The organism is Neoaquamicrobium sediminum (assembly GCF_040970315.1).
In the GTDB taxonomy this organism is placed as follows: Bacteria; Pseudomonadota; Alphaproteobacteria; order Rhizobiales; family Rhizobiaceae; genus Aerobium; species Aerobium sediminum.
Genome location: NZ_JAZHFV010000006.1, coordinates 422,940 through 536,532 on the forward strand (window position 1 = coordinate 422,940; position 113,593 = coordinate 536,532).

The 113,593-nt window shown below is 64.6% G+C and carries 100 protein-coding genes, 1 tRNA gene and 2 pseudogenes (1 of these 103 running past the window's edge); 67 read left to right on the plus strand and 36 right to left on the minus strand.

Annotation, left to right across the window (positions count from 1 at the left end):
- Positions 1-110: 110 nt before the first annotated feature.
- A complete protein-coding gene (locus V1479_RS18805; RefSeq protein WP_368804291.1) occupies positions 111-1,307 on the minus strand; it encodes a 2-aminoethylphosphonate--pyruvate transaminase in 1,197 nt (398 codons plus the stop codon).
- Between the two features lie 134 nt (positions 1,308-1,441).
- Here V1479_RS18805 and V1479_RS18810 point away from each other — a divergent pair, with 134 nt between their 5' ends.
- The gene (locus V1479_RS18810) at positions 1,442-2,320 is read left to right on the plus strand and encodes a LysR substrate-binding domain-containing protein (protein ID WP_368804292.1); all 879 of its coding nucleotides are present in this window, start codon (positions 1,442-1,444) and stop codon (positions 2,318-2,320) included.
- A 14-nt stretch (positions 2,321-2,334) separates the two neighbouring features.
- Here the strand turns inward: V1479_RS18810 and V1479_RS18815 are convergent, their stop codons facing one another.
- Together V1479_RS18815 and V1479_RS18820 are read right to left on the minus strand one after the other, a co-directional pair.
- Complete coding sequence (locus tag V1479_RS18815) at positions 2,335-4,008, minus strand: Na/Pi cotransporter family protein (RefSeq protein WP_368804293.1); 1,674 nt, start codon at positions 4,006-4,008, stop codon at positions 2,335-2,337.
- An 87-nt stretch (positions 4,009-4,095) separates the two neighbouring features.
- Positions 4,096-4,977 (minus strand): LysR substrate-binding domain-containing protein, encoded by an 882-nt coding sequence (locus V1479_RS18820; protein ID WP_368804580.1) that lies wholly within the window; start codon positions 4,975-4,977, stop codon positions 4,096-4,098.
- A gap of 93 nt (positions 4,978-5,070) precedes the next feature.
- On the opposite strand from V1479_RS18820, the gene psrA reads away from it, so the two are divergent.
- The 5 genes from psrA to phnE (V1479_RS18845) all read left to right on the plus strand — a co-directional run bounded on the left by psrA (position 5,071) and on the right by phnE (V1479_RS18845) (position 9,674).
- Positions 5,071-6,195 (plus strand): iron-containing alcohol dehydrogenase PsrA, encoded by a 1,125-nt coding sequence (gene psrA, locus V1479_RS18825; protein ID WP_368804294.1) that lies wholly within the window; start codon positions 5,071-5,073, stop codon positions 6,193-6,195.
- 69 nt (positions 6,196-6,264) lie between these two features.
- Entirely contained in the window at positions 6,265-7,179 is a 915-nt protein-coding gene (locus V1479_RS18830) for a phosphate/phosphite/phosphonate ABC transporter substrate-binding protein (RefSeq protein ID WP_368804295.1), read from the plus strand.
- 65 nt (positions 7,180-7,244) lie between these two features.
- Positions 7,245-7,997 carry a phosphonate ABC transporter ATP-binding protein gene (phnC, locus tag V1479_RS18835; protein WP_368804296.1) on the plus strand — a complete coding sequence of 251 codons (753 nt, stop codon included), beginning with the start codon at positions 7,245-7,247 and terminating at the stop codon, positions 7,995-7,997.
- Positions 7,997-8,824, plus strand: a complete 828-nt coding sequence (phnE, locus tag V1479_RS18840) for a phosphonate ABC transporter, permease protein PhnE (RefSeq protein WP_368804297.1) — start codon at positions 7,997-7,999, stop codon at positions 8,822-8,824. Before phnC ends, phnE (V1479_RS18840) begins: the two co-directional genes overlap by 1 nt.
- A gap of 10 nt (positions 8,825-8,834) precedes the next feature.
- The gene (gene phnE / locus V1479_RS18845) at positions 8,835-9,674 is read left to right on the plus strand and encodes a phosphonate ABC transporter, permease protein PhnE (RefSeq protein ID WP_368804298.1); all 840 of its coding nucleotides are present in this window, start codon (positions 8,835-8,837) and stop codon (positions 9,672-9,674) included.
- Between the two features lie 315 nt (positions 9,675-9,989).
- Here phnE (V1479_RS18845) and V1479_RS18850 read toward each other — a convergent pair whose 3' ends face one another.
- Both V1479_RS18850 and V1479_RS18855 read right to left on the minus strand, forming a co-directional pair.
- Positions 9,990-10,412, minus strand: a complete 423-nt coding sequence (locus V1479_RS18850) for an HIRAN domain-containing protein (RefSeq protein ID WP_368804299.1) — start codon at positions 10,410-10,412, stop codon at positions 9,990-9,992.
- Between the two features lie 128 nt (positions 10,413-10,540).
- Positions 10,541-10,614, minus strand: a tRNA-Gln gene (locus tag V1479_RS18855).
- Positions 10,615-10,968: 354 nt separating this feature from the next.
- On the opposite strand from V1479_RS18855, the gene V1479_RS18860 reads away from it, so the two are divergent.
- On the plus strand, positions 10,969-12,381 hold the full coding sequence (locus V1479_RS18860) for a Ppx/GppA phosphatase family protein (RefSeq protein ID WP_368804300.1): 1,413 nt from the start codon (positions 10,969-10,971) through the stop codon (positions 12,379-12,381).
- Positions 12,378-13,115, plus strand: coding sequence for an RlmE family RNA methyltransferase (locus V1479_RS18865; RefSeq protein WP_368804301.1), 738 nt, complete (start codon positions 12,378-12,380; stop codon positions 13,113-13,115). The genes V1479_RS18860 and V1479_RS18865 overlap by 4 nt, the downstream gene beginning before the upstream one ends.
- On the opposite strand, the gene V1479_RS18870 is transcribed toward V1479_RS18865, so the two are convergent.
- The gene (locus V1479_RS18870) at positions 13,104-14,516 is read right to left on the minus strand and encodes an MFS transporter (RefSeq protein WP_368804302.1); all 1,413 of its coding nucleotides are present in this window, start codon (positions 14,514-14,516) and stop codon (positions 13,104-13,106) included. The genes V1479_RS18865 and V1479_RS18870 overlap by 12 nt on opposite strands.
- Positions 14,517-14,757: 241 nt before the next feature.
- Between V1479_RS18870 and V1479_RS18875 the strand changes: the two genes are divergently transcribed.
- Complete coding sequence (locus V1479_RS18875; RefSeq protein WP_368804581.1) at positions 14,758-15,738, plus strand: MBL fold metallo-hydrolase; 981 nt, start codon at positions 14,758-14,760, stop codon at positions 15,736-15,738.
- A 25-nt stretch (positions 15,739-15,763) separates the two neighbouring features.
- Here the strand turns inward: V1479_RS18875 and V1479_RS18880 are convergent, their stop codons facing one another.
- The 3 genes from V1479_RS18880 to V1479_RS18890 are packed head-to-tail and all read right to left on the minus strand — an operon-like array spanning position 15,764 to position 19,051.
- A complete protein-coding gene (locus V1479_RS18880; RefSeq protein ID WP_368804303.1) occupies positions 15,764-16,528 on the minus strand; it encodes an SDR family NAD(P)-dependent oxidoreductase in 765 nt (254 codons plus the stop codon).
- Between the two features lie 46 nt (positions 16,529-16,574).
- The gene (gene kynU, locus V1479_RS18885; protein WP_368804304.1) at positions 16,575-17,861 is read right to left on the minus strand and encodes a kynureninase; all 1,287 of its coding nucleotides are present in this window, start codon (positions 17,859-17,861) and stop codon (positions 16,575-16,577) included.
- Positions 17,862-17,869: 8 nt separating this feature from the next.
- Positions 17,870-19,051: an amino acid aminotransferase gene (locus V1479_RS18890; RefSeq protein WP_368804305.1), complete on the minus strand. Its 1,182-nt coding sequence runs from the start codon at positions 19,049-19,051 to the stop codon at positions 17,870-17,872.
- Between the two features lie 138 nt (positions 19,052-19,189).
- Here V1479_RS18890 and V1479_RS18895 point away from each other — a divergent pair, with 138 nt between their 5' ends.
- Genes V1479_RS18895 through V1479_RS18910 form a run of 4 tightly spaced genes read left to right on the plus strand, consistent with a single transcriptional unit; the run spans position 19,190 to position 23,945 of the window.
- Entirely contained in the window at positions 19,190-20,443 is a 1,254-nt protein-coding gene (locus V1479_RS18895) for a sarcosine oxidase subunit beta family protein (RefSeq protein WP_368804306.1), read from the plus strand.
- Positions 20,444-20,453: 10 nt separating this feature from the next.
- Positions 20,454-20,720, plus strand: coding sequence for a sarcosine oxidase subunit delta (locus V1479_RS18900; protein ID WP_368804307.1), 267 nt, complete (start codon positions 20,454-20,456; stop codon positions 20,718-20,720).
- The gene (locus tag V1479_RS18905; protein ID WP_368804308.1) at positions 20,717-23,428 is read left to right on the plus strand and encodes a 2Fe-2S iron-sulfur cluster-binding protein; all 2,712 of its coding nucleotides are present in this window, start codon (positions 20,717-20,719) and stop codon (positions 23,426-23,428) included. Before V1479_RS18900 ends, V1479_RS18905 begins: the two co-directional genes overlap by 4 nt.
- Positions 23,421-23,945, plus strand: coding sequence for a hypothetical protein (locus tag V1479_RS18910; protein ID WP_368804309.1), 525 nt, complete (start codon positions 23,421-23,423; stop codon positions 23,943-23,945). The genes V1479_RS18905 and V1479_RS18910 overlap by 8 nt, the downstream gene beginning before the upstream one ends.
- Before the next feature lie 236 nt (positions 23,946-24,181).
- Here the strand turns inward: V1479_RS18910 and V1479_RS18915 are convergent, their stop codons facing one another.
- The 3 genes from V1479_RS18915 to V1479_RS18925 are packed head-to-tail and all read right to left on the minus strand — an operon-like array spanning position 24,182 to position 27,726.
- Positions 24,182-25,600, minus strand: coding sequence for an amidase (locus tag V1479_RS18915; RefSeq protein ID WP_368804310.1), 1,419 nt, complete (start codon positions 25,598-25,600; stop codon positions 24,182-24,184).
- Positions 25,601-25,660: 60 nt separating this feature from the next.
- Entirely contained in the window at positions 25,661-26,374 is a 714-nt protein-coding gene (gene hutC / locus V1479_RS18920; RefSeq protein WP_368804311.1) for a histidine utilization transcriptional repressor HutC, read from the minus strand.
- Entirely contained in the window at positions 26,371-27,726 is a 1,356-nt protein-coding gene (locus tag V1479_RS18925; RefSeq protein ID WP_368804312.1) for a formimidoylglutamate deiminase, read from the minus strand. The genes hutC and V1479_RS18925 overlap by 4 nt, the downstream gene beginning before the upstream one ends.
- A gap of 97 nt (positions 27,727-27,823) precedes the next feature.
- Here V1479_RS18925 and hutI point away from each other — a divergent pair, with 97 nt between their 5' ends.
- From hutI to V1479_RS18950, 5 genes are all read left to right on the plus strand, one after another.
- Positions 27,824-29,029, plus strand: a complete 1,206-nt coding sequence (gene hutI / locus V1479_RS18930) for an imidazolonepropionase (RefSeq protein ID WP_368804313.1) — start codon at positions 27,824-27,826, stop codon at positions 29,027-29,029.
- Positions 29,026-30,570 (plus strand): histidine ammonia-lyase, encoded by a 1,545-nt coding sequence (gene hutH / locus V1479_RS18935; RefSeq protein WP_368804314.1) that lies wholly within the window; start codon positions 29,026-29,028, stop codon positions 30,568-30,570. Before hutI ends, hutH begins: the two co-directional genes overlap by 4 nt.
- A 205-nt stretch (positions 30,571-30,775) precedes the next feature.
- Entirely contained in the window at positions 30,776-31,597 is an 822-nt protein-coding gene (gene hutG, locus V1479_RS18940) for an N-formylglutamate deformylase (RefSeq protein WP_368804315.1), read from the plus strand.
- 15 nt (positions 31,598-31,612) lie between these two features.
- Positions 31,613-33,301: a urocanate hydratase gene (gene hutU / locus V1479_RS18945; RefSeq protein WP_368804316.1), complete on the plus strand. Its 1,689-nt coding sequence runs from the start codon at positions 31,613-31,615 to the stop codon at positions 33,299-33,301.
- A gap of 371 nt (positions 33,302-33,672) precedes the next feature.
- Positions 33,673-34,902: an NAD(P)/FAD-dependent oxidoreductase gene (locus V1479_RS18950; protein WP_368804317.1), complete on the plus strand. Its 1,230-nt coding sequence runs from the start codon at positions 33,673-33,675 to the stop codon at positions 34,900-34,902.
- A 25-nt stretch (positions 34,903-34,927) separates the two neighbouring features.
- Here V1479_RS18950 and pbpC read toward each other — a convergent pair whose 3' ends face one another.
- Together pbpC and V1479_RS18960 are read right to left on the minus strand one after the other, a co-directional pair.
- Positions 34,928-37,015, minus strand: coding sequence for a penicillin-binding protein 1C (gene pbpC, locus V1479_RS18955; protein WP_368804318.1), 2,088 nt, complete (start codon positions 37,013-37,015; stop codon positions 34,928-34,930).
- A 256-nt stretch (positions 37,016-37,271) separates the two neighbouring features.
- Positions 37,272-42,734 (minus strand): alpha-2-macroglobulin family protein, encoded by a 5,463-nt coding sequence (locus V1479_RS18960; protein WP_368804319.1) that lies wholly within the window; start codon positions 42,732-42,734, stop codon positions 37,272-37,274.
- A gap of 349 nt (positions 42,735-43,083) precedes the next feature.
- Between V1479_RS18960 and V1479_RS18965 the strand changes: the two genes are divergently transcribed.
- From V1479_RS18965 to V1479_RS26210, 5 genes and pseudogenes are all read left to right on the plus strand, one after another.
- A complete protein-coding gene (locus V1479_RS18965; protein ID WP_368804320.1) occupies positions 43,084-44,739 on the plus strand; it encodes an ABC transporter substrate-binding protein in 1,656 nt (551 codons plus the stop codon).
- A gap of 209 nt (positions 44,740-44,948) precedes the next feature.
- Positions 44,949-45,986 carry an ABC transporter permease gene (locus tag V1479_RS18970; protein WP_173192322.1) on the plus strand — a complete coding sequence of 346 codons (1,038 nt, stop codon included), beginning with the start codon at positions 44,949-44,951 and terminating at the stop codon, positions 45,984-45,986.
- 11 nt (positions 45,987-45,997) lie between these two features.
- Positions 45,998-47,155 carry an ABC transporter permease gene (locus tag V1479_RS18975; RefSeq protein WP_368804321.1) on the plus strand — a complete coding sequence of 386 codons (1,158 nt, stop codon included), beginning with the start codon at positions 45,998-46,000 and terminating at the stop codon, positions 47,153-47,155.
- 10 nt (positions 47,156-47,165) lie between these two features.
- Positions 47,166-49,328: pseudogene (locus tag V1479_RS18980) on the plus strand (dipeptide ABC transporter ATP-binding protein); the annotation flags it as partial.
- A 294-nt stretch (positions 49,329-49,622) separates the two neighbouring features.
- The gene (locus V1479_RS26210; protein ID WP_497831762.1) at positions 49,623-50,027 is read left to right on the plus strand and encodes a helix-hairpin-helix domain-containing protein; all 405 of its coding nucleotides are present in this window, start codon (positions 49,623-49,625) and stop codon (positions 50,025-50,027) included.
- A gap of 131 nt (positions 50,028-50,158) precedes the next feature.
- On the opposite strand, the gene V1479_RS18985 is transcribed toward V1479_RS26210, so the two are convergent.
- Positions 50,159-50,752, minus strand: a complete 594-nt coding sequence (locus V1479_RS18985; RefSeq protein ID WP_368804322.1) for a transglycosylase SLT domain-containing protein — start codon at positions 50,750-50,752, stop codon at positions 50,159-50,161.
- 78 nt (positions 50,753-50,830) lie between these two features.
- The gene (locus tag V1479_RS18990; RefSeq protein WP_368804323.1) at positions 50,831-51,607 is read right to left on the minus strand and encodes a bestrophin-like domain; all 777 of its coding nucleotides are present in this window, start codon (positions 51,605-51,607) and stop codon (positions 50,831-50,833) included.
- A gap of 245 nt (positions 51,608-51,852) precedes the next feature.
- On the opposite strand from V1479_RS18990, the gene V1479_RS18995 reads away from it, so the two are divergent.
- The 6 genes from V1479_RS18995 (at position 51,853) to preA (ending at position 59,635) form a co-directional block, all read left to right on the plus strand.
- On the plus strand, positions 51,853-53,394 hold the full coding sequence (locus V1479_RS18995; RefSeq protein ID WP_368804324.1) for a trimethylamine methyltransferase family protein: 1,542 nt from the start codon (positions 51,853-51,855) through the stop codon (positions 53,392-53,394).
- A 244-nt stretch (positions 53,395-53,638) separates the two neighbouring features.
- A complete protein-coding gene (locus V1479_RS19000) occupies positions 53,639-56,086 on the plus strand; it encodes a GcvT family protein (RefSeq protein WP_368804325.1) in 2,448 nt (815 codons plus the stop codon).
- A gap of 78 nt (positions 56,087-56,164) precedes the next feature.
- Complete coding sequence (locus V1479_RS19005) at positions 56,165-56,419, plus strand: type II toxin-antitoxin system VapB family antitoxin (RefSeq protein ID WP_368804326.1); 255 nt, start codon at positions 56,165-56,167, stop codon at positions 56,417-56,419.
- A complete protein-coding gene (locus V1479_RS19010) occupies positions 56,419-56,817 on the plus strand; it encodes a type II toxin-antitoxin system VapC family toxin (RefSeq protein WP_368804327.1) in 399 nt (132 codons plus the stop codon). The genes V1479_RS19005 and V1479_RS19010 overlap by 1 nt, the downstream gene beginning before the upstream one ends.
- Positions 56,818-56,951: 134 nt before the next feature.
- On the plus strand, positions 56,952-58,319 hold the full coding sequence (locus V1479_RS19015) for an NAD(P)-dependent oxidoreductase (RefSeq protein WP_368804328.1): 1,368 nt from the start codon (positions 56,952-56,954) through the stop codon (positions 58,317-58,319).
- 2 nt (positions 58,320-58,321) lie between these two features.
- Positions 58,322-59,635 carry an NAD-dependent dihydropyrimidine dehydrogenase subunit PreA gene (preA, locus tag V1479_RS19020; protein WP_368804329.1) on the plus strand — a complete coding sequence of 438 codons (1,314 nt, stop codon included), beginning with the start codon at positions 58,322-58,324 and terminating at the stop codon, positions 59,633-59,635.
- A 12-nt stretch (positions 59,636-59,647) separates the two neighbouring features.
- Here preA and V1479_RS19025 read toward each other — a convergent pair whose 3' ends face one another.
- Positions 59,648-60,544, minus strand: coding sequence for a LysR family transcriptional regulator (locus V1479_RS19025; protein ID WP_368804330.1), 897 nt, complete (start codon positions 60,542-60,544; stop codon positions 59,648-59,650).
- A gap of 101 nt (positions 60,545-60,645) precedes the next feature.
- Here V1479_RS19025 and V1479_RS19030 point away from each other — a divergent pair, with 101 nt between their 5' ends.
- Positions 60,646-61,956 (plus strand): aspartate aminotransferase family protein, encoded by a 1,311-nt coding sequence (locus V1479_RS19030; RefSeq protein ID WP_368804331.1) that lies wholly within the window; start codon positions 60,646-60,648, stop codon positions 61,954-61,956.
- Between the two features lie 33 nt (positions 61,957-61,989).
- Here the strand turns inward: V1479_RS19030 and V1479_RS19035 are convergent, their stop codons facing one another.
- On the minus strand, positions 61,990-62,658 hold the full coding sequence (locus tag V1479_RS19035) for a glutathione S-transferase family protein (RefSeq protein ID WP_368804332.1): 669 nt from the start codon (positions 62,656-62,658) through the stop codon (positions 61,990-61,992).
- A 106-nt stretch (positions 62,659-62,764) separates the two neighbouring features.
- Between V1479_RS19035 and V1479_RS19040 the strand changes: the two genes are divergently transcribed.
- From V1479_RS19040 to V1479_RS19060, 5 genes are all read left to right on the plus strand, one after another.
- Complete coding sequence (locus V1479_RS19040; protein ID WP_368804333.1) at positions 62,765-63,205, plus strand: MarR family winged helix-turn-helix transcriptional regulator; 441 nt, start codon at positions 62,765-62,767, stop codon at positions 63,203-63,205.
- Between the two features lie 95 nt (positions 63,206-63,300).
- On the plus strand, positions 63,301-63,834 hold the full coding sequence (locus tag V1479_RS19045) for an RrF2 family transcriptional regulator (RefSeq protein WP_368804334.1): 534 nt from the start codon (positions 63,301-63,303) through the stop codon (positions 63,832-63,834).
- Positions 63,831-64,289: a carboxymuconolactone decarboxylase family protein gene (locus V1479_RS19050; RefSeq protein WP_173192298.1), complete on the plus strand. Its 459-nt coding sequence runs from the start codon at positions 63,831-63,833 to the stop codon at positions 64,287-64,289. The genes V1479_RS19045 and V1479_RS19050 overlap by 4 nt, the downstream gene beginning before the upstream one ends.
- Before the next feature lie 124 nt (positions 64,290-64,413).
- Positions 64,414-65,361 carry a DMT family transporter gene (locus V1479_RS19055; RefSeq protein ID WP_368804335.1) on the plus strand — a complete coding sequence of 316 codons (948 nt, stop codon included), beginning with the start codon at positions 64,414-64,416 and terminating at the stop codon, positions 65,359-65,361.
- Between the two features lie 87 nt (positions 65,362-65,448).
- On the plus strand, positions 65,449-65,691 hold the full coding sequence (locus tag V1479_RS19060; RefSeq protein ID WP_368804336.1) for a hypothetical protein: 243 nt from the start codon (positions 65,449-65,451) through the stop codon (positions 65,689-65,691).
- An 18-nt stretch (positions 65,692-65,709) separates the two neighbouring features.
- Here the strand turns inward: V1479_RS19060 and V1479_RS19065 are convergent, their stop codons facing one another.
- The 3 genes from V1479_RS19065 to V1479_RS19075 all read right to left on the minus strand — a co-directional run bounded on the left by V1479_RS19065 (position 65,710) and on the right by V1479_RS19075 (position 67,016).
- Positions 65,710-66,087, minus strand: a complete 378-nt coding sequence (locus V1479_RS19065) for a type II toxin-antitoxin system VapC family toxin (RefSeq protein ID WP_368804337.1) — start codon at positions 66,085-66,087, stop codon at positions 65,710-65,712.
- Positions 66,087-66,299, minus strand: coding sequence for an AbrB/MazE/SpoVT family DNA-binding domain-containing protein (locus V1479_RS19070; RefSeq protein ID WP_368804338.1), 213 nt, complete (start codon positions 66,297-66,299; stop codon positions 66,087-66,089). The genes V1479_RS19065 and V1479_RS19070 overlap by 1 nt, the downstream gene beginning before the upstream one ends.
- Positions 66,300-66,383: 84 nt before the next feature.
- A complete protein-coding gene (locus V1479_RS19075; protein WP_368804339.1) occupies positions 66,384-67,016 on the minus strand; it encodes a TetR family transcriptional regulator C-terminal domain-containing protein in 633 nt (210 codons plus the stop codon).
- Between the two features lie 240 nt (positions 67,017-67,256).
- On the opposite strand from V1479_RS19075, the gene aptA reads away from it, so the two are divergent.
- The 9 genes and pseudogenes from aptA to V1479_RS19120 all read left to right on the plus strand — a co-directional run bounded on the left by aptA (position 67,257) and on the right by V1479_RS19120 (position 76,844).
- Complete coding sequence (gene aptA, locus V1479_RS19080; RefSeq protein WP_368804582.1) at positions 67,257-68,585, plus strand: omega-aminotransferase AptA; 1,329 nt, start codon at positions 67,257-67,259, stop codon at positions 68,583-68,585.
- Between the two features lie 78 nt (positions 68,586-68,663).
- Complete coding sequence (locus tag V1479_RS19085; RefSeq protein WP_368804340.1) at positions 68,664-69,914, plus strand: Zn-dependent hydrolase; 1,251 nt, start codon at positions 68,664-68,666, stop codon at positions 69,912-69,914.
- Positions 69,914-70,237, plus strand: a complete 324-nt coding sequence (locus V1479_RS19090) for a hypothetical protein (protein WP_368804583.1) — start codon at positions 69,914-69,916, stop codon at positions 70,235-70,237. Before V1479_RS19085 ends, V1479_RS19090 begins: the two co-directional genes overlap by 1 nt.
- Positions 70,238-70,256: 19 nt before the next feature.
- The gene (hydA, locus tag V1479_RS19095) at positions 70,257-71,708 is read left to right on the plus strand and encodes a dihydropyrimidinase (protein ID WP_368804341.1); all 1,452 of its coding nucleotides are present in this window, start codon (positions 70,257-70,259) and stop codon (positions 71,706-71,708) included.
- A 14-nt stretch (positions 71,709-71,722) separates the two neighbouring features.
- Positions 71,723-72,547: an ABC transporter ATP-binding protein gene (locus V1479_RS19100; protein ID WP_368804342.1), complete on the plus strand. Its 825-nt coding sequence runs from the start codon at positions 71,723-71,725 to the stop codon at positions 72,545-72,547.
- Positions 72,548-72,725: 178 nt separating this feature from the next.
- A complete protein-coding gene (locus tag V1479_RS19105) occupies positions 72,726-73,604 on the plus strand; it encodes an ABC transporter permease (RefSeq protein WP_368804343.1) in 879 nt (292 codons plus the stop codon).
- Positions 73,605-73,867: 263 nt separating this feature from the next.
- A pseudogene (locus V1479_RS19110) lies at positions 73,868-74,584 on the plus strand (ABC transporter permease); the annotation flags it as partial.
- 22 nt (positions 74,585-74,606) lie between these two features.
- The gene (locus V1479_RS19115) at positions 74,607-75,572 is read left to right on the plus strand and encodes an ABC transporter substrate-binding protein (protein WP_368804345.1); all 966 of its coding nucleotides are present in this window, start codon (positions 74,607-74,609) and stop codon (positions 75,570-75,572) included.
- A 249-nt stretch (positions 75,573-75,821) separates the two neighbouring features.
- Positions 75,822-76,844, plus strand: a complete 1,023-nt coding sequence (locus V1479_RS19120; protein ID WP_368804346.1) for an LLM class flavin-dependent oxidoreductase — start codon at positions 75,822-75,824, stop codon at positions 76,842-76,844.
- 36 nt (positions 76,845-76,880) lie between these two features.
- On the opposite strand, the gene V1479_RS19125 is transcribed toward V1479_RS19120, so the two are convergent.
- Both V1479_RS19125 and V1479_RS19130 read right to left on the minus strand, forming a co-directional pair.
- On the minus strand, positions 76,881-77,534 hold the full coding sequence (locus tag V1479_RS19125) for a glutathione S-transferase family protein (RefSeq protein ID WP_368804347.1): 654 nt from the start codon (positions 77,532-77,534) through the stop codon (positions 76,881-76,883).
- Positions 77,535-77,638: 104 nt separating this feature from the next.
- Positions 77,639-78,529, minus strand: coding sequence for a helix-turn-helix domain-containing protein (locus tag V1479_RS19130; RefSeq protein ID WP_368804348.1), 891 nt, complete (start codon positions 78,527-78,529; stop codon positions 77,639-77,641).
- Between the two features lie 123 nt (positions 78,530-78,652).
- On the opposite strand from V1479_RS19130, the gene pobA reads away from it, so the two are divergent.
- From pobA to V1479_RS19160, 6 genes are all read left to right on the plus strand, one after another.
- Positions 78,653-79,822: a 4-hydroxybenzoate 3-monooxygenase gene (gene pobA / locus V1479_RS19135; RefSeq protein ID WP_368804349.1), complete on the plus strand. Its 1,170-nt coding sequence runs from the start codon at positions 78,653-78,655 to the stop codon at positions 79,820-79,822.
- A 10-nt stretch (positions 79,823-79,832) separates the two neighbouring features.
- Positions 79,833-80,228 carry a 4-carboxymuconolactone decarboxylase gene (pcaC, locus tag V1479_RS19140; protein WP_368804350.1) on the plus strand — a complete coding sequence of 132 codons (396 nt, stop codon included), beginning with the start codon at positions 79,833-79,835 and terminating at the stop codon, positions 80,226-80,228.
- Positions 80,225-80,980, plus strand: coding sequence for a protocatechuate 3,4-dioxygenase subunit beta (gene pcaH, locus V1479_RS19145; RefSeq protein WP_368804351.1), 756 nt, complete (start codon positions 80,225-80,227; stop codon positions 80,978-80,980). The genes pcaC and pcaH overlap by 4 nt, the downstream gene beginning before the upstream one ends.
- A gap of 2 nt (positions 80,981-80,982) precedes the next feature.
- Positions 80,983-81,597 carry a protocatechuate 3,4-dioxygenase subunit alpha gene (gene pcaG, locus V1479_RS19150; protein ID WP_368804352.1) on the plus strand — a complete coding sequence of 205 codons (615 nt, stop codon included), beginning with the start codon at positions 80,983-80,985 and terminating at the stop codon, positions 81,595-81,597.
- A gap of 213 nt (positions 81,598-81,810) precedes the next feature.
- A complete protein-coding gene (locus V1479_RS19155) occupies positions 81,811-82,881 on the plus strand; it encodes a 3-carboxy-cis,cis-muconate cycloisomerase (RefSeq protein WP_368804353.1) in 1,071 nt (356 codons plus the stop codon).
- A 237-nt stretch (positions 82,882-83,118) separates the two neighbouring features.
- A complete protein-coding gene (locus tag V1479_RS19160; RefSeq protein ID WP_368804354.1) occupies positions 83,119-85,086 on the plus strand; it encodes a methyl-accepting chemotaxis protein in 1,968 nt (655 codons plus the stop codon).
- A 76-nt stretch (positions 85,087-85,162) separates the two neighbouring features.
- Here V1479_RS19160 and paaZ read toward each other — a convergent pair whose 3' ends face one another.
- Complete coding sequence (gene paaZ, locus V1479_RS19165; protein ID WP_368804355.1) at positions 85,163-87,193, minus strand: phenylacetic acid degradation bifunctional protein PaaZ; 2,031 nt, start codon at positions 87,191-87,193, stop codon at positions 85,163-85,165.
- Between the two features lie 32 nt (positions 87,194-87,225).
- Positions 87,226-88,449 (minus strand): cytochrome P450, encoded by a 1,224-nt coding sequence (locus tag V1479_RS19170; RefSeq protein ID WP_368804356.1) that lies wholly within the window; start codon positions 88,447-88,449, stop codon positions 87,226-87,228.
- Between the two features lie 97 nt (positions 88,450-88,546).
- Between V1479_RS19170 and paaI the strand changes: the two genes are divergently transcribed.
- From paaI to V1479_RS19190, 4 genes are read left to right on the plus strand one after another with little or no spacing between them, the layout of a single operon-like run.
- Complete coding sequence (paaI, locus tag V1479_RS19175; protein ID WP_368804357.1) at positions 88,547-88,978, plus strand: hydroxyphenylacetyl-CoA thioesterase PaaI; 432 nt, start codon at positions 88,547-88,549, stop codon at positions 88,976-88,978.
- Positions 88,979-89,006: 28 nt separating this feature from the next.
- Positions 89,007-90,317, plus strand: coding sequence for a phenylacetate--CoA ligase PaaK (paaK, locus tag V1479_RS19180; RefSeq protein ID WP_368804358.1), 1,311 nt, complete (start codon positions 89,007-89,009; stop codon positions 90,315-90,317).
- Positions 90,317-90,916, plus strand: coding sequence for a TetR/AcrR family transcriptional regulator (locus V1479_RS19185; RefSeq protein ID WP_368804359.1), 600 nt, complete (start codon positions 90,317-90,319; stop codon positions 90,914-90,916). Before paaK ends, V1479_RS19185 begins: the two co-directional genes overlap by 1 nt.
- A gap of 39 nt (positions 90,917-90,955) precedes the next feature.
- Positions 90,956-91,849, plus strand: a complete 894-nt coding sequence (locus V1479_RS19190; protein ID WP_368804360.1) for a PaaX family transcriptional regulator — start codon at positions 90,956-90,958, stop codon at positions 91,847-91,849.
- Here V1479_RS19190 and V1479_RS19195 read toward each other — a convergent pair.
- On the minus strand, positions 91,834-92,253 hold the full coding sequence (locus V1479_RS19195) for a PaaI family thioesterase (protein ID WP_368804361.1): 420 nt from the start codon (positions 92,251-92,253) through the stop codon (positions 91,834-91,836). The genes V1479_RS19190 and V1479_RS19195 overlap by 16 nt on opposite strands.
- A gap of 102 nt (positions 92,254-92,355) precedes the next feature.
- Between V1479_RS19195 and paaA the strand changes: the two genes are divergently transcribed.
- The 5 genes from paaA to paaE all read left to right on the plus strand — a co-directional run bounded on the left by paaA (position 92,356) and on the right by paaE (position 96,197).
- Entirely contained in the window at positions 92,356-93,351 is a 996-nt protein-coding gene (gene paaA / locus V1479_RS19200; protein ID WP_368804362.1) for a 1,2-phenylacetyl-CoA epoxidase subunit PaaA, read from the plus strand.
- 5 nt (positions 93,352-93,356) lie between these two features.
- Positions 93,357-93,644, plus strand: coding sequence for a 1,2-phenylacetyl-CoA epoxidase subunit PaaB (gene paaB, locus V1479_RS19205; protein WP_173192253.1), 288 nt, complete (start codon positions 93,357-93,359; stop codon positions 93,642-93,644).
- Positions 93,644-94,405, plus strand: coding sequence for a 1,2-phenylacetyl-CoA epoxidase subunit PaaC (paaC, locus tag V1479_RS19210; protein ID WP_368804363.1), 762 nt, complete (start codon positions 93,644-93,646; stop codon positions 94,403-94,405). The genes paaB and paaC overlap by 1 nt, the downstream gene beginning before the upstream one ends.
- 170 nt (positions 94,406-94,575) lie before the next feature.
- Positions 94,576-95,109, plus strand: coding sequence for a 1,2-phenylacetyl-CoA epoxidase subunit PaaD (paaD, locus tag V1479_RS19215; RefSeq protein ID WP_438620745.1), 534 nt, complete (start codon positions 94,576-94,578; stop codon positions 95,107-95,109).
- An 8-nt stretch (positions 95,110-95,117) separates the two neighbouring features.
- Positions 95,118-96,197 carry a 1,2-phenylacetyl-CoA epoxidase subunit PaaE gene (gene paaE, locus V1479_RS19220; protein WP_368804365.1) on the plus strand — a complete coding sequence of 360 codons (1,080 nt, stop codon included), beginning with the start codon at positions 95,118-95,120 and terminating at the stop codon, positions 96,195-96,197.
- Between the two features lie 228 nt (positions 96,198-96,425).
- On the opposite strand, the gene V1479_RS19225 is transcribed toward paaE, so the two are convergent.
- From V1479_RS19225 to V1479_RS19235, 3 genes are all read right to left on the minus strand, one after another.
- Entirely contained in the window at positions 96,426-98,075 is a 1,650-nt protein-coding gene (locus V1479_RS19225) for a thiamine pyrophosphate-binding protein (RefSeq protein ID WP_368804366.1), read from the minus strand.
- Positions 98,072-99,247: a CaiB/BaiF CoA transferase family protein gene (locus tag V1479_RS19230; protein WP_368804367.1), complete on the minus strand. Its 1,176-nt coding sequence runs from the start codon at positions 99,245-99,247 to the stop codon at positions 98,072-98,074. Before V1479_RS19230 ends, V1479_RS19225 begins: the two co-directional genes overlap by 4 nt.
- A gap of 135 nt (positions 99,248-99,382) precedes the next feature.
- The gene (locus V1479_RS19235) at positions 99,383-100,324 is read right to left on the minus strand and encodes an alpha/beta fold hydrolase (protein ID WP_368804368.1); all 942 of its coding nucleotides are present in this window, start codon (positions 100,322-100,324) and stop codon (positions 99,383-99,385) included.
- A 297-nt stretch (positions 100,325-100,621) separates the two neighbouring features.
- On the opposite strand from V1479_RS19235, the gene V1479_RS19240 reads away from it, so the two are divergent.
- The 3 genes from V1479_RS19240 (at position 100,622) to V1479_RS19250 (ending at position 103,237) form a co-directional block, all read left to right on the plus strand.
- Positions 100,622-101,599 carry an ABC transporter substrate-binding protein gene (locus V1479_RS19240; protein WP_438620746.1) on the plus strand — a complete coding sequence of 326 codons (978 nt, stop codon included), beginning with the start codon at positions 100,622-100,624 and terminating at the stop codon, positions 101,597-101,599.
- 67 nt (positions 101,600-101,666) lie between these two features.
- A complete protein-coding gene (locus V1479_RS19245) occupies positions 101,667-102,458 on the plus strand; it encodes an ABC transporter ATP-binding protein (RefSeq protein WP_173192238.1) in 792 nt (263 codons plus the stop codon).
- Positions 102,455-103,237 (plus strand): ABC transporter permease, encoded by a 783-nt coding sequence (locus tag V1479_RS19250; protein WP_368804370.1) that lies wholly within the window; start codon positions 102,455-102,457, stop codon positions 103,235-103,237. The genes V1479_RS19245 and V1479_RS19250 overlap by 4 nt, the downstream gene beginning before the upstream one ends.
- A gap of 24 nt (positions 103,238-103,261) precedes the next feature.
- Here V1479_RS19250 and zigA read toward each other — a convergent pair whose 3' ends face one another.
- The 4 genes from zigA to V1479_RS19270 form a co-directional block, all read right to left on the minus strand.
- A complete protein-coding gene (gene zigA, locus V1479_RS19255; RefSeq protein WP_368804371.1) occupies positions 103,262-104,485 on the minus strand; it encodes a zinc metallochaperone GTPase ZigA in 1,224 nt (407 codons plus the stop codon).
- A gap of 162 nt (positions 104,486-104,647) precedes the next feature.
- On the minus strand, positions 104,648-105,067 hold the full coding sequence (locus V1479_RS19260) for a curlin (protein ID WP_368804372.1): 420 nt from the start codon (positions 105,065-105,067) through the stop codon (positions 104,648-104,650).
- A 183-nt stretch (positions 105,068-105,250) separates the two neighbouring features.
- Positions 105,251-105,631 (minus strand): curli-like amyloid fiber formation chaperone CsgH, encoded by a 381-nt coding sequence (gene csgH, locus V1479_RS19265; RefSeq protein ID WP_368804373.1) that lies wholly within the window; start codon positions 105,629-105,631, stop codon positions 105,251-105,253.
- A gap of 79 nt (positions 105,632-105,710) precedes the next feature.
- Positions 105,711-106,145 (minus strand): curlin, encoded by a 435-nt coding sequence (locus V1479_RS19270; RefSeq protein WP_173192229.1) that lies wholly within the window; start codon positions 106,143-106,145, stop codon positions 105,711-105,713.
- A gap of 223 nt (positions 106,146-106,368) precedes the next feature.
- Here V1479_RS19270 and ettA point away from each other — a divergent pair, with 223 nt between their 5' ends.
- The 3 genes from ettA (at position 106,369) to V1479_RS19285 (ending at position 110,034) form a co-directional block, all read left to right on the plus strand.
- The gene (gene ettA / locus V1479_RS19275) at positions 106,369-108,018 is read left to right on the plus strand and encodes an energy-dependent translational throttle protein EttA (RefSeq protein WP_368804374.1); all 1,650 of its coding nucleotides are present in this window, start codon (positions 106,369-106,371) and stop codon (positions 108,016-108,018) included.
- A 183-nt stretch (positions 108,019-108,201) separates the two neighbouring features.
- Positions 108,202-109,323, plus strand: coding sequence for a beta-ketoacyl-ACP synthase III (locus tag V1479_RS19280; protein WP_368804375.1), 1,122 nt, complete (start codon positions 108,202-108,204; stop codon positions 109,321-109,323).
- 93 nt (positions 109,324-109,416) lie between these two features.
- Complete coding sequence (locus V1479_RS19285) at positions 109,417-110,034, plus strand: MOSC domain-containing protein (RefSeq protein ID WP_368804376.1); 618 nt, start codon at positions 109,417-109,419, stop codon at positions 110,032-110,034.
- An 18-nt stretch (positions 110,035-110,052) separates the two neighbouring features.
- Here the strand turns inward: V1479_RS19285 and V1479_RS19290 are convergent, their stop codons facing one another.
- Both V1479_RS19290 and tsaA read right to left on the minus strand, forming a co-directional pair.
- The gene (locus tag V1479_RS19290) at positions 110,053-110,370 is read right to left on the minus strand and encodes a DUF2293 domain-containing protein (RefSeq protein ID WP_368804377.1); all 318 of its coding nucleotides are present in this window, start codon (positions 110,368-110,370) and stop codon (positions 110,053-110,055) included.
- On the minus strand, positions 110,367-110,870 hold the full coding sequence (tsaA, locus tag V1479_RS19295) for a tRNA (N6-threonylcarbamoyladenosine(37)-N6)-methyltransferase TrmO (protein ID WP_368804378.1): 504 nt from the start codon (positions 110,868-110,870) through the stop codon (positions 110,367-110,369). The genes V1479_RS19290 and tsaA overlap by 4 nt, the downstream gene beginning before the upstream one ends.
- A gap of 105 nt (positions 110,871-110,975) precedes the next feature.
- Here tsaA and V1479_RS19300 point away from each other — a divergent pair, with 105 nt between their 5' ends.
- Positions 110,976-111,995, plus strand: coding sequence for an ArsR/SmtB family transcription factor (locus tag V1479_RS19300; RefSeq protein ID WP_368804379.1), 1,020 nt, complete (start codon positions 110,976-110,978; stop codon positions 111,993-111,995).
- Entirely contained in the window at positions 111,995-112,906 is a 912-nt protein-coding gene (gene metF, locus V1479_RS19305) for a methylenetetrahydrofolate reductase [NAD(P)H] (protein ID WP_368804380.1), read from the plus strand. The genes V1479_RS19300 and metF overlap by 1 nt, the downstream gene beginning before the upstream one ends.
- A 365-nt stretch (positions 112,907-113,271) precedes the next feature.
- Here metF and V1479_RS19310 read toward each other — a convergent pair whose 3' ends face one another.
- Positions 113,272-113,593 carry the final stretch of a DMT family transporter gene (locus V1479_RS19310; protein ID WP_368804381.1) on the minus strand. Its footprint extends 602 nt past the window's final position, so the window shows 322 of its 924 coding nt (coding positions 603-924); its start codon lies off the right edge, out of view — the gene reads right to left on this strand; its stop codon occupies positions 113,272-113,274.

Genomic DNA, 113,593 nt, shown 5'->3' on the forward strand with positions numbered 1-113,593 from the left:
CATTTCCTCAAAACTGGCAGGTCGCTGCCTGTGTCGCGCATTCCAATCCATTTGCCCAATCGCAATTCTGAATTGGATCGATTGATCTGATCTATGAATTCCCTAACGCATCAGGCCGCGAGCTTCGAACGCTCGTCGAGGGCCGCACTCGGCGGGGCAGCGCTCGTCACGCCCATTTCCGCAAGCGACTGGCCTGCGGCCTCTACGACGCGGCGCATGACGTGCGCGTCCATCCGGCCGATGCAGCCGACGCGGAAGGAATCCACCACCGTCAGCTTGCCGGGATAGATGATGAAGCCCTTGTCCTTCATCAGGTCGTAGAATTTCGAGAACACGAAGTTCGGATCGGCGGGGCAGAAGAAGGTGACGATGATCGGCGACAGCCACTGGTCCGACAGCAACGTCTCGAAGCCGAGTTCCTTCATGCCGGCAACCATGACGTCACGGTTCTGCGTGTAGCGCGCGCCGCGCGCCGCGACGCCGCCCTCGGCTTCGTGCATCTTCAGCGCCTCGATAAAGGCGGCGACGACATGGGTGGGCGGCGTGAACCGCCATTGGCCCGTCTTTTCCATCGTGGCCCACTGGGCATGAACATCCAGCGACAGCGAATGGCTGTTGCCTTTGGCCGCTTCCAGCGCCGTCTTCTTCGCGATGACGAAGCCGAAGCCGGGCACCCCCTCGATGCATTTGTTGGCCGACGACACCATGGCTTCGTAAGGGATGCGGCCGACCTCGAGCGGCACAGCGCCGAAAGCGCTCATGGAATCGACGAGCAGTTTGCGGCCGCGCGAGTGCACGGCATCGGAAATCTCGGCGAGCGGGTTGAGGATGCCGGAGCTGGTCTCGCAGTGGATCGCGATGACATGGGTGATCGCCGGGTCGGCGTCGAGTGCTGCGGCGACCTCGTCTCCGCGCGGTGGCAGGTAGTCGCCCTTGTCGATCAGCGTGTGGGCGCGGCCGAGATAGTCCATCGTCTGGGCAGCACGCAGCCCGTAGGCGCCATTCGCCAGCACCAGCACCTTGCCATCCTTCGGCACGAACGAACCCAGCATCGCCTCGACGCAGAACGAGCCCGATCCCTGTATGGGAACGCAGTCATAGTCGCCCTTGTCATCGCCGATCAAAGCGAGGAGGCGGCGGCGCAGATCGGCGGTCATCGCGCGGAAGTCGGCATCCCACGAACCCCAGTCTCTCAGCATCGCCTGCTTGACCGAATAGGCGGTCGTGAGCGGGCCGGGCGTCAGCAGGTAGGGCTCGCCCAGCGCGGGCGCTTCCAGCGGGGCGGTTTGCGAGAATTCCGGCGCCATGGTGTGCATCTCCGATAAAGGTGGGCGCACCATGCGCTCTGCTTTTCTATTTGCCAAATCGTTATTTTGTATCCATCAATAAGTCTTGGCGATGGATGGTGGGCGTGTCGGATAGCCGGCAAAAAGGAAAGAGCATGCGTTACGTTCAGCTTAGGGCCTTTCACTACGTCGCCATCTGCGGTGGGTTTTCGCGCGCGGCCGAGGCGCTTTTCCTGACGCAGCCGGCAATCTCCGATCAGGTGCGCAAGCTGGAGGAAGAATACGACGTTCTCCTCTTCAACCGGCACAAGAAGCAGGTTTCGCTGACACGGCAGGGGCAGCAGCTTCTCGACATCACCCACCGCATGTTCGACACCGAGCAGCAGGCGCACGATCTGCTGTCGGAATCGAAGGCGTTGAGGTCTGGCACGCTCCGTATCGTCGCCGATGCGGCTCACCATCTGCTGCATGTGCTGGGGCGGTTCCGGGAGGCCTATCCCGGTATCCAGATCAGCGTGCGGTCCGGTAATACTGAGACGGTGATTTCGAGCCTGTTCGCATACGAGGCCGACCTCGGCGTTCTGGGCGAAATTCCGCAGGGCAGGGAATTCGAGATTCTGCATCTCAACTCCACGCCAATCATCGCTTTCGTGTCAGGCAAGCATGCACTGGCAGGCCGGCAGTCGGTGACACTCCAGGAGCTTGCCGGCCATCCGCTCATCATGCGCGAGCGCGGGTCGAAAACGCGCCACAAGCTGGAAGCGATGGCGCAGGAGGAGGGCGTTCCGCTGAAGGCGGTGATCGAGGCCGAGGGGCGCGAGGCGGTGCGCGAGATCGTCGCGTCGGGCGCCGGCGTCGGTTTCGTGTCGGCTGCCGAGTTCGGATGGCACAGCGGCCTCTCGCCGCTCAGGATCGACGCGCCGGAGGTGACGATGGACGAGGCACTCATCTGCCTGCGCGAGCGCTCGGGCGGCAAGCTCGTGCGTGCGTTCTGGAAGATCGCCGAGCAGTTCGCCCACGAAACGAGCGGCTGAGCGGCGAGGCCGTCCTATGAATGGGACGGCTGTGCCAGCCTGCTTTCCAGCAGGTCGCCGCTGCGCTTGAGGATCGGATAGGCTACGGTTGCCAGCAGCGAGTTGATCTCCTTGAGCCCGCGCGCGACCTCCAGGTGCATGCCGCTCGTCTCGATGCTTTCGGGCGTCCCGGTCTGCAGCCGCTTGAGGTGCCGGTCATGGCTGGCGCGGGCGAGTTCACGCATCCGCTCCTTCTCGACCACCAGCTGGCGGGCGGATGGCAGGTCCTGGGAGACGAGGACGTTGAGCGCCAGATGCATATTCTCCAGCAGTTGCTGGTGCAGATCCTGCAACTCGGTCCAGCCCTCGTCGGAGAAGCGCCAACGCTTCTGCGCGCGCTCCTCGGCGAGCGGCAGCAGGTTCTTGGCGACGATGTCTCCGGCGTGTTCGAGGTTGATGGCGAAATCCGTGAGCTCGATGCTGCGTCGCGCCTCCTCGCTGGTCATTTCGCCGCGATTGACCTCGGCTAGGTAGAGCTTGATGTCGCTGTGCGCCTGATTGACGTCCTCATCGACGCCTTGGACGCGGACGATCTCGACCCTGTCGCTCCCGTTGAAAAGGTCCATGACCGGCCGGACCATCACTTCGACCAGTTCGCCCATGCGCAGCAGTTCCCGTGTGGCGCTGGCCAGCGCCAGCCGCGGCGTGCCGATGACCGCGCGATCGAGTGCGCTGATACGGCGGCGCAGGGGATCCTCGTCCGCCGGCTTTGTGGTGGCAGTGGGCATCAACTGCGTGAGCAGGCGCTCCATCAGACCCACGAATGGCAGGCTGAGCGCGACCAGGGCGGCATTGAAGAGAAGATGCAGGTTGACGAGGCCCGCACCGGCATCGGTGCCGAGCCATTCCAGGGGCAGGGTTGCCGTTTCGAACAGGGCGAGCGCCAGGACGGAGCCGACTGCGCGGAACAGAAGATTGGCGACCGGCAGGCGCGACGCCTCGACCGGCATGCCACGCGATAGCCAGTAGGCGATCAGGCCGCCGCCGAGGTTTGCGCCAAGCACCATCGGCACGGCCGCTTCGAGCGGCATCAGGCCCTGGCTTGCGAAGGTGGCAAGCATGAGAACCGACGCGACACTCGAATGGATCAGCCAGGTGAAGACCGCGCCCAGCAGGAACGCCGTCAGATAGTCCTCGGCCAGATAGCGGGCGATGGTCGGCAGCATGCCGCCATCACGGAGCGGTCCTGTCGCAGTGGCGATGAGCTGCAGCGACATCAGGACGAAGCCGATGCCGAGAACCATGCGCCCCGTTTCGCGCGTCATCTGCGCTCGCGTCTTCAGGAACAGCACACCGCCGGCGAAGAAGCAGACGGGAATGAGCCAGCCAAGATCGAACGACAGCACCCGAACGACGATTGCCGAGCCGAGGTCGGCGCCAAGCAGCAGCGCAATGCCGGTCGAGACGGGCAGGGCACCGCTCTCCGCAAAGCCGCAAGCGAGAATGGCAACCGCGGTCGAACTCTGGAGCAGGACCGCCATGACCGTTCCGCCGGCCGCGGCGGGCAGGCGGCCCCGACGCGCGCGACCCAGCAGCCGGCGCAGCGGTGCGCCATGCGCGCGCTCCATGCCGGTCCTGACCATGTGGACCGCGACCAGCAGCAGCATGACGGCACCGGCAAGGTGGAGAAGGATCAGCGAGATGTGCATAAAGGTGCTCCGGCAGCGAGCCTGTAGGAGTCGCGCCACTGCAGCCATTGGTCAAATCGATACTATCAATGGAACGATAGGCTGGAACTATCGTCCGGTGTGCCGGTCGGCCAGGACGGTTTCCATGAAAGCTTCGATCTTCGGCGAGTTGCGCCGTTCCTGAAGGGAGGCCAAGCGGTACTCGGTGCGTATCGCGGCATCGGAGATGGCGATGGTTGTGAGCCGGGGGTGGGCGACGAACTCGAAATCGGCGACTACGCCGATGCCAAGTCCGCGCTCGACGGCCTTCCAGATTCCCTCGCGCGATCCGATTTCCAGAAACGGCCTGATCTCGACGCCCGCCGCCTCGGCAGCGCGTTCGAGCGCACGGCGGGTGGTCGATCCGGTCTCGCGCAGGATGAGCGGCTGGTCGGCCAGCTCGGCGATCGACACCGCGTCGCGCGCGTTCCACGGATGGTCTGTGTTGACGAACACGACGACCTCGTGGGTGCTGAACGGCACCGAATGCACGCGCGGATCGTCGACCACATGGGCAAGTATCGCCACATCCGCCTCCAGTTCGAGGATGCGCTGTAGCGTCTGGTCCGAATTGCCGAGCAACATGCTGACCTTGATCGCCGGATAGGCGGCGAGGAAGCGGGCGATCATGTCCGTCGCGTGGAAAGGCCCGACGGCGGCGACACGCAACTGCCCGATCGTCAGGTGGCCGCTGGAGAGCAGAAGCTCGTCGGCTTCCTCGGTGAGCTTCATGATCCTGCGGCTGATGTCGAACAGCGCCGCGCCGGTTTCGGTCAGCTCGACGCGACGGCCGCGGCGCACGAGGAGCTCCACGCCGTAACGCTCTTCCAGCTCCTTCACCTGTGTCGTCACGGTGGGCTGGCTGATGTTGAGCGCCTGTGCGGCCGCCGTGAAGCCGCGATGCTCGGCCACTGCGTGGAAGGAACGGAGATGGGTGAAAACTATAGCCACAGTCAATGATAGTGGCCGGAAATTTGTATTAGTCAATGGACTGCAAGTCGGTCACGGTTCGAAGCGCAAGAACATTCAACGCAGGAAATCGCCGTGTGGTCCTATCGTAACCCGGTCGACGTCCAGTTCGGACACGGAAGCTTTTCAAAGCTCGGTTCGCTGCTGAACGGGCGTCCCTATGTACTCGTCACCTATAGCGAAGCCTACTTCCGAAGCCTGGCCTCCGCGCTGGAAAAGAGCGCGGGAAAGCCGCTGCTGGTCGTCGAGGACATCGCGCCGAACCCGGACATCGCGTTGCTCGAAGATCAGGTGGCGCGATTCGCCGCTCTCGACGCAACGCCGGTGATCGTTGCGCTCGGTGGCGGGTCGGTGATCGACTCCGCCAAGGTTTTCGCGGCGGCCCGCGGTGATTTCGCCGCGATGGATGCATTCCTGAAGAAGCGCGCCGGCGCCGAGACACTTTCGCCCTGGCCGCTGATCGCCGTGCCGACCACGGCAGGAACCGGCAGCGAAGTGACCTGCTGGGGCACCGTCTGGGACAATGCCGCCGGCAGCAAATACTCGCTGGCGCATCCGGGGCTCTATCCCGGGGTCGCCCTCGTCGACCCGGACCTGATGGCGGGCAAGCCGCGCGAACTGACGATCCAGACCGGGCTCGATGCACTCTCGCATTCGCTTGAAAGCCTCTGGAACCGCAATTCGAATCCCGTTTCGGCGGCCCATGCGGTGGCAGCGGCTCGCGGTGTTCTCTCGACCCTGCCGGCGCTTGCCGGAGACCTGCGCAACCCTCAACTTCGCGAGCGTATGGCGCGTGCCGCTACGCTTGCCGGCTTCGCATTCTCCAACACCAAGACGGCGATCGCGCATTCGCTTTCCTATCCGATCACACTCAAACATGGCGTGCCGCACGGCATCGCCTGCTCGTTCTCGCTGCCGATGATCATCCGCAGCGTCGCCGGGCAGGGGGGCATCTGCGAGGAGGGGCTGCGGTCCATTTTCGGGACGGATGCCGCCGGTGCGGCGGAGCGCCTCGAGACCACGCTCGACAAGCTCGGCGTTTCGACCGATTTCCGCAGCTACGGTATAGCCGAGGCGGAATGGCGCGCGCTTATCGATACCGCGTTCGAGGGGGAACGTGGCCAGAACTTCATCGGCAGCCGGGAGGAGCTGGTTGCCGTTGCGGGACTGGAGGGCGGCGGCCGCAAGGCGGTGGCCTGACGGGAATTTCGGGCGTCTGCATTGCGCAGCACGCCGTCTGGATTGACGCTCAAAAGGGAGGAGCAAAACATGAAGCCTGCTACCCGCATACTCGCATCAATGGCGACCGCCGGCGCGGTCGTCGCCTACGCATCGGCTGCCCTTGCACAGGAGTGCAAGGATCCCGGCCAGCTCGTCTTTTCGATCATTCCGACCGAGGAGACGACGCAGGAACTCGACATCTACAAGCCGCTTCTGGACGCCCTGAAGGAGAAGACCGGCAAGAGCGTCGAGTTCTTCATGCCGACATCCTACGCCTCGGTGATCGAAGGCATGGTCAATGGCTGGGTGCATATCGGCGTCCATGGGCCGAATTCCTATGTGCTTGCCAAGGAGAAGGACCCGAACCTGGAGGTTTTTGCGACCTACACCAAGGTGAAGGGTCATTTCCAGGAGGAAGGGCCGGGCTATCGCGCCGTGCTGGTGGTGCGGTCCGACTCGAAGTTCGACAGCATCGAATCGCTGAAGGGCACCATCGTCGGCCTCGCCGATCCCGCCAGCACGTCAGGCAACCTGATGCCGCGCATGGTCTTCGGAGACGAGATCGGCACCGGGCCCGAGCTGGAGAAATACTTCTCCAAGGTCGTCTATACCGGCGGTCATGACCAGTCCGCCCTGGCAGTGAAGGAAGGCCGCGTCGACGACGCCTTCGTCGCCACCCATCGCCTCGACAACGTCATCGACCGGGGGCTCGCCGCGCCGGAGGATTATCGCGTTCTCTGGCAGTCGGGCATCATCCCGCAGGATCCGATGGTCTATCGCACCGATCTTTGCGAGCCCATCAAGGCCGCGATCAAGGAAGCGTTCCTGACACTGCACGAAAACCCCGATGCGAAGCCGTTCTTCGACGGCATCAAGTCCACCAAGTTCGTCGCCATGCAGGATTCGGATTACGATATCATCCGCAAGCTGGTCGACGCCGAAAAGAAGGCCGAAGGTCAGTGAGACACGAGGCCGGTATTGTGGAGGGCCGCGCACGTCGCGGCCTTCCCGGACATGAGGAGAACCGCGTGCCTGTGCTCGACGTTCGCAATCTGAAAGTCAGTTACACTTCGAGTGGGCCGCAGATCCTGAAGGGGATCGACTTCTCCGTTGACGGCAGCGACTTCTGCGCGGTCATCGGCCCGAGCGGCGCCGGCAAGTCGACGCTGATCCGCTGCGTCAACCGGCTGGTCGAGCCGACCGAGGGCGACATCGTGCTGTTTGGCCAGAACGTGCGCGCGCTGCGCGGCGGCGAGCTTCGGCATCTGCGGCGACGCATTGGCATGATATTCCAGGAGTTCAACCTGGTGAACCGCATGTCGGTGATGGACAACGTCCTGTCCGGCCGGCTCGGCTACACCGGGGCCTTCCGCTCGTTCTTCAAGGCGTTTCCGCGCGAGGACATCGACCGCGCTCTGCATCTGCTGGAACGCGTGGGCCTGCAGGACCATGTCGACAAGCGCGCCGACGCGCTGTCCGGTGGCCAGCGCCAGCGCGTTGGCATTGCGCGTGCGCTGATGCAGAAGCCGGAAATCCTGCTGCTGGACGAGCCGACTTCCGCGCTCGACCCCAAGATCTCGCGCGATGTCATGGGGCTCATTCGCGAGCTTGCCGACGAGTTCAAGGTGCCGGTGCTCTGCAACATTCACGACGTGCAGCTTGCGCTGGAAACCTGCAACCGCATCATCGGCATGCAGGACGGCTACAAGAAGTTCGACGGGCCGTCGAAGGGCATGCGCAAGCAGGACCTCGACGAGATCTACGCGATGGAGGTGCTGTGATGAGCGTCGCAGCACCGGCCGTCTCCGAACACGGGTTCGATGCATGGGTCGCGCACAAGCGCGGCCGCCGCATCAACAACTGGCTGCTGGTGGCGGCTGCCCTTGCCGTGCTCGGTTGGTGTTTCTGGGACACCATCATGGTCGATACCGACTGGGCGCGCATGGGCGGCGCGCTGGGCATCGGCGGGACGCTGGAACGCTTCCTGTGGATCGACTGGTCGCTGGTGCCGCACCTGATCGTGCCGGCGCTGGAAACGCTGATGATGGCGACGCTGGGCACGCTGCTCGGCTGCGTGCTCTCGCTGCCGGTGGCGTGGTTCGGCGCCGCCAACGTCACGCCAAGCAAATATTTCTTCTACCCCGTCGGCCGCTTTCTGATGGTGCTGTCGCGCTCGATCCACGAGATCATCTGGGCGCTGCTGTTCGTCGGCGCGGTGGGGCTGGGTGCGCTTCCGGGCATTCTCGCGGTCGCCATGCGCTCGATCGGCTTCATTTCCAAGATAACCGCCGAGGCGATCGAGAACATCGATCCCAAGCCCGTGGAGGCGATCCGCGCCGTGGGCGGCAACCAGTTTCAGGTGATGTATTACGGCATCGTGCCGCAAATCCTGCCGGTCATCATCGGCACCATCATCTTCGAATGGGACATCAACATCCGCCGCTCCGCCATCATGGGGCTGGTGGGCGCGGGCGGGCTCGGCCTCGTGTTCTTCCGCCAGATGGCGATGTTCAACTATGGCGGCGTGACGCTGGTGGTGCTGGCCGTGCTGGTGCTGATCGCGATCGGCGAGGTCGTCTCGCACTATGCCCGCAAGGCCGTGATCTGAGGAGGGGACCATGACCGTCGTTACCGCCGAAACCGTCGCCGCGCCACGCAGGAGCTGGTCGCGCTACCGTCACCCCGAGGCAACGATCCGCTTCGCGGTCATGCTGGCCGTGCTCGCCTTCCTCAGCTGGTCGATCGCGTTCCTCAACATCGACCTGTCGCGCGTGCTTGGGGCCTTTCCCCGGCTCGCCGAGATTCTGGCGACGCGCTATTTCCCGCCGGACCTCGGCTATGTCACCGATGCCGATTTCATCCGCTCGGTGATCCGCACGCTGGAAATGTCGCTGCTGGGCGGTTTCCTGGGCGTGGTCTGCTCCATCCCGCTTGCGTGGCTTGCGGCGCGCAACATCACGATCGGCCGCCGGATCGCCTATCCCTTCGGGCGCTTCGCGATCATGGGCAGCCGGTCGATCCACGAGACGATCTGGACGATCCTGTTCGTGACGGTACTGGGTTTCGGCATGCTGGCCGGCACGCTGGCGCTGACGGTGTTCTGCATCGGCTTTGCCGGCAAGCTGTTCGCCGACGAGCTGGAGGCGATCGACATGGGGCCGGTGGAAGCCATGCGCTCGGTGGGGGCAAGCCCGCTGCAGGTCTTCCAGTATGCCGTGCTGCCGCAGGTGCGCGTCGCCTTCACCGGCATCGCCATCTACACCTGGGACGTCGCCTTCCGTGCCGCGACCGTGGTCGGCTTCTTCGGCGGCGGCGGCATGGGCTGGTACCTGAAACGCACAACGCAGCAGCTCGAAAGCCAGCGTGTCGCCGCGATCCTGCTGGTGATCATCGCCCTCGTGCTGCTCGCCGAAATCGCCTCCGGCTGGCTGCGCAGGAAGATCGCCGCGATGCGGTAGCAAGCAATTGTCTATCATGTACCCGTGGTGCGCTGTTCTTTCGGTTTTTCAAGGGCAGGTGGTAGCTTAAGCAGCAATTTGGCGACGATGTTCGACTAGCTTCCTAATCCTTATGACAAGTCTTGCTCTTCTCGATGCATGCACTTCCGCACGGCTTCCCCTTCTTGCAGAACCAACTGGCATCACAGGCAGATAATATCGATAGAGAAACGAAAACGGCGACGATCGTCTTCATGCTCTCCCTCCTTTTCCCGCCTTATCAAAGCAGCGGGAGAGGGGGGAGTCGAGACAGGATCACCGCCAGCGCCCGGCGGCCTAGTCGAACTCTGGCGGCATCTCCATGTCCAGCTTGACGCCGTAGTGGCCGCTCCCTCGGTTGCCGCGGTCCCAGCCGCCCACGACTATCGCATCCACATCGACGGCGCGTCCTGCGAGCCCAGCAGAAGCAAGGGCTCGCTTGTAATCGACCGCATCAGCGCGGGATAGGTAACCGACCGTGCGCCCGTTGATCGTCACCTTTACGGCGTTCGAATCGTATTTGTTTGTCGGTTCCTCGAAGAGTTGTGCTGAGCATTCGTGCTCATGCCCGTCTTCGGTCTTTCCGCCACAGGTTCGGTTCAGCGCGTCCTGATAGTTCGCCTCGCCAACAATGTCCTGATCATATTGCCCGCTTCCCATAATACGGGCACGCCTCGATCTGGATTGCTTCGGTCTCAACAGCCAGTCGAAAAGCCCCATAGTCCCCTCCCTTCATGTCGCACGAACTAGTCGAGTTTGCCCACAAACCCTTGGAAATCGAGGGTAGAGGTTTGCAACATTATTCGACAAGAATTCAGATGGATCAGGGCTAAGTCGTTGAAGATTTTTGGCTGGGGAACCTGGATTCGAACCAGGACTAACGGAGTCAGAGTCCGTGGGTCTACCGTTAACCTATTCCCCAACACGGCACATTGGCCGGGTTCGCCCTGAAACGGGCGGTGGTGCAGCGTGGGCGGCACCGAATGCGCCCGATATAGCCACGGACGGCGAATAGTCAACCCCAAACCGTCGTTCCAGTACAGCGCCAATGCGGGTGATCCCCGGGGGAAATATGCTCCTGAAGAATGGCGAGGGCCTTTACGCTACCGCCCCAATGCGGGTGACCCGGGTGCTGCCGGCATCCTGCGAGCGCTGCGAAAATTTCGCCGGCACACGCACTTGGTGTTTCGCATCGGCGCTGATACTCTGTCGCCAACAGAAAAGACGAGTGCGCCTGCTGCGTCCTTTTGGTTCGCGCGGCGCTGAAGGATAGCCAGTGAAAGACCCCGATTCGGGCGCGGATGCGCCGCAGGGCGGGGCGTCTGGCGGCGTAGGCGGGCCGGTCGAGGCCGCCGCGCCGCATTCCGGACACCCCAGCAGCCGGAGCCAGGGCAATCCTGCGCCGGCACGGGATGGTCGTGACGCCGCTCCCGGAAAAGGCCAATCCAGAAAACGCCGCAAGCGACGCCGTGGCCGCAAGGTTTTCGCGCGCGATGGCGTGACGCCGGGCGGCGGCGCCAACCCCGGTGCGGCACAGCCGGCCTCAGCAGGCGGACAGGCAGTTGAGGGCAAGGCAGTGACCGACGCCCCGGCAGCGCCGCAGGGCGAGCCGGGAATAGGCAAGGGGGGCGCGGCCGGAGGGCAACATCCGGCCAGCGGCCAGCGGTCGCGCGCGGCGGACCTTCCCGTCTATGCGGCGCTTGACCTTGGAACCAACAATTGCCGGCTGCTGGTGGCGATTCCGCAGCGGCCGGGACAGTTCCGCGTCATCGATGCATTCTCACGCATCGTGAGGCTGGGCGAGGGGCTTTCGGCCAGCGGCCGGCTCGGTCAGCCGGCGATGGACCGCGCCGTCGAGGCGCTTAAGGTCTGCGCCGACAAGCTGCAGTCGCGACAGGTGCGCAAGGCGCGGCTGATCGCCACCGAGGCCTGCCGCGCGGCCGAAAACGGCGCCGAGTTCATCGCCCGCGTCGAGACCGAGGCCGGGCTGAAGCTGGAGATCATCGACCGCAAGACCGAGGCGCGGCTCGCCGTGTCCGGCTGCGGCTCGCTGGTCGAGCGCGGCACGGATGGCGTGGTGCTGTTCGACATCGGCGGCGGCTCGTCCGAGATCGCGCTGATCGACGTTTCGCGCCACCGCACGCCAAGGCTCGCCAACCACATCGTGTCGTGGACGTCGCTGCCGGTGGGTGTCGTCTCGCTCGCCGAACGGTTCGGCGGCAGGCACGTGACGCCGACGATCTTCGAGGCGATGGTCGACGAGGTGTCGGGCATGCTCGACCGTTTCGAGGGCCGGACGCGGCTTTCGCATCTGGCCGCGGGCGAGCGCTTCCACCTGCTCGGCACATCCGGCACGGTGACGACGCTGGCGGGCGTGCATCTCGGGCTGGAGCGCTACGACCGCCGCCGCGTCGACGGGTTGTGGATGGACAATGGACATGTCGATGCGATGATCGAGAAGCTGCTTGGCTGGGGCTTCGAGGAGCGCATGGCGAACCCCTGCATCGGACCGGACCGGGCCGACCTCGTGCTCGCGGGCTGCGCGATCCTGGAGGCGATCCGCCGCCACTGGCCGTCGGAGCGCCTGCGCGTCGCCGACAGGGGGCTGCGCGAGGGCATGCTTTCGGAGCTGATGGCCGACGATGGCGCCTGGCGCCGCAACCGCCGCAGGGGAGCGTTCGGGCGATGAAGAAGCCGGGCAAAAGCGGGGCGTCGGGAGGCGGCGGAGCGCGCGCGCTGAAGACGCGGATCAAGAAGAAGAGCGGGCTGAAGAATTCGTCGCGCCGCTGGCTGGAGCGGCATCTCAACGATCCCTACGTGCATCGCTCCAAGGCGGAGGGCTATCGCTCGCGCGCGGCATTCAAGCTGATCGAGATCGACGACCGGCACAAGTTGCTGAAGCCCGGCCAGCGCGTGATCGATCTGGGGGCTGCACCCGGCGGCTGGCTGCAGGTGGCGGCGGCACGTGTAAAGTCGCCGGAGGATGCGCCGACCGTCGTCGGCATCGACTATCTGGAGATGGACCCGGTGCCGGGTTCCGCGATCCTGCAGATGGATTTTCTCGACGACGAGGCGCCGGCGCGGCTGATGGAGACGCTGGGCGGCGCGCCCGACCTAGTCGTTTCCGACATGGCCGCGCCGACGACGGGGCACCGCCGCACCGACCACATCCGCACCATGCATCTGTGCGAGGTCGCGGCCGATTTCGCGATTCAGGTGCTGAAACCCGGCGGACATTTTCTGGCGAAGACCTTCCAGGGCGGCACGGAAGGCGGGCTGCTCGACCTTCTCAAGCGCAATTTCCGCACGGTGCATCACGTCAAGCCACCGGCCTCGCGCGACGAGTCGGTCGAGCTTTACATCCTCGCCAAGGACTTCAAGGGCAGGGCGGCGGATCTGCCGGCTGAACCGTCAGACGACTGAGGGCGGCTCATTGCTGCCGGGCTTCCCGCGCGTGTGTCCGGAGACGCCGATGCCGGCATCCGGCGACAACCACAGGATCGGCAGCACCGCGCATCCAGCAAGCAGGGCGACGCCGATGAAAGCCGGGCCGAAGGCGGCCAGCCCCGTGGGCTCGCCGGTCAGAACGTGGTGTGCCTCCAGCATCATGCCGGCGAAGGCTACGCCCATGGCGATGGAAATCTGCTGCGCCACCGAGGCGATCGCCGTTGCCTGACTCGCTTGACGGTCGTCGATCTCCGCGAAGACCAGCGCGTTGTTGGAGGTGAAGAACAGCGACCGCGTGAAGCCGGCCGCCACCAGCACCGCTATGATGACCCAGTAAGGCGTTGCCGGGGTGAAGAAGGCGTTGGCGCCCATCAGGAGCGCGCCGGCGATCGTCGCGAAGATCAAGACGTTGCGGAAGCCGGCGAGCCGCAGGGCGGTCGTCGCCACGAATTTCAGCGCGATGGCGCCCAATGCGCTCGCAAAGGTCAGCATGCCGGATTCGAACGGGCTGAGGCCGAAGCCGAGCTGGAACATCAGCGGCAAAAGGAACGGCACCGCGCCGATGCCGATGCGGAAGATGGTGCCCGACAGGATCGCGATGCGCGGGGCCGGGTTGTCGAACAGCCTAAGGTCGAGGATTGGCGTGGCGATGCGCCTTGCGTGGCGCACATAGAGCACGGCGGCTGCGATGCCGAGGGTGAGCGTTGCGACGCCGACGAGCGGGGGCAGGGCCGGCATGCTGACCACTGAAAGGCCGAAGACGACGCCGGCCGCGGCAAGCGCCGACAGGAAGAAGCCGGTCCAGTCGATGCGGGCGACGGGCGAGGGCGGCATGTCGGGCAGTACGTAGCCGGAGACGATCACGCCGAGCATGCCGATCGGGATGTTGATCAGGAAAATCCAGTGCCAGGTGAAGAAGGTGGTGATGAAGCCGCCGACCGGAGGGCCGATGAGGGGACCGATTAATGCGGGCACGGTCAACCATGCCATGGCCGAGACGAGCTGGCTGCGCTGCGTCGAGCGCACCAGCACGAGGCGTCCGACCGGCGTCATCATCGCACCGCCCATGCCTTGCAGGAAGCGTGCGGCCACGAATGCGCCGAGCGAGCCGGCCATCGCGCAGGCAAGCGAGCCCAGCATGAAGACGACGATGGCGATGCGGAACACGCGCTTGGCGCCGAACCGGTCGGCCATCCAGCCCGAGACGGGAATGAAGATCGCAAGCGCGACGAAGTAACTGGTCAGAGCGAGCTTGAGCGTGATCGGGCTCGTACCGATGTCGGCAGCAATGGCCGGTAGCGATGTGGCAATGACGGTCGAATCCATCTGCTCCATGAACAGCGCCACCGCCAGAATGAGCGGGATGGTGCGGTTCAACGGACGAGCCAGTCGGCGGGAGCGCGCCGGGACAGCGGCGCAGGATGGTCGGACATGACGGCGGGTTAGCACAGGCGCGCGGGCGCCATCAATCCATAAGGCAGTCTTATCATCTATTTCCGTTGGCGGTTTCCGTCGCGGCCATCTCACGAACGCTCACGTTGCCGTGAGGCCCTTGCCGCCGATGGCAAGGTTGCCATGTTCGCAGCATCGACATTTGAACGGAGAAGGTTGCAAGATGATGCCAACGGCAGATCGCAGATCGGTTCTCAAGATGAGCGTAGCGGGTACGGCGGCGGTTCTGGCAACGCCGCAGATCATGGTGCGGGCCGCGCATGCCCAGGCGCCGATGACGGATGTGGGCAATGCCGGCTTCCATCGTTTCAATCTCGGCGGCTTCGAGGTGACGGCGATCCTCGACGGGTTGCGGCCGGGCGATGGGCCCCATCCGACCTTCGGCGAGGATCAGGATGCCGAGGCCATGGCTGCGTTGCTGGAGGAAAATTTCCTGCCCGCGGGCCGGTTCGTGAACAGCTTCACGCCGACGCTGGTCAATACCGGGTCCGAACTGGTGCTTTTTGACACAGGCCTGGGGGCAGCCGCGCGCGAAGGCGGTATGGGGCAACTCCGTCCCAGGCTGGAGGCTTCCGGCTATAGCGCCGATGACGTGTCGGTCGTCGTTCTCACCCACTTTCATGGCGATCATATCGGCGGAGTGATGGAAGACGGTGCCCCGACATTTGCCAATGCACGCTACGTGACCGGTCAGGCTGAGTACGATTTCTGGACTGCAGACGAACGTCTGAGCGGGCCGACCGAGAACTCGGCGCGGGCCGTTCAAGCCAACGTCGTGCCGCTGGCGGAGAAGATGACGTTCCTGGGCGATGGCGATGAGGTGGTGCCGGGCATAAGCGCGATGCTGGCCACCGGCCACACGCCGGGTCACATGATCTTCAACCTGGAATCAGACGGCAAGCGGCTGATGCTGACGGCAGATACGGCGAACCACTACGTCGCCTCGCTGCAGCGGCCCGACTGGCATGTGCGTTTCGACATGGACAAGGACGAGGCGGCCGCCACGCGCCGGCGCGTGTTCGACATGATCGCGGCAGAGCGCATCCCGTTCGTTGGGTACCATATGCCGTTTCCGGCACTCGGCTACGTCGAGCCGCTAGACCAGGGTTATCGGTTCGTGCCGGTGAGCTACCAGATGATGCTTTAGCTGCGGACCGTCAGGGCTTGCCGCTCTACAGGTGTCCGGCATCGACGATCAGCGTCTGGGCGGTCAGCATGCGCGACGCATCCGACGCCAGGAAAAGACAGGGGCCGACAAGGTCTGCCGGCTGCATCTCCTCTTTCAGGCATTGCCGCTCGAGATGAGCGGAAAGCCCGTCGGGCGTGACCCACAGTTCGCGCTGGCGTTCCGTCATCACCCAGCCCGGCGCGATCGCGTTGACGCGGATGCGGTCCGGGCCGAGCTTGCCGGCCAGCCCCTTGGTGAGCCCGATGATGCCGGCTTTCGCTGCCGTATAGGACGGCATGTCGGGATGGTTGATCATGAAGGAGGTGGAGGCGAAGTTGATGATCGAGCCACCGCCCGCCGCCTTCATGCCCGGCGCCACCGCCTGGGCGGTGAAGAAATGCGGGCGCAGGTTGATAGCCTGATTGTCATCCCAGTAGTCGACCGTCACGTCGGCGATCTCGTGGCGCTGGTCGTATGCCGCATTGTTGACCAGCACGGTGACGGGCCCATGCGTCTCCGCGGCTTCGGCGGCTGCCTGACGCAGGGCGTCGATGTCGCGCAGGTCGGCCTGCAGGAAGAGCGCGCTCAGCCCGGCGTCCCGCAGGCGCGCAGCCAGCGTCTCTGAGGCCTCTCGCGCGATGTCGATGAAGGCCACCTTGCAGCCCTGCCGCGCGAAGCCTTCAGTCAGTGCCGCGCCTATTCCCGAGCCGCCCCCGGTGATGAGCACGGACCTGCCTTCGAGGTCGGGGTGTCTGACGGATGGCATCATGGCATTCCCTTTCATTTCGGCGCGTCGGCTACCGCATGCGGCGGTCTCACGTCACCAGCTTGCGTTCGGCGAAGCGGGGTTCGCGCCAGAGGCTGCTTTCCATGATCGCCTCGAGGGTTGCGGCGGCGCCCCATACATCCTCGAAGCCGACATAGAGCGGGGTGAAGCCGAAGCGAAGTATATTGGGCGCGCGGAAGTCCCCGACGACGCCGCAGGCGATCAGCGCCTGCATGATCGGCCAGCCCTCGTCATGAGTCAGCGCGACCTGGCTGCCCCGCTCGGCCTCGTTCCTGGGTGTGATGACCTTGAGGCCGTGCCTGGCAAGTTTCTCGTCGGCCAGCTCCATGAAATAGCCGGTGAGTTTCAGCGACTTGGCACGCAGAGCGGGCATGTCGGTGCGCTCGAAGACGGCGAGGCTTTCGAGCAAGGGCAGATAGGAGAGCACGGGCGGCGTGCCGACCCGGAACTTCTCGATCGTGGCCGACGGTGCGAAGTCGACTTCGAACGCGAACGGCGCGGCATGACCCTGCCACCCCGTCAGCGGATTGCCTGCACTGGCCAGGTGGCGGGAGGCAACGAACAGCCACGCCGGGGCACCGGGACCGCCATTCATGTATTTGTAGGAGCAACCGACGGCGAAGTCGGCATTGCAGCCGTTGAGGTCGATCGGCAGTGCACCGAGCGAATGGCACAGATCCCAGATGACCAGCGCGCCGGCATCGTGGATGGCCCTGGTGACGCGTGCCATGTCGCGCAGGCGGCCCGTGCGATAGTTGACCTGGCTCAGGCACACGACCGCCGTGTCTGGCCCCAGCAGCGACAGCACGGATTCGTCGTCGTCATCAGCGAGCGCCATCGTCGCTTGCGGGAACACGTTGGCGATCGCGCCCTGGAGGATATGGATGTCGGTGGGGAAATTGTTCCGCTCGGAGATGACGCCGGTGCGGTCCGGGCGCAGGCGCATCGCCGCACAGAACACCTTGTAGAGATTGACCGAAGTGGAGTCTGCGGCCAGCACCTCGCCCGCCTTCGCGCCCATCAGCGGCGCCAGCCGGTCGCCGACAGTGACCGGCAGCATATGCCAGTTGCGGCCATTCCAGCTCCGGATCAGGTCCTTCGCCCAGCCTTCCGAAAGGGCCTCGGCCATGGCCGGACCGACGGAGGCCGGCATCGCGCCCAGCGAATTGCCGTCGAGATAGATCTCGCCGGCAGGCAGGGCAAAGAGACCGCGCATCGGGGCCAGCGCATCCTGCCGGTCCATGTCGCGGGCGCTGTCGAGCCCGGCGGAGGCTGCTTCGCGGGCGGCCTTGACCCTGTCTATGGTGGTGGACATTACGCCTCCTACAGTACCGAAACGACCTTCGTGGCTAGCGCATCGAGCCGGTCGCCGGGCAGACCGGCGACGTTGAAGCGGCTGTCACCGACGATGTAGACGCCGTGCTTGGCGCGCAGGCGGGACACCTGCTCGCCGGTGAGGCCGAGCCTCGAGAACATGCCGCGCTGGCGGGCGATGAAATCGAAGCGATCGGAATTGGACTGGCGGCGCAGCGCCTCGGCAAAGCCTTCGCGCAGGCTCAGCATGCGCAGCCGCACGGCTTCCAGCTCCGCCTTCCAGTCGGCGCGCAGGTCGTCGTCTTCGAGCACAATGCGCACGCATGCAGCCGCATGGTCAGGGGGCATCGACCAGATGCCGCGCGCAAGGCCGAGCAACTGGCCATAGGCGGTGTCCGCCTCGGCGGCATTGCGACCGAGCAGCAGCGCCGCACCGGCGCGGTCGCGGTAGACGGAGAAGTTCTTGGAGCAGCTTGCGGCGGCCAGCAGTTCCGGCACGTGGGCCGCGAGAATGCGAAGGCCGGCGGCATCCTTTTCCAGCCCGTCGCCGAACCCCTGATAAGCGATGTCGACGAAAGGCGTCAGGCCGCGTTCGGCAAGGAGCGCGGCAACAGTCTCCCACTGTGCGGCGGAGAGGTCGGCACCGGTGGGGTTGTGGCAGCAGCCGTGCAGCAGCACCACGTCGCCGGGCGCCGCGCCTTTCAGCGCCTCGATCATCGCGTCGAAACGCACGCTGCCGGTCGTGCTGTCGAAATAGGGGTAGGTGCGCGCGGTCAAGCCCGCAGCGCGCAGGATCGGCATGTGGTTCGGCCAGGTCGGGTCGGGCACCCACACCGTTGTATCGGGACGCGAAGCCGCGATCAGGTCGGCCAGCAGCCGCAGCGCGCCGGTGCCGCCGGGCGTCTGCGCGGCACGCAGGCGAGGGCGTTCCGCCTTCTCGCCGAACACAAGGCCGATCATCAGCTCGTTGAACACGACATCGCCGGCAAGCCCGAGATAGCTCTTGCTGGCCTGCGTCTTGTGAAGCCGTCGCTCGGCCTCGCGGACCGCGCGCATGACTGGCGTCTTGCCGTCGACATCCTTGTAGACCCCGACGCCGAGGTCGAGCTTGTCGGTGCGCGGATCGTCGCGATAGAGCGACATGAGCATGAGGATGCCGTCGGGTGCGGCGGGTTGAAGTGTCTCGAACATGGGGCCCTCCGAAGAACGGCGCCACAAAGCCCTAAATCGTTCGGTCGCGCAACAGATTTGGTCGCATCCGTGGTTGTGCCAGCGCGCGGCGCGGCCTTAGATCGCAGTCGGCGCGATGTCGCCAGCGAGAGGGGACATGTGACCAGACATTATTCCGCGTTCGGGTTGTTGCGCGAAGGTCTTCGCGGCCATAGCGGCTGGCAGCCGGCCTGGCGCTCGCCGCAACCGAAGCCACGCTACGACGCCGTCATCATCGGCGGCGGCGGGCAGGGGCTTGCGACCGCATATTACCTTGCCAAGAACCACGGCATCACCAATGTCGCGGTGCTGGAGAAAGGCTGGCTGGGTGGCGGCAATACCGGCCGCAACACCGCCACCATCCGCTCCAACTATTTCTATCCCGAAAGCGTGGCGCTCTACGATTTCTCCCTGAATCTCTATGAGGGGCTTTCGCGGGAGCTCAACTACAACGTCATGCTGTCGCAGCGCGGCGTCGTCACAGTCGCCAGTTCGCCGGCCGAGATGGAGATGGCGGCGCGGCTCGTCAATGCGATGCAGATCAACGGCACCGATGCCGAGCTGCTCGACCGCGACGGCGTGCTGGACAAGGCGCCGCTGCTCAACACGAGCGACGAAGCGCGCTATCCGATCTTCGGCGGAACATGGCAGGGGCGCGCCGGGGTCGCGCGTCACGATGCCGTTGCCTGGGGCTATGCGCGCGCCGCCGACGGGTTTGGCATCGACATCGTCCAGAATTGCGAGGTGGCCGGCTTCCTCATCGAAGGCGGCCGATGCGTCGGCGTCGAGACGTCGCTGGGCACGATCCACGCCGATGCCGTGGCGCTCTGCGTTGCCGGCCATTCGAGCGTGCTTGCGGCGAAGGCGGGTTTCCAGCTTCCCATCCGCTCCTATTCGTTGCAGGCGATGGTCTCGGAACCGGTGAAGCCCTGCCTCGACACGGTGGTGCTTTATCCCGGCACCGGCACCTATCTTTTCCAGTCCGACAAGGGCGAGATCGTCCTGGGTGGCGGGCTCGACCGCGTGCCCTCCTACGCGCAGCGCGGCAACCCACCGATGCAGCAGACGGTCGTCTCCGGCATGCTGGAGATGTTTCCCGCCTTCGGCCAGCTCAGGATGCTGCGACAGTGGGCAGGCGTGGTCGACGTGGTGCCGGATTCCTCGCCGATCATCGGGCCATCGCCAGTGCCCGGCCTCTACTTGAACGGCGGCTGGGGGACGGGCGGCTTCAAGGCGATCCCGGCGGGTGGCTGGCTGACCGCGCATCTGATCGCCACCGGCGAACATCACGAGATCAGCCGTCCCTTCGACCTCGACCGTTTCGCGACCGGCCGCCTCGTTGACGAAGCCGCCGGTTCCGGCATCGCGCATTAGGGGGCGAATCATGCAGCTCTTTTCATGCCCCTTCTGCGGCGAGCGCGACGAGACCGAGTTCGCATTCTGCGCCGAGGCCGGCAAGACGCGCCCCGAGCGGGCGGCCGAGGTCTCGGCAGATGCCTGGGCGCGCTACCTTCATTTCGACCAAAACCCGAAAGGCGCGACACGGGAGGTTTGGTTACACGCGACCTGCGGCGAGTTCTTCCTGATGGAACGCGACACGGTGAGTCATGCAGTGTCGGGGTCGCACTCGCTGCGGAGGCCGGAGGCATGAGCGCGCGACGCATCCGAGACAGCGGCGCGCCGCTGGCGTTCACCTTCGACGGCAGAGCCTATGAGGGGCGGGAGGGCGATACGCTCGCCTCGGCATTGCTGGCCAATGGCGTGCGCGTTGTCGGCCGCTCTTTCAAATATCACCGGCCGCGCGGCATCCATGGCGCGTGGAGCGAGGAGCCGAACGCGATCCTCGACGTGACCATCCACGGCAAGACGTGGCCGAACGTCCGCGCCACGACGCAGCGCCTCGAAGCGGGAATGGACCTGCGCTCCGTCAATGCGCGGCCGACAGCCGAGGGCGACCGGCTCGGCCTGCTGGACCGGCTGTCGCCATTCCTGCCGGCCGGCTTCTATTACAAGACCTTTCTCTGGCCGGACTGGCATCGCTTCGAACCGCGCATCCGCGCCATGGCGGGGCTGGGGCAGCTCGATCCCGCGCACGAGCCGCCGGCCGACAGCCCGGCGATGAACGCGCGCTGCGACGTGCTTGTGGTCGGGTCGGGGCGGTCGGGGCTCTTGGCAGCGCGCGATGCGGCGCTTGCAGGCGGCACCGTGATCGTCGTCGACGATCGTTTCGAGCCCGGCGGAACGATGCTCCATCGCGAGGCAGACGGGGCAGAGCGGGCTGCCGCGCTTCTCGGTGATGTCGAGCAGGCCGGCGCGCGGATTCTGTCGCGGGCGACTGTCTACGGAATCTATGACCACAATCTCGTCTGCTGCTGGGAGCGTCGGGACGGAGCGCCCGACCGGCATTGGCGCATCAGACCGAAGCGGATCGTGCTCGCGACCGGCGCGATCGAGCGGCCGCTGGTCTTTGCCGACAATGACCGGCCAGGCGTCATGTCGGCGGAAGCCGCGCTTTACTACCTGCGCCGCCACGGCGTGCTGGTGGGCGAGCGCATCGTGCTTGCTGCCAACAATTCGCGCGCGCTGGGGGTGGCGGATGCGCTGCGGGAAGCCGGTGCTGCGGTGACGGTCGCCGACCTGCGGGAGGGCGTCAGCGTCGACGCTGTTCATGGCGCGAAAGGCGTCGAGGCCGTCACGATCTCGGGAAAGCGCATCGAGGCCGATTGCCTGCTGGCTTCAGGCGGTTACACGCCGACGGTGCATCTCTTCTGCCAAGCGAAGGGAAAGCTCCGCTACGACGAGGCCATCGCCGCCTTCGTGCCGGGCGCCCCTGTCGACGGTATATCGCTTGTGGGCGCGGCGGCGGGCGACTTTGGCGACTATGCGATTGCCCCGGCATGGCCGAAACCCGGTGCGCGCGGCCGCCAGTGGATCGACTTCCAGAACGACGTGACGCTGACGGACGTCGAACTCGCCGCGCGCGAAAACTTCCGCTCGGTGGAGCACCTGAAACGCTACACGACGCTGGGCATGGCGACCGATCAGGGCAAGACCTCCAACATGAACGGTCTTGCGGCGATGGCTGCCGTCACCGGCCGCACGATCCAGCAGACGGGAACGACCACCTACAGGCCGCCATTCGTGCCGGTGCCGTTCACGGTGGTGGCCGGCCGGCGGCGCGGGCAACTGTTCAACCCGGTACGAAGGCTGGCGCTGGAGACGCAACATCGCGCGGCTGGCGGGGTGTTCCGCGAATATGGCGGCTGGCTGCGGCCAGCCTTCTATGGTGGCGGCGAGGCCGATGACGAGATGCGGCGCGAGGCGCGCCAGGCGCGCGAGACGGTCGCGATCTTCGACGGCTCGCCGCTCGGCAAGATCGAGGTGTTCGGTCCGCAGGCGGGCGCGATCGTCGACTACAATTCCTACAACACCATCTCGACGCTGAAGCCCGGCCGCGTCCGCTACGGCTTCATGCTCACCGAAGGTGGCGTCATCTACGACGATGGCGTGACGGTGAAGCTTGCAGACGACCATTACGTCGTCTCCTGCTCGTCGGGCCATGTGGCCGGCGTCGTTGCGAGGCTGGAAGAATGGCGGCAGGACCGGTTCGATCCGGCAGCGGTGTTCGTGCACAATCTCACCGCGCACTGGGCGACGCTGACCGCGACGGGTCCGCGCGCAAAGGCGCTGGTTGCGGCGCTGTCGCTCGGTGTGGACCTGGACGACGCGGCGCTGCCGCATATGGCTACTGCGCAAGGCTCGTTCGAAGGGGGGGCGGCGCGCGTGGCGCGGGTCAGTTTTACCGGCGACCGCTCCTACGAAATCTCGGTTCCGGCATCGAAGGCGCCAGCACTTTGGGCTGCGATGAAAGAAGCGGGCAGGGCGCTCGACGCCGTGCTCATGGGCTCCGAGGCACTGCTGCTGCTGCGCGCAGAAAAGGGCTTCATCATCGCCGGAAAGGACACCGACGGCACGTCGATGCCGCACGATCTGGGCATCACCGGCCCGCGCGACAAGCGGCTGGGCGAATATGTCGGCAAGCGCTCGCTGTTCACCGAGAACGCCTTGCGCGACAACCGGCAGCAGTTTGTCGGGCTCGCGGTGGCGGATGGCGGGCCGGCTTTGCCGACCGGCGCGCATGTGCTGGACGAAACCGGCGGCAAGCGGCGCTCGGCAGGCTACGTTACCTCGAGCTACGAGAGCCCGGCGGTCGGCGGCCCGATTGCGCTGGGGCTGGTCGAGCAGGGCATGTCGCGCATGGGCGAAGAGGTGAGCCTGTTCCATCTGGGCAAAGCAAGACGCGCGGTCATCGAGCAGCCCTGTTTCTTCGACCGCGAGGGGAGCCGGATCGATGCCTGAGGCGATGCACGACCGCGGACAGTTCTGGAGCCCGGCGCCGGACTGGACAACCGCGCCGATCGATGGGGACGGCTATTCGGTGAGGCGCGAGCTCGATTTCGGGCAGACGCTCGTTTCGGGTGATCTTGGCGCCGCATTTGCCGAGCTGATGCCCGGCCTACCGGAAATCGGGCTTTGGTCAGTGGCCCAGGCAGAGCCTTTTGCCGTGCGGATCGGGCGCGACCGCGCGCTTCTGGTCTCTCCCACACCGCTCGCTGCCGCACCCGGTTGGCGGAACGGTTACGTCGCCACCCCCTGCGACGACGCCTATGCGATTCTCGAAATATCCGGCGTCGCGCTGCGCGAGATCGTGGCCGAGGGCACCTCCGTCGACATCGAGGCAGGCAGCCGCTCGGCGGCCGTGCTGTTCGCCGGCGTTACGGTCTTCCTCTATCGGATTGGACCTGAGACGGCGCGCCTGCATGTCGAGGCACCGCTCGCGGCCTATCTTTGGGGTTGGCTGGAGGGGCGGCGCTGAGGAAGAAAAGTGGGTCGTGCGTCCTTCGAGGCTCGCTACGCTCGCACCTCAGGATGAGGGAGGCTGGTGCTTGATCGAACCCGCGATGTCGTGGGTTCGATGCGCAACGTCTCTCATCCTGACGATCGTTGAAGATCGATCTCGTAACATGGGGTGATCAAACACCAGCCTCCCTCATCCTGAGGTGCGACCCTGAGCTTGTCGAAGGGGAGCCTCGAAGGACGCACGAGCTTTCCTCAGTTTCCCGGGCGCGGATCGATCGGGGTAACGGTGTCGAGGTCGAGCAGCTTTTCGAGCTGGCGCGCGCCTGAAAGCAGCTTCGCCTCGCCGCGCGGGATCGCCACGATCTGCAGGCCGACGGGCAACCCCTCTGCGGTAAAGCCGCAGGGCAGCGACAGCGCAGGCGCCGTCGTCAGAGAGACTGCGAAGGCAATCGCCAGCCAGTCGATATAGGTGTTGAAGGTTACGCCCGCACATTCGGTCACGTAGCGCTGCTCGACGGGGTACGGCGCGACAATGGTCGCCGGTGTCATCAGCAGGTCGTAGTCGGTCAGGAACGCGACCGCATTGGCGATCATCTCCGTACGCTGCGTCTCGGCCTCGATGATGTCGGCCATCGTCAGTTGCAGACCTTTTTCAACGTTCCAGACCGTCTCCGGCTTGAGCTTGCCGGGATGTTCCTTGAGCTTGCGGGCATGGGCTGCCGCGAAGCCTCTGGCCCGCAGCGTCTGGAAAGCGCTGTGGGCGTGGGAGAGATCGGGGTGTGCATCCACCACCTCGACCCCCAACTCGCCGAAGCGGTAGGCCGCGCGGCGGCAAATCTCGGCGACTTCGGGATCAACCGGCGTCACGCCGAGGTCCGCGCTGAAGGCGACCTTTTTGATCGGCGTCCCGCCGCGTGCGGCTTGCAGATAGGATGTGCCGTCGCGTGGCAGCGAAACGGGGTCGAGCGGGTTTTCGCCGGTCATCGCGTCGAGCATCAGGGCAACATCCTCGACCGTGCGGGCCATCGGGCCTTCCACCGAGAGGATATTGTCGGCGATGGTGCCCGGCGTGGCGGCGACGCGGCCGGGGCTCGGGCGCAGGCCGACGATGCCGCAGAAGCTCGCCGGGTTGCGCAGCGAGCCGCCGAGGTCGGAGCCATGCGCCACCCAGGCCATGCCGGTAGCGAGCGAGACCGCCGCCCCGCCGCTGGAACCCGCCGCCGAACGACTGGTATTCCAGGGGTTGCGCGTCATGCCGAACACCTCGTTGAAGGTGTTGGCGCCGGCGCCGAACTCGGGTGTGGCCGATTTCGCGTAGATGAGCCCGCCTTCGGCCTCGACGGTCTCAACCAGGATGTCGGAGCGCTCGGGCACAAAGTCGGCGTAGATCGGCGAGCCCCAGGTGGTACGTACGCCTTCGACCTCGGTCAGGTCCTTGATCGGCACCGGCAGGCCGGCGAGCCGCCCGCGCTTCTCGACGGGCTGCTTCATTAGTTCCGTCGCGCGATCGCGGGCGCGATCGAAGCACAGCGTCGGCAGGGCGTTGACGGCCGGGTCGACCGCGGCGATGCGTTCCTCCAGCGCGTCGAGAAGATCGAGTGGGGAAACGTCTTCGCTTTTCAGCCGGTCGACGATGGTGCAGGCCGACTGGCCGATGAGCGACGATGTCATGGTATCTCCTGAAGCTTTGCTTGCGGCAGCATGGCTGCCGAGCGCGGCAAAAGCAACGGTTCAGCCTTCCGGTGTGAAGCGGGCCACAACGGCGTGGCTTGTGCCCGGATATGTCAGCCGCACCCGCGTGACCGGCAGGCCGCCCGACCAGGTGCGGCGCTCGACCACGAGGCAGGCCGTGTTTGGCGGAACATCCAGCAGGCGCGCCGTGGCGCGGTCGGCCGCGACCGCGCGGATGGTGTGTTCCGCCGTGCTCCATGGGACATGGCTGATGAGCCACGCGCCGGGTGCAGTGTCCGCAAAGCTCTGGTCCGCCGCCTCTGGTACAGCTTCGAGGCTGATCAGGCGTTCTTCCAGGCAGAAGGGTGCGTCGCCCGCGAAATGCCGGCAGGCGATGTCGAGAAGCGGGACCGCATTGGAAAAGCCCGCTGTAGCGTCTTGCGGCGTTTCGGCGAGACGCTGCGTGAGCGATGAAAGCGAATAGCGATAGGGCAGGCCGAGCGCTTCGACCTCCGTGCGTATGTCATGGATCTCCAGCACCGCTGCCTGCGAGCGCGGACGGGCGACGAAGCTGCCGGAGCGCTTGCGGCGCTCGATGAGTCCCGATTTGGCGAGATGGGTCAGCGCCTTGTTCACGGTCATGCGCGAGCAGCCATACTGCTCGGTCAGCTCATGCTCGAAGGGAATGCGATGGCCGGGCGGCCATTCGCCGGAGACGATCTTCTGGCCGATGTCGGCAAGGATGCGCTGGTGGAGGGAGGAGGGGACGGTCATGCTTCCGACAATTCGCGCAGGGCCTTGCGGAAGCCGCGTTCGGCTTCGTCGCGCAGACGGTGACGTCCGTTTTCGACCAGCTTGCGGCCGCAGATCCAGACGCGGTCCGGTCGGCCCGCGCCGGCGAAGGTGAACGCGTCGAGCAGCGCGTCGCCGGCTTTGCCCTCGCAGGTGGGGTGCGTGGTGTCGAGCGCCATGAAATCGGCCGGTGCGCCGACGGCGATGCCCGAGGCTGCTGCGCCGAGTGCCTGCTCGCCGCCGCGATGCGCGGCATCGAAAAGGGCGCGGCCGGTCGAGCCGGGGCCGCCTGCCATGACATTGCGGGCGCGATTGCCGAGTCGCTGGGCATATTCGAACTGGCGCAGTTCGTCGGCGAGACCGATCAGCACGTTAGAGTCGGAGCCGACGCCCCAATGGCCGTCATGTTCGGCAAACAGGGAGCCGGAAAAGATGCCGTCGCCAAGATTGGCTTCGGTGACCGGGCAAAGCCCTGCCACGGCACCGGTGCGCGCGGCCGCGATTGTTTCGCTGCCGGTCATGTGGGTGGCATGGATCAGGCACCAGTTGCGGTCGACGGGTGCGTTGGCCAACAGCCACTCGACGGGGCGGGCGCCGGACCAGGCAAGACAGTCCTCGACCTCCTTGACCTGCTCGGCGACGTGGATGTGCACCGGACCGCCGGCCGTCAGCGGCACCACCGCCGCAAGTTCGTCGGGCGTGACGGCGCGCAGCGAATGCGGTGCGACGCCGACGTTAGCCTCAGGCAGTGATTCAACGACCTTGCGGGATGATTCAAGCAAGCGCGCGAAGCCATCGACATCGTTGACGAAACGGCGCTGGCCCGAGGTCGGCTCGGCGCCGCCGAAGGTCGAATGCGCGTAGAAGACGGGCAGCAACGTCAGGCCGATGCCGCTTGCCAGTGCGGCCGCGGCGATGCGGCCCGCCATCTCGGCCTCGTCGTCATAGCGCCGGCCGTCCGGCGCATGATGGAGATAGTGGAACTCGCCGACGCGGCCGAATCCTGCCTCCAGCATCTCGACATAAAGCATAAGCGCGGTCGCCTCGACATGGTCGGGCGTCATCGTCAGCGCGTGGCGGTACATCACCTCGCGCCAGGTCCAGAAGGTATCGGCGGTGGGGCCGCGATGTTCGGCCATGCCCGCCATCGCGCGCTGAAAGGCGTGGCTGTGGAGATTGGCGACCGTCGGCAGCAGAACCGTGCAGCGCTCGTCGGCGTCGGCAGGTGAAGAGTCCGGTTCGATCCGGCCTATACGGCCGTTGGCGACCGTCATGCTGACGTTTTCGAGCCAGCCGCCGGGCGTGAGCGCCTGTTCCCCAAAGATCACCGTCATGGCCCAAGTCTCCGCTTGCGTCGCTTTCCATTATGTATATACATATTGATGAGGAATGAAAGGCGGAAAAGCCGCTCTGGCCGTCGAAGGAGGAACGATGTCGGTGAAGGTCTGGCGCAACGCCAAGCTCGCAGCGATGGCCGAGGCCGATGGTGGCGGGGGTGTCATCGAGCGTGGGGCGGTTGTCGCGCGCGATGGCTGCATCGTCTTTGCGGGTCCGGAGCCCGAGCTGCCTGCCGGACCCGGGTCCGCCGAGACGGTCGATTGCGGTGGCAGACTGATGACGCCGGGGCTTATCGACTGCCACACTCATCTCGTTCATGCCGGGAGCCGCGCCAATGAATTCGAGATGCGCCTTGCCGGCGCTTCCTACGAAGAGGTGGCGCGGGCGGGCGGCGGCATCGTTTCGTCGGTGAGGGCGCTGCGCGCGGCCGACGAAGACGAGCTTGTACGCCAATCCCTGCCGCGGCTCGACGCGCTGCTGGCGGAGGGTGTTACCACCATCGAAATCAAGTCCGGCTATGGGCTCGACACCGAAAACGAGCTGAAGTCGCTTCGGGCGGCGCGCCGGCTGGCGCAGGAGCGTCGCGTTTCGGTGCGCACGACGTTCCTTGGCGCCCATGCTCTGCCGCCTGAAATGGAGGGCGACAAGGATAGCTATATCGACAAGGTTGTCGGCGAGATGCTGCCGGCAGTGGCGCAGGCCGGGCTTGCCGACGCGGTCGACGGGTTCTGCGAGGGTATCGCGTTTGCGCCTGAGCAGATTGCGCGCGTCTTCGATGCAGCCGCCGCGCTCGGACTGCCGGTGAAGCTGCACGCGGACCAGCTTTCCAATCTGCATGGCGCGGCGCTGGCCGCCCGCTACGGCGCGCTTTCGGCCGACCATCTGGAATATACCGACGAAGCCGGGGCCCGCGCGATGGCCGAGGCCGGCACCGTGGCCGTGCTCCTGCCGGGCGCGTTCTACTTCATTCGCGAGGAGCGGCGGCCGCCGATCGAGCTTTTCCAACGCCACGGTGTCCGCATGGCGGTGGCGACCGACTGCAACCCCGGCACCTCGCCACTGACCTCGCTGCTGTTGACGATGAACATGGCGGCGACGCTGTTTCGGCTCACGGTCGACGAGTGCATCGCAGGCGTCACGCGTGAGGCGGCGCGCGCGCTTGGCCTGCTGGGTGAGACCGGCACGCTTGAGGCTGGCAAATGGGCGGATCTCGCGATCTGGGACGTCGAGAGCCCGGCCGAACTCGTCTACCGCATCGGTTTCAACCCGCTGCACCAGCGGGTGTGGAGGGGCAAATGACCAGACAGCTCAAACCGGGCGCTGCCACGCTCACCGACTGGCGCGCCATCTATCGCGGCGCGGTGCCGAAGCTCGATCCATCATGCCGCCCGAAAATCGCGGCCAGCGCGGAGGCCGTCGCGCGCATCGTCGCCAGGGGCGAGCCGGTCTACGGCATCAATACCGGGTTCGGGAAGCTTGCCAGCGTGCGCATTCCGGCCGCCGATCTGGAAACCCTGCAACGTAACATCGTGCTGTCGCATGCGGCCGGCACCGGCGAGCCAATGCCGCAATCCATGGCGCGGCTGATGATGGCGCTGAAACTCGCGAGCCTTGCGCAGGGGGCGTCGGGCGTCCGGCAGGAAACGGTGGATCTGCTCGAAGCAATGCTGGACCGGGGTGTGGTGCCCGTTGTGCCGGCGCAGGGCTCGGTCGGCGCTTCGGGCGACCTCGCGCCGCTGGCTCACATGACGGCGGCAATGATCGGCGTCGGCGACGTGTTCTTCGACGGTAGCCGCATGCCGGCCGCCGAAGGCCTTGCCGGGGCCGGTCTCGCGCCGGTGACGCTCGGCGCCAAGGAAGGGCTGGCGCTGCTGAACGGCACCCAGTTCTCCACTGCCTATGCGCTCGCTGGCCTGTTCGAGGCGGAATTGCTGTTCCGGTCGGCGCTGGTGACCGGGGCGTTGTCGACCGACGCGGCGAAGGGCTCGGATGCGCCGTTCGATCCGCGTATTCACCAGCTTCGCAAGCATCGCGGCCAGATCGAGACGGCGGAGACGCTGCGCCGGTTGATGGAAGGAAGCTCGATCCGCGAATCGCACCGCATCGGCGACGAGCGCGTGCAGGACCCTTACTGCCTGCGCTGTCAGCCGCAGGTGATGGGTGCGGCGCTCGACGTGTTGCGCAAGGCCGCAGACACGCTTGCGACGGAGGCCAACGGCGTCACCGACAACCCGCTGGTCTTCCCCAGTGATGAATTTGGGGACGACACCGCATTGTCGGGCGGCAATTTCCACGCCGAGCCTGTGGCATTTGCCGCCGACATGATCGCGCTGGCTGTCTGCGAGATCGGCTCGCTCGCCGAGCGCCGCATCGCGATGCTGGTCGATCCGGCGCTCTCGGGCATGCCGGCCTTCCTGACGCCGAAGCCGGGGCTCAATTCCGGCTTCATGATCCCGCAGGTCACAGCCGCCGCGCTCGTGTCGGAGAACAAGCAGAAGGCCTATCCGGCGAGCGTGGATTCGATCCCGACTTCGGCCAATCAGGAAGACCACGTTTCCATGGCCGCGCACGGTGCACGGCGCCTGATCGGCATGGTGGAGAACGCCACCGCCGTCGTCGGCATCGAGCTACTGGCGGCCGCGCAAGGCTGCGATTTTCACGCGCCGCTTGCATCGAGCGCACCGCTGGAGGCGGTGAGGGCGCTGTTGCGGGCCGGCGTGCCGCATCTCGACGACGACCGCCATTTCCACCCGGACATGGAGGCCGCCAATGCGCTGGTGCGCACGGGTGCGGTGATCAAGGCGGCGGGAGCGGTCGATCTGCCGGGGGTGGAGTGGTGAGCGCAAACGCTGGCACTCTGTCGCGCCCCCCTCTGTCCTGCCGGACATCTCCCCCACACGGGGGGAGATCGGCAGCTTCAGTCCGGCCGCCCATCTTGCAACCCAGGCGGTTAGCGAAGGCAGACGCGACGGCTGATCTCCCCACCCGTGTGGGAGATGTCCGGCAGGACAGAGGGGGGCAACGTAGAGCGGCAGTCTTGGAGGTATGGTTGTGACCATCCCTTGGCTAACCGTCACGCGTGGCGATGCGCCGCTGCTGGTTTCGATCCCGCATACCGGCACGGAACTGCCGAGTCTGGACGGCCAGATCGTCTCACCCTGGCTGGCCCGGCGCGACACGGACTGGTGGATCGAGAAGCTCTACGATTTTGCAGCCGGGCTCGGCGCGACGGTGGTGCGCACCGCGATCTCGCGCACGGTGATCGACGTCAATCGCGACCCGTCGGGGGTATCACTCTATCCGGGGCAGGCGACCACCGGCCTGTGTCCGACGGAGACGTTCGATGGCGATCCGCTCTATCGTGACGGATTGCAGCCTGACGAGGGGGCCATCGCGCGGCGGCGCGAGGCATGGTTCGACCCCTACCACGCAGCGCTTCGTGCCGAGTTGGAACGCCTGCGCGAGAGCCACGAACGGGTCGTGCTCTACGACTGTCATTCGATCCGGTCGGTGATCCCACGCCTGTTTGCGGGCGAGCTTCCGGTCTTCAATCTCGGGACCAATGGCGGGGCGAGCGCCGATCCGCAGCTTGAAGCGAAGGTGACTGAGCTGCTGGAGGCCAGCGGCGATAGCTTTGTCGTCAATGGCCGCTTCCGGGGCGGGTGGATCACACGCCATTACGGCAGGCCGGAGGAAGGCGTTCATGCGCTGCAGATGGAACTGGCCTGTCGGGGCTATCTGCGCGAGCCGGTTGGTCCCGTCGACGAGACCAACTGGCCGGTTGCCTACGATCCCGATTTCGCTGCGCCGCTGCGCGCAGTGCTGCACAGCATATTCGAAACCGCGCTCGATTGGGCGCGTCGCTGAACCCTGGAGGACATGATGACGCTCCATTCCCGCCTCGACAACACCCGCACCATCCGAGCGGCCACCGGCACTGAACTGACGGCGAAAAGCTGGCTGACCGAGGCGCCGCTGCGCATGCTGATGAACAATCTCGATCCGGACGTTGCCGAGAACCCGAACGAGCTGGTGGTCTATGGCGGCATCGGCCGCGCGGCGCGCACCTGGCAGGACTTCGACCGTATCGTTGCCGCGCTTCGCGATCTCGAAGGCGACCAGACTTTGCTGGTCCAGTCCGGCAAGCCGGTCGGCGTGTTCCGCACCCATGCCGATGCGCCGCGCGTGCTGATCGCCAATTCCAACCTCGTGCCGCACTGGGCGACTTGGGAGCACTTCAATGAGCTCGATCGCAAAGGGCTCGCCATGTACGGCCAGATGACGGCCGGCTCGTGGATCTATATCGGCACGCAGGGCATCGTGCAGGGCACCTACGAGACTTTCGCCGAGGCTGGCCGCCAGCATTATGACGGCAGCCTCAAGGGCAAGTGGATCCTGACCGGCGGGCTAGGCGGCATGGGTGGTGCGCAGCCGCTGGCGGCGGTCTTTGCCGGCGCCTGCTGCCTCGCCGTCGAATGCGACGAGACTCGCATCGATTTCCGCATCCGCACACGTTACCTCGACGAGAAAGCCACCACGCTTGATGAGGCGCTGGATAAGATCGAACGCTGGACGAAGGCCGGCGAGGCGAAGTCGGTCGGATTGCTCGGCAATGCCGCAGATGTTTTCCCGGAACTCGTCAAGCGCATGAAGGAAGGCGGCGCGCGTCCCGACATCGTCACCGACCAGACCTCCGCGCACGATCCGATCAACGGCTACCTGCCGGTCGGCTGGACGGTTGCAGAATGGCGCGACAAGCGCGAGCGCGACCCTAAGGCGGTCGAGAAGGCCGCGCGCGCCTCGATGAAAACCCACGTTGCCGCCATGGTCGACTTCTGGAATGCCGGCGTGCCGACGCTCGACTACGGCAACAATATCCGGCAGGTGGCCAAGGAGGAGGGGCTGGAGAACGCCTTCGCCTTCCCGGGTTTCGTGCCGGCCTATATTCGCCCGCTGTTCTGTCGCGGCATCGGGCCGTTCCGCTGGGCAGCGCTTTCCGGCGACCCGGAGGACATTCGCAGGACCGACGCGAAGATGAAGGAATTGTTTCCCGAGAACGAGCATCTGCATCGCTGGCTCGACATGGCGCAGGAGCGCATCGCCTTCCAGGGGCTGCCGGCGCGCATCTGCTGGATCGGGCTTGGCGACCGCCACAAGGCAGGCCTTGCGTTCAACGAGATGGTGGCCAGCGGTGAGCTTAAGGCGCCGGTCGTGATCGGCCGCGACCACCTCGATTCCGGCTCCGTCGCCTCGCCCAACCGGGAGACGGAGTCGATGATGGACGGCTCCGATGCCGTTTCCGACTGGCCGTTGCTCAACGCGCTTCTCAACACAGCTTCCGGGGCGACATGGGTGTCGCTACACCATGGCGGCGGCGTGGGCATGGGGTTCTCGCAGCATTCGGGCATGGTGATCGTCTGCGACGGCACGCCGGAGGCGGCAAGGCGCGTCGAACGCGTGTTGTGGAACGACCCGGCCACCGGCGTCATGCGCCATGCCGATGCAGGCTACGAGATCGCAATCGACTGTGCCAGGGAGCATCAACTCGATCTGCCGGGGATATTGGGCTGAGGGGTGCGTCCTTCGAGGCTCGCTCCGCTCGCACCTCAGGATGAGGAAGGGTGTGCCGCTATCGTGATAGGAAGTGCTGCCCTCGCCATCGTCATCCCGGAAGCCGAAGCGTAGCGCAGGCTATCCGGGACCCATTGAGCAGCACGGCCGGTTTGCGGGTGTTCGCGGCTGTACGGACATGCGCCACGTGCTGCACGGGGCAGTGCCAGGCGATTTTCGGGCCAATGGGTCCCGTCGCTTCGCGACCCCTCGCAAGCTCGGTCGGCCGGGATGACGCAGGAGAGAGAAACCGCGGCTCAAACGACGCGACCCGTCGACATCGGGCAGGCGCGTTGTTATCTCCAGCGCAGTCCAATTGCAGGAGACGGCTCTTGAGCGAAGAGACAGTGTCGCGGGTGGTGATCGTCGGTAGCGGGCAGGCGGGCGTGGAGTGCGCTGCGGCGCTGCGGCACAACGGGTTCCAGGGTTCGGTGATCGTCATCGGCGCCGAACCCGACCTGCCGTACCAGCGGCCGCCGCTTTCGAAGGAATTTCTCAAAAGCGTCGAGGATTCCTCGCTTCCGCTGAAGGGCGAAGCCTTTTACGGGCAGAATAATATCGAGCTGCGGCTCGGCGAGCGGGCGCAGAGCATTGACCGTCCCGCGCGCGAACTTGTGCTCGAAGGCGGCGAGCGGCTGCCTTACGACCATCTCGTGCTGGCGACCGGCGCGCGCAACCGCTTTCCGCCCATCGAAGGGCTCGATCCGGCGAGCGTTATGGAACTGCGCACGCTCGCCCATGCGCGCCTCATGACCGGCCGGCTCGACGATCTTAAACACGCCACCATCATCGGCGGCGGCTTTATCGGGCTGGAGGTCGCGGCGCTGTTGCGCCAGCGCGACATCGCCGTCGATGTGCTCGAAGCGGCCGACCGGCTGATGGGCCGTGTGCTTTCGCCGATGATGAGCGCCTGCTTCGTGCCGATCCACGAGCAGATGGGAACACGGTTGCGGCTCGGCGCGGTGGCGACCCGGATCAAGGGCCGCAAGGTTATGCTTTCGGACGGCGACACGCTCGATACCGATGCGATCGTCGTGGCTGCCGGTGTGGTGCCGAATGCCGAACTGGCCTCTGAGGCCGGGCTTGCGACCGACAATGGCGTCGTTGTGAGCGATCGGCTGCTCACCACCGACCCGGCCATTTCGGCGATCGGCGACTGCGCGGCGCATCCGAACCCCTATGGCATCGGCATGATCCGCCTGGAATCCGTGCAGAATGCCGTCGACCAGGGCAAATGCGTGGCCGCGCGGCTGACCGGCAACGACCACGCTTACGACAGCCTGCCCTGGTTCTGGTCGCATCAGGGCGCGACCAAGCTGCAGATCGCTGGCCTTGCGATGGGCATGGACGAGACCGTGATGCGCGGCGACCCGGCCAGCGGCAAGTTCTCCGTCTTCGTCTATCGTGAAGGCAGGCTGATCGCGGTGGAGAGCGTCAACAGCCCGGCCGACCACATGGTGGCGCGGCGGCTGCTTTCGGCGCGGCTGTCGATCCCGCAGGACGTCGCCGCCGATCCCGCGTCGGATCTCAAGGCGCTGATGCCGAAGCCGGCGGCGGTTTAGCTGCACAGCCAGTCCGCAAGTCGATTCAGGGCGTTGGCGTGTCCTGTTCGATGAACACTTTCACGCTGGCCGTGCGGCCGGCGGCGTCGATGACCGTCAGGGTCGAGAAGCCTGCACCGTCAGGCTGCCAGTTGGCCGTGCGCCGGCGCCAGAGGCCTTCGACGGGGCGGCCATTTGCGAGCCAGCGGAACGGCGCGCGACCGCCCTGCAGCTTGAGCACCAGCGGCATCGCCGCGCTGCCCGCGCCCGATGCAAGCTCGACCCGCGCGCCCTGCGGCGGGAAGACGATCTGCGGTGCCGGCTCGGCAACGCCCGGCTGGCGCAAGGCGTCGCCGGGCGCGGAGAACCGCCGCTGCATCATCGGCAGGTCGGCGCGCGCCATGCGCAGCGCCCCGGCAGGCGCACGAGGCAGGGGCGTGACCGGCAGCCCCGACCGTTCGAATGCCTTGAACAGAACCGGCGCGGCAGACGCATAACCGGACAGGCCGGGCACGGCCGCGCCATCCGGCCTGCCAACCCAGACACCGAGCACATGACGGCCGTCAAAACCGACAGACCAAGCATCGCGGTAGCCGTAGCTGGTTCCGGTCTTGTAGGCGATGCCTCTGGCGCCAGCGCCTTCGGGTGGCGCGATGCCGGACAGCATGTCGGCGACCTGCCATGTCGCGCGGCGGTCGAGGATCGCTGCTGTCTCGCGCTCGCCGGCAACGTTGGAAATCGCGATCGTCTCGCCGCGATTGGCGAGCCCGGTATAGAGGCGCACGAGGTCGCGTAGCGTCAGACCCGCGCCCCCGAGCGCAATGGCGAGGCCCGGCGCCTCGTCGCGCGGGAGCGCAAGCGTCACGCCGGCGCGGCGGAAGCGGGCGGCAAGCCGCGTCGGACCGACGGCGTCGAGCAGCCGCACGGCCGGCACGTTGAGCGACATCTGCAGTGCCGTGCGCACCGACACGTCGCCCTGATATTCGAGGTCGAAATTGCGCGGACGATAGCCGCCGAAATTCGACGGCCGATCCTCGATGATCGTTTCCTGCGCGACCAGCCCTTCCTCGAAGGCGAGCCCGTAGATGAACGGCTTCAGCGTCGAGCCCGGCGAGCGGACCGCCCGCGTCATGTCCACCCAGCCGGCGCGGGCGCCGTCGAAGAAGCCTGCCGAACCGACCTCCGCAAGAATATCGCCTGTCTGCGCATCGGCCATGACCATGGCGACGGACAGGCGGGAACCGAGTCGTGCCGCCGTCTCGCGGGCCACCGCCTCCAGCCCTTCCTGCACGCGGCGGCTGATGGTGAGCTCGTGGCGCGGGAGGCCGGGGTTTTCCGCGAGCGCGCGTTCGGCGGCGTGTGCGGCCAGGAAGGGCATGTCGTGACGTCTCGCCGGCACCGAGGCGTCGCGTGCGCGCTCGGCCTCGCGCTCCTCCAGCCTGCCGGCAGTAATCATGCGGGCGAGCACGCGGTCGCGCGCGGCTTCGGCTGCCTGTGGGTGGCGGTCGGGGCGGCGGCGTTCGGGTAGCTGGGGCAGGGAAACCAGCAGGGCTGCCTCGCCGACGCCGAGGCGCTTCGGATCCTTGCCGAACCAGGCGAGCGTCGCTGCGCGAATGCCTTCGAGATTGCCGCCATAGGGCGCAAGCGTCAGATAGCGCTCGAGGATTTCATCCTTCGACAGTCGCCGCTCGATCTGCAAGGCGCGGAGCATCTGGCGCAGCTTGGCCGTCAGCGAGCGTTCCTTGCGTGGCTCGATCAGCCGGGCAAGCTGCATCGTGATGGTGGAGCCGCCGGAGACGATGCGGCCGTTGGTGATGAACTGGGTTGCGGCGCGGGCGAGTGCTGCCGGATCAATGCCGACGTGCCTGCGAAAGCGCCGGTCCTCGTAAGCGATCAGCATGTCGACGAAATGCGGGTCGACCTCGTCGAGCGTGACGCGAAAGCGCCAGGCGCCTTCAGGCGTGGCCAGCGCGCGCAGCAGGGCGCCGTCGCGGTCGACCACCTCGGTGGAGGTTGCCGGCGGCTCGAGCGGGGGCGGATAAACGCGATCCAGCGCATCGAGCCCCGCCATTGCCGCGGTACCGAGTACCGCGGTTGTCGCAAGCGCGAGGAGGAGGTGGCGCAGATGGCTCATAGACGGAAGCACCCTGCGGTTTGCCGGAGCTGTTGGTCACGGTTGCGCCCTACGTTGCCCCCCTCTGTCCTGCCGGACATCTCCCCCACAAGGGGGGAGATTGGCAGCTTCGCCGCCGGCACCCCTGCTGCGACGTTGGCGATCGGCGAAGGCCCACGCGACGGCTGATCTCCCCCCGTGTGGAGGAGATGTCCGGCAGGACAGAGGGGGGCAACGTAGGGCACTGTTTTCAATCCCATGCCGCTTTGCAGCCCCATCACCGTCCCGAAATCACCTCAACCATGCCGGCTGCCGTGCGGCCGTTGAATTGCGGGCGGTACATATCCTCCACGACGGCGGCGGGGTGGGCGTAGACGCCAGGCGTTACCGCCCGAACCACATAGGCGACCTGGAACGACCCGCCGCCATTGCGGTCGAAGGCGGCGACGAAGCGGTCGTCGCGGAATTCGAAATGGGCGGCTTCCGGTTCGGCCAGCCAGTCGAAATTGGCGAGTTCCGCGCTGCCGACGAGGCGCGGATTGTCGATCTCGAAGCCGGCGGGCAGCAGGTCGGTCACCGCCACCCGCGAGGGCCAGGTGTTGGCTTCGTTGACGTTCAGGACCACGACAAAACGCTCGTTCTGTGCCGCTTCGGACACCGTCGCTTCCTCGCCGTCGAGTGTGTAGTAGCTGCGCGTGATGGTGAAGCCGTTGCCGCCTGCCGGCAGCGGATCGACAGGTGCGGCTACTGTCGTGACAACCGCATCGACAGGCTCGTCGCCCCGGTTGGTGACGGTGATGGGGTTGTCCTGCAGGCTCTCACCGGCAACGCGTCGGGCGAAGCTTCCGGTATGCGGCGCGCCGTCCACGTCGAGCCGGATCGCGTCGCCCGAAGCCTGCACGGCACGGGCCGCCAGCAGCATCCAGGCTTCTTCCTGGGTGCTCGTCCAGCGCGCGTTGTTCTTCTGTTGCGTGACAAAGCTTACCATGGCCGGAACCGTGCCAGGCGAGGGGCGGGTTTCTGCCGCCAGCGCCAGCATCGCCGCGCCGTCGCGCAGCGAGGAGCCGTAGTCGGAGCGGTTGAAGTTGGTGGCGGTGTCGCCCTGCGCGCGCCGCAGCGCGGATGCAAAAACGGTATCGGCGCGCTGGTTGTCGCCATAAAGCGCGAGTGCCGCGGCAAGCTGGGCGCGTGCCATCGGGCTGGTGAATTCCTCCAGCCGCGTGTCGGCATAATAACGCAGGTCGCCGATGGGCGCCTTGCGATTGCGCGCCAGCACATAAAGCGCGTAGGCGATCTCCGTGCCGCGCTCCGAAACGTCCGTCGTGTAGGAAAGCTGGTTCTGGAGATTGCTTAAGGCGTTGGTCATACCCTGAACCGGCACCCCGAAATCGGCTTCGCGGGCGCGGGTCAGGAAATCGGTGATGTATGCGTCAAGCCAGAGGTCGCCGTAGCCCGGCCCCCACAGGCCGAACGAGCCTGTCGACGTCTGGAAGGTCATCACCCTGGCGATCGCCTTCTGCACGCGTTCGCGCAGGCCGGGATCGTTCTCGAGGCCCGTCGCGGAGGAGAGTTCCCCAACATAGAGCAGCGGCAGGGCGCGGCTGACCGTCTGCTCTGCGCAGCCGTAGGGATAGCGGTCGAGCGTCATCAGGAGCGAGGGCAGGTCGAAGGCCGATGCCGGCGATACGCCGACGGATACCGATGCGCCGTCCAGCAGGCTGTCTGCCAGCAATTCGCCATCAACGCGCAGCGAGCCGCCATTGGCCGCGAGGCTGATGACCTGACGGTTCGTGACCGGCATCGCCGGCTGACGCACCGGCAGGAAGAGAGTGCGGTCGACCTCAACGCCGTCAGCGTGAGTGAGCGACACGGTCACCGTAGCATCGCCGGTGGCTGTCGCCGTGACCGGAAGGGTCAACGTGGCGCGGGCGTTGTCGCTGAGCGCGACGCTTTGCGGCGTGTCGCCAAAGTCGAAGCCGGCCGTGCCTTCCGTCCGCACCGCAACGGCATAATCACCAGCGGGGCCGTCGGTGTTGTGGATGTCGAGGCGCACGGTGGCACGGTCGCCAGTCGCCATGAAGCGAGGCTGACCGGCGGTGATCACGATCGGGTCGCGGATGATGACGTCCGTTGTCGCTTCGCCTACACCGCGCTTCGACCACGCCACCGCCATCACGCGGGCCGTGCCGTTGAATTCGGGTATGTCGAAGGTGATTTCGGCCTTGCCATCGTCGCCGACCTTTATGGGGCCGGAGAAGAAGGCCAGCAGTTTCTCGGTCGGGGCGCTGCCCTGGGCGGTGAGGCCGCCGCCGTCGCCGCCGGTGCGGATGCGTCCGAAGGCGCCCGCCGAACCGTCGATCAGCCGGCCGTAGATATCGCGTATCTCGAGACCGAGCCGGCGCTGGCCGAAATACCAGTCTTCAGGCGCGGGTGGCTCGTAGCGGGTCAGATTGAGGATGCCGACGTCGACGGCTGCCACCGCGACGTAGGCTTCCTCGCCGGGTTCCAGCCCCGTCAGAGAAACGGGGATGGAAAGCGGTGCGCGGGGCAGGGCCTGCGCGGGCGGGGAAAGCTCGACGCCGAGCTTGCGCTCTGCGGGGTCGATCGCCAGCCACTTTACGCCGATGGCGCGCGACGGCATGCGGCTTTCCTCCGCCTCGCCGGGGCGGAAAAGCGTCGCCGTGACATATGCGCCAGCGCCCCAGTCGGTCGAAACGGGGATTTCGATCTCCGCACCTTCTGCGGGCACGCTCGCCTCGATCGTCTGATGGAGGCGTTCGGAGCCGATCGCCACCAGCAGCTCGCCGGCGAAGCGGGGCGACACCTTCAGGGTCGCGGTTTCGCCGGTTTCGTAGCTGTCCTTATCGAGGGCGATCTCCAGGCCATCCGGGGTTTCCGTCGAGGTGGCCTCGACGAACCAGCCGGCATCGAATTCGTAGCTGGCAACCGGCCCGGCAGGATCGGCGCTCTCGACCTCGAGGCGGTAGCGGCCCCAGTCGACGGGGACCGCGATGGTCGCGGGATCGTCGGCAGCGATGTCGACGGTGCCACTGTCGATGCGACGCTCGACGGTGATCGCCTCATAGTTCCAGGCGTTGTTGCTGCGGTACCATTGATAGTTGCGCTCAATCTTGGTCAGCGTCCAAAGCGCGCCAGACAGCGCCTCGCGTTCGCCTGAGGGCGAGACGGCGATCGCGCGGAACGACGCGGTCGAACCCTGCGGCACCTCGGAGCCGGCTAAATCGGGACGGATACCGATCACCGCGTCCTGCGGGCGGATGGCAAGCGTCGTGCTGCGCTCGACCGCGCGGCCACCGCTTTCGCGCATGCGCACGGTCACCTTGGCCTCGAGCAAACCAGTCGTGGAGGGCAGTGCATCGGTCGCCACTTCGATGCGGGCCTTGCCGTCCTCGTCCGTCGCATCAATGTCGAGGGAGGTCGACGATGCCTCGATTTCTTCGTCGGCGAGACCGAACGAGAAGCCGGGGAACCGATCCCATTCGCGTGTTGTGGAGACGACGGCCTCGCCTTCGAGTTCCAGATTGGAAGCGGGCGCACCGTAGAGGTAGCGGCCGTCGAGCGCGATCCAGGCCGGTTCGCCGGCATCGATCTCAGGGGTTTCGGGTTCGAGGTCGAACTCAATCCTGTCGGGAACGAATTCCTCGACCAGGAATACCGACTGGGCGAGGGGCGAGGTGTCGGGGTCGCTGTAGGTGCCCAGCGTCCAGGAACCGAGCATCGCCGTCTGCTGCAAGTCCAGCGGCACATGGTGGCCGCCGAGCGCGCCGCCATCGCTCGTGATGCGGCGCTCCTCGACGCCGTCCGGGCGGGTGTAGATGAAGGTCAGCGGCAGGTTCTCGATCGCGTCGGCACTTTCGTCGCGCGCGAGGGCGGCTGCATGGACCGTCTCGCCGGGGCGGTAGATGCCGCGCTCGGTCCAGGCGAAAACGTCGATGGCGCCGGGGGCGGCGCGACCGGTCACGCCGCGGTCGGACAGGTCGAAACCGCCGCGCGTCATATCGAGGAAGACGAAATCCTGTTTGCCGTCTGCGGCGGTGAGCACCGCGGGCGCCATGCCCGAACTGCCGCGCGTCAGGCCGGCCGTGAACACGGCCTGTCCCCTGGCATCCGTCGTTGCGGTGCCCAGCACCTCGTTGTTGCGGGCGAGAAGCTGCAGCTCCACACCTTCCAGCGGGCGCGCGGTTGCCAGCGAGCGGGCGAAGACCGTCAATCCGTCCTCGCCGGCATAGGTCGAGAGGCCGATGTCGGAGACGACGAACCACTGCGTGGCGCGCGCATTCCAGGATTCGCTGGTGTCGCCCTGCGGCGTTCCGGTGAGTACGTAGACGCCAGGCTTGCGCTCCGGCAGCGCTTCCTCGACCGGGAAGGCGGTGACCACGTCCTTATTGAGCTGGTTGTCGATTTCGATCGTGCCCTGCCAGACGAGCTCACCGAGATTCTCGGCCAGTGAGGAAATCTCGTACTCGTCGATCTGGCGCGGGAAGGGATTGTCCTTCATCAGATCGCTCAGCGCGCGGTCGCCCACGCGATGCAGCTTAAGCTCGGCAAGCGGCGTGTTCACGCTCACGATCGGCAGGGCATGGCGGCCCGTGGACGGCAGCACGAAATTCTCGCCGGAAAAGCGCATCGAGGGTGCACGGTCGCGGACATAGACGGACAGCGTGACGGGGCTTGCGATCACCTCGCCGACGGCGGCGGGCAGGCCGGACCGGATGCCGATACGGTAATATTTGCCGTGTTCGAGACCCTCGACGCAGAGCTGCGTGCCCGAGGTTTCGATGGCCTTCGGGGCGGCGTCGTCAACGGTGACGAAGGGCGCGTAGTCGACGCCCGATTTCGCCAGGTCCTCGGAGAACTGGACGCAGGCGCGCGGCGCGGCCCCATCGGCCTCCACCGTATTGTTGACGACGCGGAAGCCCTTGCGGGCCTTCAGATCGAGATAGGCGGCACGTACCGAAGCATCGTCGACCAGCGCCAGGCTTGCCTCATAGGCCTGGAGGGCTGGGCGGTAGAGGTCGCGGTTGTCCAGCGCGAGACCGACCGCCGCGAGGCTGTCGGCGCGAGCCGATGCGGTGCGCGCCAGCGCATAGGCGTTTAGTGCGGCGGACATGCCGTCCTGGCCACGCTGCGCGCGTTCGGAGCTGGAGTCGGGCTCGACGGCGAACTGCGCGCGGGCGAGTCCGGCCCATAGTTCCACGTCGTCGGGGTCGATGACCAGCGCGGCGCGCCGGGCTTCCACCGCCGTTCGCGGATCGCCGGCACTCAGGGCGCTGGCTGCGCTCGAAGACAGGTATACGATGCCGGTGGATTCGTCCGGCGTTTCGCGCTCGAGCGTCGCGCGGTAGCGCAGGGCCTCGTCGCGCATATGCTGCGGCACATAATCGAGCACGGGTGGTGCGCCGAGTTCGGCTTCGCCGCTGTCGACGACCACGCGTCCGGCCACCGCACCCGGGAACGAATTCAGCGTGCTGTAGTCGGATTTCAGGAAACACCATTGCGCGCGCGTGTTGTAGGTGAAGGCGCGGCAATCCTGATCGGCGAGGCATACTGCCTCGCAGGCGTCGAGCGGTATGTCCTGCTCGGTGCGCAGATCGAAGCCGAAATAATCCGAATCGGGGGTCGTCGCGATCCGACGCTCGCTCTGGCCGGAAGCGGGTAGCGAAAAGGCCAGCAAAATGGTCGCGAGAATGGAGAAAATCCGAGCGGCGCGCATCGACATGAAACCCTCCAAACGCTGACGAATTACCGTTGCGGAACTTAGGCAACCTTCGTGACGGCTTGTCAACAATGCGGCCCACAGCGCCCGCTGGCATCGACGCCCGTGAGCCGTGGCGCTATCGGCACTCCAAAACGGCAGGTAATGTCATGAGACGCTCGGGCGGAATCGATCTCCGCGCCGCCGAGATTCTTTTCCCGTTGCTAAAATTGCGTCAACTTTGTCGCAATTACGCCATCTGCGCCTCCTGCAACGTTGCACATTCCGTTGCGGTGCCTGCGGACGGGGGTTTTTGACATCGCCGTCCATCTGCGGAATGCTAACGCAAGCAGCTTCAAATGGGAGAACGTCGATGAAGTTTTACAAGAGCAACGGCAACCGTGTCCCCGACCATATAAAAAAGCTGGCGGAGGAGACGAAGGCCGGCAAGCTCGACCGCCGCGAATTTCTGGCCATGGCCAGTGCCTTCGGCGCTACTACCGCGATGGCCTATGGCATGATCGGACTGGCCGCGCCGACCCCGGCGATGGCGCAGGAAGAGCCTAAGAAGGGTGGTGTCCTCAAGGTCGCGATGGCGGTCAAGGATCCCAAGGATCCCCGCACGGCAGACTGGTCGGAGATCGCCAACGCCGAGCGCCAGACGCTTGAGCCGCTGGTGAAATACACGCGCGAGTTCACTTTCGAGCCCTATCTGCTCGAGAGCTGGGAAATCAATGACGACGCCACCGAGTACGTCTTCCATTGCCGCCCGGGCGTTACCTGGACGAACGGCGACACCTTCAACGCCGATGACGTGATCTTCAACATCACGCGTTGGGCGGATCGCAGCGCGGAAGGTAATTCCATGCCGGGCCGCCTTGGCTCGCTGGCCGATGCGGAGACGGGCAAGCTGCGCGAAGGTTCTGTCGAGAAGGTCGACGACATGACGGTCCGCCTCAAGCTGACCGAGCCAGACATCGCGCTGATCCCGAACCTGACCGACTATCCGGGCCTGATCGTGCACCGCTCCTTCGACGAGACTGGCGCGAACTTCGTGCAGAATCCTATCGGCACCGGGCCGTTCGAGCTCGTGTCCTACGATGTCGGCCAGTCCGTGGTCTACAAACGGCGCGAGGACGGCAAGTGGTGGAACGGCGAGGTCTATCTCGACGGCGTCGAGTTCATCGACTACGGCACCGATCCGGCGGCGATGGTTTCGGCCTTCGAGGCGCTCGAGGTGCATACCAACCACGAGACCACAGCCGATTTCGTGTCGATCCTCGAGGGCATCGGCCTCGAGACGTCCGAGGTTGTTACCGCGTCGACGATCGTTGCGCGCACCAACGTCAACAACGCGCCCTATGACGACCAGAAGGTGCGACAGGCGCTGACGAAGGCTGTCGACAACGCGACCATTCTGGCGCTGGGCTACGGCAATGCCGGCGAGGTGGCCGAAAACCACCACGTCTGCCCGATCCATCCGGAATATGCCGAGCTGCCGCCGTTCGAACGCGACATCGAGGCTGCAAAGGCCCTGATGGAAGAAGCCGGCCAGATGGACTATGAGCACGAGCTCATCACGGTTGACGAGGATTGGCACAAGAACACGGGCGACGCGATCGCCGCCCAGCTTCGTGAAGCCGGCTTCAAGGTCAAGCGCACGGTGTTGCCGGGCTCTACCTTCTGGAACGACTGGACGAAGTATCCGTACTCAATGACCAATTGGAACATGCGCCCGCTGGGCATTCAGGTGGTTGCCATCGCCTACCGCACCGGCGAGGCATGGAACGAGGCCGGCTACTCCAATCCGGACCTCGACGCCAAGATCAACCAGGCGCTCTCGATCGCGGATGCTGATGAACGTCGTGGCGTGATGGAGGAGATCGAGAAGATCCTCCAGGACTCCGGCATCATCATCCAGCCTTACTGGCGGAAGCTCTATAACCACTCGGTGGCGGCCGTGAAGAACCACGGGATGCACCAGACCTTCGAGCATGATTTCGGCAAGGTCTGGCTGGACGAAGCCTGATCGGCAGAAAAAACAGGAAAGGGGGCGCAAGCCCCCTTTCCGCCTCAACGGGGCGCCTGAGCTAGAAAAGCGTTGAAGGGGAACACGACGCAAGCCCGGGCCGGGACGGAAGCAGGACGGTCGTCCTGCCGATGGCACGGCCATTTCCTTGCGGTTCTCCATAGGCGTATAGTGCGGCGCATTCCCCAACCCGACAGGCAGGGGGTACGATGCTGACCTTTATCACTCGTCGTCTTGGAACGATGCTGTTGACCATGCTGTGCCTCACGCTGGTCGTGTTCTTCATGGTCAATCTGGAGCCGAACCTGCGCAAGCTGTCGATCAGCCAGCTCGACATGCGCTCCTCGGACGAGCACATCGAAAGCTGGCTCGTGCGGAACGGTTACCGCGACAATTTCTTTCTGCGCTACGGGCGCTGGCTCGGCGTGGTGCAGAAGCAGCCCAACATAGACGCCGAGACGGGGGCGGTGACGCCGCGCTTCTCCTACTGCAACGAACCGGCCGAGCCCTACTATGGCGGCATCCTGCAGGGCGATTTCGGCTGTTCGACCAAATTCAAGACAACGGTTTCGGCCAAGCTCTGGCCGGCGCTGGGCGCCACCGGCATCCTGATGTTCTGGGTGATGGTGGTCATGGTGCCCGTCGCGCTGCTGATCGGCATCTTCGCCGGCATGCGGGAGGGATCGCGAACGGACCGCTCGCTTTCGGTTGCATCGATCACGACGACGGCGACGCCTGAATACATATCGGGCGTCATCTTCACCGTCGTCTTTGCGTCGTGGCTTGGCTGGCTCAATGGGTCTGCGGCATCGGCGACCAGCCAGGGCATCAGCTTCTACAACTTCACCCTGCCGGTGATGACGATGGCGATCTACGGCATCGGCTACATCGCCCGCATGACGCGCGCCTCGATGGTCGAGGTGATGACACAGCAATATATCCGCACGGCGCGGCTCAAGGGGCTTTCCTTCAATGCCGTCGTCGTCAAGCACGCGCTGCGCAACGCGCTGATCGCGCCGTTCACGGTCATCATGCTGCAGTTTCCGTGGCTGCTGACCGGCGTCGTCATCGTCGAGGTGATGTTCCGCTACCAGGGCTTCGGCTTCACGCTCGTGGAGGCCGCGGGCAACAACGACATCGACCTGCTGCTCGGCTGCTCGCTGGTGTCGGTGTTCGTGGTGCTCTTCACCCAGCTCATCTCCGACGTGGGTTACGCCTATCTCAACCCGCGCATTCGCGTGCAGTAAGGGGACCGCGCATGCAACATGAATATCTCAGCGCGTTCCAGGTGCTGCTTGGTGTCCTGGTGCGGTTCTGGCCGGTCTGGCTGGCACTTGCTGTCGTGCTCGGCACGAGTTTCGCCTTCCGCGCGCGGCTCGGGCTCTATGGCCAGCTCTTCGATACCTATGTCGGCATCGCCGGCGTAACGATCTGCCTGTTCTGGCTGTTCACGGCGATGTTCGCCTCGACGGTCGCTCCGTTCAATCCGCTGGCCCAGGTGCTGGTGATGAAGGATGCGCTGCCGGGAGCTATCGAGCCCGAAAGCGGGCAGGCCTTCCTCTTCGGTGGCGACAGGCTGGCGCGCGACATCTTTTCGCGCATGGTCTATGGCAGCCAGATCGTGCTGGTGATCGCGCCGGCGGCGACCATGTTCGCACTGATGGTCGGCATCACGCTTGGCCTGCCGGCGGGCTATTATGGCGGGCGGGTGGACACGATCCTGTCGTTTCTGGCCAACCTCGTGCTGGCTTTCCCTGTGATCCTGCTGTTCTACCTGCTGGTGACGCCCGGCATCATGGACACACCGATCCCCTACACGATGGCGGGCGTGTTCTTCCTGTTTCCGATCATCTTCTTCTGCACGCTGTTTTACACACGCTACAAGCATCGACCGCAGGCGTTGGCGATACAGATCGGGCTGACGCTGCTGATCGGCGGATGGATTTATCTCGGCCTTGTCTTCAACGCCGACCCGCTGGGCATCATCGCCATCCGGCCGAACGAGCTGAACATCTTCGTAGCCGTGGTCTTCGCCTCGTCGCCGGGTGTCTTCCGCATCGTTCGCGGCCTGGTGATGGACATCAAGACGCGTGACTACGTGGCCGCAGCCCAGACCCGCGGCGAAAGCCCGTGGTACATCATGCTGTGGGAAGTGCTGCCCAATGCGCGAGGACCGTTGATCGTCGATGCCTGCCTGCGCATCGGTTACACGACGATCCTGCTCGGAACGCTCGGCTATTTCGGCCTCGGCCTTGCGCCGGAAAGCCCCGACTGGGGCACGGCGATCAAGGAGGCGAGCCGGCTCCTGCGTTCGCATATCCACCCCGCACTGCCGCCGACAATCGCGCTGATGTCGTTCGTGCTCGGCTTGAACCTTCTGGCCGATGCGCTGCGCGAACAGTCGCTGAAGGGTTGAGGACGGAACCATGAACGAAGCCGTAAAGCCAAGCGAGGCGGCCCAGAACGCCGATCCGATCCTTGAGATCGAAAACCTGTCTATCTCCTTCTTCACGCGCAAGGGCGAGATTCCTGCCGTGATGGACTTCTCCTGCACGGTGATGCCGGGTGAGGCGATGGGGATCGTCGGCGAGAGCGGATGCGGAAAGTCGACCGTGTCGCTCGGCGTGATGCGCGACCTGTCGAATGTCGGCAAGATCGTCGGCGGGCGCATCAAGTTCAAGGGCAAGGACATGGGCGACCTGTCCGATGCCGAGCTGCGGGCCATTCGCGGCAACGAGATCGCCATGATCTACCAGGAGCCGATGGCGAGCCTGAATCCGGCGATGAAGATCGGCCGGCAGTTGATGGAAGTGCCGCTGATCCACGACAAGGTTTCGAGTGACGAGGCCTACAAGCGCGCGCTGGAGATGGTTCGCTCTGTGCGGCTGCCGGACCCCGAGCGGATAATGCGCTCCTTTCCTCACCAGCTTTCGGGCGGTCAGCAGCAGCGCATCGTCATCGCCATGGCTCTTTTGTCCAATCCGGCGCTGTTGCTGCTCGACGAGCCGACGACCGCGCTCGACGTGACGGTGGAAGCCGGCATCGTCGAGCTGGTGAAGGGGCTCGGCGAACAGTTCGGCACCTCGATGATCTTCGTGTCGCACAATCTCGGGCTGATCCTCGAGACATGTGACCGGATCACGGTGATGTATTCGGGCGAGGCGGTGGAGACGGGGTCGATCAAGGATGTGTTCGACCACATGCGCCACCCCTACACGCAGGGTCTGTTCCGCTCGATACCGCTGCCCGGCGCAGACAAGAACTCTCGGCCGCTGATCGCCATTCCGGGCCAGCTTCCGCTGCCGCACGAGCGCCCGAAGGGCTGCAATTTCGGGCCGCGCTGCCACCACTTCAAGCCTGGCCTGTGCGATGCGGCTGAAATCCCGATGATCGAGGTCGAGGGGCACGACCGGCATTTCAGCCGCTGCGTGCGCTTCAACGAGATCGACTGGAATGCGCTGCCAGAAGGTGCAACGACGGAGAAGGAAGCCGTCAAGCCGGGCGCGCCGGTGCTCAAGATCGAAAATCTGAAGAAATATTACGAGGTGGCGGCCAACGCCATCTTCGGCGGGGCTGAGACACGCACCGTCAAGGCCAACGAGCAGATCAGCTTCGAGGCGCGCGAGAGCGAGACCGTGGCTATCGTAGGTGAATCAGGCTGCGGCAAGTCCACGCTCGCCAAGGTGCTTCTCGGGCTGGAGACGGCGACGTCGGGCACCGTCACGCTGGCCAATACCGAGATCGAGGCTACTCCGATCGAAAAGCGCGACACCGAGACGGTGTCGGGCATCCAGATGGTGTTCCAGAACCCGTTCGACACGCTCAATCCGAGCCATTCGGTCGGGTCGCAGATCATCCGCACGCTGGAAAAATTCAAGATCGGCGACACGGTCGAGGATCGCCGCAAGCGCATGTTCGAGTTGCTGGATCTGGTGAAGCTGCCGCGCGCGTTTGCCGAGCGCATGCCGCGCCAGCTCTCCGGAGGGCAGAAGCAGCGCATCGGCGTCGCCCGCGCCTTTGCCGGCAACGCCAAGGTTGTCGTGGCCGACGAGCCGGTCTCGGCGCTCGATGTCTCGGTGCAGGCGGCGGTGACCGAGCTGCTGATGGACATCCAGCGTAAGAACAAGACGACGATGCTGTTCATCAGCCACGACCTGTCCGTCGTGCGGTACATCGCCGACCGCGTCGTCGTGATGTATCTGGGCCACATCGTCGAAACGGGAACGACGGACCAAATATTCTCGCCGCCCTACCATCCCTACACGGAGGCGCTGCTGTCGGCGATCCCGATCGCGGATACGAGCGTAGTGAAGAAGCATATCGTGCTGGAAGGCGACATCCCGTCGGCCATGAACCCGCCGCCCGGCTGTCCGTTCCAGACGCGCTGCCGTTGGAAGCAGTTCGTGCCGGGCAACAAGTGCGAGACGCAGGTGCCGCCGATGAAGGACCTCGGCAACGGGCACAAGAGCCTTTGCTGGCTGGACGACGATCAGCTTGCCTCGATGGAGCCGGTCATCAGCTTCGAGGGCGCGCAAGAACCCGATCCGGCGGCTGAGACGCCGAAGGCCAAGGCGCCGCGCAAGCCGACGAAGGCCGGCAGCCGCGCCGAGCGGCCCGGCGCCGCTGCGGCGGCAACGCCCGCGCGGCTGCTTGATGCCAAGACTAAGCCAAAGGCACGCGCGTCGAAGGCAATGACGGGTCGGCCAGGCGATTCCGCGCCAGAGAAGTCGCTGACGGAAGCAGGCGAGGGACGCCAGGCTGCGAGCGCCGCCGTGAAACCCGCAAGCGCCGCGACCGCGAAGGAAAAGGCGGCTGGTAGGGTGGCCACGACGCCACCGCGCCGTGCGCGTACCGCCTCTTCGCCGGAGGAAGCCAAGGCGCAGATGGGTGTTTCAAAGGCGGCAGGTGGCGCCGAGAAGGGGCGTCCGCCGGCGGTGAAGAAACCGCGCAACCCCGACGATCTCAAGCTGATCTCGGGCGTCGGCCCGAAGCTCGAAGGTGTTCTCAACGGGCTCGGCATCTACACCTACGCGCAGGTGGCGGCGTGGAAGAAGGCCGAGCGCGACTGGGTCGACAACTATCTCAAATTCAAGGGGCGCATCGAGCGCGACGACTGGGTGAACTTGTTGTGCGTCCTTCGAGGCTCGCAGAGCCTGTCCTCGGGCTTGCCGAAGGCAAGACCCGGGGGCTCGCATCTCAGGATGAGGGCTGTTGTGCATTGCTCCGGCAAACTCGCGGGCTCGAAGGTTTTTCTACCGACGTGCGTCGGCCCTCTCCTCTGTAGTTGAATCCGCTGTGCTGTGGGGGGCGATCAAATCACCTCCCTCATCCTGAGGTGCGAGCCCGGGGACAGGCTCTGCGAGCCTCGAAGGACGCAGTGAGAGCGTCGTTGTTCCATCGGCGGTGACGCTGGCGGCGTCTAGCGCCCGCAGGACTGCATCTGCGACGCGTAGGTCTGGGCCATCGTCGCGGTGCGGCGTGCGTAGTTCTGGATCGACGTATTGCTGCGCCAGCTTCCGCGCCGGTAGCCGGCGTGGCCGGAATAATAGGCCAGATAGAGATTGTAGGCGTCGTGCGGCGCGATGCCGAGCGTGGTCGCCGACTTGTTATGGTACCACCCGACGAAATCGACGGCGTCGGCGAAGTTGTTGCGGCGGGCCATATGACGGCCGGTTGCCCGCTGATATTCAGTCCATGTGCCGTCAAGCGCCTGCGAATAACCGTAGGCTGTCGAGGCGCGCTTGCCGGGAATGAAGCCGAGGATTTTCTTGCGTGGCGGGCGCGCGCGGCCTTCGAAGCCGGACTCCATGCGGATCGTTGCCATCAGGATGTGAACGGGAATGCCGTATTGACGCGACGCGCTGCTTGCCGAGCGATGCCAGTTGCCGACGAAGCCGGAATTCTGGTCGAACACCGAGCAGACATTGTTGATACGGTCGGGCTTGCTGGCGCAGGCCGACAAGGCCAGCAGCAACAAGAGCGGCAGGAAACGCAAGGAACGCGATACAGACATTCCGTCACACTAGCGGATGCCCGTAAATGAAAGCTTGCCTTGAATTTTAACGATCCAGGCGGGGGGCGAAGGCGCGGTTCAGGGGCGTGAGATCGGGAACTGGATTTCCTCGAAGCCGATGCGCGCCGCGCCCGCATAGGGAATGGCATGCAAAGCGAGGATCCACAGGCTGACGACAGCCGCGACGGCGAACACCGCCAGCGCGTTGCGTGCCGCCGGAGGGCGCTCCGCATGCACGGCGGCGATCGCAACCATCGACAGGAATGTCAGGAACAGCACCAGATACCACTTGTACTGGCTGATCGAGTTGCCGCCCAATGCAAGCCGCTTGTTGCGCGCATCCTGCAGCTCGTCGAAGTCCTGCGCCATCTTGGCAACGAGCGGGGCAGAGGCGCCAGCCTGAGCGAATTCGATCATGCCGATGCGGATCTGCTGAAGTGCCCGGTCGACTTCCAGCGCCGGGTCGCGGTTGGCGTTGGCACCCCATTCGACATCGCGCACCGCAGCCTTATAGGCGATGAGGCCTTCGATCATCGCCGGCACATCGAGCGCATCGGGCCCGGCTATGCCTGCGAGGCGGGCAATCGTGGAACGTTCCTCGCTGGCGGCCTGCTCGGCCTGCGCGCGGATGGACCAGACGTCGGCAGCGGCAAAGCCCAGCGCCAACGCCCATGCCGTCGCGATCGTGCTCATGAAGGTGGTGACGGGCACCGCCTGATCGAGGCGCCGGGTGGATGACCTGAAGGCAGTGAGCAACAGCATCGAAACCGCAAAGATGACGATGCCGAAGACCGCGAGCGCCAGAAGGATCAGCGGCGCCGATTGGGAGAACAGCGTGGTCAGGAGCGTGGACACTGGTGACACCTCGGGCGGCAATTTCTCTTGCCGGTGCAGCCTGCACCGTCCCCACTTCCTGACCGATTTGTCTTGTGGCGTCCAGAAGCGCCAAAACTCTCGAAATTCATGATATATTATTTAAACGACGCGGAATGTCGTTATTCTTTACATTGATACGAATTTTTGCCGCTCATCTTAAAATTGCGCCCGGATAGGACGCTTTTTCGACAGAAGAAGCTTTCCAGCACGATAAGCCTTTGAGGATGAACGCCGAACCACGTCGCCGTCGCTCCGGCGGGCGCGCCAACGCCCGCGAGCCTGCACCGATCCCGCAGCTTGCGGCGTCGCATGTGCGCAATCCCTATCCGCCGATGCGGGTCCTTTCCGACGACCAGGTGGAGGCGATCCACGACGCATCGATGCATATCCTGGAAAATCTCGGCATCGAGATGATGAGCGCCGCCGCGCTCGACGTGTTCGCCCGATCTGGCGCCAAGGTCGATCGCGCTGCAAAGACGGTCTACATCGATCGCGGGCTTGTTGCGGAGGCGCTTGGGACAACGCAGCCGTCCTACACGCTGAGGCCGCGCAACCCGGCGCGTGCGGTGCCACTGGGCGGCGATGCCATCTGCTTCACACTGGTTGCCGGGCCGCCCAACGTGCACGACATGGAGCGCGGGCGGCGCGCGGGAAACCATCGCGACTATTGCGACCTGATCCGGCTCGCGCAGCATTTCAACTGCATCACCATGCTCGGCAACCAGGTCTGCGCGCCGATCGAGCTCGCGGCCAACACCCGGCACCTCGACACCTATCTCGCCAACCTGACGCTGACCGACAAGAGCTTTCACGTCTCCGCCATCGGCCAGGGCAGGGCGCTGGACGGTATCGAGATGATGGCGATCGCGCGCGGGCTGACGCTGGACCAGATGCGCGGCGATCCCGCACTTTCCACCATCATCTCGGTCAACAGCCCGCGTCGTTTCGACGACCAGATGGCCGAAGGGCTGATGACGGTGGCGGAACACGGGCAGTCGGTCGCCGTCACGCCTTTCACTCTGATGGGGGCGATGAGCCCGGTGACGCTCGCCGGCGCGCTGGCGCAGCAGAACGCCGAAGCGCTCGCAGGCATCGTGCTCACCCAGTTGGTGCGGCCCGGCACGCCGGTGATGTATGGCGCGTTCACCTCCAATGTCGACATGCGCTCTGGCGCTCCGGCCTTCGGCACGCCCGAGAACGCCAAGGCCAACATCGCCTCCGGCCAGCTTGCGCGCCGCTACAATCTGCCATACCGCACCACGCCCGGCTCCGCCTCCAACGCGGCGGACGCGCAGGGCGCCTATGAGACGATGATGGCGCTGTGGGGTGCCGTGCTCGGCCACGGCAACCTGCTCTATCACGCGGCCGGCTGGCAGGAGGGCGGTCTCACGGCGAGCTTCGAGAAGGTGGTGCTCGACGTCGAGATGATCCAGCACATGATGGAACTGCTGCGCCCGATCGAGGTGAACGAGGCCGAGCTGGCGCTGGACGCGCTGGCGCGCGTGCCGACGGGCGGGCACTTCTTCGGCGATGCGCACACGCTGGAGCGCTATTCGACCGCATTCTACCAGCCGATTATCTCCAACTGGCAGAATTACGAGAGCTGGCAGGAGAGCGGCGGCGCCGATGCAACCGCGCGTGCGACGCAGGTCTGGAAGAAGGCGCTGGCCGAATACCAACAGCCGCCGATGGACGAGAGCGTCCGCGAAGCGCTCGGCGCCTACGTCGCCAAACGCAAGGAAGAGATCGGGGCGGGCGAGCCGTGACCTATTTCGTGCCGCCGGCTAGGTGGGAATGGTCACGCATGGATCCTCGGGTCAAGCCCGAGGATGACGAATACGTTTCCAACGCAATCAATCCTACAAGTCTTGAATGGCGTGACGAGCCCGTGATCTCGTCATCCTCGGGCTTGATCCGAGGATCCATGCCGGAACGCCCAAGCTCCGGCTTCGAGCGCCTGACAAGAAGATTCAGGCCAGGCCTTCAACTCACTGAACGAGAACAGCAATCATGAAATCGCACGCACGTGTCGTGGTAATCGGGGGAGGCGTCGTGGGCGCTTCCGTGCTCTATCATCTAGCCCGGCACGGCTGGACCGACGTGATGCTGCTCGAGCGCGACGAGCTGACCTCCGGCTCGACATGGCACGCGGCGGGCGGGATGCATACGGTCAACGGCGACCCGAACGTCGCCAAGCTGCAGAAATACACGATCGAACTCTACAAGGAGATCGAGGAGCTTTCCGGCCAGGCAACCGGCGTGCACATCACCGGCGGCGTGCTTTTGGCGGCCACCGAAGCACGCATGGACTGGCTGCGGGGCGTCGTCGCCAAGGGCCGTTACCTCGGGCTCGACCTGGAGGAAATCTCGGCGCAGGAGGCGGCGGAGCTGATGCCGCTGCTCGATCCGAAGCAGTTCGTCGGTGCGGTGCGCAATTCCGAGGACGGTCACCTCGACCCCTCCGGCGTCACCCACGCCTATGCCAAGGCCGCCCGAAAGCTGGGCGCGGAGGTGCATCGCTTCACCAAGGTCGAGGACATCGTCCGGCGCGAAGACGGAATGTGGCGGGTCATCACCGACAAGGGCGAGGTGGTCGCCGAGCATGTCGTCAATGCCGGCGGGCTCTGGGCGCGCGAGGTCGGGCGCATGGTGGGGCTGGAATTGCCGGTGCTCGCCATGGAGCACATGTACCTCATCACCGAGGACATGCCGGAAGTGGCGGAGTGGAACGCGAAGACCGGCAGCGAGATCATCCATGCCATCGACTTCGACGGTGAGCTTTATCTGCGCCAGGAGCGCGGCGGCATGCTTATGGGCACCTACGAAAAGGCCGCCAAGCCATGGTCGGAATACCAGACGCCGTGGAATTTCGGCCACGAGCTTCTGGAGCCCGACATCGACCGCATCGCGCCGTCGCTTGAGGTGGGTTTTCGCCATTTCCCGGCCTTCCAGAAGACTGGCATCAAGCAGATCATCAACGGGCCCTTCACGTTTGCGCCCGACGGCAACCCGCTCGTCGGGCCGGTGCGCGGGCTTCCGGGGTTCTGGGTGGCATGTGGCGTGATGGCCGGCTTCAGCCAGGGTGGTGGCGTAGGCCTGGCGCTCGCCAACTGGATGATCGACGGCGATCCGGGCGCCGACATCTGGGCGATGGACGTGGCGCGCTACGGCGACTGGGCGTCGATGGCCTACACGAACGCCAAGGTCCGCGAGAACTATTCGCGGCGCTTCTCGATCCGCTTCCCCAACGAGGAATTGCCGGCCGGACGACCGTTGAAGACCACGCCGATCTATGACCTTCTTTCAGCCAAGGGCGCGCAGTGGGGTGTCGCCTACGGGCTCGAGGTGCCGCTGTGGTATGCGCCGCAGGGCGCGAGGGACGAATTCTCGTGGCGGCGCTCGACAGATTTCCAGCATGTCGCAAACGAGGTGCAGGCCGTGCGCGAGCGCGTCGGCCTCATTGAAATCTCCAGCTTTGCCAAATACCGGGTGACGGGGAAGGGCGCCCGCGACTGGCTTGACCGCATGCTCGCCTGCAAGCTGCCCGCACCGGGTCGCATGGCGCTCGCGCCGATGCTGAAGGAAGACGGCAAGCTGATCGGCGATTTCACGGTGGCGAATCTTACTGACGATGCGGACCGGTCGTCATCGCAGGACTGGATGATCTTCGGCTCCGGCATTGCCGAGCAGAACCACATGCGCTGGTTCGAGAAGCACCTGCCGGGCGAAGGAAGCGTGAATGTCGATGCGCGGGGCCTGTCGTTGGTCGGGCTAGCCATCGCCGGCCCGACAGCGCGAAAACTGCTCGAGACAGTTACCCGCGCCGACGTTTCGAATGCCGCGTTCCCGTTCATGGCGATCCGCAGGATGGACATCGGCATGGCGCCCTGTCTGGTCGGGCGCGTGAGCTATACCGGCGATCTCGGCTACGAGATCTGGATGGCGCCGGAATATCAGCGTCATGTCTTCGAGCGGCTGATGTCGGCGGGTGAAGAATTCAGTATCGGCCTGTTCGGCTCGCGCGCGCTCAACGCGCTGCGGCTCGAAAAGAATTACGGTTCCTGGGCGCGTGAATACCGGCCGATCTACGGTCCTCTAGAAGCCGGCCTCGACCGCTTCGTCGCCTATGGCAAGGAGGCGGATTTCGTCGGCAAGGCGGCGGCACTCGCCGAGCGCGAGCAGGGCGGCCAGCTACGGCTGCGCAGCTTCGTCGTGGATGCGGTCGACGCCGACGTCATCGGCGACGAGGCGATCTGGTTCGAAGGCGCCGTGCGCGGCTGGGTGACGTCGGGGGGTTACGCCCATCATTCCCGTAAATCGGTGGCGATGGGCTATGTGCCGCGCGAAATCGCAGACGCGGAAACAGGGTTCGAGATCGAACTTCTCGGCCGGCGCCTGCCTGCAAGAATTCAGGCGGTGCCAATGTTTGACGCCAATTTCGAGCGGATGCGGGGGTAGTTGTTGGCCGCGGCCGTACCATCGTTGTAGAAAGCCCATGTACAAGCTATCATACCACTTTGTACATGGAGGCAGAAAATGGCTCTGCACATTCAAGATAAAGAAGCCGACCGGCTTCTGCGGCACTTCGCCCGGGCGCGTCGCGTGACGCTAACGGAGGCTGTCAAGCTTGCCGTTCTGGAGGCAGAGGAGGCGCGCAGGCAGCGTGACAACGCGACCGAAGACAAGTTGGAATCTGTCTTGGCCCAGATTCGCGCAGCGCGCGGGTCGCGACCCTATCGCGCCGAGGACGATAAGGCTTTCATGGACGAGATGTGGGGTGAGGACGATTGATGCTGGTCGAGACGTCCGCGATCGTCGCAATCGCGCTTGAAGAAGCCGGATCCGAGCGGCTGGTACAGCAGATCAGGGCGGCAGATTCGCCGGTGACGACGGTGACCAATGGGTTTGAGGCAGCATTATCGATCGGCAAGGTTCTCGGCGACTACGAAGCAGCGGAAGCGGCAGTTCCCCAACTACTGAATGCGCTGGGCATTCGCATGGTCGGCATTGAGGCCGACCTTTATGGTGAAGCCATGAAAGCCTACCGGCGCTTCGGCAAGGGTACGGGCCATCCGGCGAGGCTCAACTTTGGCGACTGCTTCTCATATGCGTATGCGACGAAGCACGAGCTGCAGCTGCTTTATAAAGGCGATGATTTCGCTCGGACGGACATTGCGTCGGCAACCTGAGGCCGCACGCAAAATATGACTTTAATTATCAAGTAATTACCGCGACTTAGCTTCGTCGCCAAAAATTTGACCGATTGATAAAAAAATTATTCGTGCTAGCATTTCCCCAAAACCAATAATGGGGAACATCGACGATGGCTGAAGGCCAGTTCAAGCAGGGCATCGCCGCCGGCCGGCTCGCGCCGCCGGAATATGCGGACAACTTTTCCGATCTTCATCCGCCTTTCGATCGGCACGAGGCGCTAGTCGAGGCGGATCGCTGCTACTTCTGCTACGATGCCCCATGCATGCAGGCCTGTCCGACGTCGATCGATATTCCGATGTTCATCCGGCAGATCTCGACGGGTAATCCTGTTGGCGCGGCCAAGACCATCTTCGACCAGAACATTCTCGGCGGCATGTGTGCCCGCGTCTGCCCGACGGAGACGCTGTGCGAGGAGGTCTGCGTGCGCGAGGTGGCCGAGGGCAAGCCGGTGCAGATCGGTCGCCTGCAGCGCTATGCGACGGATACCGCGATGGCGCAGCACAAGCAGTTCTACGAGCGCGCCGCGCCGACCGGCAAAAGGATCGCCGTCGTTGGCGCCGGGCCGGCGGGGCTCGCCTGCGCGCATAGGCTGGCCGTCAACGGGCACGAGGTCACGGTCTACGAAGCCAAACCGAAGGCCGGCGGCCTCAACGAATACGGCATCGCGGCCTACAAGTCTGTCGATGGTTTTGCGCAGGCTGAAGTCGATTACATCACCGCCGTCGGCGGTATCCATGTCCAGCACGACAAGGCGCTTGGCCGCGATATGTCCCTGGCGGAACTCGCATCCTCCTACGACGCCGTATTCCTCGGCATGGGGCTAGCCGGCGTCAACGCCCTGCGGGCCGAGGGCGAGGGTGCCGAGGGTGTACAGGACGCGGTCGATTTCATCGCCGAGCTGCGCCAGGCAGGCGACCTTGCACAGCTTCCGGTCGGTCGGCGCGTCGTTGTCATCGGCGGCGGCATGACGGCGATCGACGCGGCGATCCAGTCCAAGTTGCTGGGGGCCGAGGAGGTGACGATCTGCTACCGCCGCGGCAAGGAACATATGAACGCCTCGGAGTTCGAGCAGGATCTGGCAGCCTCCAAGGGCGTAACCATCCGCCACTGGCTGCAGCCCAAAAGCGTCATCGACGCGGGCGGTCGTGTTGCCGGTATCGAGCTCGAATACACGACCCTGCGCGATGGCAAGCTGGTCGGCACGGGCGAGACGATGCTGATCGACGCCGACCAGGTGTTCAAGGCGATCGGCCAGTCGTTCGACGCGTCGCCACTCAACGGCTCCGGCAATTCGATCGCCATGGAAGGCGGGCGCATCAAGGTCGATGCCGAAGGGCGTACCTCCATGGCCAAGGTCTGGGCGGGCGGCGACTGCGTCGTCGACGCGCGCGAGGACCTGACCGTCGCTGCGGTCGCCGCCGGGCGCGACGCGGCTGAAAGCATCCACCGGGCACTCACCTCTAACTGGAGGGTATGAGCATGGCAGACATTCGTTCGAACTTCGTCGGAATCAAATCGCCGAACCCGTTCTGGCTCGCCTCGGCGCCGCCGACGGACAAGGCCTACAATGTCGTCCGCGCTTTCAAGGCGGGGTGGGGCGGCGTCGTGTGGAAGACGCTGGGCGAGGAAGGCCCGCCGGTCGTCAACGTCAACGGGCCGCGCTACGGCGCGATCTGGGGTGCGGACCGGCGTCTGCTCGGCCTCAACAATATCGAGCTCATCACCGACCGTGACCTGCAGACAAACCTGCGCGAGATGAAGCAGGTGAAGATGGAATGGCCGGACCGGGCGCTGGTCGCCTCGATCATGGTTCCGTGCGAGGAGCAAAGCTGGAAGGCGATCCTGCCGCTGGTCGAGGAGACCGGAGCCGATGGCATCGAGCTGAATTTCGGCTGCCCGCACGGCATGAGCGAACGCGGCATGGGCGCCGCCGTCGGCCAGGTTCCGGAATATATCGAAATGGTAGTGCGCTGGTGCAAGCAGTACACGCGCATGCCCGTCATCACCAAGCTGACGCCCAACATCACCGACATCCGCAAGCCGGCGCGCGCGGCCAAGGCGGGCGGAACCGATGCGGTGTCGCTGATCAACACCATCAATTCGATCACCGGCGTCAATCTCGACAGTTTCTCGCCGGAGCCAATGATCGACGGCAAGGGCACGCATGGCGGCTATTGCGGCCCGGCGGTGAAGCCGATCGCCATGAACATGGTGGCCGAGATAGCCCGGGACCCCGAAACGCGTGGCCTGCCGATCTCCGGCATCGGCGGCATCACCACCTGGCGCGATGCCGCCGAGTTCCTGGCCCTCGGCGCGGGCAACGTTCAGGTCTGTACGGCGGCGATGACCTATGGCTTCAAGATCGTGCAGGAGATGATCTCTGGGCTGGAGGCCTGGATGGACGAGAAGGGCCATCGCTCGCTCGACGACATTATCGGCCGAGCAACCCCGAACGTAACCGACTGGCAGTACCTCAACCTCAACTACGTGGCCAAGGCGCATATCGACCAGGATGCCTGCATCAAATGCGGGCGCTGCCACATCGCCTGCGAGGATACCTCGCACCAGGCGATCACCAGCATGGTCGACGGCGCGCGCCATTTCGAGGTGATCGAGGAGGAGTGCGTCGGGTGCAACCTCTGCGTCAATGTCTGCCCGGTGGAAGGCTGCATTACGCTGGAACCGCTGGCGGCGGGCAGTCTCGACAAGCGCACCGGCAAGGTCGTCGAGCCTGTCTATGCCAACTGGACGACGCATCCCAACAACCCGATGGCGCGCCAGGCCGCCGAGTAGAGCAGGGCGCTTTCAACGTCGCCGCCGCGCCACGGCGGCGACGGGATACGATGCCGCTGCGTCGGCCGATAGGCTCGGTAGCACCGTTCGAATATGGTCGCCCAAGGCCGTGGCTGCGGAGGATGGACGCTGCTCGGCAAATTCGAGCGCGATCCCGAGCGTCGGCAAAGGCGGCAAGCCACTAGAGAGGATATGGAGATCGGCCGGCACTGCCGTCTGTGTCAGAACGCTGATCGCATGCCCCGAACGCGCGATTGCGATAAGCCCGGCCAAGCTGTCGCTGGCGAATGCAACCCTGTAGCGGCGATTGACCGCCTCCATCGCGTCGCAGGCAGCTCGATAGTCGAGCGTCGTGGGCGCCGACAAAGCCAGCGGAATGGTGTCGAGATCGAGTATGGCCGGCTTCGGTTCGTTCGCCACCCACACAAATCGTTCCTTGCGTATGACATCGCGGTTAGCGGCGTCGGACAGAGAGACGAGCGCCATGTCTATCTGGCGGCGATGCAGCAGGGGACGTAGTTCGGTAGTTGGGGCGCAGACCATGCGCAACTCGACTTCGGGATGCAGCGCAAAGAAGTCTCTGAGCAATTCGGGGATGAAGGCGATCGAATAGTCTTCAGGGCACCCAAAGCTGACCGGACCCTTGAGCGCGCCGCCGGCCATGTCGGCAAGGATTTCGTCGTGCCTGGCAAGCAAGGACTCGGCGTGAGCCAGAAACCTTTCGCCAGCGGCGGTCAGGCGCACGCCCGACCCGCTGCGGTGTAGAAGCGACTGGCCGATCTGGTCTTCCAGACGTTGCATTTGCATGCTGAGCGCGGATTGCGTTCGGCCGACCTGGCTGGAGGCAAGGCTTATGGAACCGGTTCGCGCGACCGCAGCGAAGTTCCTTATGAGCGCGAGGTCGAGCATAGGTGTGGCATCAGTCCGATTGATACCGGAATACGGTAATATCAATTTGCGCGGGAGCTCAAGCGGCGCTAGCGATTGGGCGAGCCATTCGGAGAGATTTCATGTCCCTGAACGACGATCCCGCATTCTGGGTTGCCGCGCGCAAGCATCTGATCCGCTACGGACCAAGCTTCGAAAGTGTCATCATCGAGCGGGCCGAGGGCAGCTTCGTTTACGATGCCGACGGGCGCGCGATCCTCGACTTCACCTCGGGCCAGATGAGCGCCGTACTCGGCCATACGCATCCCGACATTGTGGCGACAGTTGACCGGCAAATGAAGTCGGTCGCGCATCTCTTCAGTGGCATGCTGTCCCGACCGGTGGTCGAACTCGCGTCGCGGCTAGCCGCGCTGGCGCCGGGGCTCGACCGCGTTCAACTGCTGACCACTGGAGCGGAATCCAACGAGGCAGCGATCCGCATGGCCAAGCTGGTCACCGGCGGGCACGAGGTCGTTGCCTTCGCGCAGAGCTGGCACGGCATGACAGGTGCCGCGGCCTCCGCAACTTACAGCGCGGGCAGGCGCGGCTACGGCCCTGCAACGGCCGGCTCGCTGGTCATTCCGGCCCCAAATGCCTATCGCCCGCGCTTCACCCACGCCGACGGTTCCAATGACTGGCAGACCGAACTGGACGACGCCTTCGAGCTGATCGACCGGCAATCGACCGGCAATCTCGCGGCTTTCATTGCCGAACCGATCCTGTCGAGCGGGGGCATTCTGCAACTGCCGCAGGGCTATCTCGCCGCCTTGAAGCAGAAGTGCCACGAGCGCGGAATGTTGCTGATCCTCGACGAGGCACAGACGGGCGTCGGACGTACCGGGCACATGTTCGCATTCCAGCGGGACGGCGTGACGCCCGACATCCTGACGCTTTCGAAGACCCTTGGCGCGGGGCTGCCGCTGGCCGCGGTCATGACGACGGAGGAAATCGAGCAGAAGGCGTTCGAACGCGGCTTCCTGTTCTACACCACCCACGTCTCGGACCCGCTTACCGCAGCGGTGGGCGTAACGGTGCTCGACGTGGTCGCGCGTGACGGGCTGGTGGAGCGGGCGGCCCGCAGCGGTCAAAGGTTGCGCGCCGGCCTGCTTTCGCTGCAGCAGAAATACGAGTGCGTCGGCGACGTGCGCGGGCGTGGGCTGCTTCTCGGGTTGGAGGTCGTCAAGGACCGGCAGACCAAGGCGCCCGGTTTCGAGCTGGGCGCCAGGATCATGGAAGAGGCGATGCGGCGCGGGCTCAGCATGAACATCGTCAAGCTGCCCGGCATGGGTGGCGTGTTCCGCATCGCGCCACCGCTGACGGTCTCGGATGAAGAGATCGACCGCGGCATCGAGATCATGTCCGGGGCGATCGAGGCTTCGATCGTCTCGAACTGAGCCGAAGCCGGGCTTGATGGCGGCGGGCCGCTGTCAGGCCGCGGCAGGCCGGTTGACGATGACGCCGTTCTTCGTTGCAAGGAAGCGGCGCAGACGGTCGTTGTAGTCGGCCACCACGGCGTTCGTCACTGACGGGCGGCGCGCGAGGGCCTGCCGCCACGCACCGACCTTGTCGAGACCGGTGAAGACGCCGAAATCGGCAATCGTGTCGAACACGTCGAAATAGCGAAATGCAGGCGCGAAGACCGCGTCGACGATCGAGAACGCTTCGCCCGCGAAATAGGGGCCTGTGCCGAGTTCGGTTTCCAGCCGCTCCATCTTCTGGCGAAGCCGGGCGCCCGCGTCATCGAAGGTGGACTGGTCGGTCGTGGTTTCCATGGTCCAAATGTCGCCGAGCGCTGCCGAGCCGAATTCCATCCACGCGCGGTGGCGTGCGCGGGTCAACGCATCGGAGGGATGCAGCCGCGGCTGCTCCGTCTCGTCGAGATATTCGACGATTGCCGCGCTTTCGAACAGGACATCGTCGCCGACCTTCAGCAACGGAACCTTGCCGAGCGGTGAGATCGCCTTCAACCAGTCCGGCTTGTTCGCGAGGTCGACGTCGATGCGTTCGAACGAGACGCCCTTTTCGGCAAGCACAATCGCAGCGCGCTGAACATAAGGGCAGAGGTCGAAGGAAACGAGGGTGAGTTTTGCAGACATGGGCGACTCCGTCGGTTGAATTTAATGCATTTGCATGTAAATTGGCGAGTGGGATCTGAAAGTCAATGTTCATGCAATTGCATTAATTCACATTACGGTGATGCTTATGAATGGACCCGACAAGGCGACAGTCGCGGCGTGGATTGCGCTCGCGCGGGCGCATCGCGTCGCGATGCAGAAGGTGGAGACGCGGCTCAAGGAGGAAGGTCTGCCGCCGCTCGCATGGTACGATGCGCTTTGGGAACTCGAAAAGGTGGGCGAGGGCGGTCTGCGCCCGTTCGAACTGGAACATGCGCTCCTGTTCGAGCAGTACAACCTGTCAAGGCTGGTCGACCGCCTCGTGAAGGCCGGTGTGGTCGAGCGGCGGCCTTGTGCCGATGACCGTCGCGGGCATGTGCTCGCCATCACCGGCGAGGGGCTGGCTATCCGGGCGAAGATCTGGAGCGTCTACGCCCCGGCGATCGAGGCTGCCGTCGGCGCCCGGCTGAGCCGCGACGAGGCTGTCTCGCTGGCGCGCCTTCTCGCAAGGATTGCCGACAACGATTGAACTGTCGCTGACAGGCCTTGTCAGGAGAACACTCACAATCCTATTGTGGATATAAAATATCCAGGATATTGAGGGTCCGGAATTGAGGGCAGACTGTGAAACTTTCTGAAGGTGTCGAGGCGGCGATCCATAGCGTCACGATCCTGGCCTCGCTCGGGCCGGGCGAAACGATGCCTGCCGCGGCCTTCGCGGATGCCTACGAGATCTCGGCAAGCTATTTGCTGAAGCACCTCAAGGTTCTGGTCGCCGACGGGCTGCTTGAATCAGTCTCCGGCCCGCAGGGCGGTTACCGGCTTGCGCGGGCGGCGGAGAAGATCACGCTGCTCGACGTCGTGCTTGCTATCGAGGGGCGGCAACCGGCTTTCCGTTGTACGGAGATACGTCAACGCGGACCCGTGAGACTGCCCGCGGAGGTCTATGCGAAACCCTGCCAGATCAACGCGGCAATGCTGAAGGCCGAGCGCGCCTACCGCGCTGCGCTTGCCGAGACATCGATTGCCGACATCGCGGCCGATTTCAGCGCCGAGGCCGACCCGCGTGCCGTTGCGGCCGCCTGCGCTTTCGCCGAGCAGAACAAACGCCCGCAGGGGCGTTCCAAAAATACCCAAGCCAAAGGAGAAAAGGCATGAAGCCAAGACTGCAGTTTTTCAACGTCGCGCCAGACATCATGAAGCAGGTGATGGCGCTCAACGAAGCGGCCAACAATTGCGGGCTGGAGCATTCGCTGCTGCATCTCATCAAGCTGCGGGCCTCGCAGATCAACGGCTGTTCCTATTGCGTCGACATGCACACGCGCGAGGCGCGGCGCGACGGTGAGACCGAGCAGCGCGTCTATCTGGTCTCGGCATGGCGCGAATCGCCGCTTTACTCGGATCGCGAGCGTGCGGCGCTGGAATGGACCGAGACGCTGACGGCGCTTGCCGGTCACCATGTCGAGGACGAAAGCTATGATGCAGTCCGGGCGCATTTCAGCGAAGAGGAAATGGTCAAGCTCAGCGTGGCCATCGGCATGATCAATGTGTGGAACCGCCTCTGCACCGGCTTCCGCGCCGTGCATGCGGTGGAAACGGCCAAGGCCGCCTGAGCGTGCTTGAGGCGCCAGAAGCAACGGCGGGCCGACGCTTGCCCCTGCTTCTGGCCCTCTCGATTTTGCTTTCGTCTGTCAGCGCTCTCGGCTAGTCCCCCTGTATACCGCCCGGGACACCAATTTGAGCCAATCCGCAGATACAGCCTTCGACGCGAAACCGCGCGCGACGACGCACGCCACCGGCAGGCAGAAACTGCTGGGGCATCTCGCCATGCTGCTGTTTACCGCGTTGGTATCCGGCTCCTATTCGCTTGGTGGGATGGCCGCGTCGCATATCGGGCCGGCCGCAATCAACGCGATGCGGTTCGCGTTTGGCGTGGTGGTGATGGCGGCGGCCGTGGCCATGCTGACACGCGGCCGCATCCCGGCACCGCGGGCGCCGTGGCGCTATCTGGTGCTCGGCGCGCTGATGGCGGTGTTCTTCATCACCATGTTCATGGCGCTGCGGTTGACCGATCCGGTTTCGACGGGAGCGGTCTTCACGCTGATGCCGCTGATGTCGGCGGTCTTCGGCTATCTCTTTCTCGGACAGGTGCCGCGCGGCATCGTCATCGCCAGCCTGGTGTTTGCCGGGCTCGGCTCGATCTGGGTGATTTTCGGCGGCAACCTCGATGCGCTTCTGGCTTTCGACCTCGGCCGTGGCGAGATGATCTTCTTCATCGGCGTCGTCTGCCACGCGGCCTATGCGCCGCTGGTCCGCAAACTCAACGACGGTCGCGAGCCGCTGGCGGCTTTCACCTTGTGGACGCTGGTCGCCACGGGCCTGTGTATCGCGCTCTACGGGGTCAGCGAAATCGTGCAGACCGACTGGCAATCGCTGCCGGCGATCGTCTGGGTGGCGATTGTCTACCTCGCCATCTTCACGACGGCGGGCACCACCTTCCTCGTCCAGTATGCGGCGATGCGGCTGCCGGCCGCCAAGGTTCTTGCCTATACCTATCTTTCGCCCTGCTACATCATCCTGTTCGAGGGCTTGCTTGGCCATGGCTGGGTCAGCCCCGGCGTCGCGCTCGGCGCGCTGGTGACCGTGCTGGGCCTTGTCGTCATGGCCGCGTCGCGCGACAGCTAGAGCGCGCCAGCCTGGGTCGTAAACCGTCCGTTAACCGGAATCGGCAAGCTTCACGCAAGGTTCGGCAAACGGGAACGACGGCGAGAGATGATCGTCATCAAGGCAAGCGGCTCGACGGATGTAAAGGCGCTGCGCAGGCTGGCTGCCGATCTTTCGGCGGATGAGGTCGACGTCGCGCCCGAGGAAATCCAGCCAGCTATGCCGCGCAGGCGGCGCAGGCCTTCGGTCAGCACCTTGCCCGGCGCGTCTATCGCGCCGGGGACGCAGGCGGCCATTCTCGAACTGCGCCAGGTCGAGGTGGAGCCACGGGGCCAATACGACCTGACCTGAATCCTGCCAGGTTGGGGGTCAACCACCCTTCGGCAGATAGACGACCTTTTCCAGCCCTTCGAAATGGGCGTCGCAGGTAAGCAGATCGGCCTCCGCCTGCCGCGCTGTAGCGTAGACGATGGCATCTGCGGTTGCCAGTTTGTGATGACCGGACAGGACCGCCGCCGCAGCGGCGGTTGCCGTATCAAGCGGAGCAACCCGGCACTGCCTTGTCAGCGCGAGAAAGCTGTTTGCGGCATCTACTCCGATTTCTCGAAGCAGCCATTTGGTGACTTCCAACTGGACCATCGTCGGCACAATGAGCGTGTCGAGCTCGGATAATTCTGGCTCCAGACGAGCTGCCAGCGCGCCGTCGTCCAGCCATTCGACCCATATCGAACTGTCGATCACACGCATCAATAGCGATCGTTACGGTCTCTGTAACCGTCGCTGTTCGCGCCCTTGGCGATGCCGCGAAGTTCATCAAGCGTTGGCACCGGAACAAGCATCACCCCTTTGCCCTGCGGAATGAAGGCGAATTCCTGGCCGGCCTTCCAGCCTTGCCTTTCGCGAACCTCCTTGGGAATGGAGATCTGAAATTTCTCGGAAAGCTTCGTCGTTGCGTTCATCTGCGTCTTACCTCATCGCCATCGATCAGGGATAGGTAAGAATATAGCGCATTTCCGCTCCGTCGGGAAGGCGTGGTCGCGCCCTCAACCTTTCGGCTTCAGTCCCTCGATGAAGAGCTGTTCGAGGAAGCGCGCGGCATCCTCGAAGCGGCCTTCGGCGCCGCGATCCGGTCCGAGCACGGCGCGTACCTGGACGTCGAAATCAGCATAATGCTGCGTGGTCGCCCAGATTGCGAATATCAGATGCCAGGGGTCGGTGCGCACGATCCGGCCGTCGCGCATCCAGCCGCGGATGATCTGGGCCTTCTCGTCTACCAACTCCTTCAATTCGCCTTCCAGCATCGGCATAACGCGCGGTGCGCCCTGCAGGATCTCATTGGCGAACAGCCGGCTTTCGCGCGGGTAGTCGCGTGCCATCTCCAGCTTGCGGCGAATGTAGCTGCGCAGCTCGGTGATCGGGTCGCCGATGTCATCGAGTTCCCGCAGCGGCGCCAGCCAGGTTTCGAGCAGGCGCTGCATTAGCGTTACATGGATGTCTTCCTTGGAGCGGAAATAGTAGAGGAGGTTCGGCTTCGACATGCCGGCGGCTTCGGCGATCTGGTCGATGGTGGCGCCGCGGAAGCCGTGCTGGGCAAATACCTCCAGCGCCGCCTCAAGGATGATCTCGCGCTTCTCGGTCTGGATGCGCGTCCTGCGTTTCGGCTTCACCGCCTCCATGGCCCTTCGATCCCCTCGCGGCGCGCACTGCGCCAGATTCTGGACCAATCGTCTGGACCAGCTTGCGCCGAAGCTGTGGAGCGCGCGGAAGCGCCAGCCTTTGCGCTAGTAATCCCTTGACCGCCTATGTGGCGGTGCTAACGTTTGTCCAATCGGTCAAAATTTGCGTAGCATATCTGCGCCCGAAGAACCAAGCGTTGGCCGAACAACGAGGGGCTCAAAGGAAAGAAAGGCTTGGTTATGTCCAACAGGCTCAACGTCGCGCCGAACGACCTCAGCGCATTCTGGATGCCGTTTACGGCAAATCGCCAATTCAAGCAGTCGCCGCGCATGCTGGTGTCGGCGAAGGACATGCACTACACGGCTTCCGACGGGCGCAAAATCCTCGACGGCACTGCCGGTCTGTGGTGCGTGAACGCCGGCCACTGCCGGCCGAAGATCACCGAGGCGATCCAGCGCCAGGCGGCCGAGCTCGACTATGCGCCAGCCTTCCAGATGGGGCACCCGATCGTCTTCGAACTGGCCAACCGGCTGGTGGACGTCGCGCCCGAGGGCATGGATCATGTCTTCTTCACCAATTCCGGCTCCGAATCCGTCGATACCGCGCTCAAGATCGCGCTGGCCTACCAGCGGGTGAAGGGCGAGGGTAGCCGAACGCGCCTGATCGGCCGCGAGCGGGGCTATCACGGCGTGAACTTCGGCGGCATTTCTGTCGGCGGTATCGTCACGAACCGCAAGATGTTCGGCACGCTGCTGACGGGCGTCGACCACCTGCCGCATACCCACCTGCCGGGCAAGAACGCCTTTTCCAAGGGCGAGCCGGAGCATGGCGCAGACCTTGCCGACGAGCTGGAGCGGATCGTCACGCTGCACGACGCCTCGACCATCGCGGCCGTTATAGTCGAGCCGGTCGCCGGCTCCACCGGCGTTCTCATCCCGCCGAAGGGCTATCTCCAGCGCCTGCGCGACATCTGCACCAAGCACGGCATCCTCTTGATCTTCGATGAGGTCATCACGGGCTTCGGGCGCCTCGGAACACCGTTCGCGGCCGACTATTTCGGCGTCATCCCCGACATCATCACTACGGCGAAGGGTGTTTCCAACGGCGTAATCCCGATGGGCGCGGTGTTTGTGAAGAAGGAGATCCACGACGCGTTCATGAACGGGCCGGAGCATCTCATCGAGTTTTTCCATGGCTACACCTATTCCGGAAACCCGATCGCTTCGGCCGCGGCCATCGCGACACTCGACACCTACAAGGAAGAGGGGCTGCTGACGCGCGGCGCGGAGCTCGCTCCCTACTGGGAGGAGGCCCTGCATTCGCTGAAGGATGCGCCGCATGTGATCGACATCCGCAATATCGGTCTCGTCGGCGCGATCGAGCTGCAGCCGATTGCCGGGCAGCCCACCAAGCGCGCCTTCCAGGCCTTCGTTAAGGCCTTCGAGCGCGGCGCACTGATCCGCACGACCGGCGACATCATTGCGCTTTCGCCGCCGCTTATCATCACCAAGGGCCAGATCGACGAGCTGATCGATCATGTGCGCGAAGTCCTGACCATGGTCGACTGACCGCGACCAGATCCGAGGGCCGGCGACGGGAACCGCCGGCTCTCGGTGACATGAAGACGAATGAGAGGAATACTGCCGATGGCCGCACCCGGCGAGAATCTGCGCATCAACCCCGACCGCCTGTGGGATTCGCTGATGGAGATGGCGAAGATCGGGCCGGGGGTTGCCGGCGGCAATAACAGGCAGACGCTGACCGACGAGGACGGCGAGGGCCGCCATCTTTTCAAGAAGTGGTGCGACGCGGCTGGGCTCGTCACCGGCGTCGACAGGATGGGCACCATGTTCGCCCGCCGCGAGGGAACGGATCCGGACCTGCCGCCGGTCTATGTCGGCTCGCATCTCGACACCCAGCCCACCGGTGGAAAGTATGACGGCGTGCTCGGCGTCCTCGGCGGGCTGGAAGTGATCCGCACCCTCAACGATCTCGGCATCAAGACGAAGCACCCGATCGTCGTCACCAACTGGACCAACGAGGAGGGCACGCGCTTCGCGCCGGCCATGCTGGCGTCAGGCGTCTTTGCCGGCGAGCACGACCTTGAATGGGCATACGACCGCAAGGACGCCAAGGGCTTGCGCTTCGGTGACGAGCTGGAGCGCATCGGCTGGAAGGGTGACGAAGACGTCGGCGGTCGTCCGATGAAGGCGTTCTTCGAGCTGCATATCGAACAGGGGCCGATCCTCGAGGATGAAGATATCGACATCGGCGTCGTCACCCACGGGCAGGGGCTGTGGTGGCTGCAGGTGACGCTGACCGGCAAGGACGCGCACACCGGCTCGACACCGATGCCCAAGAGGCGCAACGCCGGTCTCGGGATGGCGCGGGTCACCGAGCTGGTGCACGAGGTGGCGATGGACTATCAACCGGACGCCGTCGGCGCGATCGGCCACGTCGAGGTCTATCCCAATTCGCGCAACGTGATACCCGGCAAGGTGGTCTTCACCATCGACATCCGCACGCCGCACGAGAATGTGCTGAATGAGATGCGCGCGCGCATCGAGGACGGCATCGCCACCATCGCCGAGGCGCTGGATATCGGCTTCGAGGTCGAGGCCGTCGGCCACTTCGATCCCGTCACCTTCGACGAAGGCTGCGTGAAGGCCATTCGTGATGCCGCCGAACGTCTCGGCTATTCCCATCGCGACATCGTCTCAGGGGCCGGCCACGACGCCTGCTGGATCAACCGCGTGGCGCCGACGGCGATGGTCATGTGCCCCTGCGTGGATGGGCTTTCGCACAACGAGGCCGAGGAAATCAGCAAGGAATGGGCAGCGGCCGGCGCCGACGTGCTGTTCCATGCGGTGGTGGAGACGGCGGAGATCGTGGAGTGATGGACAAGGCTTTGGAATCCAAGTTCGAGGGCGCAATGTTCGATATCTATCGACGCGCCAAGTCTGAAGCCAAATACAATGCGAACGCGTTTCTCGGCATGCTGAATGATCGGGGTGGTCTGTATACTGCAAAAGCCCTTATCAATGCCCCGCGACAGTCGGATGGATACACTGCCCTGCTCATGGCTGGACGGCTCGACCTTACGGTTGAAGCGTTGGTTGTTGAGGACATCCGTTGGAAGCCGCTTTTTCTGCACGAGGAGATTGAAAAGGCTAAAAAACGTCTAGCCGCCAACCAATACGTCCCTCGCCCACGAAACTGATAACATGGGGAACGACAGAATGACAAAAGTCATCAGAAACGGAACCATCGTCACCGCCGACCGGACCTGGAAGGCCGATGTGCTGGTGAAGGACGGCAAGATCGTCGCTATCGGCAACGACCTGCATGGCGACCATGAATTCGACGCCACCGGCTGCTACGTGATGCCGGGCGGCATCGATCCGCACACTCATCTCGAAATGCCCTTCATGGGCACTTACTCCGCCGACGACTTCGAGAGCGGTACGCGCGCGGCGCTTTCGGGCGGCACCACGATGGTGGTGGATTTCTGCCTGCCGTCGCCCGGCCAGTCGCTGCTCGAAGCGATCCAGATGTGGGACAACAAGTCGACGCGCGCTTCGTGTGACTACTCCTTCCACATGGCGATCACCTGGTGGGGCGAGCAGGTGTTCAACGAGATGCCGGAGGTGGTGAAGCGCGGCATCACGTCGTTCAAGCATTTCATGGCCTACAAGGGCGCGCTGATGGTCGACGACGACGAGATGTTCTCGTCGTTCCAGCGCTGTGCCGAGCTCGGCGCGCTGCCGCTCGTCCACGCCGAGAACGGCGACGTGGTGGCCCAGCTTTCGCAGAAGCTGCTGGCCGAGGGCAATAACGGGCCTGAAGGCCACGCCTATTCGCGCCCGCCGGAAGTGGAGGGCGAGGCCACCAACCGCGCCATCATGATCGCCGATATGGCCGGCGTGCCGCTCTATGTCGTGCACACCTCGTGCGAGCAGAGCCACGAGGCCATCCGCCGCGCGCGCCAGAAAGGCATGCGCGTCTTCGGCGAGCCGCTGATCCAGCATCTCGTGCTCGACGAGACGGAGTATTTCGACAAGGACTGGGACCATGCCGCGCGCCGCGTGATGAGCCCGCCTTTCCGCAACAAGCAGCATCAGGATTCGCTGTGGGCGGGGCTTTCTGCCGGTTCGCTGCAGGTGGTGGCGACCGACCATTGCGCGTTTACCAGCGACCAGAAGCGCTTCGGCGTCGGCGACTTCACCAAGATCCCCAACGGCACGGGCGGTTTGGAGGACCGGCTGCCCGTGCTGTGGACCAAGGGTGTCAACACCGGCCGGCTTACGCCCAACGAGTTCGTTGCGGTGACTTCGACCAATATCGCGAAGATCCTCAACATGTACCCGCGGAAGGGTGCGATCCTTGAAGGGGCGGACGCCGACATCATCGTGTGGGACCCGGAGAAGATCAAGACGATCTCGTCCAAGGCGCAGCAGTCGGTGATCGACTACAACGTGTTCGAGGGCATCCAGGTGAAGGGCCTGCCGCGCTTCGTCTTCACGCGCGGTGAGCTTGCCGTGAACGACGGCAAGGTCGAGGCCAAGCCCGGCCACGGCCAGTTCGTTGCCCGCGAGCCCCACATGGCTGTCAACAAGGCGCTGTCGACGTGGAAGGAAGTCGTTGCGCCCCGCAAGATCGAGCGGACGGGCATTCCCGCGACCGGGGTGTGAGAGCGCAATCGCCGATGAACGCACTCGCCAGCCCGACACAGCCAGCCACCGTAACTGTAACTGCCCCCGTCATCGAGGCGACCGGCCTGGGGCTAACTTTCGAAACCGGCGACGGGCCGGTCCATGCCCTGTCGAATGTCGACCTCGCCATCGGCAAGGGCGAGTTTGTGTCCTTTATCGGGCCGTCGGGCTGCGGCAAGACCACGTTCCTGCGCGTGATTGCCGATCTCGAGCAGCCAACGGCGGGTCGCATCACGGTCAACGGCATGAGCCCGGAGGAGGCGCGGCGGCAGCGCGCCTACGGCTATGTCTTCCAGGCTGCCGGCCTTTTTCCCTGGCGCACCATCGAGCGCAACGTGGCGTTGCCTCTGGAGATCATGGGCTACTCAAAGGCCGAGGTCGCGCAGCGCATCGCGCGCACGCTCGATCTCGTCAATCTCACCGGCTTCGAGAAGAAGTTTCCGTGGCAGCTTTCCGGCGGCATGCAGCAGCGCGCCTCGATCGCCCGCGCGCTGGCCTTCGATGCCGACCTGCTCTTGATGGATGAGCCGTTCGGCGCGCTGGACGAGATCGTGCGCGACCATCTCAACGAACAGCTCCTGCAACTGTGGGACCGCACGAACAAGACGATCTGCTTCGTCACCCATTCGATCCCCGAGGCGGTCTATCTCTCGACCAAGATCGTCGTCATGTCGCCGCGTCCCGGCCGCGTCACCGACGTGATCGACTCGACGCTGCCGAAAGAGCGCCCGCTCGACATCCGCGAGACGCCTGATTTCCTGGCAATCGCCGCCCGCGTGCGCGACGGTCTGAGGGCAGGGCATTCCTATGAGGATTAGGCGCTGCATTGCCGCCCTGGTTCCTCTCCCCCGCGAAGTGGGGGAGAGGTGCCGAGCAACGCGAGGCGGAGAGGGGGGATCCGTTTTCCGTTGCTCCCCCTCTACGGCATGCTTCGCAAGCCACCTCTCCCTCATTCCATGGGGACGAGGAAGGGCGCTTGTGCCGGGGGGCATCTGAATGGACCGCCTGCGCGACAAGATCATCCCCGTCACCGCGATCCTGCTTGGTATCGTGGCGATCTGGTATGTCGGGGCGTATCTCATGAACGCGCCGTTCCAGCGGGATCTGGACCGGCGGGCAGGCGAGACGCCGACATTTTCGGAATTCGTCGCCAAGACGATGACCCAGCCGAAGCCGACACTGCCGGCGCCGCACCAGGTAGCGGTCAACTTTTTCGAGAACACGTTCCTGCGCAAGGTCACGTCGGCGCGCAGCCTCGTCTACCATGCATGGGTGACGCTATCGTCGACGCTGGCGGGTTTCGCGCTCGGCACGGCGCTGGGCATCGCGATCGCCGTCGGCATCGTGCATGTGGCGACGCTCGACCGTTCGTTGATGCCCTGGATCATCGCTTCGCAGACGATCCCCATCCTGGCCTTGGCGCCGATGATCATCGTGGTGCTCGCCGCGATCGGCGTCACGGGGCTGATCCCCAAGGCGCTGATCTCGACCTATCTGTCGTTCTTCCCCGTGGCCGTGGGCATGGTGAAGGGCCTGCGCTCGCCCGACATGCTGCATCTCGACCTGATGCGCACCTATAACGCCAGCAGCGCGCAGGTTTTCTGGAAGCTCAGGGTTCCGGCCTCAGTGCCTTATCTTTTCGCCTCGATGAAGGTCGCGGTTGCGGCCAGCCTCGTCGGCGCCATTGTTGGCGAACTGCCCACCGGCGCGGTCGCGGGCATCGGCGCCAAGCTGCTCAACGGCTCCTATTACAGCCAGACGATCGACATGTTCTCCGCGCTTCTTGCCGGCTCCGTGGTTGCCGTCATTCTCGTCAGCCTGGTCGGGCTTGCCGGCCGGCTCACCGAGCGCGCGATGGGAGGGCGTCCGGCATGAGTAGCGCTGCCGCCCGTAATCCGTCGCTTTGGCCCGCATTGGCGGGTCTTGCGGCCGCACTGGCGCTGGCCGCCTTTGTTCTCAACGCCCTCGGCGTCCCCAAATACGCAGTCGACTATCGCCCGGCCATTTTGGGTGCGGCCATCGCGGTCTGGCTTCTCGCATGGTGGGTCAACTCCAGGCTTTCGGCGCTGTCGTTGCAGGACCGCACGCTCAGCCTGCTGCGCAACGGCTTCGTGGCGCTGTCGTTCGGCGTGGTGCTGCTCTTCCTCTGGGAAGTGCTGGTGCGCGCCTTCAACGTCCCCTTCGTGCTCCTGCCGCCGCCATCGGCCATTGGCGTGCGCATCGCCAATTCGCTGCCGGTGCTGGCGGCCGACGTCAACCAGACGATCTTCAAGGCGGTTTTCGCGGGCTATGCGATGGGCTGTGCTGCGGGTTTCATCGTTGCCATCCTCGCGGATCGCTTCCTGTTCCTGCGGCGTGGCCTGCTGCCCATCGGCAACATGGTCTCGGCGCTGCCGATCATCGGCATCGCACCGATCATGGTGATGTGGTTCGGCTTCGACTGGCAGTCGAAGGCCGCCGTCGTCGTGGTGATGACCTTCTTCCCGATGCTGGTCAACACGGTTGCAGGGCTCACGGCTGCCGGCCACATGGAGCGCGACCTGATGCGCACCTACGCGTCGAGCTACTGGCAGACGCTGTTCAAGCTGCGGCTGCCCGCGGCCATGCCGTTCATCTTCAACGCTCTCAAGATCAATTCGACGCTGGCGCTGATCGGCGCCATCGTTGCCGAGTTCTTCGGCACGCCTGTCGTGGGCATGGGGTTCCGCATTTCGACCGAGGTGGGCCGCATGAATGTCGACATGGTCTGGGCGGAAATCGCGGTTGCGGCGCTCGCGGGTTCCGTCTTTTATGGCGTGATCGCTCTCGCAGAAAGAGCCGTCACGTTTTGGCATCCGTCTATCCGTGGTGGGTAGGCCAATCCAGAGGGTAAAAAAGATGAAGAAATATCTCGTATCGTTGATGGCCGGCGCGATGTCGCTGGCCGCTGCGCAGGCCTGGGCCGCAGACGCGGTTACGCTGCAGCTCAAGTGGGTCGCGCAGGCCCAGTTCGCCGGCTATTTCGTGGCGCTGGACAAGGGCTTCTACGAAGAAGAAGACCTCGACGTCACCATCAAGCCGGGTGGGCCGGACATCGCGCCCGAGCAGGTTATCGCCGGCGGTGGCGCCGACGTGATCGTCACGTGGATGGCGGCTGCACTTTCAGCCCGCGAGAAGGGCGTGCCGCTGGTCAACATCGCCCAGCCCTACAAGAAGGCGGGCATGCAGCTCGTCTGCCCGGCCGACGGCCCGATCAAGACGGAAGCCGACTTCCCCGGCCATACGCTCGGCGTCTGGTTCTTCGGCAACGAATATCCGTTCTATGCCTGGATGAACAAGCTCGGCTATTCGACCGAAGGCGGCGAAGGTGGCGTCACCGTACTCAAGCAGTCCTTCGATGTGCAGCCGCTGATCCAGAAGCAGGCCGACTGCATCTCGGTGATGACCTACAACGAGTACTGGCAGCTCATCGACGCCGGCTACAAGCCCGAGGACCTGACCGTCTTCAATTATACCGAGATGGGTAACGACCTGCTCGAGGACGGGCTCTACGTGCTTGAGGACAAGCTCGCCGACGAGGCGTTCAAGGACAAGATGGTCCGCTTCGTACGCGCCTCGATGAAGGGCTGGGAATATGCGATCGCCAATCCGGAAGAGGCTGGCGGCATCGTCATGGACAATGGCGGCCAGGACGAGAACCACCAGGTGCGGATGATGAGCGAGGTCGCCAAGCTGATCGACACGCCGGATGCGAAGCTGATCCCGGAAGCCTACGAGCGCACAGCCAAGGCGCTGCTCGACCAGAAGATCATCGAGAAGGAGCCGGAAGGCGCCTACACGACGGAAATAACCGACGCGATGTGATCGGGGCGGAATATGAAACATGGGAAGGGGCGGGCGACCGCCCCTTTTTCGTTGTGGCGGGTGCACGGGCCGTTGTTCTTCCGATTGTGCGTCCGTCGAGGCTCGCTCCGGTGGAGGCCAGCCCTTCCGCCATTGTCGCCGCTGCGAAGACATTGTGTGCATCACACGCCCCGCCGGGCGGCTTGAGCGCCCGTCGCAAAGGACCTACCTGTGCGGCAACCCAATCCTTCCAGCTTTCGGGACGCTCTCATGAAAAACATCGGTTTTCTCTCGTTCGGCCACTGGTCGCCGTCGCCGCAATCCGGCACGCGGAGCGCTTCGGATGCGTTGCTCCAATCGATTGACCTCGCGGTGGCCGCGGAGGAACTGGGCGCGGACGGCGCCTATTTCCGCGTGCACCATTTTGCGCGCCAGCTCGGCTCGCCGTTCCCGCTTCTGGCCGCCGTCGGCGCAAAGACCAGCCGGATCGAGATCGGCACCGCCGTCATCGACATGCGCTACGAGAATCCGCTCTACATGGCGGAGGATGCGGGCGCGGCCGACCTGATCGCCGGCGGACGGCTTCAGCTCGGCATCAGCCGCGGCTCGCCCGAGCAGGTGATCGATGGCTGGCGCTATTTCGGCTACGCCCCGCGCGAGGGCGAGACCGATGCGGACATGGCGCGCGCCAATGCGGAGATGTTCTTCGAGCTTTTGAAGGGCAAGGGTTTCGCCCAGCCGAACCCGTCGCCGATGTTTCCGAATCCGCCCGGCCTCTTGCGGCTCGAGCCGCACTCGGAAGGCTTGCGCGACCGCATCTGGTGGGGGGCGGCGACCGACGCCACGGCGGTGTGGGCGGCCAAGCTCGGCATGAACCTGCAAAGCTCGACGCTCAAGTTCGACGAGACCGGCGAGCCGCTTCATGTGCAGCAGGCCAAGCAGATCCGCGCCTATCGCGAGGCATGGAAGGCTGCGGGACACGAGCGCACGCCGCGCGTTTCCGTCAGCCGCTCGATCTTCGCGCTGGTGAACGACATGGACCGGGCCTATTTCGGCCGTGGCGGCGAGAGCACCGATCATTTCGGCTATATCGAGCCGGAGAAGCGCGCCGTTTTCGGGCGCACTTATGCAGCCGAGCCGGACGTGCTGATCGAGCAGTTGCGCGAGGACGAGGCGATCGCCGAGGCTGACACGCTGTTGCTGACGGTGCCAAACCAGCTCGGTGTGGACTACAACGCGCATGTGATCGAAGCGATCGTCAAGCATGTCGCGCCGGGCCTCGGCTGGCGCTAATGCAAGCGATCCGTCGCGTCGCCGGCCGGATCGAGGTCAGCCGGCCGACGCGGCGGTGAAGACGGCAAGCTGGTCTGCGAAAGCGCGTTTGTAGGCAGGCCTGGCTTCGCCGCGCACGACATAGGCGGCAAGGTTGGAATAGTCGTCCAGCATATCCGACGATGCCTTCAGCCTCAGCAACACCGTCACCATCAGCAGGTCGCCGGCGCTGAACGCACCGTCTAGCCAGTCGGCATCGCCAAGGCGTGCGGAAAGCCCATCCAAACGCTTGCGGATGCTGCTGTCCAGAGAGCGCAGGCGCTGCTCGTACCAAGGTTCGTCGCGCTCGAGGATATTTACCAGACTGCGGTCGAAGATTGGCGGCTCCACCGTATTGAGCGCGGCGAACATCCAGGTAACCGCGCGCGCCCGGGCGTCGGGATCTCTCGGCAGCAGGCCCGCGTTGTGCTCCGCTATATGGAATACGATCGCTCCCGACTCGAACAGGGCAAGGTCGCCTTGCTCGTAGGTCGGAATCTGCCCGAAGGGATGAAGCGCGAGATGCGCGGGTTGCTTCATCTCCTCGAACGACACGAGGCGGACGTCATAGGGCTGGCTGACCTCTTCCAGCGCCCAGCGAACGCGCATGTCGCGCGCCAGACCCTTGCCGCGATCCGGCGACCGCTCGAATGCAGTGATGATGGGCTTCATCGTTAATCTCCAGCTCTTTGCATCTTGAGACCGAAGGACGCAGACGAGGTTCGTCATCCGACATCGTCGGCGATTTTTCCGTCCACATTCCAGGTCGCCGGCGATCACGCCGCGACGAGGAGCTTTCGTCTCTCAACCTCGCGAAACGTTCCCGGAGTCTGGCCTGCGTGACGTCGAAAGAAGCGATTGAAATAGGCGGGGTCGGCAAAGCCGAGCGAATAGGCAATCGCCTGCACCGGGGTCGGCGTGAAGATCAGGTCGCGCCGGGCCGCTTCCATCAACTGGCGAGCGGCCAGTTCCTGCACCGAAAGCCCGGTGGCGGCGCGCGCAAGCCGGTTGAGATGGGCTGCCGAGACGCCGATCGATTGCGCATAGAACGTCACAGGCCGGTGCTCGCGGCAGTGCGCGGCGATCAGCGTTGTCAGCGTCTCGATCCGGTCTTCGGTAGCGGAAGCGTCACCCTGTGCAGTCGATAGCGTACCGGCGCGAACCAGCGCGACGATCGCTGCCGTCATGAGCGGCTCGAGAAGCAGGAGTCGTCCGGCTGCGCGTCCGTGAAGCTCGGCGTGAAGCCGGCGCACGCTTTCGATCAGCAGGCCGGCGTTCTCGTCCTTAGGTCGCAGCGAAACCACCTGGGTCGTCGCCGCGAACGCCGCGATCCGCCGGTCCGCCGCGGCAAGGGAGGCGAGCCGGTCGCCGAGCGCGGTCAGGACCAGCCCGTCGATCTCGCGGGAAAAGCGGAAACCGTGCACCGCCCCCGCGGGGATGAACAAAACGCAGGGAGCCTCGAAATGCCGCAGGTCGTTTGCACCCACGATCTCGCCGCTGCCGGCCGTCAGCAGGAATATCTGGAAGAAGGAGTCGTGCCGATGCCGGGAAATCTCCCAATTGTGCAGGTGCGTACGCTCAGGGATCGTTTCGCTGTGAATCCAGAAGTCTCCGGATTCTCCTGATTTCTCACGATAAAGGCGATATGAGGGGACCGCGTTGGCCATATCTCGCTCCGGCAGTGATGTTCTGATAGTGCAATCGATTGCCCGAATTGTCCATTGTTGGGAGGTCCGGCAGTCGGGCAGTATACAGGCTGCAAGCGGAGCCAGCCGGGGAGGAACGCCAGCATGCGCACGCAGGTTGTCATCATCGGCTCCGGCCCGGCCGGGCTGTTGCTCGGGCAGCTTCTCACCAATGCAGGTATCGACAACGTCATTCTGGAGCGGGTGAGTCAGGACTACGTTCTCGGCCGTATCCGGGCCGGCGTGCTGGAAGAAGGCATGGCCGGCCTGCTCGACGAGGCAGGCGCGGGTGAGCGGATGCGTCGCGAAGGTCTGCCGCATGACGGGTTCGATCTCACATTTTCCGGAAAGCACCACAGGATCGACCTGCACGGTCTGACCGGCAAGCACGTCATCGTCTATGGCCAGACCGAGGTAACGCGCGACCTGATGGACAGGCGCGCGGCGGCTGGCGGCATCAGCATCTACGAGGTGGCCGACGTGCATCCGCACGATTTCGATGGCGAACGGCCCTATGTCACGTACAGCAAGGACGGCGTCGAGCACCGGCTCGACTGCGATTTCATCGCGGGCTGCGACGGCTATCACGGCCCTTCGCGCAAGGCGGTTGAAGGCAAGGGGCTGGAGACGTTCGAGCGCGTCTATCCATTCGGTTGGCTAGGCATCGTTGCCGATGTGCCGCCCGTCAGCCACGAGTTGATCTATTCCAACCACCCGCGTGGCTTCGCGCTGTGCTCTATGCGCTCGGCTACGCGCAGCCGCTATTACGTCCAGTGTGCGCTGGACGACAGGGTCGAGGCCTGGTCCGACGACCGCTTCTGGGACGAAATCCGTTCGCGGCTGCCGGCGGAGACGGCCGAAGCGATGACGACCGGCCCGTCGATCGAGAAATCCATCGCGCCGCTGCGCTCCTTCGTGGCTGAGCCGCTGCGGTTCGGGCGCCTGTTCCTGGTCGGCGATGCCGGGCATATCGTGCCGCCGACGGGCGCCAAGGGGCTCAACCTCGCCGCAAGCGACGTGCGCTACCTGTTCGACGCATTGCAGGAGTATTATGCAGAGCAGTCCGCCGCCGGGATCGATGGATATTCGGCCCGGGCGCTGGCGCGGGTATGGAAAGCGGAGCGCTTTTCCTGGTGGATGACAAACACGCTCCACCGCTTTCCGGATATGGGGGCGTTCGGGCAGCGCATACAGGAGGCCGAACTGGAATATCTGACAGGTTCGCGCGCCGCGTCCACGTCGCTTGCCGAGAACTATGTCGGCCTGCCTTATTGAGGATCAACCGATGAACGAAAAATCGAAACGGCACGAACAGGGCATGGCGACACGCCGGGCGGTGCTGGGCGACGCCCACGTCGACCGCGCCGAGGCCGCAAAGACGGCGTTTGATGCGCCGTTCCAGGAACTCATCACCGAGGCCGCGTGGGGGCATGTGTGGTCGCGCGACACGATCACCCGGCGCGAGCGCTCGATGATGACGCTGGCGCTTCTGGCCGGCCTCGGCAATTTCGAGGAACTGGCGTTGCACACGCGCGCCACGGCCAACACCGGCGCCACGCGTGACGACATCCTGGAAGTCATGCTGCACGTTGCGATCTATGCCGGCGTGCCGCGCGCCAACCACGCGATCAAGGTCGTCAAGCACGTACTGGACGAGATGGACAAGGAGAAGGGCAAATGAGCGAGGGCATGCTCTCGAACCGCAAGCCGGAAACGGGCGCATTCTTCCAGCGCGACCGCGAGTGGCATCCGCAAGCCTATACGCCCTGGTACAAGACCTCCGTGCTGCGTTCGCCGCAGAAGGCGCTGCTGTCGCTCGACAACACGCTGTCGGAAATCACGGGTCCGGTCTTCGGCCACAATATTCTCGGCGCGCTCGACAACGACCTGATCCACAATTTCGCGAAGCCCGGTGAGAGCGCCATCGGTCCGCGCATCATCGTCTATGGGCGGGTCCTCGACGAGCGTGGCAAGGGTGTGCCCGGTGCGTTGCTGGAATTCTGGCAGGCCAATGCCGGCGGGCGCTATCGCCACAAGAAGGAAGGCTATATCGCACCGCTCGATCCGAATTTCGGCGGCTGCGGACGCACCATCACCGACGAAGACGGCGGTTATGTCCTCCGAACCGTGCAGCCGGGGCCATATCCCTGGCCGAATGGTCCCAACGACTGGCGCCCGGCGCATATCCACTTCTCGATCTTTGGGCATGGGTTCGCGCAGCGGCTCATCACCCAGATGTATTTCGAAGGCGATCCGATGATTCCGCTGTGCCCCATCGTCAAGACGATCAACGATCCCGCGGCGATCTCCGATCTGACGGCAGCGCTCGACATGAGCGCGACGACGCCTATGGACAGCCGCGCCTACAAGTTCGACATCGTCCTGCGCGGTCGCCGCTCCACGCTCTTCGAAAATCGCCTGGAGGGGAACTGACCATGGCCCAGCCGCTCAATCGCTTCAAGGAAAGCGCGTCGCAGACCGCCGGTCCCTACGTCCATATCGGGCTGACGCCGAACTTCTCCGAAATCAGCGGTGTCTATCCGCACGATCTCGGTTCCAGCATGGTCAACGACAAGACGCGCGGGAAACGCATTGCCATCATCGGGCGCGTGCTCGATGGCACCGGGACGCCGCTGAGGGATGCGCTCCTCGAAATCTGGCAGGCCGACGCCGAAGGGCTCTACAATTCGCCCTCGGAGATGCGTGGTACGGCGGATCCCAACTTCACCGGCTGGGGGCGCTGCGCGACGGACATGGTGTCGGGCGAATTCCGTTTCGAGACGGTCAAGCCCGGCCGTGTTCCCTTCAATGACGGCCGGCTTATGGCCCCGCACGTCACCTTCTGGATCGTCGCGCGCGGCATCAATATCGGCCTGCACACGCGCATGTATTTCGGTGACGAGGAGGCGGCCAATGCCGAGGACCCGGTCCTCGCACGCATCGAGCACCGCGTGCGGGTGCCGACGCTGGTGGCCGAGCCTGTCGAAGGCGGCTATCGCTTCGACATCCATCTGCAGGGCGAGAAGGAAACCGTCTTCTTCGACATCTGATGGCTTTGAGCGCTGTTGGTTGACACCCGCCGTGGCAATGTGCGTCCTTCGAGGCTCGCTGTGCTCGCACCTCAGGATGAGGACCGTTGTGCATCGAGCCCACCGCGAGCGGATTCGATCAACCCACCTCCCTGATCCTGAGGTGCGAGCGAAGCGAGCCTCGAAGGACGCACACCCAATTTTCATCTGTATCATTGCTGCTGGTAAGAACCCGTGACCGTTTCGCCTTTCGACCATCCATTCCTTTCGGGGCTGCTCGGTGACGAGGAGGTCGGCTCATGCTTTTCTGTCGAGGCCGATATCGCGGCGATGCTGGCATTCGAGACGGCACTGGCGGAAGCCGAGTTAGAGGAAGGGCTGATAGACAGCGATGCGGCAGCCGTAATTGCAGCGGCCCTCGACACATTCGAACCGAACATGGACGGGCTGCGGGCAGGGGTGGCGCGCGATGGCGTGGTGGTGCCGGAACTGGTGCGCCAGCTTCGCGCGGCGGTGGGTGAGCCCCATGCCAGCCGTGTTCACTTTGGGGCGACGAGCCAGGACGTTATCGACACCAGCCTAGCCATAAGGCTCAAGGATGCCATGGGCGTCATCGAGGCGCGGCTGGCGTCGGTGGTCGATGAGCTCAAGCGGCTGGAAGCGCGGGACGGTGCCGTCGAGACGATGGCACATACCCGCATGCAGGCGGCCATTCCCGTGCCCGCCTCGCGCAAGATCGCAAGCTGGCGCGAGCCGCTGGAGCGGCATCGCGAAAGGCTCGCGGCGGTTCGCGACGATGTCTGCGTCCTGCATTTCGGTGGAGCGGCGGGGATGTTGGAGAAGCTTGGCGACGCAGCGCCTGCCGTCACCCGACGGCTGGCCGAAAAGCTCGGGCTGCGGGCACTGTCCCGCGCACGCCACAGTGAACGCGACGGGATCGTTGCATTTGCCTCCTGGCTTTCGCTCGTGACCGGAAGCCTCGGCAAGATGGGACAGGATGTGGCGCTGCTGGCGCAATCGGAGGTGGGCGAGGTGAAGCTTTCCTCCGGCGGCGGCTCATCCGCCATGCCGCACAAGGTCAATCCTGTCGATGCAGAGACGCTGGTGGCGCTCGCCCGGTTCAATGCAACGCTGGTTGCCGGCATGCACCATGCGATGGTGCATGAAAACGAGCGCTCTGGTGCGGCCTGGACGCTGGAGTGGCTGACGCTGCCACAAATGGTGGTGGCGACCGCTTCTGCGCTCCGCAAGGCGGAAGCGCTGGCCATGTCGATGGCGTTCCGCGAAACTGGCGCCCGAGGCTAGACCCTGCAAGGGATTCCGTAGCGTCATCAGGCTTTTGCGGCATAATCCACGCGTAGCTCCTCCAATTTAAATCAAGCTTAACCAAAGCGCTCATTAGTGGTGCGCGGACGGGCAAATCGGCTCGCCGCCGGCATACTTTGTTGCCGACGGCGCGGCCTCGGGCATGCGTGTCTCCCTGTCGAGAGGCGGGGTAGGGCGACAGGGGTCCGTACGGACCCGCAAATTGGGGGTTCTGCCATGAAGATTGGTAGCAAGATTTATGCGATCGTCGGCCTGATGGGCCTGGTCGCGGTGGCGATCGGCGGCATGGCCGTCTACACGCTCAACGAATACAATGCGCGGCTGGCAGCGCTGGAAAACGCGTCGGAGCGCGCCTATCTCGGCGAACGCCTCAACCGCTATGTCACCGCCGTGGTGATGGATGCGCGCGGCATCTACGCATCGTCATCCACGGAACAGGCCGAACAATTCGGCGAGGGCATTTATCGGTCGCTCGACCGGATGGACGCCCTGCTGGAGCAGTGGCGGCCGCTGGTCGACGCCGAAGGGCTTGCGGATTTCAACGCAGTCGTGGACCGCTCCGCCGAGTTTCGCGCCTTCCGCGCCGAAACCGCACGCCTCGGCACCGAGGTGAGCCCGGCGGAAGCCAACATTCAGGGCAACAACGAGCAGAACCGGGCGAACCGCAAGGCGTTTCAGGCTGAAATCGACGCGGTCGTCAATCGCGACCAGCAAATCCTGGCGGACGTGAAGGTCGACCTGGCTTCGTTCCAGACGCGCATGGCGATCCTCATCGGGTCCGTTGTTCTGGTCGGGCTTGCCGCCGGCGCGGGTGCTGCGGCCTATATCGGCACTGCACAGCTCAGCCGCCCGATCCGCGGCCTGACGGGAACCATGAAAATGCTCGCCGAAGGCAATCTCGAAGCGGATATTCCGTTTGCCGGTCGCAAGGACGAGATCGGCGAGATGGCCAAGGCTGTCGAGGTGTTCAAGCAGAACGCGCTCAAAGTGCGCGAGCTGAATGCACAGGAAGCAGCCCTTCAGGCGAAGAGCGCCGACCTGCAGACCAGCATTGCGGAAGTGGTTGCCAGCGCCGTGCGGGGCAATTTCGACCGTCGCATCACGAAGGACTATCAGGACGCCGACCTCAACCGTTTCGCTGCAAGCGTCAACGAACTGGTGACCAGCGTCGACACGGGCATCGCCGAGGTTCGCCGCGTGGTGGCCAGCCTTGCCGAGGGCGACCTGACCCAGAGCATGAACGGTAATTTCCAGGGCGCGTTCGAAGAACTGCAGCACAACGTCAATTCCACCATGCAGACGCTGCGTAGTGTGTTGCGCGACGTTCGGATCACTTCGGACACGATCGGCTCCAATACCGTCGAGCTGCGCTCGGCTGCGGACGACCTGTCGCGGCGCACCGAACAGCAGGCGGCCTCCCTCGAGGAGACCTCCGCCGCGCTCGACGAGATCACCGCAACGGTGCGCGAGTCGACCGATCGCGCGCAGGAGGCAAGCCGGATGGTCGACGAGGCCCGTCGCTCGACCGAGCAGTCCACGAAGGTGGTGGCCGAGGCCGTCAGCGCCATGAGCCGCATCGAGCAGGCATCGGGCGAGATCGGCCAGATCATCAGCCTGATCGACGAGATTGCCTTCCAGACCAACCTCCTGGCGCTCAATGCGGGTGTCGAGGCGGCGCGGGCCGGCGAGGCGGGCAGAGGCTTTGCCGTGGTGGCGCAGGAAGTGCGCGAGCTCGCCCAGCGTTCGGCAACGGCCGCCAAGGACATCAAGGACCTCATCACCAAGTCTGGCGAGGAAGTGTCGACAGGCGTGCGGCTGGTCACGGCGACCGGCGAAGCGCTCGACACGATCCAGGCGCATGTCGTGCACATCAACGAGCATGTCCATTCGATCGCGAGCGCCGCCGGCGAGCAGTCGACGGGGCTCTCCGAGATCAACACGGCCATGAACCAGATGGATCAGGTCACCCAGCGCAATGCGGCGATGGTGGAAGAGACAACGGCGGCAACGCATCGCCTGTCGAGCGAGTCCGCCAGCCTCACTCAGCTCATTTCGCACTTCAAGGTCGAGGGCGGGGCCAGCGTGCGCGAGGCGGACGATTACAGCGCTTCCGTCCCTTCGCCTGCTCGTGTGCTCGGCCAGCGTGTGGCGGGCGCCTTCGGCGGCGTGGTGGCTGCGGAATAGCGGTCACGTACGACGGGAAGAAACAGGGCGGCTCCAGGGCCGCCTTTTTTCATTGAGGTTGCTCGTCGCGGTACGACTACATCGCGTTCATGGTCAGTAGTTCGTAGCCGGCGACCTGTTCTCCGTCCTGATTGACCACCGCAACGTCCCAGCGCACTTCGCCATATTCATCGTTGCGCCGCGTTTTCGTCTTCGCCGTCAGCCGTACCTTGAGGCTGTCGCCGGGCGAAACCGGCTTCATGAAGCGCAAATTGTCCAGTCCGTAGTTGGCCAGCACAGGTCCGGGCGCGGGATCGACGAACAGCCCGGCGGCGAAGGACAGGATCAGGTAGCCGTGCGCGACGCGGCCGGGGAATAACGGATTGGCTTTCGCCGCTTCCTCGTCCATATGGGCGTAGAAGGTGTCGCCGGTGAACTCGGCAAAATGCTCGATGTCCTCAAGCGTGACCTGCCGGCTCTTTGTCCACAGCGTGTGGCCGATTTCCAGGTCTGGAAAACGCATCCGGAACGGATGGCGATCCTTCTCCAGCGTCTTCGCGCCTGCTACCCAGCCCCCGGTGATGCCGGTCATCAGGTCAGGACTCGCCTGGATCGCAGTGCGCTGCATGTAGTGCATGACGCCGCGAATGCCGCCCATCTCCTCGCCGCCGCCCGCGCGTCCCGGCCCGCCATGCACCATGTGGGGCAGGGGGGAGCCGTGGCCGGTCGCCTCCTTCCCGGTGTCGCGGTTTGCGAAATAGAGCCGGCCGTGGAACGCCCCGGCGACTTCAACGACCTGCCGCGCGACCGCTGGATCGCGCGTGAACACCGAGGCCACAAGCGAGCCGCCGCCGCGATTGGCAAGTGCTGCCGCGTGAGCGATGTCGCGATAGCCCATCACGGTCGAGACCGGGCCGAACGCCTCAACGGCATGGATGCCCTCGGCACTGTCCGGGTCGTCGCAGGCAAACAGCAACGGCGAGATGAAAGCCCCTTTCTCGGCGTCGGCTGCGCTGACGTCGACCTTTCGCGGATCGCCATGCACGAGGCGCGCCTCGCGGGCTATTGCTTCGACCTTCTCCCGGACATCGTCGCGTTGGGCGAGGCTGGCGAGCGCGCCCATGCGCGTTGCCTCGTCGCGCGGGTTGCCGATCACGGTCTTCGCCAGCCTGTCGGCGACCGCCTCGATGACGGCGTCCCGGTGGGCGGCGGGCACTATGAGCCGGCGCATGGCCGTGCATTTCTGGCCGGCCTTGGCCGTCATCTCGCGATGCACTTCCTTGACGAAGGCGTCGAATTCCGGTGTGCCGGGGGACGCATCGGGCCCAAGGATCGAAGCGTTCAACGAATCCTGCTCGGCGATGAAGCGCACGGAATTTCGGATCAGATGAGGATTGGCGCGCAGCATGCCGGCTGTTGCCGCCGAGCCGGTGAAGGACACCACGTCCTGCCAGCCGAGCCGATCGAGCAGGTCGCCGGTCGGGCCGGCAATGAGTTGCACGGCACCTTCCGGCAGTAGGCCGGATTCGATCATCATGCGGAACGCTGCCTCGGTGAGCCACGCCGTGGCCGAGGCCGGCTTGACGATGGCCGGCACACCAGCAAGCAGGGTGGGCGCCAGTTTTTCCAGCATGCCCCAGACGGGAAAATTGAAGGCGTTGATGTGGACGGCGACGCCCTGCAGCGAGGTTGCGACATGCTGGCCGAGGAAGTTGCCGCCGCGCGAAAGCTGCTCAAGCGCGCCATCGACATAGATCGTGTCGTCCGGCAGTTCGCGCTTGCCCTTGGAGGCATAGACGAACAGCGTGCCGATGCCGCCGTCGATGTCGATCATCGAGTCCGCCTTGGTCGCGCCCGTCTCGTAGGAGAGCTCGTAAAGCGGGTCGCGGCGCTCGTTCAGATATTGCGCGAGCGCCTTCAGCATCGCTGCGCGCTGGTGGAAGGTCATGGCCCGCAGGGCGGGGCCACCTGTCCGCCGGGCATGTTCGGCCATGCCGGCATAGTCGAGCCCGCCGCCGCCGATCTCGGCAACCGCCTCGCCCGTTACGGCGCTCCGCAGCGTCGAGATGTTGCCGGCCGGCCCGATCCAGCGGCCAGTGGCATAGCTGTGAAGGGGGATGATGGTCATCGGTTACTCCTTGTCGAGACGCGGCTTTCCATTCACCCAACCTCTGCCGGCAGGTGCGAAAAGCCCCTGAAGCGGACGCGGCCGGTGCGCTGTGGGGTGCCGGCCAGCCGGTAGTTCGGGAACCGTTGCAGGAAGCGCGAGATTGCGATGCGGCCCTCCATCCGCGCCAGGGAGAAGCCGGCGCACAGATGCGGACCCTGCGCGAAAGCAAGGTGCCGGTTCGGCTTGCGGGTCAGGTCGAGGCGGTCCGGCTCGTCATACTGGCGCGGGTCGCGATTGGCAGCACCGATGCACAGATGGATGCGGGTGCCGGCAGCAATCTCCTCGCCGTGGAACTCGACGGGCTCCGTGGTCATCCGGTTGCCGAGCTGGTTCGGCGACTGGAAGCGCAGGAACTCGTCCACAGCGGTGTCGATCAGGCCGGGATCGGCCTCTAGCCGGCGCCTTTCGTCCGGCCATTCCAACAGTTCGAACAGAGCGTTACCGATCAGGTTCGTGGTCGTTTCGTGGCCGGCATTGAGGATGAAGATGCAGTTCTGAAGAAGCTCGACATCGGAAAGCTGCTCGCCGTCGTTGCCGTCGATCAGCCTGGTCAGCACATCGGTCGCCGGATCGCCGGGCTCCTTCCTGCGGCGCGCGGCGAGGTCGGCCAGATAGGCCTTGAAGTCGGTGACGGCGCGGTTGCCGATTTCCTGCTGCTGCGGCGTCAAGGTGGGTTCGAGCGCGCCGAGGATCGCCAGCGACCAGTCGCGCAGCGGCCCGCGCTCCTCGTGCGGCATCACGAACAGATTGCCGATCACCTCGATCGGAATGGCTGCGGCGAAATTCTCGATCAGGTCGACGTCGTTCTTCCGGGCCATGCGGTCGAGCAGGCCGTCGACCAGCGCGATCAGGCCCGGTTCCATCGCCGAGATGGCGCGCGGTGTCAGCGCCCCCATCATGATCTTGCGCACGCGTGTGTGCAGCGGCGGGTCGTTGAAGACCAGGCTGGTGGTGTGATGCTCATAGAGCGGTGTTTGGCCAAATTTCGGCAGGAACTCGACCTTCTTGTCGGACGAGAACGCCCTTGTGTCGCGATAGACGCGGTCGAGATCGGCATAGCGTGACAGCATCACCGAGCCGTCGGCGAAACGCTTGACCGGCGCGTGCTCGAGCAGCGCGCGATAGGTGGGGAAGGGGTCGTCCGCGAAGCCTTGCGGCAAGGCGTTGATGTCGAAACGCGCCGCCAGCGCGGCATCGGATGTTGCTGCGTCCATCTGCACCGAATTCTCCTCCGCGATGCAATCTCAAGTATTATTGACCGGCCGGTCGGTTTATGCAAGTCTCCTCGCCAGTCTGCGAAGGGAGGATCGCATGGGGCTTTCGGCAGAGGAAATCGCGCAGCGCAGTGCGCAAGCCATGTGGGCGCGGGACGACGCGTCGAAATGGCTTGGCATGAGCCTCGATGCCGTGGGGCCCGGCACGGCGACCACCTCGTTCACCGTCGGGAAGCACCACACCAACGGCCACGACATCTGCCACGGCGGCTACATCTTCACGCTGGCCGACAGCGCCTTTGCGTTCGCCTGCAACTCCTACAATCAGCTCGCGGTGGCACAGCACAACACGATCAGTTTCCTGCGGCCAGGCAAGCTTGGGGAGCGGCTGACGGCGGTTGCGCGTGAAGTGACGCGCGCGGGACGCTCGGGGCTCTACGACGTGACCGTAAGCGATGCAGCCGGCAAGGTGATCGCCGAGTTTCGCGGCGCCTCGCGCGTGATCGACGGCAGGCATTTCGAGGAGTAGCGCTCGGCGAGCGTTTCGGGAGGAGACCATGAAGGATTTGACGCCACGAAAGGAAGATCTCGACCCGATCGAGATTTCTTCGCGCGACGAAATCGCAGCCCTGCAGCTTCATCGGCTGAAGTGGTCGCTGCGCCATGCCTACGATAACGTTCCGCATTACCGGAAAAGCTTCGACGAGGCCGGCGTTCACCCCGACGACCTCAGGACGCTGTCTGACCTGGGCAAGTTTCCGTTCACCGTTAAGGCCGATCTGCGGGCCAACTACCCGTTCGGCATGTTTGCCGTTCCGCGCGAGAAGGTAGCGCGCATTCACGCCTCATCGGGTACGACGGGCAAGCCGACGGTGGTGGGATACACGAAGAACGACATCGACGTATGGGCAGAATGCGTTGCCCGTTCGATGCGGGCTTCGGGCACGCGGCCGGGCGACATCGTTCATATAGCCTATGGCTATGGCCTGTTCACCGGCGGTCTCGGCGCGCATTACGGCGCGGAGAAGCTCGGTTGCACGGTGGTGCCGGTCTCGGGCGGGATGACACAGCGGCAGGTCACGCTGATCGAGGACTTCCAGGCTTCGACCATCATGGTCACGCCGTCCTACATGCTCTCCATCCTCGACGAATATCGTGCCCAAGGGCTCGACCCGCGCAAGAGCCCCTTGCAGGTGGGCATCTTCGGTGCCGAGCCGTGGACAAACGCCATGCGCGCCGAGATCGAGGATGCGTTCGACATGCATGCCGTGGACATCTATGGCCTGTCCGAGGTGATGGGGCCGGGCGTCGCCAACGAATGTGTGGAGACCAAGGACGGGCTGCACATCTGGGAGGATCACTTCTATCCGGAGGTGATCGATCCGCAGACCGGCGAGGTGCTGCCGGATGGCGAAAAGGGCGAGCTGGTCTTCACCTCGCTCAGCAAGGAAGCGTTCCCGATCATCCGTTACCGGACGCGCGACCTCACGCGGCTGCTTCCAGGCACGGCGCGCACCATGCGGCGCATGGAGAAAATCACCGGCCGTTCCGACGACATGATGATCCTGCGCGGGGTCAACGTGTTTCCCACGCAGATCGAAGAGCAGATCCTGAAGGTGACGGGCCTCGCGCCGCACTTCCAGATCGAGCTCCTGCGCGAGGGGCGGATGGACGAGATGGTCGTGCATGTGGAGGCGATTGCCAGCCATGCGGCCGGCGAGGCGCGTTCGGCCTGCGCCACCGACCTTGTCATGCGCATCAAGGATGTTGTCGGCGTGTCGGTGAAGGTCAACGTCACCGAGCCCGACAAGGTGGCGCGCAGCCAGGGCAAGGCGGTGCGGATCGTCGACAACCGGCCGAAGAACTGATGGCGCGCAGCCGCGCCAAGGACCATGACGAGAAGCGTGGCGCGATCCTGCACCGCGCGGCGATCGTTTTCGCGCGCGACGGCTACGATCGTGCCTCGATGGCGCGGCTGGCGGCCGAATGCGGGGTCTCCAAGGCGCTGCTCTATCACTACTACGCCTCGAAGGAGGCGCTGCTTTTCGACATATTGCAGAATCACTTGAGCGCGCTGGTTGAAGCGGTGGAGGAGGCGGACGATCCTGCGCTGCCGCCGGAAGCCCGGCTTGAGGCGCTGGTCGGCGCGCTGCTGGAGGCCTATCGCGACGCCGATGCCGAGCACAAGGTGCAGGTCGACGCCCTGCGCCTGCTGCCCGACCCGGAACAGGAACAGTTGAAGGCGCTGGAGCGGCGGCTCGTGGAGATCGTGGCCCGGGCCGTCCACGCGCTCGACCCGGCGACATTTGACGGCACGCCGCTGCTCAAACCGGTGACGATGAGCCTCTTCGGCATGGTCAACTGGGCGTATATGTGGTTCCGGGACGGCGGTCCTGTCGGGCGACAGGACTATGCGCGGCTCGCGTCGCGCCTGCTGGTGGGCGGGGTGAGGGCGCTGCGCTCCTGACTTGCCACCACGCGCGCCGTCGTGCCATCTGATGGCCTTATGCCAAAGTCCGCCGATCCGGCCGTTGCCGCCCTTGAAACCCTGATTGCTCAGCTGCATGAACGCGGGCGCCCGCGCGTCTGGTCGCTGGTCATCACGATTTTCGGCGATGCTGTGGTGCCGCGCGGCGGGCGTGTGCCGCTGACGGTGTTGCAGGACATCATGGCGCGGCTGCGCATCGAGCCGGGCGCCCTGCGCACCGCGCTGTCGCGGCTGGCCGGGGACAAGTGGGTAACGCGCGATCGGCGTGGGCGGCATTCGTTCTTCAGCCTGGACGAACACGGTCGCCACGCCTTTGACCTCGCCACACGGCGCATCTATGCGGCCGGCCCGCCGGGATGGGCGGGCAAGTGGACTGTTGCCGTAGCTGCGCCAGGCGCCAATGCGCAAGGTGGCGAACTGCCGGCACTCGGTTTCGTGCGGATCAATGGCGGGGTCCATATGCGGCCGGAAACCGACGACGCACCCGATGCAACCGAGGCGCTTGCCGGCATGCTCGTGATCCATGGCGAAAGCGCGGAACATCCCGAGGCGTTTCGTGAATTATGGCCCTCGCAGGAGATCGCCGACGCTTACCATGCTTTCATCGCGGCGTTCCACCCGCTTCACGAGGCATTGCGGAACGGCTCCGTGCTTGTGCCGATCGATGCCATCGCCGCGCGCACGCTTCTCGTCCACGACTGGCGGCGGATCGTTCTGCGCGATCCCGGCCTGCCAGGTGCGCTACTGCCGCCATCATGGCCGGGGGCGGAGGCGCGCTCGATCGCGCGCGACATTCATGAAGCGCTGGCGGCACCAAGCGAGACATGGCTCGATATGGCCGGTCTCCCGGAGCCCGTCGATCCATCGGCGTTGGCGCGGCGCTGGCGAGACCCGCGTCAGTTCTCCAGATAGGCGAATGCCGACGTCGCGGTGACGGCGACGCGCGTGTCGCCCTTGGCCCTCATCTCTACGCGCGCGTAGGCCATACGCTTGCCGTTCGACAGCACCTCGACGCGGATTTCGATGTCTCCCGGCTTCAGCGGCCGGATGAAATGGGTGGTCAGGTCCACGGTCGTGCAGATGCGGAAGCGCCCGTTCAGCGCTGCCAGCGTCACCACGCAGGCCGTATCCGCCGCCGACGCGGTCGCCTGACCGCAGACCACACCGCCGACATGGACCAGCCGGTCGTTGTGCGGCAGGACGAAACTGCCGCCGTTCTCATCGAAGGAAACCGGCCTCAATCCAAGCTCGACGATCCACGGCGCGAACACGGTCTCCAGTGTCTTCTGCGCCTGCTCCATTCCGAATTGCGGCATGCTGCTCCTCTGACGTGTTACGAATTGTTGCAATCAATCGATAATTTCGTTACATATGGATGGCGGACGGATATGCTATCATCCGACCATGGAGGAACTGTCATGTATAGCCAGGGATTGATCGGCGCGAAGACGGAATCGGCTGAGGACCAGGCCTTTCTCGACGCTTTCCAGAAGCGCATCGACGCCGAAGAAAAGATCGAACCGAACGACCCCATGCCGGAGGGCTATCGGCGCACGCTGGTCCGGCAGATCGGTCAGCACGCGCATTCCGAGATCGTCGGCATGCTGCCGGAGGGCAATTGGATCACGCGCGCGCCTTCGCTCCGCCGCAAGGCGGCTCTTCTGGCCAAGGTGCAGGACGAGGGCGGCCACGGGCTCTACCTCTATTCCGCTGCCGAGACGCTGGGCGTTTCGCGCGAGGAGATGACCGAGGAGTTGCTGGCCGGCAAGGCGAAGTACTCTTCGATCTTCAACTATCCGACGCTCACCTGGGCCGACATCGGCGCGATCGGCTGGCTGGTCGACGGCGCTGCGATCATGAACCAGATTCCGCTCTGCCGCTGCTCTTACGGGCCCTACGCCCGCGCCATGATCCGGGTGTGCAAGGAAGAGAGCTTCCACCAGCGCCAGGGCTACGAGATCATGATGACGCTGGCGAACGGCACGCCGGAACAGAAAGAGATGGCGCAGGACGCGCTGAACCGCTGGTGGTGGCCGTCGCTGATGATGTTCGGCCCGCACGATTCCGACAGCCAGCACGGAGACCAGTCGATGCGCTGGAAGATCAAGCGCTTCACCAATGACGAGCTGCGCCAGCAATTCGTGGATTCCACGGTGCCGCAGGGCGAATTCCTCGGCCTGACCTTCCCCGATCCAAACCTGAAATGGAACGAGGAGCGGGGCCACTACGATTTCGGCGAGATCGACTGGGACGAGTTCTGGCGCGTCGTGAAGGGCGGCGGTCCGATGAACAAGGAGCGCCTGGCTGCCCGGCAGAAGGCCTGGGACGAGGGCGCATGGGTGCGCGAGGCGGCCCTTGCCCACGCGGAGAAGCGCAAGGCCCGCGCCGAAGCGGCGAGAATGGCGGCGGAGTAAGAGAGATGGCAAAGAACGAAATCCCGCTGTGGGAAGTCTTCATCCGGCCGCGCAACGGGCTTGCACACAAGCATTGCGGCTCGGTGCACGCTGCCGACGAGGTGATGGCGCTGCAGGCGGCACGCGATGTCTATACGCGGCGCGGCGAGGGCGTGTCGATCTGGGTGGTGCCTTCGGCCGCGATCGTCGCTTCCGATCCCGAGCACAAGGACGAGAATTTCGAGCCGGCGCTGTCGAAAGTTTACCGGCATCCGACCTTCTACAAGATCCCCGACGATGTGGGGCATATGTGATGGAGGTTTCGCGCGACCATTTCGTCACCTTCCTGCTTCGGCTTGCGGACGACCACCTGATCCTCGGCCATCGCCTGTCGGAATGGTGCGGCCATGCGCCGATGCTGGAAGAAGACCTTGCCATGCCCAACATCGCGCTCGACCTGATCGGGCAGGCTCGGGCGCTTTATCAATATGCCGCCGAAGTGGAGGGCAAGGGGCGCAGCGAGGATGACCTGGCGTATCTGCGCCGCGAACGCGAGTACCTCAACTGCCTGATGGTCGAGCGGCCGAATGGCGATTTCGCTCACACCATGCTGCGCCAGTTCTATTTCGCGGCGTTCATGCATCCATTCTGGGAGAAGGCATCCGCGTCCACCGACGAGACCCTGGCGGGCATCGCTGCCAAGGCGGTCAAGGAGGTCTCCTACCACGTCCGCCATTGCGGCGAATGGGTTATCCGGCTGGGCGACGGGACGGAGGAAAGTGCCGCCCGCATGAAGGCGGCCGTCGAGGCGCTGGCGCCCTATGTCGACGAGTTGTTTGAGACGGACGCGGTAAGCGAAGCCGTTTCAAAGGCAGGCATCGCGCCGGCGCCAGCCTCCTTGCGGTCGAGCTTCGACTCTACGGTCCAGCGCGTGTTCGCCGAAGCCTTTCTTGACATGCCGGAGACCGCCTGGCCGCAGACCGGCGGACGGCAGGGTCGCCACGGCGAGGCGATGGGCTACCTGCTTGCCGAATTGCAGCACATCCAGCGTACCTATCCGGGGGCGGTGTGGTGATGCACGTAGCCGGACATAGGCAGGGGTGGCGGGACAGCGCCCCCCTCTGGCCTGCCGGCCATCTCCCCCACGAGGGGGGAGATCAGCCGTCATATCTACCTTCGCCAAAGTCGAACGTTGAAAGGCGAAAGAATTCGGTGAAGCTGCCGATCTCCCCCCTCGTGGGGGAGATGGCCGGCAGGCCAGAGGGGGGCGACGTAGAACTCCACGCCGACGGCGTTTGTGGCGATGCCTATCGCCGCGCCTATGCCGCCGCCGCATCCGTGCCCGACCCTGAGGTGCCCTGCGTCACGGTGGCCGATCTCGGTATTCTGCGTTCGGTGGAAATCCTTGACGGGGTCGCGGTCGCCCGGGTGACGCCGACCTATTCGGGCTGTCCGGCGGTGCTGGCGATCGAGCTGGCTGTCGAGACGGCGCTACGCGAGGCAGGCTTCGATGCGCGCGTCGAGCGCGTCATCTCGCCCGCCTGGACGACTGACTGGATCACCGAGGACGGCCGCGAAAAGCTGCGCGCATACGGTATTGCGCCGCCGGTGAAGGCTTCCAACTCGATCCGTGCGCTGTTCGGTGAGACGCAGGTGGATTGCCCACAGTGCGGCTCACCGCACACCGAGCGCGTTTCCGAATTCGGCTCCACGGCCTGCAAGGCGCTCTACCGCTGCACGGCGTGCCGGGAACCGTTCGATTATTTCAAGTGCATCTAGGAACCGTCATGGCACCCAGATTTCACGACCTCAAAGTTGCTGCGATCGCGCGCGAAACGCCTGAGGCGGTTGCCGTCGCCTTCGAGATACCGGACGCGCTGAGGGAAACCTTCGCCTTCCGTCCCGGCCAGTATCTCACGCTTGCTACCGACATCGACGGAAAGGAGGCCCGGCGTTCCTACTCGATCTGCTCCGCGCCCGGCGAGCCGACCCTGCGCGTCGGCGTCAAGCGGGTGGCAGACGGTCGGTTCTCCAGCTTCGTCAACGAGCGCCTTTCCGTGGGTGACACGATCCGGGTGATGCCGCCGGAGGGCCGGTTCACCTCGCTGGCCGGCGAGCGGCACGATTACGTTCTGATCGCGGCCGGCTCGGGCATCACTCCGATGCTGTCGATCGCTAAGACGGTTCTCAGCCATGAACCGGACAGCACGATCACGTTGATATACGGCAACCGCTCGACCGACACGATCATGTTCCGCGAGGAACTGGAGGACCTGAAGGACCGGCACATGCGCCGTTTTTCGGTCGTGCATCTGCTTTCGCGCGAGGCGCAGGATGTCGAGCTTTTCAATGGCCGCATCGACGGCGCCCGCATCACCGAACTGGCAAATCGCGGCCTGATCGACGTGGCTGCTGCCGACGGCATCTTCCTGTGCGGGCCGGGTGAGATGATCGACGAGGTCTCGACCGCGCTGAAGGCGCTGGGTGTCGAGGGGGATCGCATCCGGTTCGAACGGTTCACGCCGTCTGGCGATGCTCCGGCACCGCGCTCGCGCTCGGCCAGGGCGCAGAAGGCGGCGGAGGCCGGTGTCGAGATCGAGGTCGTGCTTGATGGCGTACGCCGCGCGTTCCCGATGGCAGAGACGGATGCAACCGTGCTCGACGCGGCGCATCGGGCGGGGCTGGAAATTCCTTATTCCTGCGCCGGCGGCATGTGCTGCACCTGCCGCTGCCGGGTTGCCGAGGGCGAGGCCGAAATGGCCGTCAATTATTCGCTGCAACCTTGGGAGATCGAGGCCGGCTTCACGCTCGCCTGCCAGACGCGTCCGACCTCAAAAAGACTGGTGCTCGATTTCGACGCGTCGTGAACGCTGCCCGGCTTTGATCAAAACTGCCTGGAACGATACGCGAATTTAGGTCATGTGACTTCGGGCCGGGCGGGACAGGCGCTCGTCTGCCGTTTCGTTGGCCGAAGGAAGAAACCGGGAAAATCCCTTCGTTCGCCTTACCGCCACGCCCGGTTGACGCGGCCCGAAGCATAAAGTCAACGCGCCGCATGCCGGTTCGTTGCTTCATGCTGCGGCCCGGCCTGGTTTTTAGCTGCCTTGGCGGATTTGCGTCAGCGTCCGCGTCGGGGTGATCGCTTCCGGATCCAGCTTAACCTCGATGATCGCCGGCATGCCGCTGGCCCGCGCCCGCTCGAAGGCCGGTGCGAACTCCTCCGTCGTCGCCACCGTCTCACCATGGCCGCCGAAGGCGCGGGCATAGGCTGCGAAGTCCGGGTTCTTCAGCGTCGTGCCAGAAACGCGACCGGGATAGTCGCGCTCCTGATGCATGCGGATCGTGCCGTAGATGCCGTTGTTGAGGATCACGACGATGACGTTCCGGCCATATTGAACGGCGGTCGCGAACTCCTGCCCGTGCATCATGAAATCGCCGTCGCCAGCCCAGATCACCACTTCGCGGTCCGGGAAGATGCCCTTGGCAGCAACGCCGGCCGGCACGCCGTAGCCCATGGAGCCTGAAGTGGGGGCAGCCTGCCCGTTGAAGCGGCGGTAGCGGTGGAAGCGGTGCATCCAGGTTGCGAAGTTGCCGGCGCCGTTGGTGACGATGACGTTTTCCGGCAGGTTTTCTTCCAGCCACGCCATCACGCGGCCCATCTTGACGTCGCCGGGGCCGTCCTGCGGCGGCGTCGACCATTCGAGATAGCTCTGGTGCAGCTCCTCGGTCCGGTTTGCCCAGCGCGGCGTTGTCTCAGGCGCGGTGCGCGCGAACGCCTCGGCGAAGGCGGTGTTGGACGCGTTGATCGGCAGTTCCGGCCTATAAACGCGGCCCAGTTCCTCCGGTTCGGGGAACACATGCACAAGCTTCTGGTCGGGGTAGGGGCTTTTCAGCAGCGTATAGTCTGCCGACGGCATCTCGCCGAAACGGCAGCCGACCAGCAGAACGAGATCGGCGTCCTTGATGTATTGCGCAAGCTTCGGATTGGCGCCGATGCCGATGTCGCCGGCGTAGCAGTCGTGAAGCTGGTCGCAGAGCGTCTGGCGACGGAAGGAGCAGCCGACCGGCAGCTTCCACTTGCTGATGCCGGCGCACACCTGCTTCACGGCCTCCTCGGTCCAGCGCGTGCCGCCAAGCACCATGAACGGACGTTCCGCGGCGCTGAGCAGCTCGACGAGGCGGTTCATCTCAGGTTCGCCGGGACGGGTTTCCACCGGCACGAAGGGCAGGGGCGCGGGCGCCTCGACCTCGTCGCGCAGCATGTCCTCCGGCAGCGAGACCACCACCGGACCGGGCCTGCCCGAGGTCGCGACTGCAAAGGCGCGGGTGACGAGTTCGGGAACGCGGCGGGCGTCGTCGATCTCCACGACCCACTTGGCCATCGAGCCGTAGAAGGCCTTGTAATCGACCTCCTGGAACGCCTCGCGCTCCTTGATGCCGCGCGCGATCTGACCGACGAAGATGATCAGCGGGTTGGAATCCTGCTGGGCGATGTGGATGCCTGCCGATGCGTTGGTAGCGCCGGGGCCGCGGGTGACGAAGCAGATGCCGGGCCTGCCCGTCAGCCGTCCCTCGCAATCGGCCATCATCGCCGCACCACCTTCCTGGCGGCAGACGATGTTTTCGATACTGGAATCATGCAACGCGTCGAGAACGGCGAGATAGCTTTCGCCCGGCACGGAATAGATGCGCTCCACACCGTTGGCCTCGAGCGTGTCGACGATGAGTTGTCCGCCGGTTCTCATTTTCCGCGTTTCTCCAATTCTGCGAGGATTTCGTGCGTGTGCTGCCCGAGCCGTGGCGAGGGGCGCTCGTATTTCAGAGGCGTGCCGCTCATGACCATGGGGGCGCGTACCGAAGGCAGGGTGTTGCCCTGGCCGTCGTCGAGGTCCATGCGCATCCCGCGCGCGATCACCTGCGGGTCGGCGAACATCTCGGCGATGTTGTTGATGGGGCTTGCCGGCACCGCCGCCTTGTCCAGCAGCGGCAGCAGCGCCTCGCGCTCCCAGTCTGCCAGCGTGGCGATCAATTGCTCGCGCAGCCGGACGCGATTGGCTACCCGCGCCGGATTGGTGGCGAAGTCCGGATCGGTCGTCAGATGGTCGAGGCCTACCACCTTGCAGAAGCGCTGGAACTGGCCGTCGTTGCCGACGGCGAGAATGAAGAAGCCGTCCTTCACCGGCAGCACTTCGTATGGCGAGATATTCATATGGGCATTGCCCATCTGAACCGGCGCATTGCCGGAGACGAGATAGTTGAGGTTCTGGTTGCCCAGCACCGATACCTGCGTGTCGAGCAGCGCCATGTCGATGTATTGCCCTTCGCCGGTCGCCTCCACATGGCGCAGAGCGGCCTGGATCGCGATCACCGAATAGAGGCCAGTGAAGATGTCGGAAACGGCCACGCCAACCTTTTGCGGCTCGCGGCCCGGCTCGCCGGTGATCGACATAAGGCCGCCGATACCCTGGATGATGAAGTCGTAGCCCGCGCGCGGCGCATAGGGGCCGTCCTGCCCGAAGCCGGTGATCGAGCAGTAGACGAGGCGCGGGTTGATCGCCTTGAGGCGGTCGTAGTCGAGCCCGTATTTCCTGAGCCCGCCCAGCTTGAAGTTCTCGATCAGCACATCCGCCGTCTCGACGAGCTGGCGGATCGTTTCCGCACCCTCGGGCGTGGAGAAATCGATGGCGATGGAGCGCTTGCCGCGATTTGTGGAGTGGTAGTAGGCGGCCGACAGGTTCTCGCCGTCATGGCTCATGACGAAGGGCGGGCCCCATTTGCGCGTGTCATCGCCGCCGTCGGGATTTTCCACCTTGATGACGTCCGCGCCGAGGTCGGCCAGCACCTGACCCGCCCAGGGTCCGGCGAGAATGCGGGCGAGTTCGATCACGCGTACGCCCTTGAGTGGCGGTTCGGCCATGGCTTTGCAGGCTCCCTTTGCAGTCCCGCGTGCCTAGCAGATCGGCCGGGATCGGTTAACCGAAAACTCCGAATAGGATAATGCCGTTTATGCATTATCCGCGTGGCGCCGCTGCAGCCTCCACTCCACGGGCGGCTAGCGTTTTGCGGCTTCGCCCACGGCATCGTCGATCCACCTGCCGAAATCGGCCATGATGACATCGCGATTCAACTCGTTGAGAGATTCGTGGCGGGTTTCCGGGTAAATCGTTGAAACGAGATTCGAAAAGCCCATCCGCCGCATGCGGTCGGCAAGATGCGTGACGGTCTTGCCGAAGCGGGATTCGGGGTCACCGCTACCGCCAATCAGGTGAAATGGCATGTTCCTCGGGATGTCCGCGAAATTGCGGTCGTCCGCGCCGGCGAAGACGAAGTCGAATACGGCCTTCCACATGCCGACGGACGGATCCCACCCGCAAAGGGGATCGGCGATATAGAGGTCGACTTCCGCCTGGTCGCGCGACAGCCAGTCGAACGGCGTGCGGCCGTCGCTGGCCTCTTTCGCCCATGCCCCGAACGTCAGTTTCGGGAGGATGCGCGAGGGCACGTCCGAACCCAGCCGGAAGGTTTCCCAGGCAAGCAAGAGTTGCGCGAGCCTGCCGAGAACGCCTGCTGAGAAATTGCCATTCCAGATGGCTGCTCCGGCTGCCCGGTCCGAATGTTTCAGCATGAAGTTCATGGCGATCAGCGAGCCCATCGAATGGCCGAAGACGATGACCGGAACGCCAGGATGATCGCGGGCGATGGCGTCATGCACGGCGCCCACATCGGCGATCACCTTGTGTGCGGCAGGGTCCGTGCCGAAGTGGCCGAGGGGCGCATCGGGAGCCTTCGTATGGCCATGACCGCGATGATCGTGCGCGTAGAGCGCGACGCCACGAGCCTTGAGGAACGCCGCGAAACGCGCATAGCGGGCGGCATGTTCGGAAAGGCCGTGGTTGAGCTGCACCACCGCGCGCGGCGTCTGTGGCGCGGCGGTGTAGAGATTGAGCGTTGCGCCTGTCGGCGATTCCACGGTTTTCTGCGTGTCGAAGGTCATGGCGGTATTCGTATTTTGTGCGAAAGACTTTCAAGCCGTAGCGCGAAGTCTATCGTCAGGCTATCCCTGCGCACCGACGAAGCCGGCAAATCGGCGGAAATTATGATCCTTCGCTCAGAAATGCGCGAGAAATGGGCATCGCCTGTTGGTGCTTAACGGTTAGGCGAAGGGCTTGCCAAGCGTGCCGGCAGGCTGTTTCATGCCGGCATAAAAATAAACGTCTATCCGGATGGGGTTCCAATGTTCACACGCAGATCGTTTTCGCTGGCCGCGACCTTGTTGGCCGGCGGTATCGCCATGGGCGCGATGGTCGCGCCGGCCGCCGCGCAGACCGACATCAAGTTCACGCTCGACTGGAAGTTCGAGGGACCGGCGGCCGGCTTCTTCCTCGCCATCGACAACGGGCATTTCGAGGCCGAGGGCCTCAACGTCACGATCGATTCCGGCAACGGGTCGGTCGAGGCGATCCCGCGTGTTGCGACCGGTGCCTACCAGATGGGCTTCGGCGACATCAATTCGCTGATCAAGTTCCTCGACGAGGACCCGTCGCAAAAGATTCGCGCCGCGATGGTCGTCTACGAGCGCCCGCCTTTCTCCATCATCGGCCGCAAGTCGCTCGGTATCACCGAGGATCCGAAGTCCGTGGAAGGAAAGAAGCTGGGGGCGCCGCCGCCGGATGGAGCGTTTGCGCAGTGGCCGGCCTTCGTGCAGGCCGCCGGCATCGATGAATCCAAGGTGACGATCGAGAGCGTCGGCTTCCCGGTGCGCGAACCGATGCTGGCGCAGGGGCAGGTCGATGGCATCTTCGGCTTTGCGTTTTCCTCGGTGCTCAACCTCAAGGCGCAGGGCGTGCCGGCCGACGACATCTCGATGATCCTGATGGCCGAGAACGGGCTCGACCTCTATGGCAACTCGATCCTCATCAACACCGACTTCGCCGAAGCCAATCCCGACGCAGTCAAAGGGTTCCTCAAGGCGCTCGCCAAGGGCTTTGCCGACGCGGTTGCCGATCCAGACGCGGGTGTTGCGGCCGTGATGAAGCGCAACGAAGTGCTCAACGCCGACATCGAGCGCGAACGCCTCGACATGGCCAATGCGCTCAACATCAAGACGCCCTACGTGGTCGAGAACGGGTTCGGCGGCATCGATGAGGCCAAGCTCACCCAGTCGATCGAGTATCTGAAGGTCTCGATGGGGCTGAAGGGTGCCGTCGGTCCCGGCGACGTGTTCGATGCGTCGTACCTGCCGCCGAAGGAAGAGCGGATGCTGCCCTGACCAGATCAGGCGCTGATGCGGGAGCCCTTGGCTCCCGCATGTTTATCTCAAGGGCAGCAGAGGGCAGATGAGCGAAGCACTCGTCACCATTCAGGACGTCGATATGCGTTATGGCGGCCCGCAGGGGCTGCTGGCGGTCGAGGGCCTTTCACTTGAAGTCGCAACCGGCGAGTTCGCCGCCGTCGTCGGACCGTCCGGCTGCGGCAAGTCGACATTGATGAAACTCGTCACCGGGCTCTACATCCCGCAAGAGGGGGCGGTGACCGTTGCCGGCGCGCGGGTGACGAAACCGGTCAACATCGTCGGCATGGCCTTCCAGAACCCGACGATGCTGCCCTGGCGGACGACGCTCGACAATATCCTGCTGCCGCTGGAGGTGGTCGACCGTCATCGCCATCGGCTGCGTCGCCACAAGGCCGAATATGTCGAAAAGGCCGAGAGGCTGCTGGAGACCGTCGGCCTGAAGGGCTTCGGCCAGAAATATCCCTGGCAGCTTTCCGGCGGCATGCAGCAGCGCGCCAATCTCTGCCGTGCGCTGATCCACGAACCCGACCTGCTGATGCTCGACGAGCCGTTCGGTGCGCTCGATTCCTTCACCCGCGAGGAACTCTGGTGCGTGATCCGCGACCTGCATGCAGCCCAGGGCGTGACGATCGTTCTCGTCACGCATGACCTGCGCGAAGCGGTTTTCCTTGCCGACCGGATCTTCGTCATGAGCGCGAGGCCGGGCCGCATCATCAAGAACCAGACCGTGCCGTTCGCGCGTCCGCGCGACCTGGAAATTCTCTACCAGTCCGATTTCAACGACATCGTGCACGAACTGCGCGGCGACATCGCGGATGCGAGGAAAGCGGCATGAGCGCGCAATCGAAGGGCATCGACTGGGTCACGGCCGCGCCGTGGCTCTATACGGGCGGGTTGTTCATCGTCTGGGAGCTGGCGGTGCGGGTCTTCAACCTGCCGCCTTATCTGCTGCCCGCGCCAACCAACGTTGCCGGGGCGATCTGGCAGTACTGGCCGGCGATCTGGAAGAACTCGCTGCAGACGCTATATACGACCACGGTCGGCTTTATACTGGCTGTCGTCGGCGGGCTGGCGCTCGGCATCCTCGTGGGTTGGTCGCGGTTTATCTATGCTGGGCTTTACCCCCTGATGGTCGGCTTCAACGCCATCCCCAAGGTGGCGGTGGTGCCGATCCTCGTTATCTGGTTCGGCATCGGCACGATCCCAGCCATCCTGACGGCCTTTCTGATCGCGTTCTTCCCGATCGTCGTGAACGTCGCCACCGGGCTCGCGACGATCGAGCCCGAGATGGAGGATGTGCTGCGCGCGCTCGGCGCGAAGAAGATGGACATCATGCTGAAGGTCGGCATTCCGCGCTCGATGCCCTATTTCTTCGGCTCGTTGAAAATCGCGATCACGCTTGCATTCGTCGGCTCGGTGATTGCCGAGACGGTCGCCGCAAATTCCGGTCTCGGTCACATGATGCTGGCAGCGCAGAGCCAGTTCAACGTGCCCCTGGTATGGGCCGGCCTCATCATGCTCGCCATCGAAGGCATCATCATGTACGCGGTGATGGCCTGGGTGGAGATGCGGATGACCGGCTGGGCGCATCGCAGCCAGATGGCTCAGGTGTAACCCGTCGACGCATGACGCCTCACGTCAAGCGGCTTGCCGGTCCCAACTGGGGAAGGGGTCGGCGAGATCGCGCCAGCGGCCGGGCATGAAATCGCGTTCCGGCACGAGGCACGCGTCGAGTTCGGCGCGAATGCGGTCCTCGTCCATCGGGTCGCAGCCGATGAAGACGAGTTCCTGACGGCGGTCGCCCCAGATGGGGTCGAGGTAGGGCCGCATCGCAGCGCGCCATTCGGGATGGTCCGGCCACTGGTGTTTGGGAACGGATGCCCACCACAGGCCACGCTTGCCGGTACGCACCAGCGCGCCGGCCTGGCTGAGTTCGCCGACGTGATGCGGTCGCGTTGCCAGCCAGAAGAACCCCTTGGCGCGCACCACGCCGGGCCACGAGCGGTTGACGAAGGCTTGGAGCTTCTGCGGGTCGAAGGGCCGCCTCTCGCGGTAAACGAACGAGCGGATGCCGTATTCTTCTGTTTCGGGAACGTGGTCCTGGAAGCCGTTCAGCTCCTTGAACCAGAGCGGGTTGCGCTGCGCCTTTTCAAAGTCGAACAACCCGGTGTCGAGTACGCGGTCCAACGGAACGCGGGCGAAATCCGTTTCGATCAGTTGCGCCTCGGGATTGAGCGCGCGGACGATCTTGCGGGCGAGATCGAGTTGGTGCGCGGAGGTATCGGAGACCTTGTTGAGCACGATCACGTCGGCGAACTCGATCTGTTCGACGAGCAGGTCGACCAGCGCGCGGTCGTCGCCATCACCCGCGGTCTCGCCGCGATCTCGCAAGAAATCCGACGACGCGTAATCCTTCAGCAGATTCGCCGCGTCGACCACGGTGACCATGGTGTCGAGGCGGGCAACGTCCGAGAGGCTTTCGCCATTCTCGTCGCGGAAATCGAACGTGGTCGCCACGGGCAGGGGCTCTGCGATGCCCGTGCCCTCGATGAGCAGGTAGTCGAAGCGTCCTTCGCGCGAAAGCCGGCGAACCTCTTGCAAGAGGTCGTCACGCAGCGTGCAGCAGATGCAGCCATTGGTCATCTCGACCAGTTGCTCGTCCGTACGGGAAAGGTTCGCGCCGCCTTCTCGCACCAGTGCCGCATCAATGTTCACTTCGCTCATGTCGTTGACGATGACGGCGACGCGGCGCCCCTCGCGATTGTTGAGCACGTGGTTGAGAAGCGTGGTCTTGCCCGCTCCAGGGAAGCCGGAAAGGACTGTGACGGGAAGGCGTGGCTGCGGGCTGGTCTGAACTGGCATGGTGGCTTTCGCGCTAGGTGGAGTTGGCTGGCAGACGCGTAATGTTATTACATTAACAGTTAAGTCAGGCAAGCGTGTATCGATGGCGCGACGGAGCTGTCCTCAAAAAGCGACAGGCCCGCGCTGGGCGGGCCTGCTGCAACCGAGGATGAAAGTGGGAGCTTACCAACCGAACTGGAAGGTCGCTCCGGTGCCGCCATTGCCGTTCTGCGCGACATGGCCATTGGTGTTGCGACCGAACTGGAACAGGCCGTAGGCGTTACCGTTGCCGTTCTGGGTGATCGAACCGTTGTGGCCGTTGCCTTCCTGGTGGACGATGCCCTGATTGCCCCAACCATTCTGCGCGATGCCGCCGGCATTGCCGTTGCCGAGCTGCCTGATGCTGGCGCCGCCCTTTACCGCGTTGGCGATGGAGTAGATGGCCAAGCCTGCGCGCATTGCCTGTTCTTCCTGGGCATTGCGGGGCTGGAGATGGACACTGAGCGAGCCGCCGGCATGGGCGGGGACAGCGCTCAACGCTGCGGTCGCGATGGTTGCTGCGGCGAGGGTTGCGGCGAGCGTCTTGCGGGTGGTGCGGATCATGGTCGTTCTCCTCTTGAAGCTGCGTTGAATTCTATGGAGCGATCATGAGGGGGCGCGCCTGAACCGGTTCGGAACCGCGCGTTCATGTGGCGTTAACAGCCTGGGGCAGTCGCGCCGGCATGCCGACAAAGAAAAAAGCCCCGGCGGGGCCGGAGCTTCGTTGGTCGGCTGTGGCATGGTCGTTCAGAGCCAGCTACCGATGCGTTCCGAGCAGGAAACGGTGGTGCCGCCGGCCTCGACCTCTAGCCGCACGTCGTAGCTGCCGCCGGAACCGCCAAGCATGACGGAACCCAGCGTGGCGGGGCGGCCCGCGGCGGCATCGAACGGTCCGCCCTGGCTGATATTGGTGCCGGGGCCGCTGACGCGCAGCCGGTAGTTGCCGGTCAGTGCCGCGTTGCTGTGCGCCACGCCTTCGATGGCTGTCATGCCGCCGGAGGGGGTGGCGACGATCTCGCAGGAAAGGGGGCCGCTGGCCTGGCCGTTGCCGGCCGCCGCGAAGCCCGCACCGATGGTTGCCGCCACGCCGAGGGCGAGGATAGGCAGATGCTTGCGTCCGATGGTCATGGTCGTGCTCCTTGTTGCGGGAAGAATGCCGGGAGGGCGTCCGTCGCACCTCCCGGCCATGCGGTGGCGGTCATCGGCTTCAGCGGCAGGTCTGCACGAAGGCTGCGACGTTGCCGCTGCCGTTCTGCCTGACTTCCGCATCGCAGCCGTTACCCACCTGAACGCCTGCAGCGATGTTGCCGCGTCCGTCCTGGATGATGATCGAATTGTGGTTGGTGCCGAACTGGGCCGCACCAGCCTCGTTGAAGCGGCCGCGCTGTTCTGCGCGAACGGTGTTCCGCCAGCCGTTCTGGCCGATGGCGATGGTGTTGCGGCCGCCGCGCTGGTTGCCGATGGCGCTGTTGCGCGAACCGTCCTGGTGGATGCCGATCGCGTTGTTGTAGCCGGTCTGGCGGCCGCCTGCTTCGTTGCGATGACCGAACTGGTCGAGCCAGACGCTGTTGGCCATGGCAGGAGCCGAGGTGAAACCGATGACGGCTGCGACGGTGGCGGTGATGAAGAGTTTCGTGTTCATGGCGTTTGCTCCGGGTCTTGTGTGGTGTTCGTTTCGAGAACGATGCCACTATCGCCGAGGCAGTCAGAACCGGTCCTGAACCGGGCGTTCAGCCGGCGTTCACCGGAAATGGGAAGCGGAGAATGCGCCGCGCTGGCCTGCGTCATTGCCCTTGCGCGCCGTTTCGCCTACATACGCGCCGACCATTTCTTCCCGCACAGGCACAACGGAGTCTTCGCGCGCCATGGCACGCCAGTTCATCTATCACATGTCGGGCCTCACCAAGGCCTACGGCCCCAAGAAGGTGCTGGAGAACATCCACCTTTCCTTCTACCCCGACGCCAAGATCGGCATTCTCGGTCCCAACGGGGCGGGCAAGTCGACCATTCTCAAGATCATGGCCGGGCTCGACAAGGAGTTCACCGGCGAGGCTTGGTTGGCCGACGGCGCGACCTGCGGGTACCTGCCGCAGGAGCCGCAGCTCGACGAGTCAAAGGACGTGATAGGCAACGTCATGGAGGGGGTTGCGAAGAAGAAGGCGATCCTCGACCGCTATAACGAATTGATGATGGACTATAGCGACGAGACCGCCGACGAGGCGGCCAAGCTGCAGGACGTCATCGACAGCCAGAACCTTTGGGACCTCGACAGCCAGGTCGAGATGGCCATGGAAGCGCTGCGCTGCCCTCCGGGCGATGCCGACGTGACCAAGCTGTCGGGCGGCGAGCGCCGCCGTGTGGCGCTCTGCAAGCTGCTTCTGCAGCAGCCAGACCTGCTGCTCCTCGACGAGCCGACCAACCATCTCGACGCCGAGACCACCGCGTGGCTGGAAAAGCACCTGCGCGAATATCCGGGCTCCGTGCTGATCATCACCCACGATCGCTACTTCCTCGACAATGTCACCGGCTGGATTCTCGAGATCGACCGTGGCCGTGGCATTCCCTACGAGGGCAATTATTCGGCCTATCTGGAAGCCAAGGCCAAGCGCATGGCGCAGGAAGAGCGCGAAGAGGGCGCCCGTCAGAAGGCGCTGGCGCGCGAGCGCGAGTGGATTTCCTCTTCTCCGAAGGCGCGGCAGGCCAAGTCGAAGGCACGTATCAGGGCCTATGACGAGCTGGTGGACGCAGCCAACGACCGCCGCCCCGGCGACGCACAGATCGTCATCCCGGTGGGCGAGCGGCTGGGTCAGGTCGTCATCGAAGCCGACGGCCTCTCCAAGGGTTTCGGCGACCGGCTGCTGATCGACGACCTGGAATTCAAGCTGCCGCCCGGCGGCATCGTCGGCGTGATCGGACCGAACGGCGCGGGCAAGTCGACGCTGTTCAAGATGATCACCGGCGCGGAGAAGCCGGATGCGGGCGAAATCCGCGTCGGCGAGACGGTGCATCTCGGCTATGTCGACCAGAGCCGCGATCATCTCGATCCCAACAAGACGGTCTGGGAAGAAATCTCCGGCGGCAACGACATCATCAAGCTCGGCAAGCACGAGGTGAACAGCCGCGCCTATTGCTCGTCGTTCAACTTCAAGGGCGGCGACCAGCAGCAGAAGGTGGGCAATCTGTCCGGCGGCCAGCGCAACCGCGTGCATCTGGCCAAGATGCTGAAGTCGGGCGGCAACGTCATCCTGCTCGACGAGCCCACCAACGACCTCGACACCGAGACGCTGGCGGCCCTCGAGGATGCGCTGGAGAACTTCGCCGGCTGCGCCGTCATCATCTCGCACGATCGCATGTTCCTTGATCGCCTCGCGACCCACATCCTCTCCTTCGAGGGCGACAGCCATGTCGAGTGGTTCGAAGGCAATTTCGAGGATTACGAGCAGGACAAGATCCGCCGCCTCGGTCCCGACTCGGTCAATCCGAAGCGGGTGACGTATAAGCGGCTGACGCGCTGACGCTACCGAGGGCAGCTTCACAGGCTGCCCTCATTGCTTGCACCGGCTTGCGAGGGCAGGTCGCTGGCCATGCCGCTAAGTTAAGTTGGCTTAAACGCAATCGTCTGTAGATTGGGCTATCTGATAACGTGACCTGAAATGGCCGCGATGTGGCCGTGCGGCCGCATGTCCGGGACAAGTAGAATGCAGCGTGTCATCATCAGCGGCCTCGGCGTCGAAATACCGAAAGCCTCCATCTCCAACGAGGAACTGGTCGAAAGCTTCAACGGCTGGGTCGACCTGGAGAACGTGCGCCGCGCGGCAGATGGGTTGGAGCCGCTGCAGAAATCGAGCGCCGGGTTCATCGCGCATGCCTCCGGTATTCTCAACCGGCATGTTCACACCCGCGACGGTATTCTGGACACTTCGCGCATGGCGCCGCGCATTCCGGCGCGCGACGACGATGACCTGTCGGTGCTGGCCGAGTTCGGCGCTGCGGCCGCGCGCAACGCGCTTGCCGATGCCAGGGTCGAGGCGGCCGACGTCGACCTGATTATCTGTGCCTCCTCGCATCTTCAGCGCCTCTACCCGTCGATTGGCATCGAAATCCAGAAGGAGATCGGAGCTGGCGGCGCCGCCTTCGATCTGAGCCTCGGCTGCTCGTCGGCGGCGGCCGGCCTGCATGTCGCATTCAACCTGGTGCGTACGGGTGCCCATCGCCGGGCGCTGGTGGTGACGCCGGAGCTGATCACGGCACATCTCAACTTCCGAGACCGGCAGACGCATTTCATCTTCGGCGATGCGGCCACCGCCATGCTGGTGGAGGCTGCTGGTCCCGACGACGTCGTGCCGGGCCGTTTCGAGGTGGTCGAGACACGCAACTGGACGCAGTTCTCCAACAACATCCGTACCAATTTCAGCTATCTGAACCGCGCTGCGCAGGAAGAGACCAGTGTCGTGCAGATGGAGGGCAACCTCATCAAGCAGCAGGGCAACAAGGTCTTCAAGGACGTCACCATCGCCAGCCATCGCTTCATCGTCGATTTTCTGGCGGAGCATGGGCGCACGCCGGATACGGTGCGGCGCTTCTGGCTGCATCAGGCCAATGCGCGCATGAACCAGATGATCCTGAAGCTCGCCTTCGGCAAGGAGGTCGGGCACGACCGCGCGCCGATGGTGCTCGACCGGCTCGGCAACACGGCGGCTGCCGGCGCGGTGGTGGCCCTCCAGGAGAACCATAAGGACATGCAGGCCGGCGACTACGGGCTCCTGTGCACCTACGGGGCCGGCTATTCGATCGGCGGCGCGCTGCTGCGCATGATGTAGCATCACGCTCGCGAATAGGTTCATCACGGTTTTTGTCTGGACTACGGTGCCTGCCACGGGCAACTTCGCGCGCTCGAAACGGAGGCGACGACGATGCTCGACCTTTTTGACGCAGACAGCGGTGAAATCGTGATCCGGCCCGCGAAGAAGCTGCTCGGCAGGGCCGCGGGCGTTTTCCTCGCGCCCGCCGATCATTTCGAGACGCGACCGGTCGACGCGCTCGACATCACGTTCGAGGGCATTGCCGGCGATTACCATGCCGGAAACACTCGGCGCTCGGGCGGTCGCGAGCCATGGTATCCGCGCGGCACGGAGATGCGCAACGAGCGCCATTTGTCGATCGTCGCGCCCGATGAGCTGGCGGGGATCGCTGCGCGCATGGGGATCGAAGAGGTCAAGCCGGAATGGATCGGTGCCAATCTGCTGATCGACGGCGTGCCGCAGCTTTCGATGCTGCCGGCCGGCACGATGCTGTTCTTCAAGAATGGCGTAACGCTGAAGGTGGACGGGCAGAACGTGCCGTGTCGGGTCGCCGGGCGTTCAGTGGCTGTAAATGCCGGCATGAACGATCACGAAGCGGGCTCGCTGCTGTTTCCCAAGGTGGCGCGGCGACTGCGAGGCCTTGTCGCCTGGGTGGAAAAGCCGGGCCGTATCGAGGCAGGCGAAGACGTTTCCGTGCGCATTCCCGAGCAGTGGATCTATCCGACCTAACGAACTGGCAGGGACGCCTCAGTCCGCCTCGCCATCGTCCGGGTCGAGCAGCCGTGTCGCGCGCCATCTCGTCAGCGTCTCGTTGATCTCGTCGACGACGAAGAAGCGTGCGGCGTCGCGGTCGTAACCTTCGGCAAGCAGCGTGTCGTAGCTGGAATGCTCGTGGCGGACGTATGTCACGGTCGCGATCCAGACGGCGATGGAGGCCGGCAGGTCGCGCATCTTGCGTACGCTCGCCATTTCCTTGATCTTCTCGATGTCGGCGTAGGGCGCCATCGGCAGCAGTGTGGTCAGCGCCTTGGCGATGGCGCGCTGCCGGTTGGTCGAGGGGTTCATGGCTGACCGACCACGGCGTCCGGAACGGCATCGGTCGACGCGTAGTAGGGCTTGATGTCGATGACGGGTGTGCCGTCGAGCACGTCGATCGCCTCCAGCGTCAGAATACCAGCTTCGGGATCAAGATCGACAAGCCGCACGACATGCAGACCAACCGGGTTGGGCCGCGCGGGCGAGCGCAGCGCGAAGACGCCGCGCGGCTGCGAGGCATGGCGCGGCTTCTGGACGATGAGGTTGCGCGGCGCGCGGTCAAGCCATGTAAGCAAGGCGATATGGCTGGCGCGCTCCAGCCCTGACAGACCGCTTCTCCAGGCGGCATCGACCTCCACCAAAGCGGGCATGCCGCGCTCGCGTGCGGCGGCCATGTTCTTTGGGCATTCCTCCCTGCGGGTCCAGGGCGAGCGCACGCGGCCTATGAAGACGATGCCCGCATCCGTCGCCATTTCGGCCGGGTCGAAATCCAGTTCGGTCTCGCCGTCCCGCTTGTCTTTGGTGGTCATCCTGCTTTCCATGGCAGCGTCATTTCTTGGCCGGATCGCGACATGGTGCTTGCCAGCGGCTCCTGATCGATATAAATATATCTTTATGTCTTTCTGGAGATTGGGATGCTGACGCGCTCCTCGACCGGCCTGAACATGATGGTTGATACGCTGAAGGCGGCTGCCGAATCCAGCCGCCTGCGGATTTTGCTGCTCCTGTCGCGCGGCGACCTGACCGTGACCGACCTGACCGAAATCCTCAACCAGTCGCAGCCGCGCGTGTCGCGCCACCTCAAGCTTCTGATGGATGCACAGCTCATCGAACGCTATCAGGAAGGCTCGTGGGCCTATTTCCGACTATCGGACGGCGAGGCGGCGCGGGACTTCCTTGGCGGCGTGATTGGTCGCGTCGATGCCGCTGACGCTATTGTCGAGCGTGATCTCGAGCGGCTGTCGTCGGTCAAACGCCGCCGGCAGGAGAAGGCTGCGGATTATTTCAGCGCCAATGCGGCGAGCTGGGACCAGATCAGGTCCCTGCATGTGCCCGATGGGGCCGTCGAAGCCGCTTTGACGGAACTGATCGGTGAGCGCCCGTTCCAGGCGATGCTCGACCTCGGCACCGGCACGGGGCGGCTGCTGGAGCTGTTCGCGCCGCTCTACCGGCGCGGCGTTGGCATCGACCTGTCGCGGGAGATGCTATCGGTCGCCCGCGCCAACCTCGACCAGGCCGATGTCGCCCATGCGCAGGTGCGCCAGGGCGATCTCTACGCGCCGCCGGTCGAGCGCGATGCCTTCGACCTCGTGACGATGCATCAGGTGCTGCACTACCTTGAAGACCCTGGTCTTGCGATCCGCGAGGCGTCGCGGCTGCTTCGGCCGGCCGGGCGGCTGGTGATTGTCGATTTCGCCCCGCACACACATGAGTTCCTGCGCGACGAGCATGCCCATGTCCGGCTCGGTTTTTCCGACCGCCAGATCGCCGACTGGCTGGAGGAGGCCGGGCTCGAACTGGAAGCGGAGCGCGCTTTTGCGCCGACTGCGGGCGCATCCGGCCTGACCGTGAAGCTGTGGGTGGCGCGCGACCGTCGCCTGCTGATCGCCGATTCTTCCCAAGCAATACAGACTGCCCCCAAGGAGACCGTTTGATGGCCGATCCCCGCCTGTCCCGCCGCACCGATATTGGCGACCGGATCAAGGTCTCGTTCGAGTTCTTTCCGCCGAAGTCGGACGAGATGGAAAGCCGCCTGTGGGAGACCATCACAAGGCTTGAGCCGCTGGCGCCGCAATACGTCTCCGTCACCTACGGCGCGGGCGGATCGACCCGCGAGCGTACCGCCCGCACGGTCGGGCGCATTCTGACCGGCAGCAGCCTGAAGCCCGCCGCGCACATGACCTGCGTCGATGCCACGCGCGAGGACGTCGACGCGGTGGTGCGCGACTTCGCAAGCCTTGGCGTGACCCGTTTCGTTGCGCTGCGCGGCGACCCGGCGGCGGGCGTGGGCGAGGCCTACAGGCCGCATCCTCAGGGCTATTCGAACGGTGCGGAGCTGGTCGGCGCCATCCGCAGGATCGGCGATTTCGAGGTCTCGGTCTCGGCATATCCGGAAAAGCACCCGGAAAGCGCCGATTTCGCCACCGACATCGACATGCTAAAGCGCAAAGTCGACAATGGCGCGACGCGCGCGATCTCCCAGTTCTTCTTCGATAACGATCTCTACGAGCGTTATGTCGAGCGCGTGCGCAGGGCAGGCATCTACATCCCGATCGTGCCGGGCGTGCTGCCCATCCACAACTTCAAGCAGGTGGCGAATTTCTCGGCCCGCTGCGGCACCCATGTGCCCGCATGGCTGGCGGAGCGCTTCGAGGGGCTCGAGAACGACCCGCAGACCCATGCTCTCGTTGCCGCCGCGATCGCGGCCGAGCAGGTGCTGGACCTTGTCGAGCGGGGCATCGGCGAATTCCACTTCTACACGATGAACCGTGCCGATCTGGCCTTCGCGATCTGTCACCTGATCGGGATCAGGCCGCAGGTCCGCACTGCCGCCGCAGCCGCCTAGGCGCTTTCGCAGGTCCAGACAACAAAAAAGGCCGGAGGGTTGTCCGGCCTTTTCGTCGTGTTCATGTGTCGCTTCAGGGAAGTGACGGCCCCGCCTTTATGCCAATATACCCATTATGAGGGCGCCTACGAAGGCAAACGCAGCACAAATGATCAACGTGTTGAGTGGTCGTGCAAGTCCCATGGCATAGTCTCCTCTACGACTATGGTGGAGATTCTAGGCTGCTTTGCATGTCAGGCAAGCGCATTTTATGCTGCGCTGCGAAGCCAGTCCGGCATCCGTTAGAACTGTCGCGCGCAGTTTCTTGTTTTCGCTGGCAAAACGAACTCGCGTCCCGCTGTTGAAAAATTGTGACGAAGCGACATCTATCCGCGGCCGAAAACGCGCCCGTCGATGGTGAGCAGGCCCAGCGCGATCAGACCCATGCCGGCCATCTCGAATATCTCCAGCCGCTCGCCGAGGAAGAGCGCGCCAAGCAGTATGGCGTTGACAGGCACCAGCAGCGTTACAAGCGAGGCGTTGGTGGCGCCGGCGGAGCGGATCAGGCTGAAATAGAGAATGTAGGCGAAGGAGGTTGCCAGCACAGCGAGCCCCAGAACGGCGGCCCAGACGGGTGGGCTGGCCGCAAAAAGACCTTCAGGGCCGTGCCACAGCAGCACCACAGGGATCATGATGATGGTGGAGGCG

Excerpts from the sequence above, each read along its gene's own strand:
- pcaG (WP_368804352.1), top strand. The coding sequence starts at position 80,983 with ATGGCCCAGCCGCTCAATCGCTTCAAGGAAAGCGCGTCGCAGACCGCC.
- V1479_RS19105 (WP_368804343.1), top strand. The coding sequence starts at position 72,726 with ATGGACCGCCTGCGCGACAAGATCATCCCCGTCACCGCGATCCTGCTT.
- V1479_RS19225 (WP_368804366.1), bottom strand. The coding sequence starts at position 98,075 with ATGAGAACCGGCGGACAACTCATCGTCGACACGCTCGAGGCCAACGGT.
- V1479_RS19120 (WP_368804346.1), top strand. The coding sequence starts at position 75,822 with ATGAAAAACATCGGTTTTCTCTCGTTCGGCCACTGGTCGCCGTCGCCG.
- pcaH (WP_368804351.1), top strand. The coding sequence starts at position 80,225 with ATGAGCGAGGGCATGCTCTCGAACCGCAAGCCGGAAACGGGCGCATTC.
- V1479_RS19035 (WP_368804332.1), bottom strand. The coding sequence starts at position 62,658 with ATGTCTGCAAAACTCACCCTCGTTTCCTTCGACCTCTGCCCTTATGTT.
- paaB (WP_173192253.1), top strand. The coding sequence starts at position 93,357 with ATGGCAAAGAACGAAATCCCGCTGTGGGAAGTCTTCATCCGGCCGCGC.
- V1479_RS19270 (WP_173192229.1), bottom strand. The coding sequence starts at position 106,145 with ATGAACACGAAACTCTTCATCACCGCCACCGTCGCAGCCGTCATCGGT.
- preA (WP_368804329.1), top strand. The coding sequence starts at position 58,322 with ATGGCAGACATTCGTTCGAACTTCGTCGGAATCAAATCGCCGAACCCG.
- phnE (WP_368804297.1), top strand. The coding sequence starts at position 7,997 with ATGAGCGTCGCAGCACCGGCCGTCTCCGAACACGGGTTCGATGCATGG.
- V1479_RS19160 (WP_368804354.1), top strand. The coding sequence starts at position 83,119 with ATGAAGATTGGTAGCAAGATTTATGCGATCGTCGGCCTGATGGGCCTG.
- V1479_RS26210 (WP_497831762.1), top strand. The coding sequence starts at position 49,623 with ATGGGTGTTTCAAAGGCGGCAGGTGGCGCCGAGAAGGGGCGTCCGCCG.
- csgH (WP_368804373.1), bottom strand. The coding sequence starts at position 105,631 with ATGACCATCGGACGCAAGCATCTGCCTATCCTCGCCCTCGGCGTGGCG.
- V1479_RS18875 (WP_368804581.1), top strand. The coding sequence starts at position 14,758 with ATGCCAACGGCAGATCGCAGATCGGTTCTCAAGATGAGCGTAGCGGGT.
- V1479_RS18810 (WP_368804292.1), top strand. The coding sequence starts at position 1,442 with ATGCGTTACGTTCAGCTTAGGGCCTTTCACTACGTCGCCATCTGCGGT.
- V1479_RS18815 (WP_368804293.1), bottom strand. The coding sequence starts at position 4,008 with ATGCACATCTCGCTGATCCTTCTCCACCTTGCCGGTGCCGTCATGCTG.
- hutI (WP_368804313.1), top strand. The coding sequence starts at position 27,824 with ATGTCGGTGAAGGTCTGGCGCAACGCCAAGCTCGCAGCGATGGCCGAG.
- hydA (WP_368804341.1), top strand. The coding sequence starts at position 70,257 with ATGACAAAAGTCATCAGAAACGGAACCATCGTCACCGCCGACCGGACC.
- V1479_RS18975 (WP_368804321.1), top strand. The coding sequence starts at position 45,998 with ATGCAACATGAATATCTCAGCGCGTTCCAGGTGCTGCTTGGTGTCCTG.
- V1479_RS19060 (WP_368804336.1), top strand. The coding sequence starts at position 65,449 with ATGATCGTCATCAAGGCAAGCGGCTCGACGGATGTAAAGGCGCTGCGC.
- V1479_RS19290 (WP_368804377.1), bottom strand. The coding sequence starts at position 110,370 with ATGAACCCCTCGACCAACCGGCAGCGCGCCATCGCCAAGGCGCTGACC.
- metF (WP_368804380.1), top strand. The coding sequence starts at position 111,995 with ATGGCCGATCCCCGCCTGTCCCGCCGCACCGATATTGGCGACCGGATC.
- V1479_RS19235 (WP_368804368.1), bottom strand. The coding sequence starts at position 100,324 with ATGACCTTCGACACGCAGAAAACCGTGGAATCGCCGACAGGCGCAACG.
- paaA (WP_368804362.1), top strand. The coding sequence starts at position 92,356 with ATGTATAGCCAGGGATTGATCGGCGCGAAGACGGAATCGGCTGAGGAC.
- V1479_RS18900 (WP_368804307.1), top strand. The coding sequence starts at position 20,454 with ATGCAGCTCTTTTCATGCCCCTTCTGCGGCGAGCGCGACGAGACCGAG.
- paaK (WP_368804358.1), top strand. The coding sequence starts at position 89,007 with ATGAAGGATTTGACGCCACGAAAGGAAGATCTCGACCCGATCGAGATT.
- V1479_RS19005 (WP_368804326.1), top strand. The coding sequence starts at position 56,165 with ATGGCTCTGCACATTCAAGATAAAGAAGCCGACCGGCTTCTGCGGCAC.
- V1479_RS19000 (WP_368804325.1), top strand. The coding sequence starts at position 53,639 with ATGAAATCGCACGCACGTGTCGTGGTAATCGGGGGAGGCGTCGTGGGC.
- V1479_RS19125 (WP_368804347.1), bottom strand. The coding sequence starts at position 77,534 with ATGAAGCCCATCATCACTGCATTCGAGCGGTCGCCGGATCGCGGCAAG.
- V1479_RS19075 (WP_368804339.1), bottom strand. The coding sequence starts at position 67,016 with ATGGAGGCGGTGAAGCCGAAACGCAGGACGCGCATCCAGACCGAGAAG.
- V1479_RS19025 (WP_368804330.1), bottom strand. The coding sequence starts at position 60,544 with ATGCTCGACCTCGCGCTCATAAGGAACTTCGCTGCGGTCGCGCGAACC.
- aptA (WP_368804582.1), top strand. The coding sequence starts at position 67,257 with ATGTCCAACAGGCTCAACGTCGCGCCGAACGACCTCAGCGCATTCTGG.
- V1479_RS18905 (WP_368804308.1), top strand. The coding sequence starts at position 20,717 with ATGAGCGCGCGACGCATCCGAGACAGCGGCGCGCCGCTGGCGTTCACC.
- V1479_RS19130 (WP_368804348.1), bottom strand. The coding sequence starts at position 78,529 with ATGGCCAACGCGGTCCCCTCATATCGCCTTTATCGTGAGAAATCAGGA.
- V1479_RS19065 (WP_368804337.1), bottom strand. The coding sequence starts at position 66,087 with ATGCGTGTGATCGACAGTTCGATATGGGTCGAATGGCTGGACGACGGC.
- paaC (WP_368804363.1), top strand. The coding sequence starts at position 93,644 with ATGGAGGTTTCGCGCGACCATTTCGTCACCTTCCTGCTTCGGCTTGCG.
- paaZ (WP_368804355.1), bottom strand. The coding sequence starts at position 87,193 with ATGACCATCATCCCCCTTCACAGCTATGCCACTGGCCGCTGGATCGGG.
- V1479_RS18995 (WP_368804324.1), top strand. The coding sequence starts at position 51,853 with ATGAACGCCGAACCACGTCGCCGTCGCTCCGGCGGGCGCGCCAACGCC.
- V1479_RS19185 (WP_368804359.1), top strand. The coding sequence starts at position 90,317 with ATGGCGCGCAGCCGCGCCAAGGACCATGACGAGAAGCGTGGCGCGATC.
- V1479_RS19090 (WP_368804583.1), top strand. The coding sequence starts at position 69,914 with ATGGACAAGGCTTTGGAATCCAAGTTCGAGGGCGCAATGTTCGATATC.
- hutH (WP_368804314.1), top strand. The coding sequence starts at position 29,026 with ATGACCAGACAGCTCAAACCGGGCGCTGCCACGCTCACCGACTGGCGC.
- hutG (WP_368804315.1), top strand. The coding sequence starts at position 30,776 with ATGGTTGTGACCATCCCTTGGCTAACCGTCACGCGTGGCGATGCGCCG.
- V1479_RS18910 (WP_368804309.1), top strand. The coding sequence starts at position 23,421 with ATGCCTGAGGCGATGCACGACCGCGGACAGTTCTGGAGCCCGGCGCCG.
- hutC (WP_368804311.1), bottom strand. The coding sequence starts at position 26,374 with ATGACCGTCCCCTCCTCCCTCCACCAGCGCATCCTTGCCGACATCGGC.
- V1479_RS19100 (WP_368804342.1), top strand. The coding sequence starts at position 71,723 with ATGAACGCACTCGCCAGCCCGACACAGCCAGCCACCGTAACTGTAACT.
- V1479_RS18805 (WP_368804291.1), bottom strand. The coding sequence starts at position 1,307 with ATGGCGCCGGAATTCTCGCAAACCGCCCCGCTGGAAGCGCCCGCGCTG.
- V1479_RS19285 (WP_368804376.1), top strand. The coding sequence starts at position 109,417 with ATGCTCGACCTTTTTGACGCAGACAGCGGTGAAATCGTGATCCGGCCC.
- V1479_RS19015 (WP_368804328.1), top strand. The coding sequence starts at position 56,952 with ATGGCTGAAGGCCAGTTCAAGCAGGGCATCGCCGCCGGCCGGCTCGCG.
- zigA (WP_368804371.1), bottom strand. The coding sequence starts at position 104,485 with ATGCCAGTTCAGACCAGCCCGCAGCCACGCCTTCCCGTCACAGTCCTT.
- V1479_RS19010 (WP_368804327.1), top strand. The coding sequence starts at position 56,419 with ATGCTGGTCGAGACGTCCGCGATCGTCGCAATCGCGCTTGAAGAAGCC.
- V1479_RS18850 (WP_368804299.1), bottom strand. The coding sequence starts at position 10,412 with ATGGGGCTTTTCGACTGGCTGTTGAGACCGAAGCAATCCAGATCGAGG.
- V1479_RS19115 (WP_368804345.1), top strand. The coding sequence starts at position 74,607 with ATGAAGAAATATCTCGTATCGTTGATGGCCGGCGCGATGTCGCTGGCC.
- hutU (WP_368804316.1), top strand. The coding sequence starts at position 31,613 with ATGACGCTCCATTCCCGCCTCGACAACACCCGCACCATCCGAGCGGCC.
- V1479_RS18960 (WP_368804319.1), bottom strand. The coding sequence starts at position 42,734 with ATGTCGATGCGCGCCGCTCGGATTTTCTCCATTCTCGCGACCATTTTG.
- kynU (WP_368804304.1), bottom strand. The coding sequence starts at position 17,861 with ATGTCCACCACCATAGACAGGGTCAAGGCCGCCCGCGAAGCAGCCTCC.
- ettA (WP_368804374.1), top strand. The coding sequence starts at position 106,369 with ATGGCACGCCAGTTCATCTATCACATGTCGGGCCTCACCAAGGCCTAC.
- paaE (WP_368804365.1), top strand. The coding sequence starts at position 95,118 with ATGGCACCCAGATTTCACGACCTCAAAGTTGCTGCGATCGCGCGCGAA.
- V1479_RS19170 (WP_368804356.1), bottom strand. The coding sequence starts at position 88,449 with ATGGACGCAGCAACATCCGATGCCGCGCTGGCGGCGCGTTTCGACATC.
- V1479_RS19250 (WP_368804370.1), top strand. The coding sequence starts at position 102,455 with ATGAGCGCGCAATCGAAGGGCATCGACTGGGTCACGGCCGCGCCGTGG.
- V1479_RS18890 (WP_368804305.1), bottom strand. The coding sequence starts at position 19,051 with ATGTTCGAGACACTTCAACCCGCCGCACCCGACGGCATCCTCATGCTC.
- paaD (WP_438620745.1), top strand. The coding sequence starts at position 94,576 with ATGGCCGGCAGGCCAGAGGGGGGCGACGTAGAACTCCACGCCGACGGC.
- V1479_RS19050 (WP_173192298.1), top strand. The coding sequence starts at position 63,831 with ATGAAGCCAAGACTGCAGTTTTTCAACGTCGCGCCAGACATCATGAAG.
- V1479_RS19190 (WP_368804360.1), top strand. The coding sequence starts at position 90,956 with ATGCCAAAGTCCGCCGATCCGGCCGTTGCCGCCCTTGAAACCCTGATT.
- paaI (WP_368804357.1), top strand. The coding sequence starts at position 88,547 with ATGGGGCTTTCGGCAGAGGAAATCGCGCAGCGCAGTGCGCAAGCCATG.
- V1479_RS18915 (WP_368804310.1), bottom strand. The coding sequence starts at position 25,600 with ATGACATCGTCGCTCATCGGCCAGTCGGCCTGCACCATCGTCGACCGG.
- V1479_RS19260 (WP_368804372.1), bottom strand. The coding sequence starts at position 105,067 with ATGATCCGCACCACCCGCAAGACGCTCGCCGCAACCCTCGCCGCAGCA.
- V1479_RS19300 (WP_368804379.1), top strand. The coding sequence starts at position 110,976 with ATGCTGACGCGCTCCTCGACCGGCCTGAACATGATGGTTGATACGCTG.
- V1479_RS18880 (WP_368804303.1), bottom strand. The coding sequence starts at position 16,528 with ATGATGCCATCCGTCAGACACCCCGACCTCGAAGGCAGGTCCGTGCTC.
- V1479_RS19230 (WP_368804367.1), bottom strand. The coding sequence starts at position 99,247 with ATGGCCGAACCGCCACTCAAGGGCGTACGCGTGATCGAACTCGCCCGC.
- V1479_RS18865 (WP_368804301.1), top strand. The coding sequence starts at position 12,378 with ATGAAGAAGCCGGGCAAAAGCGGGGCGTCGGGAGGCGGCGGAGCGCGC.
- V1479_RS19085 (WP_368804340.1), top strand. The coding sequence starts at position 68,664 with ATGGCCGCACCCGGCGAGAATCTGCGCATCAACCCCGACCGCCTGTGG.
- V1479_RS19040 (WP_368804333.1), top strand. The coding sequence starts at position 62,765 with ATGAATGGACCCGACAAGGCGACAGTCGCGGCGTGGATTGCGCTCGCG.
- V1479_RS19245 (WP_173192238.1), top strand. The coding sequence starts at position 101,667 with ATGAGCGAAGCACTCGTCACCATTCAGGACGTCGATATGCGTTATGGC.
- pobA (WP_368804349.1), top strand. The coding sequence starts at position 78,653 with ATGCGCACGCAGGTTGTCATCATCGGCTCCGGCCCGGCCGGGCTGTTG.
- pcaC (WP_368804350.1), top strand. The coding sequence starts at position 79,833 with ATGAACGAAAAATCGAAACGGCACGAACAGGGCATGGCGACACGCCGG.
- V1479_RS19195 (WP_368804361.1), bottom strand. The coding sequence starts at position 92,253 with ATGCCGCAATTCGGAATGGAGCAGGCGCAGAAGACACTGGAGACCGTG.
- V1479_RS19280 (WP_368804375.1), top strand. The coding sequence starts at position 108,202 with ATGCAGCGTGTCATCATCAGCGGCCTCGGCGTCGAAATACCGAAAGCC.
- tsaA (WP_368804378.1), bottom strand. The coding sequence starts at position 110,870 with ATGACCACCAAAGACAAGCGGGACGGCGAGACCGAACTGGATTTCGAC.
- V1479_RS18830 (WP_368804295.1), top strand. The coding sequence starts at position 6,265 with ATGAAGCCTGCTACCCGCATACTCGCATCAATGGCGACCGCCGGCGCG.
- V1479_RS18985 (WP_368804322.1), bottom strand. The coding sequence starts at position 50,752 with ATGTCTGTATCGCGTTCCTTGCGTTTCCTGCCGCTCTTGTTGCTGCTG.
- V1479_RS19240 (WP_438620746.1), top strand. The coding sequence starts at position 100,622 with ATGGGCGCGATGGTCGCGCCGGCCGCCGCGCAGACCGACATCAAGTTC.
- V1479_RS19070 (WP_368804338.1), bottom strand. The coding sequence starts at position 66,299 with ATGAACGCAACGACGAAGCTTTCCGAGAAATTTCAGATCTCCATTCCC.
- pbpC (WP_368804318.1), bottom strand. The coding sequence starts at position 37,015 with ATGAGCCATCTGCGCCACCTCCTCCTCGCGCTTGCGACAACCGCGGTA.
- phnE (WP_368804298.1), top strand. The coding sequence starts at position 8,835 with ATGACCGTCGTTACCGCCGAAACCGTCGCCGCGCCACGCAGGAGCTGG.
- V1479_RS18970 (WP_173192322.1), top strand. The coding sequence starts at position 44,949 with ATGCTGACCTTTATCACTCGTCGTCTTGGAACGATGCTGTTGACCATG.
- V1479_RS18965 (WP_368804320.1), top strand. The coding sequence starts at position 43,084 with ATGAAGTTTTACAAGAGCAACGGCAACCGTGTCCCCGACCATATAAAA.
- V1479_RS19030 (WP_368804331.1), top strand. The coding sequence starts at position 60,646 with ATGTCCCTGAACGACGATCCCGCATTCTGGGTTGCCGCGCGCAAGCAT.
- V1479_RS18925 (WP_368804312.1), bottom strand. The coding sequence starts at position 27,726 with ATGACGGTGATCTTTGGGGAACAGGCGCTCACGCCCGGCGGCTGGCTC.